This is a genomic window from Rhodanobacter fulvus Jip2 (assembly GCF_000264315.1).
GTDB classification, from domain to species: Bacteria; Pseudomonadota; Gammaproteobacteria; order Xanthomonadales; family Rhodanobacteraceae; genus Rhodanobacter; species Rhodanobacter fulvus.
Map to the genome: position 1 here is coordinate 1 of NZ_AJXU01000054.1, position 105,076 is coordinate 105,076.

96 protein-coding genes and 2 tRNA genes are annotated in these 105,076 nt (G+C 64.3%); 73 read left to right on the forward strand and 25 right to left on the reverse strand.

What is annotated here, in order from left to right; genetic code table 11:
- Window positions 1–437: 437 nt before the first annotated feature.
- The 31 genes from rpsJ (at window position 438) to UU9_RS12920 (ending at window position 18,584) form a co-directional block, all read left to right on the forward strand.
- The gene (gene rpsJ, locus UU9_RS12770; protein ID WP_007082173.1) at window positions 438–749 is read left to right on the forward strand and encodes a 30S ribosomal protein S10; all 312 of its coding nucleotides are present in this window, start codon (window positions 438–440) and stop codon (window positions 747–749) included.
- Window positions 750–769: 20 nt separating this feature from the next.
- Window positions 770–1,411, forward strand: a complete 642-nt coding sequence (gene rplC, locus UU9_RS12775) for a 50S ribosomal protein L3 (protein ID WP_007082174.1) — start codon at window positions 770–772, stop codon at window positions 1,409–1,411.
- A gap of 11 nt (window positions 1,412–1,422) precedes the next feature.
- On the forward strand, window positions 1,423–2,025 hold the full coding sequence (rplD, locus tag UU9_RS12780) for a 50S ribosomal protein L4 (protein WP_007082175.1): 603 nt from the start codon (window positions 1,423–1,425) through the stop codon (window positions 2,023–2,025).
- Window positions 2,022–2,315: a 50S ribosomal protein L23 gene (rplW, locus tag UU9_RS12785; protein ID WP_007082176.1), complete on the forward strand. Its 294-nt coding sequence runs from the start codon at window positions 2,022–2,024 to the stop codon at window positions 2,313–2,315. The genes rplD and rplW overlap by 4 nt, the downstream gene beginning before the upstream one ends.
- Window positions 2,316–2,332: 17 nt before the next feature.
- Complete coding sequence (gene rplB, locus UU9_RS12790; RefSeq protein ID WP_007082177.1) at window positions 2,333–3,157, forward strand: 50S ribosomal protein L2; 825 nt, start codon at window positions 2,333–2,335, stop codon at window positions 3,155–3,157.
- A gap of 12 nt (window positions 3,158–3,169) precedes the next feature.
- Window positions 3,170–3,442: a 30S ribosomal protein S19 gene (gene rpsS, locus UU9_RS12795; protein ID WP_007082178.1), complete on the forward strand. Its 273-nt coding sequence runs from the start codon at window positions 3,170–3,172 to the stop codon at window positions 3,440–3,442.
- Complete coding sequence (rplV, locus tag UU9_RS12800) at window positions 3,442–3,777, forward strand: 50S ribosomal protein L22 (protein WP_007082179.1); 336 nt, start codon at window positions 3,442–3,444, stop codon at window positions 3,775–3,777. The genes rpsS and rplV overlap by 1 nt, the downstream gene beginning before the upstream one ends.
- Before the next feature lie 15 nt (window positions 3,778–3,792).
- Window positions 3,793–4,545, forward strand: a complete 753-nt coding sequence (gene rpsC / locus UU9_RS12805) for a 30S ribosomal protein S3 (protein ID WP_007082180.1) — start codon at window positions 3,793–3,795, stop codon at window positions 4,543–4,545.
- Between the two features lie 11 nt (window positions 4,546–4,556).
- Complete coding sequence (gene rplP / locus UU9_RS12810; RefSeq protein ID WP_007082181.1) at window positions 4,557–4,970, forward strand: 50S ribosomal protein L16; 414 nt, start codon at window positions 4,557–4,559, stop codon at window positions 4,968–4,970.
- The gene (rpmC, locus tag UU9_RS12815) at window positions 4,970–5,155 is read left to right on the forward strand and encodes a 50S ribosomal protein L29 (protein WP_007082182.1); all 186 of its coding nucleotides are present in this window, start codon (window positions 4,970–4,972) and stop codon (window positions 5,153–5,155) included. The genes rplP and rpmC overlap by 1 nt, the downstream gene beginning before the upstream one ends.
- A 12-nt stretch (window positions 5,156–5,167) precedes the next feature.
- Window positions 5,168–5,449: a 30S ribosomal protein S17 gene (gene rpsQ, locus UU9_RS12820; RefSeq protein ID WP_007082183.1), complete on the forward strand. Its 282-nt coding sequence runs from the start codon at window positions 5,168–5,170 to the stop codon at window positions 5,447–5,449.
- A gap of 14 nt (window positions 5,450–5,463) precedes the next feature.
- On the forward strand, window positions 5,464–5,832 hold the full coding sequence (gene rplN, locus UU9_RS12825) for a 50S ribosomal protein L14 (protein WP_007082184.1): 369 nt from the start codon (window positions 5,464–5,466) through the stop codon (window positions 5,830–5,832).
- Window positions 5,833–5,845: 13 nt separating this feature from the next.
- Window positions 5,846–6,160: a 50S ribosomal protein L24 gene (gene rplX / locus UU9_RS12830; RefSeq protein ID WP_007082185.1), complete on the forward strand. Its 315-nt coding sequence runs from the start codon at window positions 5,846–5,848 to the stop codon at window positions 6,158–6,160.
- 8 nt (window positions 6,161–6,168) lie between these two features.
- Window positions 6,169–6,711, forward strand: coding sequence for a 50S ribosomal protein L5 (rplE, locus tag UU9_RS12835; protein ID WP_193385304.1), 543 nt, complete (start codon window positions 6,169–6,171; stop codon window positions 6,709–6,711).
- Window positions 6,712–6,723: 12 nt separating this feature from the next.
- Window positions 6,724–7,029: a 30S ribosomal protein S14 gene (rpsN, locus tag UU9_RS12840; protein WP_007082187.1), complete on the forward strand. Its 306-nt coding sequence runs from the start codon at window positions 6,724–6,726 to the stop codon at window positions 7,027–7,029.
- Between the two features lie 217 nt (window positions 7,030–7,246).
- A complete protein-coding gene (gene rpsH, locus UU9_RS12845; protein WP_007082188.1) occupies window positions 7,247–7,642 on the forward strand; it encodes a 30S ribosomal protein S8 in 396 nt (131 codons plus the stop codon).
- A 10-nt stretch (window positions 7,643–7,652) separates the two neighbouring features.
- Window positions 7,653–8,180 carry a 50S ribosomal protein L6 gene (rplF, locus tag UU9_RS12850; protein ID WP_007082189.1) on the forward strand — a complete coding sequence of 176 codons (528 nt, stop codon included), beginning with the start codon at window positions 7,653–7,655 and terminating at the stop codon, window positions 8,178–8,180.
- 118 nt (window positions 8,181–8,298) lie between these two features.
- Entirely contained in the window at window positions 8,299–8,652 is a 354-nt protein-coding gene (rplR, locus tag UU9_RS12855) for a 50S ribosomal protein L18 (RefSeq protein ID WP_007082190.1), read from the forward strand.
- A 115-nt stretch (window positions 8,653–8,767) separates the two neighbouring features.
- Window positions 8,768–9,277, forward strand: coding sequence for a 30S ribosomal protein S5 (rpsE, locus tag UU9_RS12860; protein ID WP_007082191.1), 510 nt, complete (start codon window positions 8,768–8,770; stop codon window positions 9,275–9,277).
- Window positions 9,270–9,470 (forward strand): 50S ribosomal protein L30, encoded by a 201-nt coding sequence (rpmD, locus tag UU9_RS12865; protein ID WP_040671001.1) that lies wholly within the window; start codon window positions 9,270–9,272, stop codon window positions 9,468–9,470. Before rpsE ends, rpmD begins: the two co-directional genes overlap by 8 nt.
- Window positions 9,470–9,907: a 50S ribosomal protein L15 gene (gene rplO / locus UU9_RS12870; RefSeq protein ID WP_193385306.1), complete on the forward strand. Its 438-nt coding sequence runs from the start codon at window positions 9,470–9,472 to the stop codon at window positions 9,905–9,907. The genes rpmD and rplO overlap by 1 nt, the downstream gene beginning before the upstream one ends.
- 4 nt (window positions 9,908–9,911) lie before the next feature.
- A complete protein-coding gene (gene secY / locus UU9_RS12875; protein ID WP_007082194.1) occupies window positions 9,912–11,234 on the forward strand; it encodes a preprotein translocase subunit SecY in 1,323 nt (440 codons plus the stop codon).
- A gap of 126 nt (window positions 11,235–11,360) precedes the next feature.
- Window positions 11,361–11,717, forward strand: a complete 357-nt coding sequence (rpsM, locus tag UU9_RS12880; RefSeq protein WP_007082195.1) for a 30S ribosomal protein S13 — start codon at window positions 11,361–11,363, stop codon at window positions 11,715–11,717.
- 12 nt (window positions 11,718–11,729) lie between these two features.
- Window positions 11,730–12,116 carry a 30S ribosomal protein S11 gene (gene rpsK / locus UU9_RS12885; RefSeq protein WP_007082196.1) on the forward strand — a complete coding sequence of 129 codons (387 nt, stop codon included), beginning with the start codon at window positions 11,730–11,732 and terminating at the stop codon, window positions 12,114–12,116.
- A gap of 10 nt (window positions 12,117–12,126) precedes the next feature.
- Window positions 12,127–12,753, forward strand: a complete 627-nt coding sequence (gene rpsD, locus UU9_RS12890; protein WP_007082197.1) for a 30S ribosomal protein S4 — start codon at window positions 12,127–12,129, stop codon at window positions 12,751–12,753.
- Window positions 12,754–12,768: 15 nt separating this feature from the next.
- Window positions 12,769–13,767: a DNA-directed RNA polymerase subunit alpha gene (locus UU9_RS12895; protein ID WP_007082198.1), complete on the forward strand. Its 999-nt coding sequence runs from the start codon at window positions 12,769–12,771 to the stop codon at window positions 13,765–13,767.
- A gap of 179 nt (window positions 13,768–13,946) precedes the next feature.
- Window positions 13,947–14,330, forward strand: a complete 384-nt coding sequence (rplQ, locus tag UU9_RS12900; RefSeq protein WP_007082199.1) for a 50S ribosomal protein L17 — start codon at window positions 13,947–13,949, stop codon at window positions 14,328–14,330.
- A 190-nt stretch (window positions 14,331–14,520) separates the two neighbouring features.
- Window positions 14,521–15,027: a disulfide bond formation protein B gene (locus tag UU9_RS12905; RefSeq protein ID WP_040671020.1), complete on the forward strand. Its 507-nt coding sequence runs from the start codon at window positions 14,521–14,523 to the stop codon at window positions 15,025–15,027.
- 2 nt (window positions 15,028–15,029) lie between these two features.
- Window positions 15,030–16,424, forward strand: coding sequence for a class II 3-deoxy-7-phosphoheptulonate synthase (locus UU9_RS12910; protein WP_007082201.1), 1,395 nt, complete (start codon window positions 15,030–15,032; stop codon window positions 16,422–16,424).
- 97 nt (window positions 16,425–16,521) lie between these two features.
- Window positions 16,522–17,304, forward strand: a complete 783-nt coding sequence (locus UU9_RS12915; RefSeq protein ID WP_007082202.1) for a c-type cytochrome — start codon at window positions 16,522–16,524, stop codon at window positions 17,302–17,304.
- Window positions 17,301–18,584, forward strand: coding sequence for a cytochrome c (locus UU9_RS12920; protein WP_007082203.1), 1,284 nt, complete (start codon window positions 17,301–17,303; stop codon window positions 18,582–18,584). Before UU9_RS12915 ends, UU9_RS12920 begins: the two co-directional genes overlap by 4 nt.
- Before the next feature lie 23 nt (window positions 18,585–18,607).
- Here UU9_RS12920 and UU9_RS12925 read toward each other — a convergent pair whose 3' ends face one another.
- Window positions 18,608–19,123 carry a mismatch-specific DNA-glycosylase gene (locus UU9_RS12925; protein WP_007082204.1) on the reverse strand — a complete coding sequence of 172 codons (516 nt, stop codon included), beginning with the start codon at window positions 19,121–19,123 and terminating at the stop codon, window positions 18,608–18,610.
- Entirely contained in the window at window positions 19,123–19,806 is a 684-nt protein-coding gene (locus UU9_RS12930) for a Dph6-related ATP pyrophosphatase (protein ID WP_007082205.1), read from the reverse strand. Before UU9_RS12930 ends, UU9_RS12925 begins: the two co-directional genes overlap by 1 nt.
- A gap of 65 nt (window positions 19,807–19,871) precedes the next feature.
- Between UU9_RS12930 and UU9_RS12935 the strand changes: the two genes are divergently transcribed.
- The 4 genes from UU9_RS12935 (at window position 19,872) to tldD (ending at window position 28,181) form a co-directional block, all read left to right on the forward strand.
- Window positions 19,872–20,993: a mechanosensitive ion channel family protein gene (locus UU9_RS12935; RefSeq protein ID WP_156804290.1), complete on the forward strand. Its 1,122-nt coding sequence runs from the start codon at window positions 19,872–19,874 to the stop codon at window positions 20,991–20,993.
- 152 nt (window positions 20,994–21,145) lie between these two features.
- Window positions 21,146–22,642 carry a ribonuclease G gene (gene rng, locus UU9_RS12940; protein WP_007082207.1) on the forward strand — a complete coding sequence of 499 codons (1,497 nt, stop codon included), beginning with the start codon at window positions 21,146–21,148 and terminating at the stop codon, window positions 22,640–22,642.
- Window positions 22,643–22,669: 27 nt separating this feature from the next.
- On the forward strand, window positions 22,670–26,635 hold the full coding sequence (locus UU9_RS12945) for a YhdP family protein (RefSeq protein WP_237710284.1): 3,966 nt from the start codon (window positions 22,670–22,672) through the stop codon (window positions 26,633–26,635).
- Window positions 26,636–26,741: 106 nt separating this feature from the next.
- The gene (gene tldD, locus UU9_RS12950; RefSeq protein WP_007082209.1) at window positions 26,742–28,181 is read left to right on the forward strand and encodes a metalloprotease TldD; all 1,440 of its coding nucleotides are present in this window, start codon (window positions 26,742–26,744) and stop codon (window positions 28,179–28,181) included.
- Here the strand turns inward: tldD and coaE are convergent.
- The 5 genes from coaE to miaB form a co-directional block, all read right to left on the reverse strand.
- Window positions 28,178–28,786, reverse strand: a complete 609-nt coding sequence (gene coaE, locus UU9_RS12955) for a dephospho-CoA kinase (protein WP_007082210.1) — start codon at window positions 28,784–28,786, stop codon at window positions 28,178–28,180. The two genes, tldD and coaE, sit on opposite strands and share 4 nt — an antisense overlap.
- Window positions 28,783–29,640 carry a prepilin peptidase gene (locus tag UU9_RS12960; RefSeq protein WP_007082211.1) on the reverse strand — a complete coding sequence of 286 codons (858 nt, stop codon included), beginning with the start codon at window positions 29,638–29,640 and terminating at the stop codon, window positions 28,783–28,785. Before UU9_RS12960 ends, coaE begins: the two co-directional genes overlap by 4 nt.
- A gap of 116 nt (window positions 29,641–29,756) precedes the next feature.
- Entirely contained in the window at window positions 29,757–31,019 is a 1,263-nt protein-coding gene (locus tag UU9_RS12965) for a type II secretion system F family protein (RefSeq protein WP_007082212.1), read from the reverse strand.
- A 138-nt stretch (window positions 31,020–31,157) separates the two neighbouring features.
- Entirely contained in the window at window positions 31,158–32,885 is a 1,728-nt protein-coding gene (gene pilB, locus UU9_RS12970; RefSeq protein ID WP_007082213.1) for a type IV-A pilus assembly ATPase PilB, read from the reverse strand.
- A gap of 324 nt (window positions 32,886–33,209) precedes the next feature.
- A complete protein-coding gene (gene miaB / locus UU9_RS12975) occupies window positions 33,210–34,553 on the reverse strand; it encodes a tRNA (N6-isopentenyl adenosine(37)-C2)-methylthiotransferase MiaB (RefSeq protein WP_007082214.1) in 1,344 nt (447 codons plus the stop codon).
- 182 nt (window positions 34,554–34,735) lie between these two features.
- Here miaB and UU9_RS12980 point away from each other — a divergent pair, with 182 nt between their 5' ends.
- The gene (locus UU9_RS12980) at window positions 34,736–35,917 is read left to right on the forward strand and encodes a lytic transglycosylase domain-containing protein (RefSeq protein ID WP_007082215.1); all 1,182 of its coding nucleotides are present in this window, start codon (window positions 34,736–34,738) and stop codon (window positions 35,915–35,917) included.
- A 13-nt stretch (window positions 35,918–35,930) separates the two neighbouring features.
- Here UU9_RS12980 and UU9_RS12985 read toward each other — a convergent pair whose 3' ends face one another.
- Window positions 35,931–37,112 carry a S1C family serine protease gene (locus UU9_RS12985; protein ID WP_007082216.1) on the reverse strand — a complete coding sequence of 394 codons (1,182 nt, stop codon included), beginning with the start codon at window positions 37,110–37,112 and terminating at the stop codon, window positions 35,931–35,933.
- A 213-nt stretch (window positions 37,113–37,325) separates the two neighbouring features.
- Between UU9_RS12985 and petA the strand changes: the two genes are divergently transcribed.
- The 5 genes from petA (at window position 37,326) to UU9_RS13010 (ending at window position 41,341) form a co-directional block, all read left to right on the forward strand.
- Window positions 37,326–37,931: a ubiquinol-cytochrome c reductase iron-sulfur subunit gene (gene petA, locus UU9_RS12990; protein WP_007082217.1), complete on the forward strand. Its 606-nt coding sequence runs from the start codon at window positions 37,326–37,328 to the stop codon at window positions 37,929–37,931.
- Window positions 37,931–39,232, forward strand: coding sequence for a cytochrome b (locus UU9_RS12995; RefSeq protein WP_007082218.1), 1,302 nt, complete (start codon window positions 37,931–37,933; stop codon window positions 39,230–39,232). The genes petA and UU9_RS12995 overlap by 1 nt, the downstream gene beginning before the upstream one ends.
- 13 nt (window positions 39,233–39,245) lie before the next feature.
- Window positions 39,246–39,986, forward strand: coding sequence for a cytochrome c1 (locus UU9_RS13000; protein WP_007082219.1), 741 nt, complete (start codon window positions 39,246–39,248; stop codon window positions 39,984–39,986).
- Window positions 39,987–40,059: 73 nt separating this feature from the next.
- Entirely contained in the window at window positions 40,060–40,695 is a 636-nt protein-coding gene (locus UU9_RS13005; RefSeq protein WP_007082220.1) for a glutathione S-transferase N-terminal domain-containing protein, read from the forward strand.
- Window positions 40,696–40,915: 220 nt separating this feature from the next.
- Window positions 40,916–41,341, forward strand: coding sequence for a ClpXP protease specificity-enhancing factor (locus tag UU9_RS13010; protein ID WP_007082221.1), 426 nt, complete (start codon window positions 40,916–40,918; stop codon window positions 41,339–41,341).
- A 27-nt stretch (window positions 41,342–41,368) separates the two neighbouring features.
- On the opposite strand, the gene UU9_RS13015 is transcribed toward UU9_RS13010, so the two are convergent.
- From UU9_RS13015 to UU9_RS13030, 4 genes are all read right to left on the reverse strand, one after another.
- Window positions 41,369–41,785 (reverse strand): DUF3301 domain-containing protein, encoded by a 417-nt coding sequence (locus tag UU9_RS13015; protein WP_007082222.1) that lies wholly within the window; start codon window positions 41,783–41,785, stop codon window positions 41,369–41,371.
- A 117-nt stretch (window positions 41,786–41,902) separates the two neighbouring features.
- Window positions 41,903–42,760 (reverse strand): carboxylating nicotinate-nucleotide diphosphorylase, encoded by an 858-nt coding sequence (gene nadC, locus UU9_RS13020; protein ID WP_007082223.1) that lies wholly within the window; start codon window positions 42,758–42,760, stop codon window positions 41,903–41,905.
- Complete coding sequence (locus tag UU9_RS13025; RefSeq protein WP_007082224.1) at window positions 42,757–45,021, reverse strand: DUF1631 domain-containing protein; 2,265 nt, start codon at window positions 45,019–45,021, stop codon at window positions 42,757–42,759. The genes nadC and UU9_RS13025 overlap by 4 nt, the downstream gene beginning before the upstream one ends.
- Window positions 45,022–45,173: 152 nt before the next feature.
- A complete protein-coding gene (locus UU9_RS13030; protein WP_007082225.1) occupies window positions 45,174–45,446 on the reverse strand; it encodes a Trm112 family protein in 273 nt (90 codons plus the stop codon).
- A 67-nt stretch (window positions 45,447–45,513) separates the two neighbouring features.
- On the opposite strand from UU9_RS13030, the gene purE reads away from it, so the two are divergent.
- Window positions 45,514–46,017: a 5-(carboxyamino)imidazole ribonucleotide mutase gene (purE, locus tag UU9_RS13035; RefSeq protein ID WP_040671013.1), complete on the forward strand. Its 504-nt coding sequence runs from the start codon at window positions 45,514–45,516 to the stop codon at window positions 46,015–46,017.
- Window positions 46,014–47,171 (forward strand): 5-(carboxyamino)imidazole ribonucleotide synthase, encoded by a 1,158-nt coding sequence (locus tag UU9_RS13040; RefSeq protein WP_007082227.1) that lies wholly within the window; start codon window positions 46,014–46,016, stop codon window positions 47,169–47,171. The genes purE and UU9_RS13040 overlap by 4 nt, the downstream gene beginning before the upstream one ends.
- Window positions 47,172–47,250: 79 nt before the next feature.
- On the opposite strand, the gene UU9_RS13045 is transcribed toward UU9_RS13040, so the two are convergent.
- Window positions 47,251–47,829, reverse strand: a complete 579-nt coding sequence (locus tag UU9_RS13045; protein WP_007082228.1) for a superoxide dismutase — start codon at window positions 47,827–47,829, stop codon at window positions 47,251–47,253.
- 109 nt (window positions 47,830–47,938) lie between these two features.
- On the opposite strand from UU9_RS13045, the gene grxD reads away from it, so the two are divergent.
- The 8 genes from grxD to UU9_RS13085 all read left to right on the forward strand — a co-directional run bounded on the left by grxD (window position 47,939) and on the right by UU9_RS13085 (window position 58,537).
- A complete protein-coding gene (gene grxD, locus UU9_RS13050; RefSeq protein WP_040671014.1) occupies window positions 47,939–48,262 on the forward strand; it encodes a Grx4 family monothiol glutaredoxin in 324 nt (107 codons plus the stop codon).
- Window positions 48,259–49,032: an SDR family NAD(P)-dependent oxidoreductase gene (locus tag UU9_RS13055; protein WP_007082230.1), complete on the forward strand. Its 774-nt coding sequence runs from the start codon at window positions 48,259–48,261 to the stop codon at window positions 49,030–49,032. The genes grxD and UU9_RS13055 overlap by 4 nt, the downstream gene beginning before the upstream one ends.
- A gap of 125 nt (window positions 49,033–49,157) precedes the next feature.
- Complete coding sequence (locus UU9_RS13060; RefSeq protein ID WP_007082231.1) at window positions 49,158–49,757, forward strand: YhgN family NAAT transporter; 600 nt, start codon at window positions 49,158–49,160, stop codon at window positions 49,755–49,757.
- Between the two features lie 112 nt (window positions 49,758–49,869).
- On the forward strand, window positions 49,870–51,594 hold the full coding sequence (olsF, locus tag UU9_RS13065; protein ID WP_007082232.1) for a bifunctional ornithine lipid synthase OlsF: 1,725 nt from the start codon (window positions 49,870–49,872) through the stop codon (window positions 51,592–51,594).
- Window positions 51,595–51,839: 245 nt separating this feature from the next.
- Complete coding sequence (locus UU9_RS13070; RefSeq protein ID WP_007082233.1) at window positions 51,840–55,106, forward strand: TonB-dependent receptor; 3,267 nt, start codon at window positions 51,840–51,842, stop codon at window positions 55,104–55,106.
- A gap of 129 nt (window positions 55,107–55,235) precedes the next feature.
- A complete protein-coding gene (gene ppnN, locus UU9_RS13075; RefSeq protein WP_007082234.1) occupies window positions 55,236–56,633 on the forward strand; it encodes a nucleotide 5'-monophosphate nucleosidase PpnN in 1,398 nt (465 codons plus the stop codon).
- Between the two features lie 67 nt (window positions 56,634–56,700).
- Window positions 56,701–56,777, forward strand: a tRNA-Asn gene (locus UU9_RS13080).
- A 182-nt stretch (window positions 56,778–56,959) separates the two neighbouring features.
- Window positions 56,960–58,537 carry a GH39 family glycosyl hydrolase gene (locus UU9_RS13085; RefSeq protein ID WP_007082235.1) on the forward strand — a complete coding sequence of 526 codons (1,578 nt, stop codon included), beginning with the start codon at window positions 56,960–56,962 and terminating at the stop codon, window positions 58,535–58,537.
- 105 nt (window positions 58,538–58,642) lie between these two features.
- Here the strand turns inward: UU9_RS13085 and UU9_RS13090 are convergent.
- Window positions 58,643–58,718: transfer RNA gene (locus tag UU9_RS13090), tRNA-Thr, on the reverse strand.
- 279 nt (window positions 58,719–58,997) lie between these two features.
- Between UU9_RS13090 and pilV the strand changes: the two genes are divergently transcribed.
- Genes pilV through UU9_RS17615 form a run of 7 tightly spaced genes read left to right on the forward strand, consistent with a single transcriptional unit; the run spans window position 58,998 to window position 68,695 of the window.
- Window positions 58,998–59,525, forward strand: a complete 528-nt coding sequence (gene pilV / locus UU9_RS17355; protein ID WP_007082236.1) for a type IV pilus modification protein PilV — start codon at window positions 58,998–59,000, stop codon at window positions 59,523–59,525.
- A complete protein-coding gene (locus UU9_RS13100; protein WP_040671015.1) occupies window positions 59,522–60,640 on the forward strand; it encodes a PilW family protein in 1,119 nt (372 codons plus the stop codon). Before pilV ends, UU9_RS13100 begins: the two co-directional genes overlap by 4 nt.
- Before the next feature lie 5 nt (window positions 60,641–60,645).
- Window positions 60,646–61,365, forward strand: coding sequence for a pilus assembly PilX family protein (locus UU9_RS13105; RefSeq protein WP_162098777.1), 720 nt, complete (start codon window positions 60,646–60,648; stop codon window positions 61,363–61,365).
- 35 nt (window positions 61,366–61,400) lie between these two features.
- The gene (locus UU9_RS17360; RefSeq protein WP_083838988.1) at window positions 61,401–67,208 is read left to right on the forward strand and encodes a pilus assembly protein; all 5,808 of its coding nucleotides are present in this window, start codon (window positions 61,401–61,403) and stop codon (window positions 67,206–67,208) included.
- A gap of 9 nt (window positions 67,209–67,217) precedes the next feature.
- Window positions 67,218–67,634 carry a type IV pilin protein gene (locus UU9_RS13115; protein ID WP_007082240.1) on the forward strand — a complete coding sequence of 139 codons (417 nt, stop codon included), beginning with the start codon at window positions 67,218–67,220 and terminating at the stop codon, window positions 67,632–67,634.
- Window positions 67,609–68,097 (forward strand): DUF4124 domain-containing protein, encoded by a 489-nt coding sequence (locus UU9_RS17610; RefSeq protein WP_156804291.1) that lies wholly within the window; start codon window positions 67,609–67,611, stop codon window positions 68,095–68,097. The genes UU9_RS13115 and UU9_RS17610 overlap by 26 nt, the downstream gene beginning before the upstream one ends.
- A complete protein-coding gene (locus UU9_RS17615) occupies window positions 68,087–68,695 on the forward strand; it encodes a GspH/FimT family pseudopilin (protein WP_007082242.1) in 609 nt (202 codons plus the stop codon). The genes UU9_RS17610 and UU9_RS17615 overlap by 11 nt, the downstream gene beginning before the upstream one ends.
- A gap of 96 nt (window positions 68,696–68,791) precedes the next feature.
- Here UU9_RS17615 and recD read toward each other — a convergent pair whose 3' ends face one another.
- From recD to recC, 3 genes are read right to left on the reverse strand one after another with little or no spacing between them, the layout of a single operon-like run.
- Entirely contained in the window at window positions 68,792–70,837 is a 2,046-nt protein-coding gene (gene recD / locus UU9_RS13125) for an exodeoxyribonuclease V subunit alpha (protein ID WP_007082243.1), read from the reverse strand.
- Window positions 70,827–74,534 carry an exodeoxyribonuclease V subunit beta gene (gene recB / locus UU9_RS13130; protein WP_007082244.1) on the reverse strand — a complete coding sequence of 1,236 codons (3,708 nt, stop codon included), beginning with the start codon at window positions 74,532–74,534 and terminating at the stop codon, window positions 70,827–70,829. The genes recD and recB overlap by 11 nt, the downstream gene beginning before the upstream one ends.
- Window positions 74,531–78,085, reverse strand: coding sequence for an exodeoxyribonuclease V subunit gamma (recC, locus tag UU9_RS13135; RefSeq protein WP_007082245.1), 3,555 nt, complete (start codon window positions 78,083–78,085; stop codon window positions 74,531–74,533). The genes recB and recC overlap by 4 nt, the downstream gene beginning before the upstream one ends.
- 94 nt (window positions 78,086–78,179) lie before the next feature.
- Here recC and UU9_RS13140 point away from each other — a divergent pair, with 94 nt between their 5' ends.
- Window positions 78,180–78,788 carry a methyltransferase gene (locus tag UU9_RS13140; protein WP_007082246.1) on the forward strand — a complete coding sequence of 203 codons (609 nt, stop codon included), beginning with the start codon at window positions 78,180–78,182 and terminating at the stop codon, window positions 78,786–78,788.
- Window positions 78,789–78,952: 164 nt separating this feature from the next.
- On the opposite strand, the gene typA is transcribed toward UU9_RS13140, so the two are convergent.
- Window positions 78,953–80,779, reverse strand: coding sequence for a translational GTPase TypA (gene typA, locus UU9_RS13145; protein WP_007082247.1), 1,827 nt, complete (start codon window positions 80,777–80,779; stop codon window positions 78,953–78,955).
- 510 nt (window positions 80,780–81,289) lie between these two features.
- Here typA and UU9_RS13150 point away from each other — a divergent pair.
- From UU9_RS13150 to UU9_RS13175, 6 genes are all read left to right on the forward strand, one after another.
- Window positions 81,290–82,066 carry an iron-containing redox enzyme family protein gene (locus tag UU9_RS13150; RefSeq protein ID WP_007082248.1) on the forward strand — a complete coding sequence of 259 codons (777 nt, stop codon included), beginning with the start codon at window positions 81,290–81,292 and terminating at the stop codon, window positions 82,064–82,066.
- Between the two features lie 115 nt (window positions 82,067–82,181).
- Window positions 82,182–84,890, forward strand: a complete 2,709-nt coding sequence (locus tag UU9_RS13155) for a putative bifunctional diguanylate cyclase/phosphodiesterase (protein WP_040671028.1) — start codon at window positions 82,182–82,184, stop codon at window positions 84,888–84,890.
- A 66-nt stretch (window positions 84,891–84,956) separates the two neighbouring features.
- Window positions 84,957–85,943 (forward strand): lipoyl synthase, encoded by a 987-nt coding sequence (gene lipA / locus UU9_RS13160; protein ID WP_007082250.1) that lies wholly within the window; start codon window positions 84,957–84,959, stop codon window positions 85,941–85,943.
- A 59-nt stretch (window positions 85,944–86,002) separates the two neighbouring features.
- A complete protein-coding gene (locus UU9_RS13165; RefSeq protein ID WP_007082251.1) occupies window positions 86,003–86,194 on the forward strand; it encodes a hypothetical protein in 192 nt (63 codons plus the stop codon).
- Between the two features lie 56 nt (window positions 86,195–86,250).
- On the forward strand, window positions 86,251–86,592 hold the full coding sequence (locus UU9_RS13170; RefSeq protein WP_007082252.1) for a carboxymuconolactone decarboxylase family protein: 342 nt from the start codon (window positions 86,251–86,253) through the stop codon (window positions 86,590–86,592).
- A 70-nt stretch (window positions 86,593–86,662) separates the two neighbouring features.
- Window positions 86,663–87,478, forward strand: a complete 816-nt coding sequence (locus tag UU9_RS13175; protein ID WP_007082253.1) for an arylamine N-acetyltransferase family protein — start codon at window positions 86,663–86,665, stop codon at window positions 87,476–87,478.
- Window positions 87,479–87,655: 177 nt separating this feature from the next.
- Here the strand turns inward: UU9_RS13175 and UU9_RS13180 are convergent, their stop codons facing one another.
- The 4 genes from UU9_RS13180 to UU9_RS13195 all read right to left on the reverse strand — a co-directional run bounded on the left by UU9_RS13180 (window position 87,656) and on the right by UU9_RS13195 (window position 89,817).
- Window positions 87,656–87,883, reverse strand: coding sequence for an RNA-binding S4 domain-containing protein (locus tag UU9_RS13180; protein ID WP_007082254.1), 228 nt, complete (start codon window positions 87,881–87,883; stop codon window positions 87,656–87,658).
- Window positions 87,884–87,931: 48 nt separating this feature from the next.
- On the reverse strand, window positions 87,932–88,363 hold the full coding sequence (locus UU9_RS13185; protein WP_007082255.1) for a barstar family protein: 432 nt from the start codon (window positions 88,361–88,363) through the stop codon (window positions 87,932–87,934).
- Window positions 88,360–88,782 carry a guanyl-specific ribonuclease gene (locus UU9_RS13190; protein ID WP_007082256.1) on the reverse strand — a complete coding sequence of 141 codons (423 nt, stop codon included), beginning with the start codon at window positions 88,780–88,782 and terminating at the stop codon, window positions 88,360–88,362. Before UU9_RS13190 ends, UU9_RS13185 begins: the two co-directional genes overlap by 4 nt.
- Before the next feature lie 195 nt (window positions 88,783–88,977).
- Window positions 88,978–89,817: a DUF72 domain-containing protein gene (locus UU9_RS13195; protein ID WP_007082257.1), complete on the reverse strand. Its 840-nt coding sequence runs from the start codon at window positions 89,815–89,817 to the stop codon at window positions 88,978–88,980.
- A 154-nt stretch (window positions 89,818–89,971) separates the two neighbouring features.
- Between UU9_RS13195 and UU9_RS13200 the strand changes: the two genes are divergently transcribed.
- Together UU9_RS13200 and UU9_RS13205 are read left to right on the forward strand one after the other, a co-directional pair.
- On the forward strand, window positions 89,972–91,633 hold the full coding sequence (locus UU9_RS13200; RefSeq protein WP_007082258.1) for a serine hydrolase: 1,662 nt from the start codon (window positions 89,972–89,974) through the stop codon (window positions 91,631–91,633).
- A gap of 46 nt (window positions 91,634–91,679) precedes the next feature.
- Window positions 91,680–93,326, forward strand: coding sequence for an alpha/beta hydrolase (locus UU9_RS13205; RefSeq protein ID WP_007082259.1), 1,647 nt, complete (start codon window positions 91,680–91,682; stop codon window positions 93,324–93,326).
- A 45-nt stretch (window positions 93,327–93,371) separates the two neighbouring features.
- Here the strand turns inward: UU9_RS13205 and UU9_RS13210 are convergent, their stop codons facing one another.
- Window positions 93,372–95,777, reverse strand: a complete 2,406-nt coding sequence (locus tag UU9_RS13210; protein ID WP_040671018.1) for a DUF3772 domain-containing protein — start codon at window positions 95,775–95,777, stop codon at window positions 93,372–93,374.
- A 248-nt stretch (window positions 95,778–96,025) separates the two neighbouring features.
- Here UU9_RS13210 and UU9_RS13215 point away from each other — a divergent pair, with 248 nt between their 5' ends.
- The 5 genes from UU9_RS13215 to UU9_RS13235 all read left to right on the forward strand — a co-directional run bounded on the left by UU9_RS13215 (window position 96,026) and on the right by UU9_RS13235 (window position 101,429).
- Window positions 96,026–97,867: an ABC transporter ATP-binding protein gene (locus UU9_RS13215; RefSeq protein WP_007082261.1), complete on the forward strand. Its 1,842-nt coding sequence runs from the start codon at window positions 96,026–96,028 to the stop codon at window positions 97,865–97,867.
- A gap of 82 nt (window positions 97,868–97,949) precedes the next feature.
- Window positions 97,950–98,222 carry a hypothetical protein gene (locus UU9_RS13220; RefSeq protein ID WP_007082262.1) on the forward strand — a complete coding sequence of 91 codons (273 nt, stop codon included), beginning with the start codon at window positions 97,950–97,952 and terminating at the stop codon, window positions 98,220–98,222.
- A 294-nt stretch (window positions 98,223–98,516) separates the two neighbouring features.
- Window positions 98,517–99,575 carry a Gfo/Idh/MocA family protein gene (locus tag UU9_RS13225; RefSeq protein ID WP_007082263.1) on the forward strand — a complete coding sequence of 353 codons (1,059 nt, stop codon included), beginning with the start codon at window positions 98,517–98,519 and terminating at the stop codon, window positions 99,573–99,575.
- A 188-nt stretch (window positions 99,576–99,763) separates the two neighbouring features.
- A complete protein-coding gene (locus UU9_RS13230) occupies window positions 99,764–100,273 on the forward strand; it encodes a peptidylprolyl isomerase (protein ID WP_007082264.1) in 510 nt (169 codons plus the stop codon).
- A 169-nt stretch (window positions 100,274–100,442) separates the two neighbouring features.
- Window positions 100,443–101,429 (forward strand): malate dehydrogenase, encoded by a 987-nt coding sequence (locus UU9_RS13235; protein WP_007082265.1) that lies wholly within the window; start codon window positions 100,443–100,445, stop codon window positions 101,427–101,429.
- Between the two features lie 141 nt (window positions 101,430–101,570).
- On the opposite strand, the gene ahpF is transcribed toward UU9_RS13235, so the two are convergent.
- Both ahpF and ahpC read right to left on the reverse strand, forming a co-directional pair.
- The gene (gene ahpF / locus UU9_RS13240; RefSeq protein ID WP_007082266.1) at window positions 101,571–103,166 is read right to left on the reverse strand and encodes an alkyl hydroperoxide reductase subunit F; all 1,596 of its coding nucleotides are present in this window, start codon (window positions 103,164–103,166) and stop codon (window positions 101,571–101,573) included.
- 183 nt (window positions 103,167–103,349) lie between these two features.
- Window positions 103,350–103,913, reverse strand: coding sequence for an alkyl hydroperoxide reductase subunit C (gene ahpC, locus UU9_RS13245; protein ID WP_007082267.1), 564 nt, complete (start codon window positions 103,911–103,913; stop codon window positions 103,350–103,352).
- Window positions 103,914–104,080: 167 nt separating this feature from the next.
- Between ahpC and prpB the strand changes: the two genes are divergently transcribed.
- A complete protein-coding gene (gene prpB, locus UU9_RS13250; RefSeq protein WP_007082268.1) occupies window positions 104,081–104,965 on the forward strand; it encodes a methylisocitrate lyase in 885 nt (294 codons plus the stop codon).
- Window positions 104,966–105,076 lie beyond the last annotated feature (111 nt).

The following is a 105,076-nucleotide window of genomic DNA, read 5'->3' on the forward strand; positions in this document are numbered from 1 at the left end:
GGTGGCGAAAGTCATCAAGTAGAGCCGTCAATCACGAGGCCGCCGCGCGCGGCCTCGTGTGCATTCCCGCGGAGGTCCCCGTCGATCGATGTGTCGAGGGGGCTTCACTAAGCGGAAGTTTGCAGATATACTTCGCAGCTTGCTTATCGACGGACATGGTTTCCGTCGATCTACCGCGAAATGAGACACAGGAAGTGTTTCGAGTTCGCTGGCCGAGGACGGCCCTCGCAACCTCACTCGATCAAAGGCACTGCCGATGATCGGTTTTTTTGCGCGAAGGCAAATGCTGGTCCAGGCGAGCCGTCAACGTTCGCCTGGGCTTTTCGAATTTGGGGTGGCGTGTTTGGCGGCCCCGATGTGGTGCAGAAACAGGTTGTGCGGATCGGTGAGAAGCCGTTCCGTTTCACATTACGTTCTTTCGACAACAGGACACGGTTATGGCGAACCAGAAGATTCGGATTCGGCTGAAGGCATACGATCACCGACTGATCGACCGCTCGGCCAGCGAGATTGTCGAGACCGCCAAGCGCACTGGCGCAACGGTACTCGGCCCGATCCCGCTCCCGACCAAGATCGAGCGCTACACGATCCTCACGTCCCCGCATGTGGACAAGGATGCGCGCGATCAGTACGAGACCCGCACGCACAAGCGTGTACTCGACATTGTCGACCCGAACGACAAAACCGTGGACGCGCTCATGAAGCTTGATCTCGCCGCTGGCGTCGATGTTCAGATCAAGCTCGGTTGAGCGACAGACAGGATACGAAGATGAGTATCGGATTGGTTGGCCGCAAATGCGGCATGAGTCGCCTCTTCACTGAAGATGGTCGCTCGATTCCGGTGACGCTGATCGAAGCGACCCCGAATCGCGTGACCCAGCTGAAGACGGAAGATAACGATGGCTACAGCGCCGTCCAGGTTTCAGCGGGCACCAAGCGCGCGAACCTGTTGACCCAGCCGCTGAAGGGTCATTACGCGAAGGCGAAGGTCGAGCCGGGTCGTGGCTTGTGGGAATTCCGCGTGTCTGCCGATGATCTCGGCAAGTACAGCGTCGGTGCCGACATCAAGGCGGACGAGGTGTTCAGCGTCGGCCAGATCGTCGATGTCGCCGGTGTGTCGAAGGGCAAGGGCTTCCAGGGCACGATCAAGCGCTGGAACTTCAAGATGGGTGACGCCACCCACGGTAACTCGCTGTCGCATCGCGCGCCGGGTTCCATCGGTCAGCGTCAGACCCCGGGTCGCGTTTTCCCGGGCAAGAAGATGGCCGGTCACATGGGTGCGGTCAACCGCACACAGCAGGGTCTGGAAGTGGTCAAGGTCGACGCCGAGCGTCATCTGATCGCGGTGAAGGGCGCGGTCCCCGGTGCAACCGGTGGCGACGTCATCATCCGCCCGACGACGAAGAGCTGAGGAGAGACGCCATGGAACTCAATGTCATTGGTGCCAAGTCGCTCAGCGTGTCCGACGAAGTGTTCGGCGGTGAGTACAAGAAGGCCCTGGTTCACCAGGTCGTGGTGGCCTATCAGGCCGCCGGCCGCGCCGGTACGAAGGCGCAGCTCTCGCGTGGCGAGATGTCCGGTACCACCAAGAAGTTCAAGAAGCAGAAGGGCGGCGGCGCCCGTCACGGCGATTACCGCGCTCCGATCTTCATCGGTGGTGGTGTCACGTTTGCCGCCAAGCCGCGCAGCTACGAGCAGAAGGTCAACCGCAAGGCCTACCGCGTGGCGATCCGCTCGATTTTCTCCGAGCTGATTCGTCAGGATCGCCTGAAGGTGGTCGAGAGCTTCGGCATCGAAACGCCGAAGACCTCCGCGATGGTTGCCAAGCTGGCCGAACTGGACGTTTCCGGTCGCGTGCTGCTGGTGTCCGAAGATGCGTCCGAGTCGGTGTTTCTGGCCGCGCGCAACATCCCCTATATCCATGTGCTGGACGTGATGGGCCTGAATCCCGTCAGCCTCGTCGGCTCCGACCACGTAGTGGTGACGGTCGATGCGGTGAAGAAGATCGAGGAGTGGCTGGCATGAACAACGAACGCATTCTCGATACGCTGCGTGCGCCGCACATTTCCGAGAAATCGGCGCGTCTGGCCGAGCACAACCAGTACGTATTCGTGGTTGCCCCCGCGGCAACCAAGGCCGATGTCCGCGCTGCCGTGGAGAAACTGTTCGACGTGAAAGTCGAGCAGGTGAACCTCGTCAACACGAAAGGCAAGGTCAAGTCCTTCCGTTTCCGCGCTGGCAGCCGCCAGGGCAAGCGCAAGGCCTATGTGCGTCTTGCCGATGGCCAGACCATCGACGTGTCCGCCAAGGCCTGAGCCAGGAGTTCTTTGAGATGGCACTAATCAACCACAAGCCGACCTCGCCAGGCCGTCGCGACGCCGTCAGCGTCAAGACGGAAGGCCTGTACAAGGGCGCGCCGTACGCGGCGTTGACCGAGTCGCAGTCCCGTAGCGGCGGTCGCAACCATCATGGCCGCATCACCGTGCGTCATCGCGGCGGCGGTCACAAACAGCATTACCGCATCATCGATTTCAAGCGTGACAAGGAAGGCATCGCCGCCCGCGTCGAGCGCATCGAATACGATCCGAACCGCACCGCGCACATTGCGCTGCTGTGCTACGCCGATGGCGAGCGTCGGTACATCATCGCGCCCAAGGGCGTGCAGGTGGACGATCGCCTGGTGTCCGGTCGTGACGCGCCGATCAAGGCCGGCAACTGCCTGCAGCTGCGCAACATCCCGATGGGCAGCACGATCCATTGCATCGAGCTGCGTCCGGGCAAGGGCGCGCAGATCGCCCGTAGCGCCGGCGCCTCGGTGCAGCTGGTGGCGCGCGAGTCCGGCTACGCCACGCTGCGTCTTCGCTCCGGCGAAATGCGTCGCGTGTCGGTCGATTGCCGCGCCACCATCGGTGAGGTCGGCAACGGCGAGCACAGCCTGAAGAAACTCGGCAAGGCCGGCGCCAAGCGCTGGCTGGGTATCCGCCCGACCGTCCGCGGTGTGGTGATGAACCCGGTCGACCATCCGCACGGCGGTGGTGAAGGCAAGACCTCCGGTGGTCGTCATCCGGTCAGCCCGTGGGGCACGCCGGCGAAGGGTTACAAGACCCGTAACAACAAGCGCACGCAGCAGTTCATCGTGCGTCGTCGTACGAAGTAACAGGAAACCGACATGCCTCGCTCTCTGAAGAAAGGTCCGTTCGTCGACCTTCACCTCGTAAAGAAGGTGGAAGCTGCGGTTTCCGCCAACAACAAGCGTCCGATCAAGACCTGGTCGCGCCGCTCGATGATCCTGCCGGAAATGGTCGGCTTGACCATCGCCATCCACAACGGCCGTCAGCACGTGCCCGTCCTGATCAACGAGAACATGGTCGGGCACAAGCTCGGCGAGTTCGCGGTGACCCGTACGTTCAAGGGCCATGTCGGCGACAAGAAGGGTAAGTGATGAGCACTGAAGCCAAAGCGATCCTGCGTGGCGCCCGCATCTCGGCGCAAAAGGCACGCCTGGTGGCTGATCTCGTCCGCGGGCTTCCCGTGGGCCGGGCCAGCGACGTGCTCACCTACACCAACAAGAAGGCCGCACACCTCGTTCGCAAGGTGCTGCTTTCGGCCGTCGCCAATGCCGAGAACAATCTCGGCGCCGACGTTGACGAACTGAAGGTGTCCAGCATCTTCGTCGACGAAGGTCCGGCGATGAAGCGCATGTATGCCAGGGCCAAGGGCCGCGGTTCGCGCATCCTGAAACGCACCAGCCACATCACTGTGGTTGTTGGCAACTGACCGAGGATATAGACGATGGGTCATAAAGTTCATCCCACCGGTATCCGCCTCGGCATTGCCAAGGATTGGAACTCGAAGTGGTATGCGAACAAGCGTGATTACGCCACGTACCTCGTGGCGGACATCAAGGTTCGCGACATGCTGAAGAAGAAGCTGGCCCAGGCCGGCATCTCGAAAATCCAGATCGAGCGTCCGGCCAAGACCGCACGCGTGACGATCCACACCGCCCGTCCGGGCGTGGTGATCGGCAAGAAGGGCGAGGATATCGAGAAGCTGCGCAAGGAAGTCAGCGACATGATGGGCGTCCCGACGCACATCAACGTCAGCGAAGTGCGCAAGCCCGAGCTCGACGCGCAGCTGGTTGCCGAATCGATCGCGCAGCAGCTGGAGCGCCGCATCATGTTCCGCCGCGCGATGAAGCGCTCGGTCGGCAACGCGATGCGCCTGGGTGCGCTGGGCGTGAAGATCAACGTGTCCGGTCGTCTGAACGGTGCCGAGATCGCTCGTTCCGAATGGAGCCGCGAAGGTCGCGTGCCGCTGCATACGCTGCGTGCCGACATCGACTACGGCTTTGCCGAGGCGAAAACCACCTACGGCATCATCGGCATCAAGGTGTGGATCTTCAAGGGCGAAATCTTCGATCTCGCCGCGGCCACCCAGGAGTCGAAGGACGAGTCGTCGCAGCCGCGCCGCGAAGGTGGCGAAGGTCGTCGTAATGATTCGCGTCGCGAGGCCGGTGACGGCCGCCGCGAGCGGTCTGCGAAGTAAGGAGAGTTGCCATGTTGCAACCTAAGCGAACCAAATACCGCAAGCAGTTCAAGGGCCGCAACGACGGCTTGGCCCAGTGCGCCAACCTCGTCAGTTTCGGCGAGTACGGCCTGAAGGCGATCACGCACGGTGCGATCACCGCGCGCCAGATCGAGGCCGCCCGTCGTTGCATCACGCGCTACGTCAAGCGTGGCGGCAAGTTGTGGATCCGCGTGTTCCCCGACAAGCCGATCACCAAGAAGCCGATCGAAGTGCGTATGGGCGCCGGCAAGGGCAGCGTCGAGTTCTGGGTAGCCCAGATCCAGCCCGGCCGCATGCTTTACGAGATCGAGGGTCTCGACGAGACCACAGCGCGTGAGGCGTTCCGTCTGGCGGCGGCGAAGCTGTCCGTGCAGACCCAGTTCGTGACCAGGGCGGTGATGTGATGGCCAGCAAAGATATCAATAACCAGTCGGCCGACGAGTTGAAGCAGCACCTGCTGGACCTGCGCAAGGAGCAGTTCAACCTGCGCATGCAAAAGGGTTCCGGCCAGCTCACTCAGCCGCACCAGCTTCGCCGCGTTCGGCGTGACATCGCCCGCACGAAGTTCGTGCTCGGCGGCAAGAAGTAAGGGACGGCCGAGATGAGCGCCAACAATCAAGAAGTTCAAGCAGAAGCGAAGCAGGCACGTACCCTCGAGGGTCGCGTCACCAGCAACAAGATGAACAAGACGGTCACCGTGCTGGTCGAGCGCCAGGTGCAGCATTGGCTGCTGGGCAAGATCATCCGTCGTTCGACCAAGCTGCATGCGCAGGACGACCTGGGTGCGAACGAAGGTGATCTCGTACGTATCGCCGAGTGCCGTCCGTTGTCCAAGACCAAGCATCACCGTGTGGTCGAAATCATCACGCGCGCCAGCGTCTAAGGGAGGGTGCAGACATGATTCAGGTGCAAAGCACGCTCTCCGCAGCGGACAACAGCGGCGCGAAGGAACTGATGTGCATCAAGGTGCTCGGTGGCTCCAAGCGCCGTTACGCCGCGATCGGTGACGTCATCAAGGTCACCGTGAAGGATGCGATTCCGCGCGGCAAGGTAAAGAAGGGCGAGGTGTACAGTGCCGTGGTGGTTCGTACCGCCAAGGGTGTGCGCCGTCCCGATGGTTCGCTGATCCGTTTCGACGGCAATGCAGCGGTCCTCCTCAACAACAAGCTCGAGCCGATCGGCACCCGTATTTTCGGACCGGTCACCCGCGAGCTGCGCAGCGAGAAGTTCATGAAGATCGTCTCCCTCGCGCCTGAAGTGCTCTGAGCGGAGTCAAGACATGAACCGTATCCGTAAGGGTGATCAGGTCCTCGTGATCACCGGCAAAAACAAGGGCCAACGCGGCGATGTGCTGCGTGTTGCAGGCGAGCGCGTGTTCGTCTCCAACGTGAATCTGGTCAAGCGCCACACCAAGCCGAACCCGCAGGCCAACCAGGCTGGCGGTATCGTCGAGCGTGAAGCTTCGATCCATCTCTCCAATGTGCAGCTGTTCAACCCCGCCACGAACAAGGGTGAACGCGTCGGCACCAAAACGCTCGAAGATGGGCGCAAGGTCCGCGTGTTCCGTTCGAATGGCGAGGTCGTGGACGCGTAAGGAACACGATCATGACGCGCCTTGAAAAGTTTTATAAAGAGCAGGTAGTGGCGAAGCTCACCGAGCAGTTCGGCTACCAGAACGTGATGCAGGTTCCCCGCATCACCAAGATCACGCTGAACATGGGCGTGGGCGAAGCGGCCGGCAACAAGAAAGTGCTGGAGAATGCCGTGGCCGACATGGCCAAGCTTTCCGGCCAGAAGCCGATCACGACCAAGGCGCGCGTTTCCGTGGCCTCGTTCAAGATCCGCGACGGCTGGCCGATCGGTTGCAAGGTCACCTTGCGCCGCGCCCAGATGTGGGAGTTCATGGACCGCCTGATCAACATCTCGCTGCCCCGCGTGCGCGACTTCCGCGGCGTGTCGGCGAAGGCGTTCGACGGCCGCGGCAACTACAACTTCGGCATCAAGGAACAGATCATCTTCCCGGAGATCGATTTCGACCAGGTCGACGCGCTGCGCGGTATGGATATTTCCATCACCACCACCGCCAAGACCGATGATGAAGCCAAGGCCTTGCTGGCCGCGTTCAGCTTCCCGTTCCGCAACTGATAGGCGTTATCCATGGCCAAGACATCAATGGTGAACCGCGATATCAAGCGGACCAAACTCGTTCAGAAGTACGCCGCCAAGCGCGCCGAACTGAAGGCGATCGTACTGAGCGCCACCGCTTCTTATGAAGAGAAGATGGACGCCCAGGGCAAACTGCAGAAGCTGCCGCGCGACGCCAGCCCGGTACGCCAGCGCACCCGCTGTGCGTTGACCGGCCGCCCGCGTGCCGTCTACGCGAAGTTCGGCCTGGGTCGCAACAAGCTGCGTGAGGCGACCATGCGCGGCGACGTGCCGGGTCTGCGCAAGGCCAGCTGGTAATTTGATTTGAGCCGACGGAGGGGCATTCCGCCCCGACGTCGAGCCACGCGCTGGCATGTCGCCATCGCTGATGCGACTACCGCATCGAGATTCGCTAAAACCTGGTAAAGCTGATATAGTCGGCGGTCTGCGCAACGCAGGCCGGCTTCCATGCTGGCTCACAATCTGATTGATTTCCGGTTTTATCGGATATCGGTGCACTCTGAAGGATGTTTTCATGAGCATGACTGATCCCATCGCCGATCTGTTTACGCGCGTCCGCAATGCCCAGGCCATGGGCAAGCCGTCCGTTCGTATGCCGTCGTCGAAGTTGAAGGTGGCGATCGCCAACCTTCTCAAGAACGAGGGTTATATCCTCGATCTCAAGACCTCCGCCGAGGAGGGCAAGCCGGTACTCGAGATTCAACTCAAGTACTTCGACGGCGCCCCCGCCATCGAGACCATCTCCCGTGTCAGCCGTTCCGGCCTGCGTGTGTATCGCGGCAAGGACGAGTTGCCCAAGGTGCTGGGTGGCCTGGGTATTTCCATCATCTCGACTTCCGCCGGTCTGCTGACCGACGCGCAGGCCCGTGCCAAGGGTCTGGGCGGCGAAGTCATCGGCCAAGTGGCATAAGGAGTCGATCATGTCACGAGTAGCCAAACAGCCGATTACCCTGCCCAAGGGCGTGGAACTGGTCGTGGGTGCCGAGAACATTTCGGTCAAGGGCCCGAAGGGAACCTTGACCGTTCATCACCTGCCGGGTGTTTCGGTGGCGGTGGACAACGGCGTTGCCACCATCAGCCTCGCCGAAGGTACTGACGACATGTTCGGCGGCACCGCGCGTGCGTTGCTGGCCAACATGGTCAAGGGCGTTTCCGACGGTTATGAGCGCAAGCTGGAGCTGGTCGGCGTGGGTTACCGCGCATCGATGGCCGGCAAGTCGCTGAACCTCAGCCTCGGGTTTTCCCATCCGGTGGTGTTTGATGCGCCCGAAGGCATCAGCATCGAGACGCCGACGCAGACCGAAGTCCTGATCAAGGGCAGCGACAAGCAGCGCGTCGGCCAGGTGGCCGCCAAGATCCGCGGCTTCCGTCCGCCCGAGCCGTACAAGGGCAAGGGTGTCCGCTATGCCGGTGAGAAGATCACGATGAAGGAAGCCAAGAAGGCTTAAGTGAGTTAGCACGCTTTCCCTGCGTGTGGAAAGCGGCCATCCATGGCCGCACTCCTCAATAGAGCAGGGCGATTCGCTAACACTCATGCAAGTCGATCCGCTTCCTGGAGATATAACGATGAACAAGAACGAAAGTCGTCTGCGTCGCGCCAAGTCCACCCGCTCGCACATCCGCAAGCTGGCGGTTGCGCGCCTGTCGGTGCATCGCACCGGCCAGCATTTGTACGCTCAGGTGTTCGATGCGTCGGGCACCAACGTGGTGGCCGCTGCCTCGACGCTGCAGAAGTCCGTGGCCGAAGGCCTGAAGGGCACCAAGAACCTGGCCGCCGCCGCGGCGGTGGGCAAGGCTGTGGCCGAGCGCGCCAAGGCTGCCGGTATCGAGTCGGTGGCATTCGACCGCTCCGGTTTCCGCTATCACGGGCGTATCAAGGCGTTGGCCGAAGCTGCTCGCGAAGCGGGTCTGAAGTTTTAAGAAAGCGACACCTGGTTCGGCAGCGCCTCCGGCGTGCCGGTACCGCAGCGACACCTACAACTCCAAGCGGCTCAGCCGCAAGCAAAGTCCCGTTTGTCGGGCATACGGATAGAACATGTCTTCTAACGATCGCGAAAATTCGGATGGCCTGCTCGAAAAGCTGATTGCCGTCAACCGCGTGGCCAAGACCGTCAAGGGTGGCCGCCAGATGAGTTTCACCGCGCTGACGGTTGTCGGCGACGGCGAGGGCAAGGTCGGCTTCGGCTATGGCAAGGCACGTGAAGTGCCGGTGGCCATTTCCAAGGCGATGGAGCGCGCCCGCCGCCAGATGGTGAACATCGAACTGAACAATGGCACGCTGTGGTACGCCATCAAGGCCAACCATGGTGCGGCCCGCGTCTACATGCAGCCCGCTTCCGAAGGTACCGGCGTGATCGCCGGCGGCGCCATGCGTGCCGTGCTGGAAGTGGTCGGCGTCAAGAACGTGCTGGCCAAGGCGGTCGGCTCGCGCAACCCGATCAACCTGGTGCGCGCCACCATCAAGGGCCTGCAGGCAGTCGCCTCGCCCAAGAAGATCGCCGCCAAGCGTGGCAAGACACTGGAAGAGGTGCTCGGCAATGGCTAAGTCTCAAGCAACCGCCGATAAGACCGTGCGCGTGCGCCTGGTCAAGGGCCTGCGCGGCGTGCAGGCGCGTCACCGTCTCAGCGTGAAGGCGCTGGGTCTGGGCAAGCTCAATGATGTCCGTGAATTGAAGGACAGCCCGCAGGTTCGTGGCCTGATCAACACGGTCTACTACCTGGTCCGGGTCGAGGAGTAATCATCATGCGTCTGAATGACATCAAGCCGGCCGCCGGTTCGCACAAGACGCGTCTGCGCGTCGGTCGCGGTATCGGTTCGGGCCTGGGCAAGACCGCTGGTCGCGGTCACAAGGGTCAGCATGCCCGCGCGGGTGGCACCCACAAGTACGGTTTCGAAGGCGGCCAGATGCCGCTGAACCGCCGGATGCCGAAAGTCGGTTTCCGCTCCAAGTTGAAGGTCGGCAGCCAGGAAGTGTTCCTGTACCAGCTGGCCAGTCTCAAGGCTGACGTGATCGACGTCGTCGCGCTGCATCAGGCTGGCCTGATCAACAGTCGCGCCAAGAAGGTCAAGGTCGTCCTGAAGGGCGAGATCGGTCGCGCGGTGAAGTTGTCAGGTCTGCTGGCTACCGCCGGCGCCAAGGCAGCCATCGAGGCGGCCGGCGGCAGCGTGGAGTAAGACGGTGGCTGCAGCCAAGGGCAATGCACTCGGCAAGCTCGGCAAGCTGACGGAGCTTCGTCAGCGCATCTTCTTCGTGATCGGCGCCCTGGTGGTTTTCCGCCTGGGCTCGTTCATTCCGGTGCCCGGCGTCAATCCGGCGGCGATGACCAGCCTGGTCAACGGCAATGGCTTGATGGACATGTTCAACATGTTCTCGGGTGGCGCGCTGGAGCGGTTCTCGGTGTTCGCGCTGGGCGTGATCCCGTACATTTCCGCGTCGATCGTGATCCAGATGATGGGGTCGGTCGTCCCCAGCCTGCAGGCACTGCGCAAGGAAGGCGAGTCCGGCAAGCGCAAGATGACCATGTACACGCGCTTCGGCACGGTCGGGTTGGCGTTGTTCCAGTCGTTCGGTATCGCGGTGGCGCTGCAGAAGCAGGTGGCGGCCGGCGGAGCACCGGTGGTTTACCACCCGGGCTTCGGCTTCATCATGGCATCGGTGATCGGGCTGACCGCGGGAACCATGTTCCTGATGTGGTTGGGCGAGCAGATGACCGAGCGCGGTATCGGCAACGGTATCTCGCTGCTGATCTTCGCCGGTATCGTTGCCGGTCTGCCGGAAGCGGTGGTGCATACGCTGGGCATGGCCAACAACGGCGAGTTGACGGTGCTGAAGTTGTTGATGGTGTTCGGGCTGGTCCTGGCGGTCACGGCGTTCGTGGTGTTCATGGAGCGTGCGCAACGACGCATCACCGTGAATTACGCGCGGCGCGGCGGCGGTCAGAACGCTTACCAGAACCAGAGCTCGCATCTGCCGCTGAAGATCAACATGTCGGGTGTGATTCCGCCGATCTTCGCGTCCAGCCTGCTGATGTTCCCGGCAACGGCGATCACCTGGTTCGGTACCGGTCACCAGTCGCGCTGGTTGCAGGAGTTGACGCAGTCACTGAACCCGGGCGAGCCGTTGTACGACATCGTGTACTCGATCCTGGTGATTGGTTTCGCGTTCTTCTATACGGCGATCGTCTTCAATGCCGATGAGACCGCCGACAATCTCAAGCGGTCAGGTGCGCTGATTCCGGGCATCCGTCCGGGTCGGGCCACGGCCAGTTACGTCGACGCGGTAATGACGCGTCTGACCGGTGTGGGCGCGCTGTATCTGGTGCTGGTATGCCTGGTGCCGTCGTTCATGCAGAGCTTCTGGCACGTACCGTTCTATTTCGGCGGCACCTCGCTGCTGATTGTGGTGGTGGTGGTGATGGACTTCACGTCGCAGATCCAGGCGCATCTGGTCAGTCATCAGTACGAAAGTCTGCTCAAGAAGGCCAACCTTCGCCGCAGTTGAGCTGCGTGTGTCGGGTTCGAAGTCGGGAGGTGGCGGCACCGCGGTGCCGCAGGGCTTTCCCGGCAGTGTAATTCAGGTTAGAATTGCGCGTTTACCGCGCACGAAACGCATCGGAGAAAGAACATCATGGCGCGCATCGCGGGTGTCAATTTGCCGGTCCAGAAGCATGTCTGGGTTGGTTTGCAGAGCATTTACGGTATCGGCCGCAGCCGGGCCAAGAAGGTCTGCGCGGATGCTGGTGTGGTTCCCACCACCCAGATCAAATCCCTCAGCGAGGGTGAGGTGGAGAAAATCCGCCACGAGATCGGCAAATACATTGTCGAAGGTGATCTGCGTCGCGAGGTGGGTATTGCCATCAAGCGTCTGATGGATCTTGGTTGCTACCGTGGCCTGCGCCATCGTCGTGGCCTGCCGGTGCGCGGTCAGCGCACGCGTACCAACGCACGTACCCGCAAGGGTCCCCGTCGCGCGATCAAGAAGTAACGGATTCCGAATATGGCTAAGCCGGTAAAAGCAAAGAAGAAGATCAAGCGCGTTGTCACCGATGCGGTGGCCCACGTGCAGGCTTCCTTCAACAACACCATCGTCACCATCACCGATCGCCAGGGCAACGCCTTGTCGTGGGCTACCGCCGGCGGCGCCGGTTTCCGTGGCTCGCGCAAGTCGACTCCGTTCGCGGCGCAGGTTGCCGCCGAGAAGGCCGGTCGCGTGGCTGGCGAGTATGGCGTCAAGACGGTCGAAGTGCGGATCAAGGGCCCCGGCCCGGGTCGCGAGTCGGCCGTGCGCTCGCTGAACGCGTTGGGCTTCAAGGTGCTCAACATCATCGACGTCACGCCCATTCCGCACAATGGCTGCCGTCCCCCCAAGAAGCGTCGAGTCTAAGGAGTAACCCATGGCCCGTTATCGTGGAGCTACCTGCAAACTCGCCCGTCGCGAGGGTGCGGATCTCAGCCTGAAGAGCCCGGCGCGCGCGCTGGATTCCAAGTGCAAGCTGGAAAACAAGCCCGGCCAGCATGGCGCCAACAAGCGCATGCGCATGTCCGACTATGCCGTGCAGTTGCGTGAGAAGCAGAAGGTCAAGCGCATCTATGGTGTGCTCGAGCGCCAGTTCAGCAACTACTACACCAAGGCGACCACCCTCAAGGGCAACACCGGTGAAAACCTGTTGCGTCTGCTCGAGAGCCGTCTGGACAACGTCGTTTATCGCATGGGCTTCGCGGTCACCCGCGCCCAGGCGCGTCAGCTGGTCGCCCACAAGGCGATCCTGGTGAACGGCAAGAAAGTGAATATTCCTTCGTACCAGGTTCGTCCGGGCGATGCGATTGCACTGACTGAAAAGGCGCGCAGCCAACTGCGCGTGCAGGAAGCGGCGACCGTGTTCGACACCATGGACCTGCGTCCGATCTGGGTCGAGGTCGATGCCAAGAAATTTGAAGGTACGTTCAAGTCGGTGCCGGATCGCGGCGATCTGCCGTCCGACATCAATGAAGCATTGATCATCGAGCTTTACTCGAAGTAATTACCGGAGCTCTGCATGGCAGTTTCGTCAACTAGCGTGCTGCGGCCTCGTGGCCTCAGCGTCGAACAGCTCGGAGCCAACCGCGCCAAGGTGGTGGTCGAGCCGCTCGAGCGTGGCTTTGGCCACACCCTGGGCAACGCGCTGCGTCGCGTGCTGCTCTCCTCGATCCCTGGCAGTGCCATCGTCGAGGTGGAAATCGATGGCGTGCTGCACGAGTACACCACCCTTGAGGGTCTGCAGGAGGACGTGATTGAAGTCCTGCTCAACCTGAAGGAAGTGGCGATTCGTCAGCATACCGGCGATGAAGTCACCCTCACGCTGTCCAAGAAGGGCAAGGGCGTGGTCACCGCCGGCGACATCGCCGTCGATCACTCGGTGGAGATCATCAACCCCGAGCACGTGATCTGCCACTTGACCAAGGACATCGCACTCAACATGCGCCTGAAGGTGCGTCGTGGCGTCGGCTACCAGCCGGCCAGCGCGCGCCAGCATCCGGATGACGAGGCGCGTCCGATCGGTCGGCTGCAGCTGGACGCGTCGTTCGCACCCGTGTTGCGCGTCGCCTATGAGGTGGATGCGGCTCGTGTCGAACAGCGCACCAACCTCGACAAGCTGATTCTCGACATCGAGACCAACGGCACCATCAATGCCGAGGATGCGGTTCGCAAGGCGGCTGAAATCATCAACGACCAGTTGTCGGTCTTTGGCGACTTCTCGCGTCGCGAAAACGACATCAGCACCGCCGAGAAGAGCGGTTTCGATCCGTTGCTGCTGCGTCCGATCGATGATCTGGAACTCACCGTGCGTTCGGCGAACTGCCTGAAGGCCGAGAGCATCTATTACATCGGCGACCTGGTGCAGAAGACCGAGGTGGAGCTGCTGAAGACGCCGAACCTGGGCAAGAAGTCGCTCACCGAAATCAAGGACGTCCTGGGTGGCCGTGGCCTGGCCCTGGGCATGAAGCTCGAGAACTGGCCGCCGCCGGGCTTGTCCCACGGCATGCAGTTGGGTTGATCGAAAGCCGGGATTCGGAATACGGGATTTGAGATCCGGTAGAGCACGTTCTCGCGAGGATGTTGCTCTTACGAATCCCGAATCCCCAATTTCGAATCCCGAATCAAAAAGCGGGTAATCCGCGGAAGGCCGGACAAAGGTGCCGGTTTTTCATAACAACAGACAGAGAGTTTTCCGCCATGCGCCACCAATATTCCGGACGCAAGCTCAATCGCACCAGCAGCCATCGCGAAGCCATGTTCAAGAACATGGCCTCGTCGCTGTTCAAGCACGAGCTGATCCGTACCACCCTGCCCAAGGCGAAAGAACTTCGCCGCGTCGCCGAGCCGCTCATCACGCTGGCCAAGACCGACGGCGTCGCCAATCGCCGCCTCGCCTTCGCGCGCCTGCGCGACAAGGAAGCGGTGGGCAAGCTGTTCGTCGAGCTGGGCCCGCGTTACCGCGAGCGTCCCGGCGGCTACCTGCGTATCCTGAAGTGCGGCTTCCGCCCCGGTGACAACGCGCCGATGGCGTACGTCGAACTGGTCGGTCGCCCGCAGGTCGAGGCGGTTGACGCCGACTGATCCGCGCGGACATCCAGACGTCCAAACACGAAACCCCGGTCGGGCAACCTTCCGGGGTTTTTGTTTGTCGAAGGATCGGTTCTGTCGGCGCGTCCATCGCCGGTGCGATGATGTATTTGGCCCGGTCCGGCATGCTGACAGCATCGCGCCGAACCGGTAATGTCGGGAGCTCGCCATGCAGCAAGATGTCATGAATCCACTTCGTTGGTCGTATCGCGTCAGTTTTCTCGTCGGGTTCTGCGCCTGTTTCGGCTTGCTCGCTTTCGCCCTGTACGCCGAATACGGCCTGGGCATGGCGCCTTGCCCCTTGTGCGTATTCCAGCGCGTTGCCTTCCTTGCGATGGGTTTCTTCTTCTTGCTGGGAGGCTTGCACGCGCCGAGCGGCCGCAACGGTCGCTGGACATACGCGGGGCTGGTGTTGCTGAGTGCCCTGGGTGGGGTTGTCACTGCCGGCCGGCATCTGTGGTTGCAAACGCTGCCACCGGATCAGGTCCCGTCCTGCGGGCCCGGCATCGGTTATCTGTTCGATGCGTTTCCACTCGGAAAAATGCTGAAGCTGGTGTTCACCGGTTCGGGTGAGTGCGCCAAGGTGGAGCCCATTCTGGGCCTGCCGATGCCGGCGTGGAGTTTGTTGTGGTTCGTGTTGCTGGCGGTGCTGGCGATCGTGGCAGTCCGTCGTCGTAGCGTGGGGAAGTGATCATGCAGCCTGGCTCGCAACGGGACACGAACACCTTCCCGCCGGCGCCGGCGTCGTGGACTCCGGCGTCATGGCAGCAGCACGAGGCACTCCAGCAGCCGCATTACGAGGACGCAGCCGAGCTGGCCGCGGCCACCACGCACCTGGCGCAGTTGCCGCCGCTGGTGACGTCGTGGGAGGTTCTGGCGCTGAAGCAGGCCTTGGCCGAGGCGCAGGATGGCCAGCGATTCCTGCTCCAGGGTGGCGATTGTGCCGAGAGCTTCGCCGACTGCAGCAGCCCGATCATCTCCAACCGGTTGAAGGTGCTGTTGCAGATGAGCCTGGTGCTCGTGCACGGCCTCAAGAAGCCGGTGCTGCGGGTCGGGCGCTTTGCCGGTCAGTACGCGAAGCCGCGCTCGGCCGACATGGAAACGCGCGACGGCGTGAGCCTGCCGAGCTTTCGTGGTGACCTGGTCAACAGCCCGGAATTCACGCCCGCCGCGCGCCGAGCCGATCCGCAGCGGCTGATCCAGGCGCACGCGCATTCCGCACTGACGATGAACTTCGTGCGTGCGCTGATCGATGGCGGGTTCGCCGACTTGCGCCATCCCGAGTACTGGGACCTGGCCTGGGTGGAGCATTCGCCCTGGGCGGCCGAGTATCGGCAGATGGTGGCGGCCATCGGCGATTCCCTGCAGTTCATGGAAACGCTGGCCGGCCCGATTGCGGGTTTTTCCAAGGTGGATTTTTTCACCTCGCATGAAGCGCTGCTGTTGCACTACGAGCAGGCGTTGACGCGCGAAGTGCCGCGTAACCCCGGCTGGTTCAATCTCTCCACCCACTTCCCCTGGATCGGCATGCGCACGGCGGCGCTGGATGGCGCGCATGTGGAATATTTCCGTGGCATCCGCAATCCGGTGGCGGTGAAAGTGGGCCCCACGGTGACGCCGGATCAGTTGCTGCCCTTGATCGATGCACTCAACCCCGAGGATGAGCCGGGCAGGCTCACGCTGATCCATCGCATGGGCAACGCGAAAATCGCCGAGGCCTTGCCGCCGTTGTTGCAGGCGGTCAAGCGCGAAGGGCGCCGCGTGTTGTGGGTGGCCGACCCCATGCATGGCAATACCGAGAGCACGTCGAACGGTTACAAGACGCGACGCTTCGCCAATATCAGCGGCGAGCTCGATCAGGCGTTCGACATCCACGCGGCGGCGGGTACGCGCCTGGGTGGAGTGCATCTGGAGTTGACTGGTGAGGACGTGACCGAATGCACGGGCGGCGCACGTGGCCTGGTTGATGCGGATCTGGATCGCGCCTACAAATCGATGGTGGACCCGCGCTTGAACTACGAGCAGTCGCTGGAAATGGCCATGCTGATCGTGCGCAAGTCGAACGGAAAAATTCCCTCCCGCGGCTGATCCTTCCGGGCATATCCACGTGGCGGGGTGTGGCACGACGTCGCGGTTGGCCCCATGGTTGCCCGATTGCCTGCGACAGGGGATCTATAATCGGCGGATGAACTGGTTTGTCTTGCCGCACCTCGCCTGGTCGGGATTGGCTTCGCGGGCAGCGATCGCGTTGCTCGTGGTCTGTGCGCCCCTTGCTGCGGCACGGGCCGCAGATGCCGTATCCACCGCGGATGCGCCGCCGCAGGTTCCCGATACGATTCAGCAGCGCGTGAAGGCCTGCAGCACCTGTCATGGTGTGCACGGCGAAGGTTCACCCGGTGACGGTGTGTTCCCGCGGCTGGCCGGCAAGCCCGCCGCGTATCTTGCGCAGCAGCTCGCTTATTTCCAGCACGGTCTGCGCAAATACGCGCCGATGGAATACACCGTGCGCCAGCTGAGCCCGGCCTACATGGAAGAGATCGCCGCCTATTTTTCCGCTCAGGAAGCGCCTTACCACCAGTCGCCGGTGCCTTCGGTTTCCGCGGCGGTGATGGAGCGCGGCAAGCAGCTGGTGGAGCGCGGTGATTCCACGCGCGGCATCCCCTCATGCGTCAGCTGCCATGGTGAGCGGCTTACCGGCGTGGAACCGGCGATGCCGGGCCTGGCCGGGTTGTCCTACGACTACGTCAGCGCGCAGATCGGTTCCTGGCGCACGCATACCCGTGCGGCAAAGTCGCCCGATTGCATGGCGATCGTGGCCAATCGCCTGCGTGATTCCGACATCACCGCGGTTGCCGCGTGGCTGGGCAGCTTGCCGCCGCCGACCGACATGCACGCGCAGCCGGCCGGTGTCGAAAAGCAGGTCTTGCCGGGCTGGTGCGTGGCGAGTGACGCCGGAGTCACGCCATGAAGCGATGGATTGCCGGTTTGCTGGTGGTCGTTCTCGTGCTGGCGGCGTTGGCGTGGATGTTCTTCCCCTCGCCCCGGGAAAGGTCGCCGCAGTCCGCATTACCCCAGGTGAATGCCGCCACCCTGCGCGATCCCGCGCTGATTGCCCGCGGCGAATACCTTGCCGCGGTCGGCGATTGCGCGGCCTGCCATACCCGCAAGGGCGGCGTTCGCTATGCGGGCGGTCGTTCGTTGGCGACGCCGTTCGGCAATGTCCCGGCGTCCAATCTCACGCCGGATCCCGACACCGGCCTGGGTCGCTGGAGCTTCGAGGATTTCTGGCGGGCGTTGCACCTGGGCGAGGGACGCCACGGCGAACTGCTGTATCCGGTGTTTTCCTACACCTCGTTCACCAAGGTCACGCATGACGACGCGCTGGCGATCTTCGCCTACCTGCAGTCGCTGCCGCCCGTGCGGCAGGCGTCCGAGCAGCCCTCGTTGCGTTTCCCGTACAGCCTGCGTCGCAGCCTTGCGGCGTGGCGTGCGCTGTATTTCAAGCCTGGCGTCTATCAGCCTGACCCCGCGCAGTCGGAACAGTGGAATCGTGGCGCCTATCTGGTACAAGGCCTGGGCCATTGCAATGAATGCCATGCCACGCGCGACGCGCTCGGCGGTTTGTCTCCCGACCACACGTTGACCGGTGGCCAGATACCCGAGCAGAACTGGTACGCCCCCGATCTGAGCGTCAATCAGGGTGGCGGGCTGGAAGGGTGGAACAAGGGCGACATCGTCGACTTGCTGAAAACCGGCCAGTCGACCAAGGGCGCGGCCTTCGGGCCCATGGCGGACGTGGTGCGCAAGAGCACCCAGCACATGACCGACACGGATCTGGATGCGATCGCCACCTACCTGCAATCGTTGCCGGCGCGTCCGGCCGCCCAGGCGCCAGTGTCGCGCGTGACGTTCGACCGCAAGAAGGGCGCGAAGCTGTATGCGGATCGGTGTGCGGATTGCCATGGCGCCGATGGTCGTGGCGTGGCGGGCATCTATCCACCGCTGGACGGCAATACCTCGATCAACGAACCGACCGGCATCAATGCGATCCGCACCGTGCTGCTGGGCGGTTTCGCGCCAGTCACCGCGGGTAATCCGCGTCCGTACTCGATGCCGCCTTATGCGCAGGAATTGAACGACGAGGACGTGGCGGCGGTGGTCAGCTACATCCGCCAGTCGTGGTCGAACAAGGCGCCGGCGGTGCGGCCGTCGGACGTCAGCGTGTACCGGCATACCCCGATCGATTAGCGCGCGAATGTCGACGCCCGGCTTCACGGGTTGCGCAGCGTCTCCACCAGTCGCCCTAGCGCGAGCCATGGCGCGATCTGCCAGTGCCCTCGCGCCTGGCCGGATGGCGAGGGCAGCACGAACAACTGCGTCGTGCCGATATGCCCGGTCTGCAGGCCGTAATCCACCGCGTGGCCCAACGCGGCGCGGGCGGCATTCTTGCTGGTGAACGCGAGCACGTGCGGGGTGTAAAGCGCGATCTTGGCGTGCAGTGCCGGTACGTCGAAGGCGTCGGCTGGCAGTTGGTTGTCGTTGCCGCTGTGACGTTTGGCCAGGTCGGTGAGGCCGATGCCGAAGCCGGGCAAGACGGGGAATTCGGAAGGTGCCAGTCGGCGTGGGGTGAGCCTTGCCTCGTGCAGCGCTCGCCAGAACAGATTGCCGGGATGCGCGTAGTAGGCGTGTTCGGCGGCCGACCGCTTGCCCGCGGCGGTGCCGCAGAACACCAGGGCCAGGCCCGGTTGCAGCAGGTCGGGCAGGACCATGTCCACATCGGCCGCCATCACGCGTCCGCGAGCAGGAAATCGGTGAACTGGAAACGGTCGTCGCGCAGCACCGATTCGCCGCGGTTCAAGGTCAGCGGTTGGCGGAACAGTGGCCCGGCGTAGCTCAGCGTGTGGAATTCGCCGCGTTCACCGCAGGGGTCGACACCGGCGGGCAGCGAGTCGAGCAGCGACGCATCGTAGTCGCGGCCGCAGAAACTTGCGTCCAGTTGCTGCGTATCGACGCAGCACAGCCTGGCGCGATGACCTTCGCTGATGAAGCGCCGCGACAACAGCGTGGTGTCCTCACCCCACAGGGGAAACACCGCGCGCCAGTTTTCGCGGCCGAGTTGGCGCACCCGATAGTCGCGCACATCCTGCAGGAACAGGTCGCCGAAGGCGCAATGGCGCAGGCCGGGCCAGCGACGTTGTGCCTGCGCCAGCGCGTCGGCGTGCGCCTGTTCATAAGCCTCGTTGCTGCCTGGCCAGTCCAGCGCCACCTCCACCAGCGGCAGCCCGAGCGCGGCGGTTTGCGCGGCGAGCACTTCCTGCCGCACACCATGCATGGCCACCCGCTGGTAGGAGCGGTTGATGGTGGTGAGCAGGCCGACGACGTGCCAGCGTGGGTCGGCAAGCAATCGTTGCAGGGCGAGCAGGCAATCCTTGCCGCCGCTCCATGCCAGCAGTATGGGGTGCGCATTCATCGCCTTACTTTAACTTGCTCCCGTATCGACGTGGCATGGACGTCGGCGCTGCCAAGGTGGCGGCCATGATCCCCCTCATCGATTTCTGGCATGCCCATCCGTGGGCACGACTGGGCGCCACCATCGTCGTCGCGTTGCTGCTGGGCGCCTTGTTGCACCGTCTGGTTTACCTGGTGTTGCGCCGGCTGACGCGTGACCGGGATGTGGCCACCGACATGTTGCAACGAGCCAGTGCGCCGATGGGCTGGCTGGTGCCGCTGATTACGCTGACGGTGGCCTTGCGCATGTCGCCGATGGTTCCCGGGCTTGTACAGCACGTGTTGCTGGCGGCGTTGATCGGCACCGCCACCTGGCTGGGCGTGTCGTGCATCGGTGCGCTGGAGAGCTGGATGGTGCGCGAATATCCGCTCGACACCGCTGACAACCTGCGTGCACGGCGAGTACAAACCCAGGCTCGCGTGCTGGGTCGCGCCGGGGATGTCGTGCTGGTGCTGATCGGCGCCGCACTGATTTTGATGACGATCCCCGGCGTTCGCCAGATCGGAACCAGTCTGCTGGCGTCGGCGGGCGTGGCGGGATTGGCGCTGGGTTTTGCGGCCAAGCCGGTATTGGGCAACCTGATCGCCGGCCTGCAGATTGCGCTGGCGCAGCCGATCCGGCTGGACGACGTGGTGATCATCGAAGGGGAGTGGGGGCGCATCGAGGAAATCACCGGTACCTATGTCGTCGTGCGCATCTGGGACGAGCGGCGGCTGGTGGTTCCGCTGAACTATTTCATCGAGAACCCGTTCCAGAACTGGACCCGCACCACCTCGCAACTGATCGGCTCGGTGTTCCTGTGGCTGGATTACCGCATGCCAATGGAACCACTGCGCGCGGAGCTGCAGCGGTTGTGCAAGCAGGCGCCGCAGTGGGACGGCCGGGTGTGCGTGCTGCAAGTCACTGACGCCAACGAGCAGGCGATGCAATTGCGCGTATTGGTCAGCACGGTCGATTCGGGCACCGGCTGGGACCTGCGTTGTTTTGTGCGCGAGGGGCTGATCGCATTCGTGCAGGCCAACTATCCGCAGCATCTGCCGCTGCGCCGCACCGAGCTTCATCAGGCTGAAGGCGCCGCATCGGTTCCGGCCCGCTCCGGCCCGCTGCTGGCGCAACCCGCCGACGGGCCGTCGGCGGGTTCGCCCTGAGAGCGTTATTGGCGCGCTTTCATCCGGCGTCGTGCACCTGATCGTCGTGTCGCATCGTCGGCGCAGGCCGACCGCGTCACAGCAGCCCGTGCGATGGATCGACAGCCGCCGCGGCCACCCGCTATAAAGAACACTTGTCCTGGGGGTGTGTGGTGAGTGAAGAGATCCTGATCAACGTGACCCCGCGGGAAACACGAGTCGGTGTGGTCGAAAACGGCATGCTGCAGGAAGTGCATGTCGAACGCGCCTCCAAACGCGGCTACGTGGGCAATATCTACAAGGGCCGCGTGCAGCGGGTGATGCCGGGCATGCAGGCGGTGTTCGTGGAGATCGGGCTGGAGCGCGCGGCGTTTCTGCACGCCTCCGACATCGTGAAGCCGCCAGCGCCGGCTGGCGCCGACGGCACGGAATCGAACGGCAACGGCCACATTCCCTCGATCAGCGAACTGGTGCACGAAGGCCAGGAAATCGTGGTGCAGGTGGTCAAGGACCCGATCAGCACCAAGGGCGCACGGCTGTCGGCGCACCTGTCGATTCCCTCGCGCTACCTGGTGCTGTTGCCATATTCGCGCACCCTGGGCATTTCCGCGCGCATCGAAGACGAGGTCGAGCGCCAGCGGCTCAAGGACGTGCTCACGCCGATGATCGGCGAGGACATCCCCGGCAGCCATCGGCTGGGCTATATCGTGCGCACCAACGCCGAGGGACAGAGCGCCGAATCGCTGGCGTTCGACGTGGCCTACCTGGGCAAGGTCTGGCGCGTGGTGCAGGAGAACATCGCCAAGGCGAAGGCGGGCGAGCGCGTCTACGAGGAATTGTCGCTGCCGTTGCGCAGCCTGCGCGACATGCTCAACAGCGACATCGAAAAGGTTCGGGTGGATTCGCAAACCACGTTCGACAACGTGGTGAAGTTCGTGCACAAGTTCATGCCGAGTCTGGACGACCGTATCGAGCACTACGACGGCGAGCGGCCGATCTTCGACCTGTACGGGGCCGAGGACGAAATGCAGCGCGCGCTCAAGAAGGAGGTGCCGCTGAAATCCGGCGGCTACCTGATCGTCGACCAGACCGAGGCGATGACCACCATCGACGTCAACACCGGCGCCTACCTTGGCACCCGCAACCTGGAAGAAACCGTCTACCGCACCAACCTGGAAGCGGCCCAGGCCGCATCGCGGCAACTGCGCCTGCGCAATCTGGGCGGCATCATCATCATCGACTTCATCGACATGGTGGACGAGGAGCACAAGCGCCAGGTGCTGCGGATGCTCAACAAGGGCCTGGCGCGCGACCACGCCAAGACCACCGTGTACCCGATTTCCGCCCTGGGCCTGGTGGAGATGACGCGCAAGCGCACCACCGAAAGCCTGGCGCGCCAGCTGTGCGAGCCCTGCGCCACCTGCAACGGTCGCGGCGTGCTGAAAACCGCGGAAACCATCACCTACGAGATCTTTCGCGAGATCACCCGCGCGGTCCGCCAGTTCGACGCCGAGAAGCTGCTGGTGATGGCCAACCCGGCGGTGGTCAACCGCATCCTCGAAGAAGAATCCGGGGCGGTGGCGGAACTGGAAGAGTTCATCTCCAAAAGCATACGATTTCAGGCTGAAGAGCATTATTCGCAGGAACAGTTTGATGTCGTTTTGCTGTAAATCCGTCGGGATCCGTTGCGCGTGAACATGGAGTGGCGACGCCGTTGGCAGCGGGCCGCTCGTGGCCTGGGCTGGACGGCGGGCAGTCTGCTGATCGCCCTCGCACTGATGGTGGCGCTGGCGCAGCTGTTGCTGCCGCTGGTGGCCCATCACCCGGACTGGGTGGCCGCAAAACTTTCGCAACGCCTGCAACGTCCCGTCAGCATCGAGGCGATGGAAGGCCATCGCACCCGTTCCGGTCCGTCGCTCGTTCTGCGTGGCGTGACAATCGGTGTGCCGGCCGGCGAAAGCGGCAGTCCACTGCACATTCCCTCGTCGAGTTTGAAGCTCGATTTCGGTGGCTGGCTCTGGCCGTCGCGGCATCTGCTCAACCTGCACGTGAGCGGGTTGCAACTCGATGTCCTGCACGGTCGCGACGGGCGCTGGCATCTCAATGGCATCGGTACGGATGCCACGGCGCAGCGACAGCCGGTATCGCTGCGAGGCATGTCGCTCGATCTGTGGTTGAACGACGTGCGCGTCAATGTCACCGATGAAGCGCTCGATCGGCGTTACACACTCACTTCCCGCCAGCTTCGGCTGAGCCGCCGCGGCGGAAACTTGCGGGTGGGTGGCGTGCTGCAACGGGCCGGTGCGGCGGGCTCATTGAGCGTGGTCGGGCGCTTCAGCGATGACGGCAGTGCGGGCAAGCTCTGGCTCGGCGCGGATCGGGTGGATCTTCAGGCTGCATTGCAAGGTGTCGATCTGGACGGCTATACGGCCAATCGTGGCCATGGCCGGTTGGGGGTGTGGGTCGACTGGCGCGACAGGCGCATCGTCGGCGCCACCGCACGCCTCGATCTCAACGACGTGCGGATCACCGCGCCGGACCACGGCAGCGCCAACGTGCCGGCGTTGCATGGTGTGGCCAGCCTGCGCCGGAACGATGACGGTTACGAACTGCGCTGGGCTGGTGACAAAGGCGGTGCGCTGGTGCTGGCGCTGCACCAGCCGGCGGAAGGAAAGCGGTGGCTGGCCGTTGCTGCCCGCGATCTGCAACTGGCGCCATTGCTGCCGTGGCTGGCGCTGAAATCCGGGCTCCCGAACGGGGTGGCGCAATGGCTGGGCGATGGACACCCCCACGGTGAACTGAGCCGGCTGGCGATGAACTGGAGCGAGGCGGCCGGGTTGCAGTCGATCGAGCTGGCGTTCAAGGACGTGGGCATCGACGCGACCGGCGCATTGCCGGGCGTCAGCGGGTTGCGCGGCACCCTGCGCGGTGATGGCGAGGCGCTTTCGCTGGAGCTGCCTGCGCAGGCGACCACACTGACGTTCCCGCATCTTTTCCGCCAACCACTCGCCTTGTCCAAACTCGGCGGCACGCTGGCGTTCTGGCCTGACGGGGACGGCTGGCATCTCGGCGCCGATGCACTCGACATCGAAGGCGAGGGTTTTGCCGGGCAGGTGCGTGGCCAGGTGCTGTTGCCCGCGCAAGGCGGCAAGCCGTTTGTCGACCTGTATGCCACGGTGGATCACGCGAATGTCACGGCGACGCGCCTGTTCCTTCCGCCCTCGACATCGCCGCATGGGACCACCGCCTGGCTGGACACCGCGCTGGCCGGCGGCACGCTCGACAGCGCGCAGGTAGTGCTGCACGGGAATCTGGCCGACTGGCCGTTTCGCCACAACGAAGGGCGATTCGAGGCGCACGCGAACATCAGCGACCTGACGCTGGATTATGGTCACGAGGAATGGCCTGTCGCCAAGGACGTCGATGTGGTCGCCAGCTTCGTCAACAACGGCTTGCTGGCCGAAGCCAGCAGTGGCCAGTCACTGGGCGTCAAGGTCGACAAGGCCGTCGCGGTGATACCCGATTACGGGCAAAGCCTGCTTGACCTCAACGTCAGAGGTCGGGGCGCCGCGCGCGATCTGCTCACGTTCGCCAGGCAAAGTCCGGTGGCGCGTCGCCAGGCCGATGTACTGGCAAAAATGAAACTCGGCGGCAGCGCCACGTTCGACTTCCACCTGGTGTTGCCGCTGCATGACGTGCAGTCGGTGAGCCTCGACGGCAAGGCCCAGCTCAGTGCCGCTGATCTTGACGCGCCGGACTGGAACCTGGCGCTGGGCAAGCTTGCCGGCCCGCTGCGTTTCGATGCACATGGCCTGCAGGTGGGACCGTTGAGCGGCACGTTCCATGGCCAGCCATCGACGCTGCAGCTGGCGGTGGGTGCCGCCACCGGTGATCCATCGACCATGCTTTCGGCCAGCATGAGAGGCCGTTACTCGATGGCCGAACTGGTCAGCGATTACCCCACGCTGGATTGGCTGGGCCAGCTTGCCGATGGCCGCAGCGATTTCACGGTCGGTTTCTCCATTGCCGATTCGCATGGCACGGCACTCGCCGCGCAGTCCTTGCGCATCGATTCCAGTCTCGATGGCACCGCGCTTGATCTGCCCGCCCCGTTGCGGAAGCCCGCCAGTGGCAGCCTGCCGCTGCACGTGGCGCTGACGCTGCCGGTCGACGGCGGCGATGTGCAAGTGTCGCTGGGGCAGGTGTTCCGCGGGCATTTGCGCCTGCCGCAGGACGTACCGAACACGGGGAGTCCCGGTGCCCGGAAGCCGCTGGCCGGCACATTGGCCTTCGGCAGCGACATGCCTACCGTCTTGCCACCCAGGGACCTGCGCATCCTCGGCCATGCCGACACGCTGGACGTGACAGGCTGGGTACAGCGCGCCGCGGCTGGCACAGGCGGCGATGGACCGGGTCTGGAAAGCGTGGATGTCGGCACCGAACATGCCGAGTGGTTTGGCCAGCAGCTGGGCGCGATGCAGATCCGCGCCAAAGTGCAGCCGGATGCTCTGAGCGTGGACGTGGCGGGCGCGGCGCTGGCCGGGAATTTCAGCATTCCCCGGCAAGAGCTCGCCAAGCGCGGCATCACCGCGCGGTTGCAGCGCTTGTACTGGCCGAAGGAGACGACCGAGCCGCACAAGCCGTCTGCTGCGCCCGCGGTGGCCGCGGCGCCACCGGCCGAGCCAACCCCCGCGCCCGCGGCGGAAGACCATCCGTCCGATACCGGCATCGCGCCTGCATCGGTACCGCCACTGCATCTGTGGGTGAGTGATTTGCGTCTGGGCACGGCGCGTCTGGGCGAGGCGCGGCTGGAAAGCTGGCCGACGGCCGAGGGCATGCACATCGACCAGTTGCGTGCGCTGTCCAGTCGCGTGCAGATCACCGGCAGTGGCGACTGGAATGGCACGGCCAGTGACAGCCGCACCCATATGCGCATCGAATTCGCGGCGGAAAACCTCGGCAGCATGCTGACCGCGCTCGGCTACACCGGGCTGTTCGAAGGCGGCAAGACGCATGACGAACTGGACGCCAGCTGGCCCGGCTCGCCCTCGGCGCTGGCGCTGGCCAATATGCGCGGCACCCTGAAGGTGAATGTCAGCGACGGCCGCATTCCGGAGGTGCCACCGGGCATGGGCCGGTTGTTCGGCCTGGTGTCGATGGCCGAACTGCCGCGTCGGCTGACCCTGGATTTCGGCGACGTGTTCGGCAAGGGCCTCGCGTTCGACGCGATCACCGGCGACTTCACCCTGGCTGACGGCAACGCCACCACCGACAACCTGGTGATTCAGGGCCCGGCGGCCCGGATCAGCATTTCCGGCCGCACCGGCTTGCGCAACCGCGATTACGACCAGCAGGTCACCGTGGTGCCGCACGTGGGCAACAGCCTGCCGATCGTGGGTGCCGTGGTGGCCGGGCCGATCGGCGCGGCGGCCGGCATCGCCATGCAGGGCTTGCTCGGCAAGGGCCTCAACCGCGCCGCGGGCGCCCGCTATCACGTCGGCGGAAGCTGGGACAAGCCGGTGATGACGCTGATCGAGAAACACGATGTACCCGCACCGGCGACGACCGCGCCGGTTCTGCCTCCGCCGTATCGCGACGCGGGCGAACCGTCGGCGGCCGGTACGACATTGCTGCCGGCGCCAGCCAGTTCCATCGTACAGTGAGGCCGGCAACGGCGGCGCTGCGGCGGCAATCCCGCCCGGTTCCCTTTAAACCGGCCGTTTCAACCCTCATCTGACAAGACTCCCCGCACTGAATGGCAGAGATTTGATGGATTCGCTGATTGCCCAGGCCGAGCGCCGCTTGCTGACGCCTGGCGGCCTTGCCGCCACCGACCTCGATCGCGTGTTCTCGCAATTGATGGGGCCGTCGATCGACGCCGCCGACCTGTATTTCCAGCACTCGCGCAGCGAGTCGTGGCTGTTGGAGGAGGGCATCGTCAAGGACGGCAGCCATTCGATCGAGCAGGGCGTGGGCGTGCGTGCCATCTCCGGTGAAAAGACCGGCTTCGCCTATTCCGACGAGATCGTGATGCCGCAGCTGTTGCAGGCATCGAAAGCGGCCCGCGCCATCGCCCATGACGGCAACGGCGCCGGCAAGCCGCTGGCGTTGAATGGCGCGCGTCAGCTGTATCCGGCGATCGATCCGGTCGACAGCCTGCCCAATCCCGACAAGATCGCGTTGCTGCGCGAGGTCGATGCGTACGCGCGCTCGCGCGATCCGCGCATCAAGCAGGTGATCGTCAGCCTCGCCGCCACCGTCGATACCATCCTCATCGCCGCCTCCGACGGCACGCTGGCCGCTGACGTGCGGCCGCTGGTGCGCATGAGTGTGCAGGTGATCGCCGAGCAGAACGGCCGACGCGAGCAGGGTCATTCCGGCGGTGGCGGTCGCCACAGCTATCGCGAGCTGATGGAGAACGGCCGTGCCCTGGGTTTCGCCGATGAGGCGGTACGCCAGGCGCTGGTGAACCTGGAGGCGGTCGATGCCCCGGCCGGCAGCATGACGGTAGTGCTTGGTCCGGGCTGGCCCGGCGTACTGCTGCACGAGGCGATCGGGCATGGCCTGGAGGGCGACTTCAACCGCAAGGGCAGCTCCGCCTTCGCCGGTCGCATCGGTGATCGCGTGGCCGCCGCTGGCGTCACCGTGGTCGATGACGGCACGCTTGCCAACCGTCGCGGTTCGCTCAGTATCGATGACGAGGGCACGCCGTCCGAGTGCACCACGCTGATCGAGAACGGCATCCTCAAGGGCTACATGCAGGACAAGCTCAACGCCGGCCTGATGGGCGTCAAATCCACCGGCAACGGTCGCCGCGAATCGTTCACCGCGTTGCCGATGCCGCGCATGACCAACACCTACATGCTGGCCGGCCAGCACGACCCGCAGGAAATCATCCGCTCGGTGAAGCGCGGCATTTACGCACCCAATTTCGGCGGTGGCCAGGTGGACATCACCAACGGCAAGTTCGTGTTTTCCGCCAGCGAGGCCTACCTGATCGAGGACGGCCGCATCACCCGGCCGGTGAAGGGTGCCACGCTGATCGGCTCCGGCCCGGAAGTGCTCAATCGCGTCTCGATGATCGGCAACGACCTGAAGCTGGATGAAGGCGTTGGCGTGTGCGGCAAGGACGGCCAGAGCGTGCCCGTGGGCGTGGGCCAGCCGACCCTGAAAATCGACAACATGACGGTGGGCGGTACCGCTTCCTAACGCGCTTGCGCCAGATAGCGCCGGTGCAGTGCCATGACGGTATCGTCCAGCGCCGCTTCGTCGCCGCTGTTGTCGATGACATCGTCGGCCATGGCCAGGCGTTCGGCGCGACTCGCCTGGCGGTCCAGCATGCGCTGCGCCAGCGCCGCATCGATGCCGTCGCGCTCGACCAGTCGTGCGATCTGCGTCGCTGGCGGCGCGTCCACTACCAGCACGCGATTGACCCAGCGGTAGGCGTCCATGCTCTCCACCAGCAACGGGATCGCCAGCAGGCAATAGGGATCGTGCTGCGCCATCGCGCGATCGTGCAGCCACTCGCGCACGCGCGGATGGATGATCTCCTCCAGCTTGCGCCGGGCGCCGTCATCGGCAAACACGTGGCGGCGCATCGCGGGGCGGTCCAGCCGGCCGTCCCGGTCCAACACATCGGGGCCAAAGGCCTGGACCACCGCCTGCAGTCCCGGCGTCCCCGGCTCGATGACCTCGCGGGCAGCCACGTCGGCGTCGTGCACGGGCACACCCAGCGCCTGGAATCGGCGCGTCACCGCGCTCTTGCCGGAGGCAATGCCGCCGGTCACGGCGACGACGAAGGGCCGCGCGTTCATCGCAGGCCGGTGAACTGCATGTAGCCCTGCAGCAGGCCATCACCGGCCACCAGCCAGACCCAGCCGGCCGCCGCGATGAACGGCCCGAACGGCATCGGCAACTCCCGTTGGTGCCGGCGCAGGGCAATCAGCGAGCCGCCGACCAGTGCGCCGATCAGTGACGACAACAGGATGACCGGCAGCAACGACACCGGCCCCATCCACGCGCCCAACGCGGCCAGCAATTTGAAATCGCCGTAACCCATGCCTTCCTTGCCGGTGAGCAGCTTGAACAGCCAGTACACGCTCCACAGGCTCAGGTAGCCGGCGGCGGCGCCGATGATCGCCGAGGGCGCGGCCACGAACATCGGCAGCAGCGACAGCAGCAAGCCCAGCCACAGCAGCGGGAAGGTCAGCTGATCGGGCAGCAGCTGGGTGCGGAAGTCGATGCCGGCCAGCGCGATCAGCGTCCAGGTAAACACCAGCCCGGCCAGCGCAACCCAGGTGGGCCCGAACTTCCACACGATGACGGCGCTCAGGAGGCCGCTGAGCAGTTCCACCAGTGGGTACTGGATCGAGATGGCCGCCTTGCAATAGCGGCAGCGCCCGCGCAGCAGCAGCCAGCTGAACAGCGGGATGTTGTCGCTCGCTGCCAGGCGATGCTTGCACTGCGGGCAGTGCGACGGTTCGCGCACGATGCCCGGCGGCAGTGGTGTCGCGTCGGCCTCCATTTCCAGCACGTCGCGTGCTTCCTGCCGCCACCCCGCCGCCATCCGTTCGGGCAGGCGCAGGATCACCACGTTGAGGAAACTGCCGACCAGCAGGCCCAGCACGCCAGCGATGGTGATCCACAGGGCAAAGGGGAGATCGGGCATGCGTCAGCCTTGTGTGTGAGCCTGTGAAGGAGGCGCTTAGGTTACGGTGCTTCGTTTCATAACGGAAACGGCGGGCCATGCCCGCCGTTTCGTGTCGTGTCGTGTTTTGCCGAGGCTTAGAACGTGCCGGCGAGCTTGAAGATCGGCAGGTACAACGCGACCACCATGCCACCGACCAGCGTGCCCAGCACCACCATGATGATGGGCTCGAGCAGGGTCGACAGTGTATCGACCGCATTGCTGACTTCTTCCTCGTAGAACTCCGCCACCTTGAACAACATATTGTCCAGGGCGCCGGATTCCTCGCCGATGGCGGTCATCTGCACCACCATGTTGGGGAACAGGCCGGTCTGCTTCATCGCCAGTTGCAGCTGGTGGCCGACCGCGATGTCTTCGCGCATCTGGCGCACCGCATCGCCATAAACCACGCTGCCGGTGGCGCCGGCCACCGCATCCAGCGCCTCGACCAGCGGCACGCCGGCGCGGAAGGTGACGCCCAGCGTGCGGGCGAAACGGGCGATCGCCGAGTTGCGCACGATATTGCCCATCACCGGCATCTTCAGCGCCATCCGGTCCAGGAAGTGGGCGAACTTCACCGAACGTTTCTTGGCGACCACCAGGGCGACGATGCTGCCGCCGATGATGCCGATCACCACCCACCAATAGCTCTGCATGAACTCCGACGCACTCACCAGCAACTGCGTGGGCGCGGGCAACTGGGCGCCGGCGTCCTGGAACGTCTTGGCGAATACCGGCACCACGAACAGCAGCATGATCAGACAGACCATGAACACCACCGCCAGCACCATCATCGGGTAGAACAGCGCTTTCTTGATCTTCTTCTTGATCGCTTCCATGCGCTCTTTGTAGGTGGCCACGGTGTCCAGCACCGTGTCCAGCACACCGGAAGCTTCGCCGGCGCGCACAAGGTTGCAGTACAGCTCGTCGAACTGCACCGGATAACGGTGCAGCGCTTCATGCAATGCCGAGCCGCCCTCGATGTTCTGTTTCACGTCCAGCAGGATGTTCTTGAAGCGGACGTTTTTCTGGCCGTCGGCGATGATGTCGAACGACTGCACGATGGGCACGCCGGACGCCATCATGGTGGCGATCTGGCGGCTGAAAACCGCGACGTCGAGCGGCTTGACCGGCTTGCCGGACGAACCGAACAGCGGCTTGGCGCGTTCGCGCACGGTCTGCGGATTCATCCCCTGCCGGCGCAGTTCGGCTTTTACCAGCGAGGCGTTCTTCGCCGGCATGTCGCCTTTCATTCGTTTGCCGCGCTTGTCCAGCGCCACCCACTCGTAGGTGGTCAGCCTGCTGACTTCGGCGCGTTGGGCGCCGAGCGTGCGCGTCTTGCTTGCGGTAGCCGTGGCCATGCGCATTTTCCCCCAATGATCCAGTCCAGACTTGCCGCAGGCGGCAGGCAAGGTCGGTACAGCTTATGCCAATTTCCAGCCCCCAAACCGTGGCGCGCGACGCAACTCCAGCCAGCGGTTTTCCAACAAATGCCTTGCTCAATCCTTGGTGACGCGGTCGATCTCGGTCAGGCTGGTCATGCCGTGTTTCACCTTGACCAGGGCTGACGCGCGCAGGTCGTTGATGCCCGCGGCCTTCGCCACCTCGGAAATCTGCAGCGCGTTGCCGCCCTGCAGGATGATCTTCTGGATGTCCTCCAGCATCGGCATCACCTGGTAGATGCCGACCCGGCCCTTGTAGCCATCATTGCATCCCGAGCAACCCACCGGCTCGTACACCGTCAGTCCCGCGTCGATGTCTGCCTGGGTGAACCCCGCGGCCAGCAACACGGCTGGCGGCAGACTCTGCGGTTTCTTGCAGTCGTGAAGGCGGCGAGCCAGGCGCTGGGCGATGATCAGGGTGACCGACGAGGTGATGTTGTAGGGCGCGATGCCCATGTTCATCAGGCGGGCGATGGTTTGTGCGGCATCGTTGGTGTGCAGCGTGGACAACACCATGTGGCCGGTCTGTGCGGCCTTGATGGCGATTTCCGCGGTTTCCAGGTCGCGGATTTCGCCGACCATGATCACGTCCGGATCCTGGCGCAGGAACGATCGCAGCGCGCTGGCGAAGGTCATGCCGCGCTTGGCGTTCTGCTGTACCTGGTTGATGCCCTCGACGCGGATTTCCACCGGGTCCTCCACCGTCGAGATGTTGCGCTCGGCGGTGTTGAGCATGTTCAGACCGGTGTACAGCGACACCGTCTTGCCCGAGCCGGTGGGGCCGGTGACCAGCACCATGCCGTACGGCTTGTGGATGGCGTCGATGTAGAGCTTCTGCTGGTCGGGTTCGTAGCCCAGCTTTTCGATACCGACCTTGGCCGACGAACCGTCGAGGATACGCAGCACGATCTTTTCGCCGAACAGGGTCGGCAGCGTGCTGACGCGGAAGTCGACCGCGCGGGTCTTGGACAGGTTGAGCTTGATGCGGCCATCCTGCGGCACGCGCTTCTCGGCGATGTCCAGTTGCGACATCACCTTGAGGCGCGAGGAGATGCGGTTCGCCAGTTTCATCGGCGGGCTGGCTACGGCGCGCAGCATGCCATCCATGCGCAGACGTACCCGGTACTGCGTTTCGAACGGCTCGAAATGGATGTCCGATGCGCCGCGGCGGATCGCATCGAGCAGGATTTTGTTGACGAATTTCACCACCGGCGCGTCGTCGTTGGCGTTCGCGTCGACGCCGGTGCCGGCGGCCTCGCCCTCGTCTTCGCCGATCTCCAGTTCCAGCCCGTCCAGCTCGCTGCCGCCGATATCCGGCATGGTGTCGCGCATGCTGTTGAGCAGGGTCTCGATCGTGCGCTGCAGCGTGGCGCGCTCGACCAGGATCGGTTCGACATTGCAGTTGGAGTTGAACTTGATCTCGTCCAGCGCGCGCGACTGCATCGGATCGGCAATGCCGACAAACAGACGCTTGCCACGGCGAAACAGCGGCAGGGCCTGATGCTTGCTGATCAGCGCTTCACTGATAAGGTCCATCGGCATGGTGGCTGGATTGAGCGCCGAGACATCCAGCATCGGCATGCCGAATTCGGCTGACGCGATCTGCGTCATGCGCGCGCTGTCGACCAGGCCATGGTCCAGCAGCCAGACCGCCAGCGTGGTTTTATGCGCGGCGCTGTCGGACATCGCCTTGCGCACATCCGTCTCGGGCAGGACGCCTTCGGACACCAGCCGGCGCGCCATGCCGGATAAACCCGCGAGCGATGCTTGCACTTCAGAAGACATAACCGTATTTCTACCCCATCCCCGTATGTTGTTGAATCTACCGCAGTCTGCGCGGCAGGTCATCCATTGTTTGCAGGGCCGTTCGTGACTGCCGGCGAGGTTCGGAGACGCCGAGCCCCACTTTTCGTGAGGCGTCGTGCGCGCCGCTGTGCCGGAGCCCGTTTTCCGCCGCCGGCAGGCCCTTACCCATCGGTATCGGCAGGTATGGGCGCGGCGGTAGCCGAAATCCGAGCCGATGATGGGTTTCGATCTACCCGGGGCGTTTGAGGGCGACCGTTTACCGCGGGTCGCGCGCCCAGCCGCAGTTCGGCCGGGCGGCAGGAATCAGGCGGCGACGTCGTCGGTCAGCTTCACGCGTCCGCGCAACGAATTGGCCATCGCCTCGGTGATCTCCACGTCGACGAATTGGCCGATCAGGCGTGGGTGGCCGGCGAAGTTCACGAAGCGCATGTTCTCGGTGCGACCGGTCAGCTCGGAGGCGTCGCGGGTGCTGGGCTTTTCCACCAGCACGCGCTGCACGCTGCCGATCATCGCCTGGCTGATCCGCTTCGCATTGGCGTTGATGGCGGCCTGCAGCCGGCTCAGCCGGGCGTGCTTTTCCTCGGCCGGCGTGTCGTCGGCCAGTCCTGCCGCCGGCGTGCCCGGGCGCGAGGAGAAGATGAAGGAGAAGCTCTGGTCGAAACCGATGTCCTCGATCAGCTTCATGGTCTTCTCGAAATCCGCCTCGGTCTCACCCGGGAAGCCCACGATGAAATCGGACGAGACGCAGATGTCCGGCCGCACCGCGCGCAGCTTGCGGATCTTCTGCTTGAATTCCAGCGCGGTGTAGCCGCGCTTCATCGCGCTGAGGATGCGGTCCGAGCCGGCCTGCACCGGCAGGTGCAGGTAGTTGGCCAGTTGCGGCACGTTGGCATAGGCCTCGATCAGCGAGTCGGAAAACTCCAGCGGATGCGAGGTGGTGAAGCGGATGCGGCCGATGCCGTCGATCTGGGCGATCGCGTGGATCAGCACGGCCAGGTCGGCGGTGCCGCCGTCGAAGGTGGGGCCGCGGTAGGCGTTGACGTTCTGGCCGAGCAGGTTGACCTCGCGCACGCCCTGGGCGGCCAGCTTGGCGACTTCGACGATCACGTCGTCGAACGGGCGGCTCAGTTCCTCGCCGCGGGTGTACGGCACCACGCAGTAGCTGCAGTACTTCGAGCAGCCTTCCATGATCGACACGAACGCCGTGGGGCCTTCGGCGCGCGGCTCGGGCAGGCAGTCGAACTTCTCGATCTCCGGAAAGCTGATGTCGACCTGCGGCAGGCCGCTGGCGCGCTGCGCCTCGATCAGCTGGGGCAGGCGATGCAGGGTCTGCGGGCCGAATACCAGGTCCACGTACGGCGCGCGCTTGACGATCGCCGCGCCTTCCTGCGAGGCCACGCAACCGCCGACGCCGATCAGCACCGGCTTGCCGTCCTTCTTGTGCTGCTTCCAGCGGCCGAGCTGGCTGAAGACTTTTTCCTGCGCCTTCTCGCGGATCGAGCAGGTGTTGATCAGGATCACGTCCGCTTCGGCTTCATCCAGGGTCAGCTCCATGCCGTGCGACGCCTTGAGCACGTCCGCCATCTTGGCCGAGTCGTACTCGTTCATCTGGCAGCCGTGGGTCTTGATGAAAAGCTTGCCGGTCATGGCGTGGGTACCGTGGTTCGTGAAGCGCAATCCGCTGAACCAGGCAGTTTACCCGCGCGGGGGGTTCTCGCCAATGGATGCTCGACGGATCAACTACTTGCAACGCTCCGGCCGGCGCCCGGGAGGGGATTCGCCCGATGCGGCAACGGGCTGCGCGAAATGAGACATCGCACTTGGCGCGGATGCGCTGTTGGCGCCACACTCTGCGCATGTTCGATACCGCACGCCACGGGGGAAGCGTCGGTCGGTTCGCCGGGGGCTCCTCCTTGATCACGTTGCCACGCCGGCTCGCGCTGGCCGGTGCATTGCTGTGCGGTGCCTTCTGGCTGCCGGGTGCTTCGGCGGGTGCGTTGTACCGCTGTACGGGCAGCGGTGGGGAAGCGGTGTTCAGCAGCAGCACGGTGGGCTACCACGGCTGCAAGCGGATCAGCACGTTCGGTGCCTCGCCATCGCGCAAGGCGCCGGTGCCGCGGGCATCGCTGACGCGGGCAAGCGGCAGCGTGACGACCTCGGCGCGCAGCCTGGTGGCGGATGGTGCCCAGCCGGTGTCGCTGGCCAACGTGCAAGGGAGCGCGCAAACCAGTGCCACGGCGGTGGGCGCAGCCTCGGTACGGCGCGCGTCGCTGGCCCAGGTGGAGGCGAGCGCAAGCACTACCGGCAAAGGTGCGCACCCGGCGCCCGTCGTCGCTCCTGCCAAACCGGGGCAATGGAGTTATCGCGAATCGCGCGATGCCGAAGCGGCGCCAGCCACGGCGATCGCCCCGTCGACCAAGGTGTTGCGCGGCGCGGTCTACCGTGTCGTGGGCCACGACGGCACCGTTGAATACACCAACCTGCCACCGCGCGGACGCAAGGCGGCGACCCTGCTTTTCAGCTACATCGCCACCTGTGCTGCCTGCGATCTGCATTCCACCATTCGCTGGGGGCGGGTGGCGCTCAACCTCACCGCCTATAACGACACCATCCGTGCCGCCAGCCTCGAATATGGCGTGGACGAGGCGTTCCTGCGCGCGATCATCCACGCCGAAAGCGCGTTCAATCCGCGCGCGCTTTCGATCAAGGGTGCGCAGGGGTTGATGCAACTGATGCCGGGTACCGCCAGGGACATGGGTGTGCTGGATGCCTTCGACGCCGACCAGAACATCCGCGGCGGCGCACGTTACCTGAGTCTGCTGCTGCAGAATTTCCACGGCAACGAGCGGTTGGCGGCGGCAGCCTACAACGCGGGCCGGGGCGCGGTGCAGCGCTACGACGGCGTGCCGCCGTACGCGGAAACCAAGGTGTATGTAGAGCGCGTCGGTACGCTGCGGCAGCGCTATGGCGCGGCGATCCATCCGCCGCTGGCGGCCAGCGGGCCGGGCTGAGCGGGCTTTCCGCTCAGTCGTCCGAGGTGGTGCTGGTGGCCATGGGCGGACGCTTGGCCACCGTCAGTTCCGAATGGAAGGGGGCGCCATTGCGCAGCCCGGAAACCGTGACCTTGCTGCCCGGCTCGAGCGCCGCCTCGTGTCGGCGCAGATCGGCCGGATCGAGGATGTCGTCCTTGCCTATCTTCAGCAGGATGTCGTGCGGCTGCAGGCCGGCGAGAGCGGCCGGGCTGCCGGGATAGACGTCCGTTACCTGGGCACCGCGCGCTGCCGCCGGCAGGCCGCTGTTGGCGGCTACCGGCACGAAGGCGTAGTCCGCGCCCAGCCAGCCGCGCACCACGTGCCCGGTGGCGATGATCTGGTCGAGGACTTTCATGGCGGTGTTGACCGGGATGGCAAAGCCGATGCCCTCGGCTCCGGCCGCCTTGCCGATCAACAGCGTATTGATGCCGACCAGCAAGCCGCGGGCGTTGATCAGCGCGCCGCCGGAATTGCCGAGGTTGATGGCCGCGTCGGTCTGGATGAAATCCTCGGCGCTGGAGCTGTTCAACTGGCGCCCGATGGCGCTGACGATACCCATCGTCACGGTCTGGTTGAGGCCCAGCGGGTTGCCGATCGCCAGCACCACGTCGCCGGCGCGCAGCGGTTGCTGATCGGCGATGTGGATGGAGGGCAGGTTGCTGGCATCGATCTTCAATACCGCCAGGTCGGTTTCCTCGTCGGCGCCCACCAGCGTCGCCTTGGCGATGCGGCCGTCGTAGAGCAGCACCTGGATATCGGCGGCGTGCGCGATGACATGGTTGTTGGTCAGTACGTAATCCTGGCCTTGCGCGTTGACGATGACGCCCGAACCCAGCGTCTGTTCCCGCCGTTGGTACGTGGTTGGCTGCCCGCCGAGCAGTTGCTGCAGCAGCGGATCGTTGTACATCCGGAAGGCCTGGCCGGTGACGATCTTGTTGGCGTAGATATTCACCACGGAAGGCTCGGCGGCGGCCACCGCGTCGGCATACGACAACGGGCTGCCCGCCGGCGCACTGGCTGGCTCGGTACGCGCTGGTGGCATGGCAGTTATCCCGAATCGACTGCGCAGGCGATCACCGCTGCCGGGCCACAACAGGGTGATCACGAAGGCGATCGCCAGCCCGAGAATCACGAATCGGGCTATGAAGGCGAGCGTGCCGGCGGCATGTTTCATATCGAGGGGGATACTCGGCAAGTCGGGAGCTGGGGCCGCGGCGCGTCGCCATCGCCGGGTAGGTGTTTTATTGTACGGGGCCGGCCCTGACGCTACACTAACGCGATTTTTGCGGGCACTGGTTCTGCCAGTTTCGGCGAAGCAGCTTGATGGGCTTCGACGATCGGCATGCCCAAACCCATCACGATGATATTGCAAGTACCGGAGAGCCTGATGGCGAACGAAGTCGTCGATCACGGCCGCCGCCGTTTCCTTACAGCAACCACTGCGGTGGTTGGTGGGGTGGGAATCGTTGCGGCGGCTGTGCCCTTCATCAAGTCGTGGGAACCCAGCGCGCGAGCCCGGGCCGCCGGTGCTCCGGTAACGCAGTCCCTGGCCAAGATCGAGAGCGGCCAGATGCTGACCGTGTCGTGGCGCAGCCTGCCGGTGTTCGTGTTGAATCGCAGCAAGGCGCAACTCGCCACGCTGCCGATGGTCGACTCGCGGCTGGTGGATCCCAAGTCCGACGGCGCCTCGGCCGACCAGCAGCCGAAGTACGCACAGAACGAAGCGCGCTCGATCAAGCCGGAATGGCTGGTGGTGATCGGCATCTGCACGCATCTGGGCTGCGTCCCGGATTTCGTGCCGGAGATCAAGCCCGAGCCGTTCGATCCGGAATGGAAGGGTGGCTTCTATTGCCCCTGCCACAAGTCGCGCTATGACCTGGCCGGTCGCGTGTATCAAGGCGTGCCGGCACCGAAGAATCTGCCGGTGCCGCCGTATCATTTCATCGACGACAGCACCATCCAGATTGGCGTGGATCCGAAGGAGGCTGGCTAATGGCCAACGTATTCACGAACATCGGCGACTGGGTCAACGAACGCGCACCAGGCATGGCGCCGATGTACCGCGCGCACATGACCGAATACTACGCGCCGAAGAACTTCAACCTCTGGTACTACTTCGGTTCGCTGGCCTTGCTGGTGCTGATCAATCAGATCGTCACCGGCATCTTCCTCACCATGAACTACAACCCGAGTGCGGCGGGAGCCTTCAACTCGGTCGAGTACATCATGCGTGACGTGGAGTGGGGCTGGCTGATCCGCTACATGCACTCCACCGGCGCCTCGCTGTTCTTCGTGGTGGTTTTCCTGCACATGTTCCGCGGCATCATGTACGGCTCGTACAAGAAGCCGCGCGAGCTGGTGTGGCTGCTCGGCATGCTGATCTTCCTGGTGCTGATGGCCGAAGCGTTCATGGGCTACGTGCTGCCGTGGGGCAACATGTCGTTCTGGGGCGCCAAGGTGATCATCTCGCTGTTCGGCACCATCCCCTACATCGGCGACACGCTGGTGGAATGGATCATGGGCGACTTCCTGCCGGCCGACGCCACCTTGAACCGCTTCTTCGCGCTGCACGTGATCGCGTTGCCGATCGTGCTGCTGCTGCTGGTGGTGCTGCACATTGCCGCCCTGCACGAAGTGGGCTCCAACAACCCCGACGGCGTGGAGATCAAGAAGGGTCCCAAGGGCAACCGCTGGGATGCGCTGAAGCCGGCCGACGGCATTCCGTTCCATCCGTACTACACGGTGAAGGATCTGGTCGGCGTGGGCTTCTTCCTGATGATCGCCGCGTTCATCATCTTCTTCGCACCGACGTTTGGCGGCTGGTTCCTGGAACACGACAATTTCATCCCGGCGAACAACCTGGCGACGCCGTCGCACATCAAGCCGGTGTGGTACTTCACCCCGTTCTACGCGATCGTGCGAATGATCCCGTCGTTCCTCGGCTCGGCCGTGTGGGGTGTGATCGCGATGTTCGGTTCGATCGGCGTGCTGTTCGCGATGCCATGGCTGGATCGCGGCAAGGTCAAGTCGATCCGTTACCGCGGCACCGGCTTCAAGGTGGGCCTGGGCCTGTTCGTGCTGTCGTTCTTCATGCTGGGCGCGGTCGGTGCGGGCATCACCGCCGAGGTGATGCCGGTCTGGTTCGGCGACATCGACGTGACGTTCTGGGAGAACCTGTTCGGTCGCGTGATGACGATTGTCTACTTCGGCTTCTTCGCTTTCCTTTGGGCTTACACATATTTCGGCTGGGAAAAAACCAAGCCGGTTCCGGAACGGGTGACCACGCATGACTAAGCGGCAGCTGCTAATGAAGCGATACATCTTCCCGGTGGCGTTGGCGCTCAGTCTGTTCGTCGGCAGCATGTCGGTGCAGGCGTCCGAAGAAGGCGGCCTGCCGCCGGCCGGCACCAACGTGCACGACCAGGCGTCGCTGCAGCGCGGAGCCAAGCTGTACTTCAACTATTGCGTGGGTTGCCACTCGTTGAAGTACATGCGCTACGAGCGGATCGCGGCCGATCTGGGCTTGTCCGAACAGGAAGTGATGCAGAACCTCAACTTCACCGGTGCCAAGTTCGGTGAACCGGTGATCTCGCACATGCCCGAGGCCTCGGCCGCGGCGTGGTTCGGCAAGGCACCGCCGGATCTGTCGCTGGAAGTGCGCGCCAAGGGTGCTGATTGGGTCAACGCCTACCTCAACTCGTTCTACCTGGACCCGAGTCGTCCGGTGGGCTGGAACAACACCGTGTTCCCGAACGCCTCGATGCCGTTCCCGCTGTGGGAGCTGCAGGGTCTGCAAACGGCGGAAATGAAGCCGGCCAAGCCCGGTGAAGATGCGCAGGTGGAGAAGCTGGTGCTGTCGCATCCGGGCAAACTGACCCCGGCGCAGTTCCAGCAGGCCACCCGCGATCTGACCAGCTTCCTGGAATACGCGTCCGAACCGGCCGCGCTCGAACGCCATGCCTATGGCGTCTGGGTGCTGCTGTTCCTGGCCTTCTTTACCTTGCTGGCATACATGCTGAAGAAGGAATACTGGAAAGACGTCCACTGAAACGGGTGAGATCACCCTGCGAAAGCGGCGGCCGACCAGCCGCCGCCTTCGTGTCGACGAAGGGGATTGGTGCATGGTTCAAAGCGCGCGCTCACGTAACGTACTCACCTTGTATACCCTGGCCGATGACATTCAGTGTCACCGGGCACGACTGGTTCTGGCAGCCAAGGGCGTCAGCTACGAACGCGTGATCGTGGACCGCGACAAGGCGTCGGCGGAACTGGTGGAGCTCAACCCCTACGGCACGACGCCGACGCTGGTTGATCGCGACCTGGTTCTCTATGACACCAGCGTGGTGTGCGAATACCTGGACGAGCGTTACCCACATCCGCCCCTGATGCCGATCGATCCGCTTTCGCGCGCCAGGCTTCGTGTGGCTGCGGTGCGTATCGAAAAAGACTGGCTGACGGAAGTGGACGTGATCCGTGCTGGTGGTCGGCCCGCGGATGCCGCGCGCAAGCGGCTGCGGCAGAACCTGCTTTCCACGGTGCCACTGTTCAAGGCATCGCGCTTCTTCCTCAACCCCGAGATGAGCCTGGTGGATTGCCTGGTGGCCCCGGTGATCTGGCGGTTGCCGTCGCTGGACGTCCACCTTGGCAAGGAAGGGCGGCCGATCGTCGATTACGGCGAGCGTCTGTTCCATAGCCAGGGCTTCGAGCGCAGTCTTACCGAGGACGAAAAAAACATGCGGCTGGAAACGGTGCGTTGAAACCGGCTGCGGCCGTCTTGACGTCATTTTTCCGCCCGCTGCCGCAGGGTGTCCCACGCTGACGGTACGGACGACAGCTGACAAGCTGCCAACGCGATCCGTTTGTGGATGTCCAGCTGTTCGCCCGCCGGCATGCTGGTCCGCCCGCAACATCGACTTTCATTTGGCCCCTGGCCTTGAGGCATCACCCCCGCAGATGAGCACCGACGAGTCCCCCGCGATGAGTTCCAATCGCCCGTATTTGCTGCGGGCGATCTACGACTGGATCAGCGACAACAACCTCACCCCGTACGTGCTGGTGGACGCCGGCGTGGAAGGGGTCAGGGTGCCGCCCCAGGTCATCAAGAACGGGCAGGTCGTACTCAATCTCGCCATGCGTGCCGTCGCCAACCTCGACCTGGGCAACGACTGGATCAGCTTCCAGGCGCGCTTCTCGGGTGTCAGCCAGTCGATCCACATACCGGTTCGTGCGGTGCTGGCGTTGTATGCCCAGGAGAACGGGCAAGGCATGATGTTCCCGGCCGAAGAAGAGGGCGACATGCCTCCGCCGACCACGCCACCCGACGACGACAAGACGTCCGCCAGCCCCGCTGCACCCGCCGAGGCAGCGCCAAAGCGCGGCGCGCATCTGCGCGTCGTCAAATAGCCATCAGGTAGCGCCTAAACGCGGGAATCAGTGCAGGCGTTGGTCGGCCCGGCGCGGACGCAGCGGGATCACGTTGTCGGATGTCTGGTGGTTTGCGCCTGTCGCGCCGGCGATGGCAACCGGAGACACGGGCAGGTCTGGCGTAGGCAAGCTCAGTGCGCTGATCGCTGTGCCTAGCATCCACATGTGCGCGGATTTGCGATCGTCGCCTTCAAGGCTGACTTCGAACCCGTAGCAGCGCTCGATCCTGCCCCGGCCGGGGCTGCCGCGATGCAGTCGCAAGGCACGCAGCCCGACGGTTTCATCCAGCAGCTGCAGCCCATGTTGCAAGCACAAGCGACGCGCCTCGCGTACGGCATGTTCCCGCGCCGCGCTGATTTTCAGCCACAGGCCGACAGCGGCACCAAGCGACAGCAGCAACAGCAGGTCTGAAAGATTGCTCATGCCGTCAGTGTGTGGGCCGCCGCTACCGTGTGCAAGCGATCGCAGGCACATCGTTCGATCCGCGATGCGGTCGACGACGGGCGATTCACCCGTTCGGGAAGTTGGCGCGCCGAGCCGTCAGCTCAATTGCAGGCGCAGGGAGAAATCCACCGCGTGGACATGCTTGGTCAGCGCACCCACGGAAATGAAATCCACGCCGGTGCGCGCGATGGCGCCGATCGTCTGCAGGTCGACGTTGCCCGAAGCTTCCAGTGGCACGCGGCCGGCCGTGATCCGCACCGCTTCGGCCATGTGTGGCAGGTCGAAGTTGTCCAGCATGATGCGGTCCACATCCGTCTCCAGCGCCAGTGCCAGCTCGGCCAGCGTTTCCACCTCGACCTCCAGCGGCAGATCGGGGTGCTTTTGCCTCGCCGTCTGCACCGCCGCGGCGAGGCTGCCCGTCGCGATGATGTGGTTTTCCTTGATCAGGATGGCATCGTACAAACCCATCCGCTGGTTGTGGCCGCCGCCGCAACGCACCGCGTATTTTTGCGCCAGGCGCAGCCCCGGTACGGTTTTGCGGGTGTCGAGGATGCGCGCGGCGGTGCCGGCGATGGCCTCGACATGGGACGAGGTAATGGTGGCGGTGCCGGACAGCAGTTGCAGGAAATTCAGCGCCGAACGCTCCGCAGTCACCAATGCCCGGGCTTGGCCGGAAAGGCGGCAGATCACGGCACCAGCCGTAGCCCGTTGCCCGTCCTGGAGCAGCCATTCGATATGGACCGAGGGATCCAGCCGCTGGAAGCAGGCATCGAACCATGCGCTTCCGGCCAATACCGCATCGTCACGGCAGGTGAGTTCGGCGCGCCCGTGGGCGTCGGCGCCGAGCAGGTCCGCGGTTGCGTCGCCTGCGCCGATGTCCTCGGCGAAGGCGCGTTCGATGTCGTTGCTGATCTGGGCGGGCGAAGGGGTCGAAAGAGGCGTGCCGGAGTTCATTCTTCTTCTGTGGCAGGGGACGGATGGCTGAGGCGGTCCACGATGGCGCTCATGGCTCGCTCGAACAGCGCGTTGGCGGCCAGTACGCGCGCCTTGCCCTGCTTCAACAGGGTGGCCAGCTCCCGTGGCGCGTAATCCGCCACCTTCAGCCCGCGCCGATTCACGAACAGATAGCGCCCGGTCATCGGGCTGATCCACGACAGCTTGGCCCGCGTGCAGGAGTCATCGGCGAGCGAGAGTTCCAGCCAGGTACCCGACTGGAGCGCTTCCACCTGGCGATACTCGGGGCTGTCCGTGGTGATGTCGGGGGAGGCGAAGCCGAGATTGTCGTCGTCGAAATCCGGCGCAGCCTGAACCAGCGGCTGGATGCTGTCGGGGATAGGCAGTGCGGATTCGTCCTCCGCCGGTGGCGCGGCGGAAGGATTTATCTCGCCCAGTTGCTGGCGGTAGTAGGTATGCAACTGGCCCAGCAGCCGCTCGATATCCGGCTCCTGGAAAGCGACATTGGCCAGGCCGTGACGCAGCGCCCGCTCGATGCCGGGCAACATCTGCCGAAGCGCCTGCCGGGCTTCAGGGGTTTGGGCGGGACGGCTGCTGGCGATGAACTCATTGACGAAATGCAGCGCCACCTTGAACTCGGTCGAGTCATCGCCGTGGCGCAACAGCAGCAGCACCATGTGGTTGGCCCACGCGCGAGCGAGCACGCCATGGATCAACGGCGGCAATTCATTCGTGCCGATTCGCTCGACGATTTCCCGGGCGGCGCGACGACGTGCGTACTCCAGTTTTTCGCGGCCGCGAGTGGATTCGGCCACGCGCAGCTCGGCCAGATCTGCGCGTTTCATGCTCAGTTCCTGGAACTGCTGCAGATCGGTCAGGAGCCGGTCGAAAATGCCCATGTCGTCATCGAATTCGTGCAGTAGCTGTTCGACGATGGACTTGACCTTCTCGTGCAGGCGCCGGTCGCGGTCGGATTCGTCGGACCAGCCCTTCGCCTGTTCCGCCAGACCGTCGAGCAGGCGCCGTGCCGGATGCTGGCGATGCGCGAAGAGCTTGCGATCGATGATGGCCGCTTTCAGATAGGGAATCTGCAGTCGAGCCAGGAGTACCTGCATCTCCGGTGGCAGGTTGCGGTCTTCCAGGATGAACTCGAACAACATGCCCACCAGGTCGATGGTGTCCTCGTCGATCGAGGCAACCTGTCCCGGCCGCGCACCACGCAAGGCACCGATCTGGCGCAGCAGTTGCTCCTTCAGCGCGGTGACCTCGTGACTGAGGTTGGCGCTGGACAGGCCGGCGGCCGATGGCTGCACGTCGGTGGTGGCTATCTGGTTCTGCAGCACGCTGAGTGCGCCCAGCAATTCGTTCACCGAGGGCAATGGGCCGCCGGAATAATTGCTCGTCCCGCTATCGCCGCTTTCACCGGGATGGCCGCGACGTGCGTTGAACAGGGCATGCAAGGTTTGCAGCAGGTCGCCGGGAATATCGCCCGATTCCTCGCTGGCCGCACCGTGGCGCTCGCTATTTGCCGACGAGGCGGCCGCCGTACCGGACGGCTGGCGAGCCACATGGGGACGCAGCTGGGGCAGTACACCAGCGCGAATAAGTTCCGCGTTGATCGCCTGATACAACTCCTCGAGTGCCGACAATACATAGCGGTCGAACAGCTTGTAGATAATCAGTTTCACGCGCATGTCGGCACTGAGTTCGTGCAATGCCGTGCGGAATGCCTGGGACAGGATCGCGGGCGCGACGGGGTTGTTGCTGTCGTCGATCTTGTGGCCGCCGCAAATGACCGACAGGCGATGATTGACGGCGAACAGATCGCGGGACATGCGCGATTCGTTCTTGCCGATCATGCTGGTGATCGCCAGCGATTCCTCCAGTTCGTTGTCGGCAACCAGCGACAACTCCACCACGCCGGTGGGGGCGGGGGAATGCGTTGCCGACGGCCGGCGGCTGGCCAGTTCGCCCAATTCACGCCCGATGGTGGACAGGAACAACCGCTCCACCGTCGCCCGACGCTTGCGCACATCGCGCATGCCGTCGAAGTAGTGCATCTGGGCCGCATTGTTCTCGGCCTTTTCGGCCAGGTCGAATAATGCGTCGTCCACATGTTCGAACACGTTGCCGACCCACTGCTGCAGCAAACGATTGGCAATGGTGCGAACCGTTGCAAGCAATTCACCGACGCGCTCGCTGGAAGGATCCATGCGCTGGTTCAAATTGACGATTTTTGATGAGTCACTGGCTTCGTTCATAGCCACGCCCCCGGAGCGTCATCAGTCATGCAGTGCCGTCCGGGCGAACCGGTCGGAATGCCACAATAAGCCAAAGCGAGCCCGCATGTCATGCCTGGCGCACATTATCAATGATCCGGTCGGCCCAATGGCCCCAGGGCATTTACTCGTTTTCAGGATGCCGCCGGAAAATCCGTCAGTTGCAGCGTACCAATACCTTCTTCCGGGAGCATGACAGGAATGCCGTCGTCGACCCGGTAGATGACCTTCCGGTCCGTGGTGATCAGGCCTTCCGCGATGGGTTGGCGCACGCGGGCGTGCGCCACGGTATCGACGGATCCGGCGCTGATGGCCGCATTCAGGGCGTCGAGTTCGTGCTTGCCCAGGGGCCGCACCGGTGTCTTGCTGACCGGGCAGCACAGGATGTCGAGTAAGCGCTTGTCCATGATGATTTATGCGGGATGCCGGAGCTGCGGAAAGCCCGTACAATAGCGGTTTTTGGACGGCCGAACCATGACAGCAGCAATCAGGGCGCCGCGCGTTGGCGTGGTGATGGGGTCACGTTCGGACTGGGAAACGATGCAGCACGCGGCCGATGTGCTGACCGAACTGGGCGTGTCGCACGAGGTGCAGGTGGTCTCCGCGCACCGCACACCTGACTTGTTGTTTCAATATGCCGAACAGGCTGCCGGCCGGGGCATCCAGGTGGTGATCGCCGGGGCCGGCGGCGCGGCGCATCTGCCCGGCATGCTGGCGGCCAAGACGCGGCTGCCGGTGTTCGGCGTGCCGGTGCAGTCCAAGGCGCTCAACGGCATGGATTCACTGCTCTCCATCGCCCAGATGCCGGCCGGCATCCCGGTGGGGACGCTGGCCATCGGGCGCGCTGGCGCCGTCAATGCCGGGTTGCTGGCGGCCGCGGTGCTGGCCTTGCATGACGGCGACCTGGCCAAGGCGCTGGATGCGTGGCGCAGCCGCCAGACGCAAGCGGTGATCGATCAGCCGGACCCCCGCCAGTGACCGCGGATCGGCAGCCCGTGTTGGGCATTCTTGGCGGTGGTCAACTGGCCCGCATGCTGGCGCTTGCCGCTGCGCCGCTGGGCGTGAAGACCCTGGTCGTGGACGGTGTTGCCGATGCCTGCGCCGGTCAGGTGGCGCCGCTGTTGGTGGCCGACTGGACCGATTACGCCGCGCTGGAAGCGTTTGCGTCGAAAGTCGACGTGGTCACCTTCGATTTCGAGAATGTGCCCGCGGAAACCGCGCATTGGCTGGCCGAGCGGGTCGCCGTGTTCCCCGCGCCGCAGGCCTTGGCCGTCGCGCAGGATCGCCTGGCCGAAAAGACCATGTTTCGCGACTGTGGCCTGCAGACGGCCGCGTTCATGGCGGTGGATACCCGCGAGATGCTGGATCAGGCGCTGGCCACGATCGGCACGCCGGCCATTCTCAAGACGCGTCGGCTGGGTTACGACGGCAAGGGACAGTTCCGCCTGCATTCGATCGCCGATGCGGATGCCGCATGGGCATCGCTGGGCGCGGCCGCCGCGCGGCATGGCCTGATCCTGGAAGCCTTCGTACCGTTCCAGCGCGAGTTGTCGGTGATCGCGGTGCGCGGTCGCAACGGTGATTTCAACACCTGGCCACTGACTCGCAACTGGCATACCGATGGCGTGCTCAGCATGAGCCTGGCGCCGGCGCCGGACATCGATCAGCTGCAGGGCCGGGCCACCGAGCTGGCGCGCACGCTGGCCGAGCGACTGGGGTATGTCGGCGTTTTCGCGCTGGAACTGTTCGTGAAAGACGGCGAGTTGCTGGGCAACGAGATGGCGCCGCGCGTGCACAACTCCGGCCACTGGACGATCGAAGGCGCACACACCAGCCAGTTCGAGAACCATGTTCGTGCCGTCCTCGGCATGCCGTTGGGCAATGGCGAGGCGCGCGGCGTATCGGCGATGTTCAACTGGATCGGTGACCTGCCCGATCCCGCACCCGTATTGCGCACGGTGGATGCGCACTGGCATGACTACGGCAAGCAGGCACGGCCGGGTCGCAAGGTGGGCCATGCCACGCTTTGCGCGCCCACGTCCGCCGCCCTGGCTGATCGCCTGGCTGATGTCGCCACGACACTGGACCGCCTGCCGCAAGCGCAGCCGGCGCTGGATGCGCTGACCCGATAAGCGCCATCGCGAGCACCGCGCCGACCCATGAAAAAACGGAGCCATGACGGCTCCGTTTTTTTTGTCGCTGACCGGAAAATCAGGCGAGGTTCTTCGCCGCGAAATCCCAGTTCACCAGATTCCAGAACGCTTCCAGGTACTTCGGACGGGCGTTGCGGTAGTCGATGTAATACGCGTGCTCCCACACGTCGGTGGTGAACAGCGGCTTGTCGGTGCCGGTGATCGGGGTGGCGGCGTTGGACGTGTTGACGATGCCCAGCGAGCCATCCTGGCGCTGCACCAGCCAGGTCCAGCCCGAGCCGAAGTTGCCGGCGGCGGATTTGCTGAACTCTTCCTTGAATTTCTCGACCGAACCGAACGCCTTGTTGATCGCGTCGGCCAGCTTGCCGGTCGGCTCGCCGCCGCCGTTGGGCTTCATCGAGTTCCAGTAGAACGTGTGGTTCCAGGTTTGCGCCGCGTTGTTGAACACGCCGCCGGACGACTTCTTGATGATGTCCTCGAGCGAAGCGTTGGCAAACTCGGTGCCTTCGATCAGTTTGTTCAGGTTGGTGACATAGGCCTGATGATGCTTGCCGTAGTGGAACTCCAGCGTTTCGGCCGAGATATGGGGCTCGAGGGCGCTTTTTTCGTACGGGAGGGGAGGAAGTTCAATGGCCATGATTGGCTCCTTGGCGATGGCGGAGGAAGCGCGACCGGTCGCAACGGCCGGCCGCTGGGGGGCTGATACAATGCCGGCCTGCATGCATTGTAAAGACGAACGTCGAACCATGGATATTAACGAACGAATCAAGGCGATGCTTGCCGAGCATCCCATCGTGCTCTTCATGAAGGGTACGCCGGAATTTCCGATGTGTGGTTTTTCCAGCCGCGCAGCGCGTGCGTTGAGCGATGCCGGTGCTCCCTTTCACGCCGTGAACGTGCTGGCCGACCCCCAGGTGCGCGCGGCGTTGCCGCATTTCGCCAACCTGCCCACGTTCCCGCAGATGTTCATCCAGGGCGAGTTGATCGGCGGCTGCGACGTCATCGAGGATTTGCAGGTGGCCGGTGAACTGGCACGCATGGCCAGCGACGTCGCGGAAACGACGCATTGACCGCGCTGCCTGTAGCCCGCTTGCCCGAGGGCTGGAAACCTGCGGCCGATACGCTGGCCGGGCGCGTTGTTCTCGTCACCGGCGCCTATGGCGGGTTGGGTAGCGCGGTGTCGCGCGCCGCTGCGCGCGCCGGTGCCACGGTCGTCATCACCGGCAAGCGCAAGCGCCAGCTGGAGCAGCTTTACGACGCCATGATGTCCGAGGGCTTGCCCGAGCCGGTGATCCATCCGCTGGACATGGAAGCGGCCACGCCCGCCGATTACGCCGCGCTGGCCGAAGGGCTGGAGCGCGACTTTGGCCGCCTGGATGGCATCGTGCACGCGGCGGCGAGTTTTGCCGGACTCACGCCCATCGTCATGCACAAGCCCGATGCCTGGCTGCGCACGATGCACGTGAATGTGTCGGCGCCCTTCGCACTGACCCAGGCCTGCATGCCGCTGCTGCTGGGCGCGCCGGACAGTGCCGTGGTGTTCGTGCTGGACAATCCGGACCTGTTGCAGCGGGCGCACTGGGGCGCTTATGGCGCATCGAAGGCGGCGCTGGAACGGCTCGTGGCGATCCTGCATCAGGAAACCGATGACGGCGCGATGCGCACGCATGCGTTGCTGCCCGCGCCGATGCGCACCACGCTGCGGCGCATGGCCTATTTCGGCGAAGACTCCATGCAACTGCCGCTGCCCGATGCGACGGCGGAAGCGGCGGTTTACCTGCTTGGCCCCGATGCGGCACCGGCGCGTGGCGCGGTGCTGGACCTGCGCGACGGCGCCTGATTCCGAGCGCTTCGCCGCCTTCGCAGGCGGCCGCTGGTTTCGGTGTAAAACCGCAATCTGTACGCAAACCTGCACGGGTCGAGCGACCCGCCACCCAAGGAGCCTCCGGTTCGATGGAAACGCAGATGACCACGTTGTCGGCGGGAATCATGTTGTTTCTGATCATGGATCCGCTGGGCAACATCCCGTTCTTCCTCAGCCTGCTCAAGGATGTGCCACCGCGCCGGCGTCGCCTGGTGATGGTGCGCGAGCTGCTGATTGCGCTGGGCGTGCTGCTGGTGTTCCTGTTTGGTGGCCAGTTCATGCTGAAGCTGCTGCAGCTGAAGTCCGATTCGATCAGCATCGCCGGTGGCATCGTGCTGTTTCTGATCGGCATCCGCATGGTGTTCCCGCCGGCCGACGGCGGCGGCATCTTCGGCAAGGCCGGCGAGGGTGAGCCGTTCATCGTACCGATGGCGATCCCCGGCGTGGCCGGCCCGTCGGCCATGGCCGCGCTGCTGCTGCTGACCAACAGCCAGCCCGGCCGCACCGCCGACTGGGTGATCGCCTTGTTGCTGGCATGGCTGGCCACGTCGGTGATCCTGCTCAGCGCCACCTACCTGTTCCGCTGGCTGGGCGAGAGCGTGCTGACCGCGCTGGAGCGGGTGATGGGCATGTTGTTGATCGCCTTGTCCGTGCAGATGTTCCTGGGCGGCGTCGCTTCGTTCCTGCATCTGGCGATCTGAGCGCAAGGCGCTTCCCCCTCGGCAGCCCAGGTGAAGCGGCATTGACGCCGCACATACTCGACCTGTTGTCACAATCGTCTGACAGATTGGGGAAAACTCTCGAGGGCGCGACATGCTGAGCATTGAACAGGCGCTGGTCGAGCGGATGCCCTGGCTGGCGCAGCACCCCAGGATCCGCCGCCCGATGGCCGGGCTTTTCGGACGCCTGGCCGACGAATCCACTTTCAACCGCGTGCTTGACCAGGCCGGCGCCGCGCGCGGCTTCGACTTTGTCGATCGCACGCTCGAGCTGCTGGGAACGCACAGCCACGTCCACCCGCAGCAACGCGAGAACATTCCGGTGGACGGCCCGCTGCTGGTGGTCGCCAACCATCCGCTGGGCATGCAGGACGCGCTGGCGCTGTTGCAGCTGATCGGCTCCGTGCGTCGCGACGTGCGGGTACTGGGCAACGACTGGCTGGCCGTGGTGCCGCAACTGGGGGATCTGCTGTTGCCGGTGGATGTATTCGGCAACGGCGCCGCTTCGCGCCTGCGCGGCATTTATCGCGCGCTGGACAACGGCGAGGCCTTGATCGTGTTTCCTGCCGGCGAAGTGTCGCGCGTGCGCGCCACGGGCGTGCGTGACGGGCGCTGGTCGGATGGTTTCGCCCGATTGTCGTTGCGGCGAAAGGTGCCGGTGCTGCCGATCCATGTGACGGCGCGCAATTCCGCCGCTTTTTACGGGCTGTCGATGTTGGCCAGGCCGTTGAGCACGGCGATGCTGCCGCGCGAGGCGGTGGCCGCGGGGCAGCGGCGTATCGGTTTCCAGATCGGCGCCCTGATCGACCCCGATGAGCTGGCCTCGCGCAGCGGGAATTCGCCGGCACGCGCGGCGGTGCTGATGCGTCGGCACGTCTATCGGGTGGCGCGTGGTCGCGGGTTGATCTTCGGCGGGCAGGTGGCACTGGCGCATCCGGAGCCCGTGCAGCAGCTGGTCGACGCACTGGCTGGCGCCGAAAAACTGGGCGATCTGTCGGATGGCAAACAGGCGCTGCTGTTTACCGGTTCGTGCGACAGCGCGGTGCTGCGCGAGATCGGCCGTTTGCGCGAGCTGACCTTTCGCAAGGTGGGCGAGGGCACCGGCCAGCGCTGCGACCTGGATGCGTACGACGCCCACTACGAGCACCTGCTGCTGTGGGACCCGGCGGCGCAACGCATCGTGGGTGCTTACCGCTTCGGTCATGGCGCTCGGGTGCTGTCCGAGCACGGCATGGCCGGTTTGTACACCGCCAGCCTGTTCCAGTATTCGCCCGCGCTCGAGAGCCGCCTGAGCCAGGGGCTGGAACTGGGGCGCAGTTTCATCGCGCCGGCGTATTGGCGATCGCGGGCGCTCGATCAGCTGTGGCAGGGCATTGGCCTGTATCTGCAGCGTCATCGTGAAATCCGCTACCTGTTCGGCCCGGTCAGCATGTCGGTGAAGCTGCCGCGCGAGGCGCGCGAATGGATTGCCGTGGCGCACCAGCATTATTTCGGCGCGCCGGGCCTGGCCGCGGCGCGCCAACCGTTCGTGGTGTCGCCGCAGGTGGCCGAGCGCGTGCATCAGGCGCTGGCCGGCCTGGATCCGCAGGCGGGCCTGGGCCAGCTCAAGCATCAGCTTGATGCCCTGGGCGTCAGCCTGCCGGTGCTGTACCGCCAGTACGTGGACCTGATGGAGCCGGCTGGTGTGCAGTTTCTGGACTTTGGCGAGGACCCGGATTTCTCCGGCTGTGTCGATGGCCTGGTGATGCTGGATCTGGCGAATCTGAAGGCCTCCAAGCGGGCACGCTACCTGGGTGCTACAGCGGCCTCAATTGGCTGAATTTTATAAGTAACTGATATTCATGCACTAAGTGTGGATGTTTGGGGTGGCCTCAGGCAGCGAGGCACCTGCAAACGTTATAAAAGTGTCATACAATCTCGTTAATATTTTTTAACAACCGAGGCCGTCGGCGCATGAGGTCGGCTTCGATGATGGTCCGAAACCTGTCAGCGACGTTGCCCGTGTCGTCCCGCAGTCACCGGCAACGCCCACGAATCCATTGTGAGCCCCAAGGTCGATCAAGAATGAATAGCCCGATACGCACCAAGATCCTGCCCCTCGCCATCGCCTCCCTGCTGGCGGCGAGTGCGCCTGCCATGGCACAGGTCACCTCGTCCGCCATCAGTGGACGCGTGCTCGACAACGGCGGCCAGCCGGTGGCCGGCGCCACCGTGCAGATCGTGCATGAGCCTTCCGGCACCACGAAGATCACGACCACCGGCGCCGATGGACGCTATTCGGCGCAGGGCATGCGCGTGGGCGGCCCGTTCGATGTGACCGCATCCAAGGCCGGCCTGACCCAGGGCGAGCAGGATCAGGTGTACCTGCAACTGGGCCAGGAAAGCACGGTCAACCTCACCATGAGCGCCGAGCAGGCCAAGAGCGTTCAGGACCTTTCCGGTGTGACCGTGTCCGCCAGCGCGTTGATGCAGACCTTCACGCCGGACAACAAGGGCCTGTCGACCAATCTTTCCGAGAAACAATTGCAGGCGACGCCGCAGGCCGACCGCTCGATCTCGGACATCGCGCGCCTTGATCCGCGCATCACGGTGACCGACCAGGGCTCCGGCGCCATCTCCGCCAACGGCCAGAACACGCGTTACAACAACATCAGCGTGGACGGTGTGTCGCAAGGCGACCCGTTTGGCCTCAACGCCAACGGCCTGCCGTACCAGGGCTCGCCGATCTCGCCCGACACCATCGCCGAATACAACATCTCCACCGCGAATTTCGACACCACCTCCAACAGCGTGGGCGCCAGCATCAACGCGGTGACCAAGTCGGGCACCAATGATTTCCACGGCTCGGTCTATTACGCGTATCGCAACGCCAGCCACCTTGTGGGCGACGCCGGCTATCTGGACCGCGACGACCCGAACTACCACTACAAGGGCTACGGCATCGACACCACCAAGGGCGTGACCCTGGGCGGCCCGATCGTCAAGGACAAGCTGTTCTTCTTCGTGTCCGCCGAAAAGCAGAAGACCACCGGCGTGGGCTCCTCGTCCAATGTGGCGTACGACCCGAGCCTCGGTGATGGCCCGTCCACCGGCAACGCGGTTTCTCCGGGCGACATCGAGCGCATCCGCAACATCGCCATCGGCTACGGCCTGGATCCGGGTGACGTTGCCGGCGGCACGACCGACCTGACGGACGACCGCTACCTGGTCAAGCTGGACTGGAACATCAGCAACAACCACCGCGCCAGCTTCACCTACCAGCGCACGAAAGAGTCGTATCCGAAGGTCAACGGCAACGGCAACTCGTCCGTCGGCCTGAGCAGCTACTGGTACACCACCAACAGCCTCACCGAAAACTCGGTGATCCACCTGTTCGACGACTGGTCCGACAATTTCTCCACCGAGGCGAAGATCGGCTTCCAGCAGTTCTCGCAGTTGGCGGGCGGTGCCAAGGATCAGCCGGCCATCCAGGTGCACACCGATTCGTTCAACAGCCCGTCGGTGAACCTGGGCGAAGACCAGTTCCGCCACTACAACGAAATCAATACCAAGCGCTGGACGGCGTTTTTCGCCGGCACCTATTACGCCGGCGACCACACCATCAAGGGTGGCCTGGCATTCGAGCAGGACCAGATCTACAACCTGTTCGGCCGCACGGAGTTCGGTTCGTACGTGTTCAACAGCATCGACGATTTCGCCGCCGGTGAGGGCAACTACGACAGCTATGAGCTGTACCAGCCCGCCGGCAACCGCGGCATCGGCGACATCGCCGCCAAGTGGACCTACCGCCAGTACACGCCGTTCCTGCAGGACACCTGGCAGGTTACCGACAACCTGTCGGTGATGTACGGCGTTCGCGTCGACATCCCGTACTCGGACCACAAGCCGCCGTACAACGCCGATGCGGCTGCCGCGTTCGGTTATCCGAACAACTACGCGGTCGGTTCCAGCAATCGCGTGGTCGAACCGCGTCTGTCGTTCAACTACAACTTCGAAGGCGACCGCATGATGCAGTTGCGCGGTGGCGTGGGCCTGTTCCAGACCACACCGCCCACGGTATGGATGACCAACCCCTACCAGAACAACGGCCTTACCCTCGTTGACTACAAGTACGGCTACGGCTCGCATTGCGACGCCAAGCCGGACTTCAGTCCGGAAGCGCACAACCAGAACATCGACGACTCGGCAGGCTGCGCGGTAGCCGGCCCGGTGGATACGATTTCCAGGGACTTCCGCCTGCCTTCCGTGTGGAAGGCCGCGCTGGCGCTGGATCGCGAATTGCCGTGGTGGGGCATGATCGCCTCGGCCGAGTACCAGCACATCCAGGTGCGCAATGCGATCCTGTACAAGGCGATCAACCTGGGCACGCCCTCGGGCTACCTGCCTGACGGTCGCGAGCAGTACTGGGTCACGCCTGGCGCGACCAAGGGCCCGAACAACGGTGCCAACCCGGCGTTCTCCACCGCTTCGACGCTGCTGACCAACACCCACAAGGGCAAGGCCGACAGCTTCACCCTGTCGCTGCGCAAGCCGTTCTCGGAGAACTTCTTCGGCAACGCCAGCTTCACCCTCAGCCATTCGACCGAGGTCAATTCGGGCGGCAGCTCGCAGGCGTTCTCCAGCTACCAGTACATGCCGCGCATCAATCCGAACGGCAACGAGAACGAGATTTCCGCCTACAACATTCCGCGCAGCCTCAAGCTGTCGTTGACCTGGCAGCACAAGTTCTTCGGCGACTACAACACGCAGATCTCGGCGCTGTACCTTGGCCACGATGGCCTGCCGTACAGCTGGGTGTACAGCGGCGACGCGAACGGCGACGGCATCGCCTATTACGACCTGGCCTACATCCCGAAGCTCAACGACGCGCTTGTGGGTGCCTACGTGGACAGCAAGGGCAAGCCCGCCAGTGCCCAGCTCGTGCAGCAGTTCCAGGACTACATCACGAACAACGAATACCTCAATGCCCACCGCGGCGACGTTGCCGGGCGCAACGCCAGCCATCTGCCCTGGTCGAACGAGCTGGACATGAGCTTCGTGCAGGAGCTTCCGGGCTTCTTCAAGGGCCACAAGGGTGAGTTGCGACTGGACGTCTACAACTTCCTGAACCTGGTCAACAAGGACTGGGGCAGCGTGCCCTACATCCAGTACCAGACGCGCAACCTCGCCGGCTACAACGGCGTGGTGGACGGCAAGTACGTCTACAAGCTGCCGACCGACAAGAACGGCAACTACCAGGCAACGCCCATTGGTGTGTACGAATCCGGCCAGAACCCGACCCGCGTGGTATCGCGCTGGTCGGCCATGCTGACCCTTCGCTACACGTTCTAAGCGAACCTGTTGGTCAATCGAACAAACCGGCGTCCGCGAGGGCGCCGGTTTTTTTCGGCTTGACCCTGTCGACGCCCACGCGTGAAGCTAACGAGTCCGCCGTATCGAGACGGCATGGAGATGTAGTGCATGAATGTTGTAAACACCGGTTCCGGCAACGTCGCCACCGTCAGCGCGCGCATTTCGCCCGCGGGCGGTCTGGATATCCTGTCCCGCAACGAGGTGGTGCGCCTGCGTGGCGCCAGCGGCTCCGGGCTGCATGCGCTGTTGCGTCGTTGCGCGCTGGCCGTGCTCACCTCGGGCAGCATCAGCGACGATCCGCGCGCCATCCTGGAGCGATATCCGGATTTCGACATCCAGGTGCTGCAGCAGGATCGCGGCATCAAGATCGAGCTATCGCACGCGCCGGCGCAGGCGTTCGTGGATGGCCAGATCATTCGCGGCATCAACGAATTGCTGGTGGCCGTGGTACGCGACATCGTCTACGTGGCGACCCAACTGGAGCATGCCGACGACGGCCTCGACGCATCCGACCGGCTTACCGAGGACGTGTTCGAGATCCTGCGCAATGCGCGCATCCTCAAGCCGCATGCCGACCCCAACCTGGTGGTGTGCTGGGGCGGGCATTCGATCTCGCGCGAGGAGTACGACTACACCAAGCTGGTCGGTTACCAGCTCGGTCTGCGCGGCCTGGACATCTGCACGGGTTGCGGCCCCGGCGCCATGAAGGGGCCGATGAAGGGCGCGACCATCGCGCACGCCAAGCAGCGCCATCGACACAACCGCTATATCGGACTGACCGAGCCGGGCATCATCGCCGCCGAGTCGCCCAACCCGATCGTCAACCACCTGGTGATCATGCCCGACATCGAGAAGCGCCTCGAAGCCTTCGTGCGCATCGGCCACGGCATCATCGTGTTTCCCGGCGGCGTCGGCACCGCCGAGGAGATCCTCTACCTGCTCGGCATCCTGCTGCATCCGGACAACGCCGATACGCCGTTCCCGCTGATCTTTACCGGGCCGAAAGAATCGGCGGCGTACTTCGAGCAGATCGATCGATTCCTGCGCCTGACCCTGGGCGATGACGTGGCCAGGCGTTACCAGATCATCGTCGACGACCCGGCGACGGTCGCGCGGGCGATGGTCAAGGGCGTGGAAAAGGTCCGCCACCACCGGCTGGATACCAAGGACGCCTTTTTCTTCAACTGGGCGCTGCAAGTGCCGTATGCGTTCCAGTTGCCGTTCCAGCCGGACCACGCGTCGATGCGGGCGCTGCAGCTCCGGCACGGCCGTCCCCGCCACGAACTGGCTGCCGACCTGCGCCGCGCGTTTTCCGGCATCGTCGCCGGCAACGTCAAGGAGGAGGGCGTGCGCGCGATCGAGCAGCATGGCCCGTTCGATATCGACGGCGACAGCGACATCATGCAGGCCCTGGACAAGCTGCTGCAGGCCTTCGTGGAGCAGCAACGCATGAAGCTGCCCGGCGGCGCGGCATACGTGCCGTGCTACCGGGTGTGCATGCCATGAAAAGGTTCCATAGTTGCTCCCGATGGGTTGACAGCTGAGCGCACGAACTACAAACTACGCAGCTCCCGCCCGAATAGCTCAGCTGGTTAGAGCACTTGACTGTTAATCAGGGGGTCGTTGGTTCGAGTCCAACTTCGGGCGCCAAAATTCAAGCAAAGGGCCGCGAGTGATCGCGGCCCTTTTGCGTGGGCGGTACCGGTGGTTTGTCCCTCGGTGCGTCGGCTCGGTCGGGGTACGAAAGCCCTTGCGCCCGGTTCGCGGCAGCTGGTGAAAATCGTAACGGCCACTGCCGGAAATCGCTGGCCCGGGTTTGCTTTACTGGCGCCATGAACATGCCGACTTTCCGCCGTTCCATCGCCGCCTGCAGCCTGGTCATGCTTCTGGCCTGCCTGGCGCCCGTCGTCTACGCCGCGCAGGGGGTACGACACATCGACATCGATGTGCAGGGGAAGACCTCGCCGCTGGATCGCTTCTTCAACTTCTCCATCGGCTCCGATTACCCCGGCACGCTGATGCGCGACGACAGCCTCGCGCAGCTGCAAACGGCAAGGATGGAACTGGGCTTTCGCTACATCCGTTTCCACGCCATCTTCCACGACGTGCTCGGCACCTACCGCGAGGTCGACGGCAAGCCGGTCTACGACTGGACCGGCATCGACCGGCTCTACGACCGGCTGCTCGCGATGGGCATCCGCCCGTTCGTGGAGCTGGGCTTTACGCCGGAGGCGATGCGGACCTCGGATCAGCACATTTTCTACTGGAAGGGCAACACTTCCCATCCGGTGCTTTCGAAGTGGAGCGCGCTGGTGACCGCGTTCGTGCGTCACCTGGAGCAGCGCTACGGCCAGCAGGAAATCCGGCGCTGGTATTTCGAGGTCTGGAACGAGCCAAACCTGAGCGGCTTCTGGGAAGACGCCGATCAAAAGGCCTACTTCGACCTGTTCGACGCCACCGTGCGCCACATCAAGCAGGTCGATCCGCAATTGAAAGTGGGCGGCCCGGCCACGGCGGGCGCGGCCTGGGTGCCCGAGTTGATCGAGCACGCCACGCAGGTCGGCGTGCCGATCGACTTCATCTCCACGCACACCTATGGCGTCGACGGCGGCTTCCTCGACGAGCACGGCCAGAGCGACACCAAACTCTCGCCGTCACCGGATGCGATCGTCGGCGACGTGCGCCGCGTGCGCCAGCAGATCGAGCAATCCTCCATGCCCGGCCTGCCGCTGTACTTCACCGAGTGGAGCAGCAGCTATACGCCGCGCGATCCCGTGCATGATTCGTACGTCAGCGCCGCCTACATCCTCGGCAAGCTCAAGGCGTCGGAAGGTTTGGCGCAGGGCATGAGTTACTGGACCTTCAGCGACCTGTTCGAGGAGCCCGGCCCGCCCACGGCACCGTTCCAGGGTGGCTTCGGCCTGATGAATCCGCAGGGCATCCGCAAGCCGGCCTGGTTCGCCTACAAGTATCTGAACCGGCTCGGCGCAAGCCAGCTGAAAACCGCCGACGCGCAGAGTTACGTGACGTGGGACGACGGCGTGCTCAAGGCGCTGGTCTGGGATTTCGTGCAGCCAAGGCAGGACAAGAGCAACCGTCCGTTCTACACGAAGGTGTTTCCGTCCCGGCAGGATGGCTCCGTCACGCTCGACCTGAAACATCTGCCGCCGGGCACCTACCAAGCCGCGGTTTACCGCACGGGCTACGACGCCAACGACGCGTACACCGCCTACCTGCGCATGGGTTCCCCGGCGTCACTGACGCCGGACCAGTTGCGGCAATTGCAGGCGGCAACCACCGACCGGCCCGGGATTCTCGCGGTGACGGTCGGCGTCGACGGAAAGGCAAGCGTGCCTCTTCCGATGCGAACCAATGATGTCGTGCTGGTGGAGATCCGGCCGAGCCCCTGAGCGCGAGGCCGGGTCTGGCCGGCTTCACCCCGGCGGCGAGACTCGCCGACACAAGAAAGCCCCGGAAAACTCGCGCTTTCCGGGGCTTCGGGTCTTGCAGAAAACTGGTGCCGGAAAGAGGAGTCGAACCTCCGACCTACGCATTACGAATGCGCCGCTCTACCAACTGAGCTATTCCGGCAGTGAGCCGCGAATTTTACGGGGCGGGAGGTGGTTGGCGCAAGCTGTGTGGCGGATGGGCATCCCGCAGGGCGCGCCCCGCAAGCGCCGGCCAGCAAGTTTTCCCCCGCCACATCCTTGCTGCCAGGCATTCCCGTATCCACGCGCACCGGACCACGGTCACGTTTTCACACGGCCCGGACACCGCTCATCGGGCCGTTGCTACCGCTTGTCGGGAGATGGCTGGCCGACGGCCGTGGAATGGCTACATTGCACGAAGGGGTATCAGGGAGAATTTTCCATGCAAGTCTTGTCGCGTCAGCGAGGCGTCTCGCTGATCGAGGTGCTGGTCGCCATCGTTATCTTCAGCGTTGGCGTATTGGGCTTGGCGTTGATGCAGGTCAAGGGCGCGCAATTTACCAAAGAGGCTGGCTCGCGCAGCAACATCATCGTGCAGGTAAGAAGCCTGATCGACGCGATGCGCGCGAACCCGGCAGCTGCAACGATGCCGATAAAGGCCGCGAACCCCGCCTCTCCGAGTTCAAGCGATTGTCCTTATTGTTACGCGGGGACAGAAGAACTGGTGAGTACCTGCACAACCGATTGCGACCTGGATGGCGCGGCAAAGCGCGATCTTATCGATTGGGTCAAGCGGGTGAAGAGCGCTGCGCCCTCTGCTGTCGGAACGAATGCCCCGGTCGCCACCGTGTCATGGGATACCAGCCTGGGCATGTATGTCATAACTGCGAATTGGTCCGGCGGTGCGATGGACGGAAAGCAAGCGAAGGTCAGCGACAATCTTTCCTACACATTGAACTATCTGCCATGAGCGCACATGCACGGCACGTTTCGCGCAGTAGGCAGATAGGTGTATCGCTTATCGAATTGATGGTGGCAATGTTGCTTGGCGCGATTGTCGTCGCAGGGTTGATACAGATTTTGACGGCGAATCGGAAGGCTTACCAATTGCAGGAAAGCAACAATTTCCAACAGCAGAACCTTCGGTTTGCGACTGATCGCATCGATTGGTCAATCCGTATGGCCGATTTCTGGGGCGGCCTGAGGGCCGCCGACGTCACCGGCCTGCTCGGGGACGGCGGCGGCGCTACGGGATGCGATGACACTTGGCTTGTCGCCGGCAAGCCAGGTAGCGGTGCAGGTGGTTTGTACGGCTACGACGGTGCGGCGGTATTCCCTATAGCAAGTTGTGCGCTCGTGCCGAATAGCGACTATGTCCCGGGGACGGATGTTCTCGTTGTCCGCTATGCGGATACCGATCCATGCGCAGTACCTGATGGGAATACGGCCGCTCTGTCTGCGACCACATTGAGCACGTGCCTGCCTTCGTCGTCGTATTTCCTGGCGGCCAGCGTCGGGCAGGGCGCTCAGTTGTTCAAACTCGCAGACAGCATCCCACTGACGGGCGATACGCAGCGATATGTCTATCCCTATCGCGTGGAGGCCTATTACCTACAGCCGTGCAGCGACCGCCCAGCTGCTGGTTGCAATGCAATGAGCGACGGAGGCACGCCGCGCCCGACGCTCATGCGACTTCGGCTTACCGAGAGCGGTCTGGTTCGCGAACCGTTGGTGGAAGGGATTGAGCAACTTCAGCTCGAGTACGGCGTTTCCACCGACGGTACTCATGTCAATCAGTTCAAGAACGCAACCAAGGTAACCGCTGCTGAGTGGCCGACAGTGCTTGCGGTGCGAGTGACTTTATTGGCTCGTAGCCCGGATCGTGACGTTTCCGTTTCTCACGCGGGTACGTTCAAGGTCAGCGAAAAATGCAGTTACACCATTTCCAACGCAGGAGCCGTCACGCTGGCCACGACGGACAGCGATTGCACTGGCTTCAGTCTCGGTGGCTTGGCGCGGCCGAACCAATTTTCGCGCAGCATGCAGCAGCAAATCGTACAAATTCGCAATCGTGTGAGGGGATGAACGCCATGCATAGGGCCACCCGAGCAGGTGTCAGGCATCCATCCGCCACGCGACAGCAGGGCGTCGCATTGTTTGTTGGTCTGGTATTTCTGGTCATTCTCTCGCTCGTGGCTGTCGTTGCCATGCGGGGAACGCTGCTGGAAATGCGCATGGTCAACAACGTTGCCGCGCACGAGCGTGCTTTCGAAGTTTCAGAGTCGATGAGGGCGGTGCCCACCGCGCTGTTCGAAGACAACACCTTCAACCGGGGTTGGCCAACGACAACCATGGGTGGGAGTGTTCCCGATACGCAGTTCGGTACGTTTCCGGTCTGCAAATCCGATGGTGACAAGGTCGGCAAAAACGGTATCAGTTGCGACGTCTTGGGCAATGTTGACGTTCGTGACGCCACTACCGGGGGCTTGCTGAATTTGTATGAAGCGCAGTACTTCACCGGTGAGAAGGCCTACGACCCCTCGACCTGGATGAAAAGCGATCCCGATGTCACCGTCGCGGTTTGCAATGATTCCGGGTGTTCGAGTGGTGGCAGCGCGCGCCTGTGGATCCGCCCGGATGGAAGCATTCTGGAGGCGGGTTCAGGTGCGGCACAGGCGGCCGGCTATCGGGGCCTGGGCAACGGTGCAGCCAACGGCAGTGCCTCCAAATATTTTGAAATACTCAGCGAGGGCACCGCCAATTCGGCGAGGGCGCTCACGCTTTCCCAGTATCGTCAGAGCATTAACTGACGTCGTGACTCAAGAAATTGACGGGATGGTTGGTCATGAACAAAATTGCCGGTCGCGCTAATTTGGGAACAGAGATGTCATGCCGAGGGCTGCTTATTGGCTTTCTCATAGTGTGCCTCGCTGCGCCGATGGTTGTGGCTCAGCCGCTACCATCCCCGATGGCTGCTATCGACGTTGGGTTCGGCCCCGCACCCGCGGCGACGACCTCGGACGCGGATGGGAATCCTGCGCCATCGACCTCAACCGCCGTACCGGCGCCGGCCGCTTCGGCCATTGGCGCTGCCATTGGATTGAACCGAAAAGGCGATGTTGCGGTGGCGGCAAATTTCACCGCACTACCCGTCATCAATTCAAGCTCGGCAGCGCCGCTGGTGATGCTGGTGATGTCGCGTGACGAGCAATTGTTCATCAAGGCCTATTCCGATTACACCGACCTGGACAACGATGGGGTTGTTGACACAACGTACAACGATGCGTTCGATTATTCGGGGTATTTTGATTCCTCGCTTTGCTATACCTACGCCAATACGCAGTTCAAAGCATCGGCGGCAGCCTCGGGCGGCAACGCGGATGGCCAGAAAAAGCACCAGTGCAGCGGAAATTGGAGCGGTAACTTCCTGAATTGGGTGTCCATGAGCCGGCTCGATGTCGTGCGGCTCGTCCTCGACGGTGGACTGCGTTCGACCGATAATCCCAACAGGACCGTGTTGAAGCGCGCACCGATTCCTAATGACCTCCACGCTTGGGCAAAGGTCTACACAGGTACGGACGTGAACAAGTTCACGCCGTTCATTCAGGACACTTCGAATCTCGGGATATCGTTCTGCAACGCCACACTCTCCGCTGACGGTGACCCGCAAATGCGCGTGGCGCGAGGAAATTGGTCGGAGTGGGCGTCGACCGCGTCGCGTCAATGTGACTGGAAGGAAACAATCGGCACGCCGGATGCGAATAATAGCTACAACGACGACGCATCGAAGAATGATGGGCTTGGTGACAAGGAATATATCGTTCAGGTCGAAGTCTGCGACCCGTCGACGAACGGCATTCGCGAGAGCTTCTGTCAGCTCTATAGCAACGGTAGCTCCCGCAGCTATAAGCCCGTCGGACTATTGCAGCGATATGGCGAAAACGGCCAAATGCGCTTTGGCCTTCTGACAGGTAGTTTTTCTGCACCGCGAAGCGGTGGCGTGTTACGTCGGAATATAGGCAAGTTAGCGGGGAACGGTAACGATCCGGCGACGTGCGTGGCGGGCGACGAAATAAAGCTGAGCGACGGAACGTTCTGCAATCAGGATGATGGCAAGGAAGGAATCATCAATACCTTGCATCGGCTGAAGCTGACGAATTGGAACTTCAACAACAATTGGAATGATTGCAACACTTACGGAATCCTGAATCGAAACGAGACAACGAACGGCACAAATAATCGCCTCGATGATCCGGGCAGCTCTGGCACCAACGCGCAAGCGTGCAGCGCCTGGGGCAATCCGCTTTCGGAAATGTATGCCGAGGCCCTTCGCTACATCGCTGCAGATGGTGCCAAGACGGCCAAGTTTATCAAGGCAGGTGATCTTGCCGGCCTGCCATCGCCTGCTTGGAAAGATCCGTACGCTGCTTCCGAAAATCCCTATTGTGCCTCCTGCAGCGTCATTGTCTTGTCTACCGGCCTGAACTCTTTCGACAGTGACGAGCTCCCGCCGTGGACCAAGGCAGGTATCGGCATGAACGCGGCCTCAGCCACGCAGGCCATCGGTGCCGATGAAGGCATCAATGGAAACAATTATTTGACCGGACGTGTAGTGGCGACTCAGACCGATCTGGCTGTTGGCAAGCCTGTCAATACGTACGAAGACCTTTGCAGTTCGAAGCTGGTGAGTGACCTGAGTTTGGCTCGAGGTATCTGTCCGGATATCCCTAGCATGGAAGGCAGCTTCCTAATCGCCGGGCTGGCGTTCGACGCGTGGACAAAAGATCTGCGGCCGGACCTGGGTTCTGTGCAGGGCAGTACGCGACCCGCTGGCTACAAAAATACCGTGCAGACCTACGCCGTGGCTCTGGCGGAAAATCTTCCAAAGTTCCAACTGCCAATCGGGTCCAAATCCATAACGCTCGCGCCTTTGTGCCAAGCCAACAACACCGGCGGAGCATCCATCACGGATTCGGGCTGGCGCAGTTGCTATCTCGGCGCGGTGGGCGTGGGCACCAAGACGTCACGAGTCGACACAAGCTACATCTATGGCCGGCCGCTGCTTGCAGACGCGCGCGCGGGTAGTTATTCGCTCGTGTGGGAGGATTCGCTATGGGGCAATGATCACGACAACGACGTTGTTTCGATGCTGACGTACTGCGTTGGAGACACCTGCGCCCGATCTACGAATTTGCCTCAGAAGTTGCCCGCAGCAACGGTTTGTTTCTACAAGAACACCAATTACGGCGGAGGCAGCTGGTGTCCGAGCACAGATACCACACCTCATAATTTCCCGGTGGGCGATGGCTTCCGGGACGTGATCTCCTCTGTTAAGGTGCCTGCGGGCTACAAGTTGACCCTCTACACAGGGGAAAACCTGTCAGGTACCAGCGCCTCGTTCACTGCAGACACGGCGAACGTGGGCAGCGCTCTGAATGACAAGGCGCGCTCGTACAGTGTGGGTCGTACAGGAAGCTCTTTTGCTGGATATGACATCTGCTGGCAGTCGGATTCGGCAATTTGCACCGATAACGCCGGGAAACCCACGGTAGGCAATGACGAAGCATTGGTTCGCATTGAGAATCTTTCGGCTTACGCCGGCAATGCGATGCTTACTGGCTACACCATCAGCGGCTCCAGTGATGACGGTGTAAAGCGTCTCGCCCTGCGTCCGGGTAACGCGAATGCGAGCGTGCTGACATCTCAGGCAAACGCACCGGCCAGTTGGTACAAGCCCAAGGTGGTCAAGTACACGGTGGGCAGCACGGGCGCCAAGCAGCTGGAAAACCCCCTCTATTACGCCGCCAAATATGGTGGCTTTGCGAAAATAACCGACACGTCGGGTGTGGCGGTCACGGCACCCTGCGACAAAACCACCACGCCGGCGTGCGCTACCTCCAACTGGGATCAGAACAACAACGATACGGGTCTGCCCGGTGCAGACAATGTGCCGGACAATTTCTTCCCCGTGCGTAATCCCGCGCAGCTGGGTGAGCGCCTTGCCAGCGTGTTCAATGCCATTTTGACCCGCTCCGGCTCGGGTACCTCAGCAGCGGTGGTAACCAGCAGCGCTGCGGGAGAGGGATTGACCTATCAAGCGCTTTACCAAGGCAAGACGCAGAATGTTACTGGTAGCCAATCGGTATCCTGGACCGGTGCGGTGAACGCCTTGTGGATCGATAGCGACGGGCAGTTCCGCGAAGGTGGTTACGACATCGGTGGGTCACCGACGCTGGGAGATGCATCGCAAAACCCGATCGTCCGCTTCTGCACCACTGCCGACGGTGATTCGCGATTCCACACGTACACAGATCCGACAGTCGCGCCCACCAAGCCGATCCCAGCAGCGCAATGCAATGGCAAGCCGTTGAGTGATCTCAAGCCGGTCTGGTCGGCACAGAACATGTTGTCGTCTGCGTCCTATCAAACACTAACCCAGCGTGCTTACGGCACGGCGGCGACGGGTGCCGCGGGCCGCTACATCTTCACTTGGATCGACGCCGATCATGACGGCGTGGTTGATACCGGAGAGCAGAAGGATTTCGCCTGGTCATCGTCCGGCTTTGGGGGTAACGGAACGTGCGATTCGAGCACTGTCACCGGCAATTTCCGGTTCTTGAACACGTGTAGCTCGAACGGTGCAGAATCGCTGGTCGACTGGATCCGTGGTACGGAGTGGACGGGCAGTGATGGAAGGCCTGATCCGAATTGGCGCTCACGGACCGTCGATGGCAAGGTCTACCGTCTCGGCGACATCGTCAACTCGACACCGCTCGCGGTCGGTGTTCCAGCCGAGTCTTTTGACCTGCTTTACAACGACAGTAGCTATGGAGGCTTTCGCAAGAAGTACCAGAGCAGGCGGCAGATGATCTACGTCGGTGCCAACGACGGCATGATCCACGCGTTCAACGGAGGTTTTTACAACGCATCGGAAAAGAGGCTCGATACCCAGCCATCGACATGCACGAGCCAGGGTTGTTCGCTGGACAGCGCCTTCACGGCGCACCCGCTTGGCTCCGAGGTGTGGGCTTACGTGCCTGGCAACCTGCTTGCCCATTTGCGTTGGCTTTCCGATCCCGATTACGCGCACATGTTCTACGTGGACGGTTCGCCGATTTCCCAGGACGTGCGAATTTTTACCGCGAGCGACGAGAATTGCTCGGTGAGCGGTTCTACCCAATGCCATCCTGATGGTTGGGGCACCATTCTCATCGTGCCGTTCCGGTTTGGTGGTGGTCCCATCACGGTGGACACAAAGGAAGGGGCTGCGAGCACCTATCAGGCATCATTCCCTGCCTATGTCGTCCTGGACGTCACGAATCCGGAAGCGCCGCCGGTCCTGCTGGCAGAGTTGACGAATGCGCAGGGGCTCGCCGGATCAGGAGCGAGTGCTGGTTGTGCTTCGACACTGTTTTCATGCGCGAATCTCATGAAGACGGTAAGCACTTATACGTCCTCGCTGCCCGCGGTAGCGATGTTCCGTCCCAGCGGCTCGGCCGATCCCGATCCCAGCAAATTCATTCTCTTTACGGGCTCGGGCACCACTGACAATGGCGGCTCCGGCTCGGTGGAAGGTGGAAACGCTATTTCCACAGCCGGTCTAGGCATTCGTGCGTACGATCTCAGTGATATCGCAAGCTCGGACCCCACACCACTGAGTTGGGGCACTGGCAACGGCACGGTCAAGATGATGACGAACGTGGGGGCGGCGAACGCCGGCGCCAACAGCTTCGCAGGGGATGTTGTGGCTTCAGATTTCAACTTGGATGGCGTCGCAGAATCGCTGTATTTCGGCAGTTCGAAGGGCGCAGCCAGCCCATTTGGTGGGGCGTTGTGGGCGATCGACTTTAAAGGCAGTGTGGATCCAGCGGACTGGTCGCCGCGAATGGTTCTGTCTGGGCTGGACAAACCGGTCACTATTCGCCCCACTCTGGGCGTAAACGACAAGCGGCAACATATGGTGTTTTTTGGCACGGGCCGCGCCTATACCAAGAGCGATCTCCAGGATAAAAACCAGCAAGTGATCGTTGGTCTAGTGGATGACGGAACAACGTCGACGGTTTCAGCGGGAACCCCAGCTGTGACGACGAACAGCACTGTGTCTTTCGCCGATCTTCTCGATGTGACTGACGTTGACGTCATGGATGACGGCACCGTGAGTGGAGCAGGTGACGACGTGACAACGATTGCGGACCTCGCCGCCGCATCGCAAACCGCCCATGGTTGGAAGTCCAACCTCGACATCCCCACGGACGCTAACGGTGCCAAAATGCCATCGGAACGCGTTGTTTCCACCCAGGTACTGGCGGGCGGTGTTTTGAACACTTCGACTTACCTGCCTGGCACTGATCAATGCACCGATCAGGGCGAAGGTCGATTGGTTCCCTCGAACTATCTGACAGGTACGGCTGACGTGGGCCTGATCGGCATTCTCGGCAAGGATTCCGATGGAAAAATCAACAAATCTGTGGAATTGGGCAAGGGGCTTCCCTCCCAGCCGAGCTTGAGCAAGGGAGGCTCCGGCTCATCGGGCGACAAGGACCTGCGCGCGTGTGTGCAAACATCTAGTGGTGCGATCATCTGTCACGATCTGCCGCCCTTGAAGTCAGTCAGGAGTGGTGAGATTTCGTGGCGCGAACCGCTCGATAAATAAGGAAAAATCATGCGTCGACAGCTTGGCTTCACCTTGCTCGAATTGATGATCGTGGTGGTTATCATCTCGATCTTGTCCGCGCTCGCTATTTCGTCGTATCGCAGCTACGTGGTGAGGACGCATCGCACCGATGCGCAACGCACGCTACTCGATCTGGCTGGCCGACAAGAGCGCTTTTACTATTCCCATAATGCTTACACCGATACGTTGGCCGATCTGTCGGGGTCCAACACTATGGTGGGAAATGGGCAGTACTACACCATTTCTATCCCGTCGGCGTCTTCGACGGATTACACGATCACCGCGACGGCCGCGGGAAATCAGCGACGGGACGACGCGCTTTGCCAGACACTCAGTCTTGAGAGGTCTGGAACTCAGAGTTCTACTGGATCCACCGCCAATGATCCGAAGTGCTGGGGTAACTAGAGCAATGCGGCGATATTCTGGAAAAGGGTATGTATCTTTCGGTCGTCGTCTGGTGGTTTCGGCGGCACTGGGCTTGTTTTGTGTGGTTGGCGTTTGCCAGGAAATTTATAAGTGGAAAGACGCCGCGGGCACGGTTCATTACAGCGAAAAGGCACCGCCGGATGGGGTGAAGAACACTCGAATGACGCTTTCTGGTCACGTGGATGACAATTCCAGCGAGTTGCCTCCGAGCTCTCCTTTACCAACGACTGCTGAAGCCAAAGCTGCGCTAGATCTAGCCAGCAAAAAGCAGGAAGAGCACCTGTGTACGGTGGCGAAACAGAACCTGGAACTGTTGAATTCTGATGCCATGATTGCGAGTGATTCCGATCTCGATTCCGCCACACAGTTGCTTGATGAGCAAAGGGCGACGAAGCGTTCTGAGGCTCAAGCTCAAATAGCGCGGTATTGTCATGAGCATTGAACTCGGGACTCAAATCCACCAGCGCAGTCACCGGGCTGGATTCTCCTTGATCGAATTGATGGTCGCGATCACCGTCTTGGCCATACTCGCTGCGATCGCCCTACCGAACTTTCGTAGCATGATTCGTCGCAATGGTGTTTCGACGCAGGTAAATGCCATGTATAGCGACCTTCAATATGCGCGAAGCGAGGCGATCACGACCAGGTCATTTGTATCGTTGTGTCCACGTTCGACTACCGCGGTGGCGGGCGAAAAAGCATGCGGTGGTGCCAGCAACCAATTCGACCGCGGCTGGCTGGCTTACGCTTCCTCGACCAGTGGTGCTGATTACGATACCGGCAAGCCGCAGTCACTTCTGCAATTGCGGGAATCGGCCCCCAATGTTTCAGTACGGTCTTCGGCAAACGGGGTGCTCACCCTCAATTCTCGTGGCGAAGTGGTAGGTGGGGTGAGCAGGGAATTCATGGTTTGTGCAAAAGCCACTGCGGGGACAGGAGCTGGGGAGAGTACGAGGTCGGTACCTGGCAAGAGAGTCGTTATCACGGCAAGTGGCAGGGTTTCGGCGGCCGATATAGCGGTCGCGGGAAGTTGCGGATAGGGCGCGACCGTGCCGCCACCCATCGAAATTCGTCAGAGGCTAGGGCAATTTTACGGTTGCTGAGTTACACAATGCGCGCATCGGTGTCGGGCAAGTTCATGGAATTTGCGCTTCGACGCCTATGGAACGCTGATTGCCCAATCGCTCCGCCAACCCCGAATACCGCCGCGTCCTTTGCCGGGTGGCCAGGTCGACGATGTCTTGGCTCCCTGCCAACGTGAACCAGCGGCGGGCGCGGGTGATGCCGGTGTAGAGCAGTTCGCGGGTGAGTACGGGGCTGGGGTCGGGGGGCAGTGCCAGCAAGGTGTGTTCGAACTCCGAGCCTTGTGATTTATGCACGGTCATCGCGTAGACGGTGGCCACGTCGTTGAGGCGCGAGGGCAGGATGCGGCGCACGCGGGTGCCGGCACTGGTACCCGGCAGGGCATCGCCCAGAAAGGCTACCGACAACCGTGGTGTGCCTCGTTCGTCGGGCAGCCGCAGGCAAATGCCGACGTCGCCGTTGGCCAGGCCCAGGCTGTAATCGTTGCGGGTGACCATCACCGGGCGGCCTTCGTACCAGCCCAGGCTGGTGTCGACCAGGCCGCGTGCCTGCAGTGCTTCGGCGATGCGCTGGTTGAGTCCTTCCACGCCGAACGGGCCCTGGCGCAGGGCGCACAGCAACTGGAAGCGATTGAACGCCTGTAGCGTGTGGCGCGCCCATGCGTCATGCGCTTCGTCGCCCGCATCGGTGGCGGGGCGCTGATGCTGCAGTTGTTCCAGGTAATGGCGGTGGCCGCGTGCGCCGCCGCCTTGGGTTGCGTGGGCACCGCCATCGATGGCCAGTTCGACCAGGCGCGCGGGTGCGGCCGACGGTTCCCATGACAGATCGGCCGAGGCTACGGAAAGCAGCGCATGCACGGCATCGGGCTCGCCACGGTTCACGGCCTGGGCCAACTGGCCAATGCCGCTCGCGGCGCCGAAGCGATGGCTATGCCGCAGCATCGCCACCTGCTGATCGAGGGCCTGCGCATCGGTGCTGACGAAGGCCGCGATGTCCTGCCCGGTGACGGTGCGCAGCCATTGCGCGGTATCGCCATCGTAGTGTCCGGCCTGCGCGCGCAGGCATAAATCGCCCAACACCGCGCCGGCTTCTACCGAGGAGAGCTGATCCTTGTCGCCCAGCAGGATCAGCCGCGCGGCAGCGGGCAGGGCGGCGAGCACCGCAGACATCATTTCCAGGTCGATCATCGACGCTTCGTCGACCACCAGCACATCCAGGTGCAGCGGATTGGTTCGATCGTGGCGAAAACGGCGGGTGTCTGGCCGCGCGCCCAGCAGGCGGTGCAAGGTGTCGACCTGGGCGGGAATGGCCGCGCGGGTGGCCTCATCCACGTCCAGAGCGGCCAGTTGCGTGGCGATGGAGGCGTTCAATCGCGCGGCGGCCTTGCCGGTGGGCGCGGCCAGGCGAATGCGCAACGGACGCGCGTGTTCGCGCAGGTACAGTGTCTGCAGCAGGCCCAGCAGGCGCACCACGGTGGTGGTCTTGCCGGTGCCCGGACCACCGGTGATCACGGTGAAGGCCCCGCGCACCGCCAGCGCGCACGCGATCTGCGGCCAGTCGATTGCCACTCCCGCAGCAGCGGCCTCAGCTGCGACCGGTTCCCGATCAACCGCCTTCTGGCTACCCGCGCCAACTGGCGGAAACAATCGCTGCAGTTCTTCACCCAACTGCGCCGGCGCCGCGTGCACCCGTTCCAGCCGCTCGCGAATGGCCGCGGCTACATGGCGCTCGTGGTTCCAGTAGCGGCGCAAATACAGGCGGCGGCCGTCGCGCACCAGCGGCGCGTTGGCGGGCTGGCCATCGGCGTCGGCGACCAGCGGCGACGCCAGCGCGGCGTCGTTTTCATGAAAACGCTGCAGCAGGGCGTGCCAGGCAGGTGGCCATTGTTGTTCGCCGGCCATGATATCGAGCGCGGTGAGGTCCAGGCACAAGTGGCCATCGGCCAGTTGGCGGCTGAGCAACGCGGCCAGCCACAGCAAGGGCGCTGATGCGGCGGCGTCGCGCTCGCCCAGGAAGCGGGCCAGCGCCACGTCCAGCGGGCGCAGCCGGTGTTGCGCGATGTCCTGCTCGAACATGGCGGCAAGTTGGTCAGCCGGCATCGGGCGTTCCTCCCTCGGCAAACAGCCGGTCCATCGCATCGATCAGCGCAAACGGCAGCCGTTCGCCGTGCACGCCGTGGCCGGTGCCATCGACGCCGCGCAGGTAGAGGTAGAGCACGCCACCGACGTGTTGTGCGTAGTCGTAATCGGGCAGGCGCGCGCTCAGTTGCCGGTGCAGGGCCAGCGTGTAGATCGCGTACTGCAGGTCGTAGCGGCTGTGCAGTACCGAATCGCGCATGGCGTCGGCGGTGTAGGCCGCGTTGTCGGGGCCGAGCCAGTTGGATTTGTAATCGACGATGTAATAACGGCCGTCGTGCTCGATCACCAGGTCGATGAAGCCCTTGAGCATGCCGTTGAGGCGGTCCGGTTGCAGCGCGGGGCGTGGCCGCGCCTGCAGCGTTTGGGCGGTGACCAGCCGATCCAGCGCCAGTGTGCCTACCCGGTTCGCCTCGAACCAGAATTCCATTTCGGCGCGGTAGTTGTGGACGCCGGCCAGGGTCAACTGGCCGCCATCAGGCAACGCCAGCGGCGTCGTCAGGAAGGTGGGCAGCCACGCCGTCAGCGGCTTGATCCAGGCCTGCCAGCCGCGCCGCTGGCAGCGGCGGGCGATCAGGTGCCCGAGTGCCGGCGGCGAGGTGGCGCTGAGCGCGAAGCTTTCGTCGGCGGCCCATTCCAGCAGGTCGTGCAGGAAGGTGCCCGGCTCGGCGCCACGGGGGAACTGGTGGATGCCCGCCGTGTCGGCCGGCTCCTGTGCGGCCGGCTTTTGCGTAGCGTGAACCGGGGCGACGACCACGACGGGTTCGGCGCGGGTTTCGATCAGCACGTTTTGTTGCGCGGTTTCCGGTGCGGCGGGGCGTTCGGCGCTGTCGCCCTCGGCGACTTTCAGTGCGCTGTAGCTGGCAATCCACCAAGGCTCCGGTGGCTGGCCGTGGTAGACGCGGGCAGGCTGCAACGGCTCCGGCGTGGTGACGGTTTCGCAGGGTTGCGTGGCCGCGCTGGAGGGCAGTTCAATCAGCTGGATATCGGGATGCCCGGCCAGTTGGTCGAGGCGGGCGGGCAGAGTTTCGGGCTCGATCGGTTCGCCCCCGGCGAGCACATAGCCGAACGCGGATCGGTGCAGCACCGAGGCCTTGGCATTGCCGCTCTTGAGGTTGGCGATGCCCAGCCAACAGGTGTGGCGGGCGCGGGTGAGCGCCACGTAGAGCAGGCGCAGGTCTTCCTGCAGGCGTTCGCGCTCGGCCTGTTGCCAGGCGTCGTCGGAGGGTTGCAGATCCATCGCCGCCTGGTTGCCCTCATGCCAGACGAAGCTGTCGCCGCGCCTGGTTTCGCGCGCAGCGCAGGCGAAGGGCAGCATGACCAGCGGGTATTCCAGGCCCTTGGACTTGTGGATGGTGACCACCTTGATCAGCGCGGCCTCGCTTTCCAGTCGCACGATTTTCTCGTCCGCGGTATCGGCCTGGTTGTCGGCCTGGCTGATCTGGCTGGCCAGATGGCGGATCAACGCGTGCTCGCCATCCAGCGTGGCGGCGGCCTGCTGCAGCAGTTCAGCCAGGTGCAGCAGGTTGGTCAGCGCGCGCTCGCCGTCGGCGCGGGCCAGCAACTGCGCGGGCAGGTCGAACAGGTGCAGCAGGTCGTGCAGCATCGCCAGCTCACCATGGCGCAGCCAGCTGTCGTGCAACTGGCGGAAGCGTTCGCCGCACTGTTCCCAATAGCGCTCATCCTGGTTGAGGCGGTCCAGTTCGGCGTAGCCCTGGGCGAGGGTGGGGCTGGCCAGCGCCGCGCGCATGGCGTGGTCGGAGCCGGGCTCGGCGCAGGCATGCAGCCACAGCAGCAGGTCGCGCGCCTCGGCCGAGGCGTAGACCGAGTCGCGGTCGGACAGGTAAACGCTGGCCAGGCCGCGCGCCTGCAGCGCCGCACGCATGGCGCCGGCCTCCTTGCCGCTGCGTACCAGGATGGCGATGTCGCCGGGAGCCAGCGGCGTCAATGCGGCGGCGGAGGCAGGCGTCGCGAGGCCGTCGTCGACGAAACCGCAGTCGCCCTCACGCGCGGCGTCCAGCCATTGCACCAGGGTGGCGGCAGCGTGTTCGGCCATGCAGGCCTGATAAGCGCCCTGGCTCATCGGTGCGAGGTCGGCGGCGTGGGCCAGTTGCAGCGCAGGCAGCGGTTGGCCGTGCAGCAGCAGGCGCTGCGTGCGGCCTTGCGCCTGCACTCGCAGGAACGGCAGGCCCTGGGCGCCCTTGCCGAAGCCGAACGCGCCTTGCGGGTGCTGTTCGGCACCTTCGAATACGCGGTTGACCGCGCCGACCATCGCGCTGGTGGAGCGGTAGTTGGTATCCAGCGTCCAGGTGGGTTGGCCGGCGCTCGTGCGCGCTTGCAGGTAGGTGTGGATATCCGCGCCGCGAAAACCGTAGATCGCCTGCTTGGGGTCGCCGATCAGCAGCAGGCCGGTGCCGGGCCGCTGGCCGTAGATGCGCTGGAAGATGCGCCATTGCAGCGGGTCGGTGTCCTGGAATTCGTCGATCAGCGCCACCGGGTATTGGCTGGCGATGGTCTGCGCCAGCCGCTCGCCGCTGACCCCATGCAGGGCGTCGTCGAGCCGCTTGAGCATGTCGTCGTAGCCGAGCTGGGCCAGCCGCTGCTTGCTCGCTTGCAGCCGCGCGGCCACCCACGGCACGGCGTGGGCGAGGATCAGCGGTTTCAGCTCGGGCGTGGCGTGGCGTGCATCGAGCAGGGTGTCGATGGCGGCGAAGGCAGGGTGTTGCGGGGTGACCTTGTTCTTATTGGTGGCTGCGGTGAATGCGCTTTGCGCGAAGCGTCGCACGATGTCGTCGTCGATGGCGCTGCCCTGCGCCCATAGTCGCATGGCGTCGAGACGGGCGGGGAGGTTTTGGGGTTGGACCTTGCCGGCGTGGAGTACGCCCTGCTGCACCGCCTTGCTCAACAACGTCTCGATTGCCTCGACCTCTGTCTGCCACAGCGCGCGTGCGTGCTGCTCGGCGGCGCGCAGCGGCGCCAGCAGCGTATCCATGGCCGCCGCGAGGTCGTGGATGAGCGGCAGCGGATGGCCGTCCATACGCAGGTTTTCCGCGGGCTGGCGCAGTAGCGGAAACAGGCTTTTCTGCAGGGCCGGCGGAGCTTTCCACAGCGCGCTGACCTGCCCGGCGTTGTCGCGGTCGAGCACGAAGAAATGCTGGCGCCAGTAGTCGCGCACGGCTTCGGCCAGCAGTTCGCTCTCGTCGTCGATGGTGTTCTGCACGAAGGCGTGACCGCTGTCGAACGCGTGCTGGCCCAGCATGCGCTGGCACCAGCCGTGGATGGTATGCACGGCGGCCTCGTCCATCCATTGCGCAGCCAGTTCCAGTTGGCGCGCGGCGCGGGAGCGGGCTTCCGGGTCGGGGTAGTCGGCGATCAGGCCGGCGAGGTAATCGTCGTCCGTGGCCTGGCCGCGAAACGCCTCGGCGGCCTGGCCCAGGCGGGTGCGGATGCGTTCGCGCAGTTCGGCGGTGGCGGCCTTGGTGAAGGTGACCACCAGGATCTGCGGCGGCAGCAAGGGCACGCCGGATTCGGTGTGGCCCAGCACCAGGCGCAGGTACAGCGCGGCGATGGTCCAGGTCTTGCCGGTGCCGGCGCTGGCCTCGATCAGGCGGATGTCGTGCAGCGGCAGGCGCAGCGGATCGAGCGCGGCGGTGCGGTTCATGCCGCGTCTCCCTGCGTCAGGATGACGTTGTCGAACAGGGCGCGGTACGGGCCCAGCCAGGCCTCGAAGCCGTGGGCCTGCATGTCGGCGAAGCTCGCCCAGGCGCGCGCCAGGCAGGCGTCTTCGCCGCGTTCGCCGGCGGCGTGGCCATAGTCGTCGCCGTCGAAGCGGCGGGCGGCGACGGTGGCGGCATCTTTCTTTTCGTCGGTGCCGGCCAGCAGCCAGGCGAAGGCGGTTTTGCGGGAGACCGGCAAGGGCGATTGCATGCCGGCGTGCAAGGTGGCCAGCAACTGGTCGAGCATGTCGGCGGCTTCGTCGGGCGCCAGCGCCTGCAGGGTCGGCTGCGCGTCGATGCCGATCAACCGGGTCTGCATCAGCAGGCCGCAGGCGTTGCCCAGCAGGTGGGTGACCCAGGCCGGGATGAGTTTGTCGTAGCGCAAGGCCTTGCCGTCCCGCAGTGTGCCGCTGACCAGCTCCAGCCGCTGGCGGGTGCCTTCGCTGTCGCAGCGTAGATCGGTCAGCCAGTCGTCGACCTGCCAGCCGGCGGTGGGTGCGCGGGTGCTGATGTAGCGCAGTTCATGCTTGTCGCCAGTCAGCGGCCAGTGTTGGCAGGCGGCCTGCCATGCACTGGCTAGGGCGCGCGCCTGGGCGGCGATCTCGATTTGCAGCGCACTGCCGAAGCCGCCAGGTGGCAGCCGGCCTTCGTCGTGCAGGCGCCGCGTGGCGTTGTCGATGTCGTGTTCGAGGCCGGCGGCGGTGGCCGCATCGATGGCCGCGTGCAGCACTGCGCGGTTGGCGCCGTAGCGCTCGAGGCCGTCCAGCGCAAAGGGCTCGTCGTCGATGGCTTCGTCGGCGGCGTCGTTGAAGTACACCTTCAGCCGCTGGTTGAAGAAGTACGCCACCGGCTTACTAAGAAAGCGCTGCAACTGGCCGAGGCCGAGTGCGATGTCCGGCTGCCAGGGCTCAAGCACCGCGGTTGACGCGGCGGGTGCTTCGCCGCGATGCGCCTGCTGCCATTCGCGCGCATAGGTGAATACGCGCGGATCGTCGCCACCGCCGAAATAGCGGCGGCTGAAAGGCTGCAGCGGATAGTCGACGGTGAGCGCGGCGAGTAAAAGGGGGTCAGAGCCACTTTTCGATACACGTTCCGTCTCGCCTGTCGTGCCATCGCCCGAAAAGTGACTCTGACCCCCTTTTACCCAGCCGGCGGCGAGGTAGTCGCGCAGCTGGCCGACCAGGACCGAGGGCGGCAGCACGCTGTTGTCGCGTGCGCTGAGGCCGACCCAGCTGATGTGCAGGGCATCGCGGGCGGACAGCAGCGCTTCGAGGAACAGATAGCGGTCGTCCTCGCGGCGCGAGCGGTCGCCGGGACGGCTATGGCCCGGTTGCGCCATCAGGTCGAAATCGGCCGGCGTCTGCCGGCGTGGGTAGTCGCCGTCGTTCATGCCGAGCAGGCAGACCACGCGGAACGGGATCGCGCGCATTGGCATCAGCGTGCCGAAGCTCACCGCGCCGCCCATGAAGCGTTGCGACAGGCGGCTTTCGTCGATGGCCTGCAGCCAGTGTTCGCGCACGATGTTGAGCGGTATCGCCTCCGCAAAATCCGCTTCGGCGCAGGCGTGCTGCCAGCTGTCCAACGCGTCGCCAAGGCGGCTCAGGCGCACCGCGTCGTCGCCGTTGCCGGCGTCGAAGAAATCCATCAGCAGCGCGTGCAGGCGTTCACACCATTGCGCGGGTGTGGCTGGCGTGGCGAATTGCTGCCAGTAGTGCTCGAGCCGTTCCAGCAGTTGGCTGAGCGGGCCGAGCAGGGCGGCGTCGAGGCCGCCAACCTCGCCGTAGGGGGCGATGCCGTCCAGCGCTTCGCCGTCGCCCACGGCATAGCCGAGCAGCATGCGGCGCAGGCCGAAGCGCCAGCTGTTCTGTTCCAGCGTGGGCAGTTGCAGGCTGTTTTTTTGCGCGCCGTCCAGGCCCCAGCGGATGCCGGCGCCTTCGATCCAGCGGCGCAGCAGGGGCTGGCCGGCATCGTCGAAGCCGAAACGCTTGCGCAGTGCGGGTACGTCGAGCAGGTCCAGCACGTCGCTGACGGCGAAGCGTGCGTCGGGCAGCGCCAGCAGGTATTCCAGCGCCACGATCAACGGTATCCGGCCGCGCGCGGGCTGGTCGGCCACGCTGCAGGGTAGGTGGCGCGGATCGCCCGGCGGCACGCGGCCGAACACCGCCTGGATGTGCGGGCCGTAGGTCTGGATGTCGGGCACCATGACGATCACGTCGCGCGGCGCCAGCGGCCGGCCGTCGCGCGCGGCCTGCTCGAACATGGCCAGCAACTGGTCGTGCAGGATCTCCACTTCGCGCTGCGGGTTGTGGGCGACGTGGAAGCGCAGCGAGTGGTCGTCGTCGCGCCACGCTTTGCGCTGGGCCGGGTCGGCCGGCAGCGGTTCGAGATCGAGGATGGCCTGCTGCATCTGGTGCAGCAAGGTGTCGCTGCCGGCATCCTCGAACAGATCGATGCTGCGCCCGATGGCGGCAAAGTGCGGACGGTAGCGGTCGGGCTGGTCGAAGGCGTCGAGCAGTCGGATATAGTCGCGCCCCTGTTTTCCCCAGGCGGCCAGCAGCGGGTTGGCGTGCAGGTGCAGGTCTTCGTAGCGCGGCTCGGCGGGCAGGCCGGGCTTGCCCGCATGGCGGCGCTGGCTGGCCTTGAGCAGCTCGCGTTCCTCAATGATGTCGGCCCAGTAATGCCGGCACGGGTTGGCCACCACCAGCAATACCTGGCTGAAGCGGGCCAGTGCGGTGAGCGCCTCCAGGGTTTGCTGCGGCAGTGAGGAGATGCCGAACACCACCACCCGGCGCGGCAGTGCGGGCGGGCGTGCCGGCAGCGTGGCCAGGCGCTCGACGAAGGCGCGATGCACGGCGGCGCGGTGGTTGTCGCGCTGATCGGGGCCGACGTCTTCCAGCAGCAGGCGCCACAGGTACGCCTGCCAGCGCTGCTCGGCCGGCAGTGGCGAACGGCGGTTGCGCAGGGTGTCGCGAAGCTCGTCGCGGCCATGCTCCCAGTCGTCCAGCCAGTCGGCGCGATAGACCTGGTACTGGTCGAACAGGTCGGCGATGCGCATGGCCAGCTGATAGTGCTTGCGCCAGTCCGGGTCGTCGCCGAGGAAGTCGCGCAGCGGGGCAAGCGCCTCGTCGTGCAGGTGTTGCGGGATCAGCCGCAGCAGGCGCCACACCAGGCGCGACTTGTCGAACGGCGAGGTGGCGGAAACCGCCTCGTTGCCCAGCACCGCACGATACGCAGTCCACAGAAAGCGCCCGGGCAATTGCACGTCGATCGCCGCACTGATGCCCAGCCCGCCCGCGGCGGGCGAACGGGCCATCGCCAGCTTCAGCCACTGCGCGATGCCGTTGCTCTGCACCAGCATCAGCTCGTTCTCCAGCGGCCGCAGCGGCGCGCGGGCCAGCCATGCGGCCAGCAGGTCGCGCAGGTCTTCCAGCCGGTTGCCATGCAGCACCATCAGGCCAGGTTCGATCGGGAGGGTGGAAAGCGGGGTGGAACTCACGGAAGGCAGGACTCCTGTGTAGCTGGGGGATTGTCGCCCAGATGTGTCGCGCCGTCTGCGACGGTTACCATGCGGCTTTGCCCGGGCGCCGCGCATGCCGAAGACCTACGACCGCGACTATTTCGACAAGTGGTACCGCAACCCGCGCCACGCCGTGGGCTCGCCCGCCGAGTTGCGGCGCAAGGTGGCGATGGTGGTGGCGCAGGCGGAGTACTACCTGGCGCGGCCGATCCGCAACGTGCTGGACGTGGGCTGCGGCGAGGCGGTGTGGCGGGCGCCGTTGCGCGCCTTGCGGCCCGGCATCGACTATCGCGGGCTCGACGCCAGCGAGTACGTGGCCGCGCGCTACGGCCGCAGCCGCAATGTGGGCCTGGCGCGCTTCGGCCAGCTCGAGTATTTGCGGTTCGACCGGCGCTTCGACCTGATCGTGTGCACCGATGTGCTGCATTACCTGAAACCGACCGAGATCCGCGCGGGCCTGGGCGGCATCGTGGACATGCTGGAGGGCATCGCCTTTCTCGAAGTGTTCACCAGCCGCGACGACGTGGTCGGCGACCGCCAGGGCTTCATTTCCCGCGCACCGGCCTGGTACCTGCACGAGTTCGGCGCCGCCGGATTGTTGCCGTGCGGCTCGCATTGCTACCTGGGGCCGCGGCTGGAGCGGCACATAGCCGCGTTGGAGCGCGCGCAGTTGCCGGCGTAGCGACGCAGCCAAGGTCATCCTGTGGGAGCGACTTCAGTCGCGATGCTCTTCAGTCCTGAGGCCCGGAGCAAAAGCATCGCGGCTGAAGCCGCTCCCGCAGGGATCGCCGGCAACGAAAAGGCCGCCTCGCGGCGGCCTTCCGTTTGATCACCTGAAGCAGCAACTCAGCTGCGCGACGCCCGCTTGCGATCGTTCTCGGTGAGGTGCTTCTTGCGCAGGCGGATCTCTTTCGGGGTGATCTCGACCAGCTCGTCGTCGTCGATGAAGTCCAGCGCCTGTTCCAGCGAGAACTTGATCGCCGGGGTCAGCTGGATCGCATCGTCCTTGCCGGAGGCGCGCATGTTGGTCAGCGGCTTGGGCTTGATCACGTTGACGGTAAGGTCGTTGTCCTTGGCGTGGATGCCGACCAGCTGGCCTTCATACACGTTGTCGCCTTCGGCCGCGAACAGCTTGCCGCGGTCCTGCAGCGGCCCCAGCGAGTAGGCCGGGGTGGTGCCGCCGGCGTTGGCGATCATCACGCCGTTGAGGCGCTTGGCGATCTGGCCGTCTTCCTTCGGACCGTAATGGTCGAACACGTGGAACAGCAGGCCCGAGCCCTGCGTCAGGGTCTTGAACTGGTTCTGGAAGCCGATCAGGCCCCGCGCCGGGATCTCGTAATCAAGGCGCACGCGGCCCTTGCCGTCGGACTCCATGTTCTTCAGCTGGCCCTTGCGCATGCCCAGCTTTTCCATCACGGCGCCCTGGTGGACTTCCTCCACATCGACCACCAACTGCTCGATCGGCTCCATCTTCTTGCCGTCGATCTCCTTGATGATCACTTCCGGGCGCGACACGGCCAGCTCGTAGCCTTCGCGGCGCATGTTCTCGATCAGCACCGACAGGTGCAGCTCGCCGCGGCCGGAGACCAGGAACTTGTCGGCGTCCGAACCCTGCTCGACCTTCAGTGCCACGTTGTGCACCTGCTCGCGGTCCAGGCGATCCTTCAGCTGGCGGCTGGTGAGGAACTTGCCGCCCGAAAGGTCCTTGTTGCCCGCGAACGGCGAGTTGTTGACCTGGAAGGTCATGCTGATGGTCGGCTCGTCCACGGTCAGCGCGGGCAGTGCCTCGGGGGCTTCCAGCGCGCAGATGGTGTCGGAGATGGTCAGCTCGGCGATGCCGGAGATGGCCACGATGTCGCCGGCTTCGGCGGTTTCCTGCTCGATCCGCTCCAGGCCCAGGAAGCCCAGCACCTGCAGCACCTTGCCCTGGCGCTTCTTGCCGTGGCGGTCAATCACGGCCACCGGCATGTTCTTCTTCAAGGTGCCGCGCTGGATGCGGCCGATGCCGATCACGCCCACGAAGTTGTTGTAGTCCAGCTGGCTGATGCGCATCTGGAACGGGCCGTCTGGGTCCACGTCCGGCTTGCTCACGTGCTGCATGATCGCTTCGTACAGCGGGGTCATGTCGCCTTCGCGCACGTCGTCGTTGAGACCGGCGTAGCCGTTCAGCGCCGAGGCGTAGACGATCGGGAAATCCATCTGCTCCGGCGTGGCGCCAAGGCGGTCGAACAGATCCCACACCTGCTCGACGACCCACTCCGGGCGCGCGCCCGGGCGGTCGACCTTGTTGATCACCACGATCGGCTTGAAGCCCATCGCGAATGCCTTCTGCGTCACGAAGCGGGTCTGCGGCATCGGGCCGTCCATCGCATCGACCAGGATCAGCACCGAGTCGACCATCGACAGCACGCGCTCGACCTCGCCGCCGAAGTCGGCATGTCCCGGGGTGTCGACGATGTTGATGCGGTTGCCGCGCCAGGTAATGGCCGTGTTCTTGGCCAGGATCGTGATGCCACGCTCCTTTTCCTGATCGTTGGAATCCATCACGCGCTCGGCCAGGACCGTTCGCTCGGCCAACGTGCCAGACTGCTTGAGCAGGCAATCGACGAGGGTGGTCTTGCCGTGATCGACGTGGGCGACGATGGCGATGTTGCGCAGGTTTTCTATAGACATGGGATCGACTCGGGCGGCGCACAGGCCGTCACGCAGGTTTTTGAAGGACGAATTAACCGATTATACGGACTTGCGCGGCAACTTGCCCGTGATTTCGTTCAGGCGGGGCGCGGCGGCGGAACCCGGCTCGTTAAGAGGGCCGCCGTCGGATGGCCCCGGGCCGCCATCACACCCAGGACGGCCGGCGCTTTCCCTTCCCGCGGGACTGCGCGAGTATCGAAGGTCAATGCAGATGGCGACCGTTGGCGCGTAGCGTACGGAAGCCCCACGCAATGGGGAAGCGCGAATAGGAAAAAGACCAAGCCGTCAGCGGCAATCGTCGCCTGGGTTGTCTACGATGACGATCAAGCAGGCCGGCGCGCCCAACCGCGGCTCGGCGTTCATGAAATGAGATTTGGCATCGCTCGCGATGTTGAAGCACCACCGGCAAAGGGATCCCTGTCTCCTGCGCCGGCTCAACCGAGGCTGCAGGCCCTGCAGCCTCTCACTTGTATCTCCAAGGAGAACGGCATGAACTCGCATTTTGAACGCACTGGCCCGCTGACCGAACTGACCAGCTACCCGCAATGGGCGCAAGATATGGTCGCGGACTGTGCCAGTACCAAGCAGAGCGTGGTGGATCACGCGCTGTGGGCCAGGATGAGCGATGGCACGCTCGGTCGCGATGGCACCATCAATTTCATGTGCGGCATCTGGCCGGTCATCGAGCGGTTTCCCGGCTACATGGCGATGAGCCTGCTCAAGACCCAGTACGGCCGCAGTGCCGGTGACAACCTGGCGCGACGCTGGCTGGTACGCAACATTCGCGTGGAGCAGAACCACGCCGAGTACTGGCTGCATTGGGCCGAGGGGGTAGGGGTGTCGCGCGATGAGGTGCTGAACGGCATGCCTCCCCGGGGAACCCAGACCTTGGCGCATTGGTGTGAGGAAGTGAGCAGCGGCGACAGCCTGGTAGCCAGCATTGCCGCTACCAACTACGCGGTGGAAGGCGCCACGGGGGAATGGTCGCAGCTGATCTATGACAACGAGGGCTACAAACAGCGTTTCCCCGAGAAAACGCGTGCCGGTTCGCTACGCTGGCTACAGTTGCATGCGGCTTATGACGATACCCATCCATGGGAGGCGCTGGAAATCGTCTGCACCCTGCTGGGTACATCCCCGGCAGCCGAGGAGGTCGCGCATATCACAGCCTGTATCAAGCGCAGCTACACGAGCATGCGGATACTTGCTGATCGTTGTGTACAGCCTTCGCGGATGCTGAACGTTCTCAGCGAAGCGGCAGCTTGACGGAACGGGCCGCTGCAAGGTCCTTTGGTAAACGCATTGACGCGCAAATCGTGAGATAAAGGCATCCATGCGCACTTTTCCGATTACCTTGCAGCGGCCTCTGTCGCGGCGTTTGATGCCGCTGGTCTATGCATTGCTGGCCATGGTGGCGCTCATCCTGGCATTGACCTGGGTGGCGCTGCAGACACAGGTGGCCCTCGCCGGCTTTCTCAACGGCGAGAGCGTCTGGTCGAAGGCGCAGAAGCAGGCGGTGGTCGATCTGGATGCCTATGCAAGCAGCGGATCGGCGACGGACCTTCGCGATTTTCAGCGCAACCTGACCGTACTGAATACCGACCGCTGGGCGCGCGACAACATCATCTCGGGGCACTACGACTACGACGCCACCGTGAATGCGTTGCGCCGGGCCAATGCGATGCCCACCGCCATCCCCGGCGTGATTTTCATGCTGCATCATTTTTCCGACGCGCCGTACATGCGCGATGCACTGGAGGCTTGGCGATCCACCGACAACGCCGTCGCCGAACTGGAAACCATCGCACTCGAATTGCAGCGTGCCCATGCAATGGGCGCCATGCCGGCTCAGGAGGTCACGCGTCAGCGTGCACGGATCGGTACGATAAACAGCTACATCGAACCGCGCAGCAATCTGTTTTCGCTGAAAATCGCCCTGGGCGCCACTTGGATGGGCCAGGTGCTATTTGGTGGCGTGCTGGCTGCGGCCGCTATCGCCGCCTTGCTGTGGATACTCATGGCCCGACGCACGCTGGCCAGCATCCGCGGTACCGAGGAGCGTTACCGGCTGCTGTTCGACAGCGCTTCGGACGCGATCGTGATGGTGGATGAAAGCAGCGGTCGTATCCTGGACGCCAACCGGGCCGCATCGGAATGGACGGGGCGGCGTGCCGGCGAGTTGATCGGCGATCGCTTCGTGCACCTGTTCACCCAGACGGTGTCCCAGCTGGAAGGCCGCGCCGCCATCAACGGCTTGCTGGGCGCCGATGGCACCAAGCTGCCGGTGGAAACGCAGTGCAGCCTGGTCAATTGGGGCGACCGGCGTGTGCGCCAGGCGATCATCCGCGACATTTCCGAGCGGGTGGCGATGGAGCGGGAGCGGCGCATCGCCGCCGAGGCGCTGGCCAGTATCGCCGAGGGCGTGATCATTGCCGACCCGCAGCGGCGGATCATTTCCGTCAACGACGCGCACGAGCAGCTCACCGGTTTCGAAGCCGATGCCGTGCGCGACAAGCGCTTCGACGCCACGCGCCGCCTGCCCGATGGCCACAGCCTGCCGCAGTCGATATGGGATGACATTGCCGCCGGCAGGAACTGGCTGGGCGAGGTGCAAAGCGTCCGGCGCGACGGCACCAGCTACCCCGAGCAGCTCAGCATCAGCGCCATCCGCGATACCGAACACCAGGTGCTCTATTACGTGGCGGTGTTCACCAATATCTCCGCCACCAAACAGCAGCAGCAGCGGCTGGAACACCTGGCCCGGCATGATCCGCTCACCGGTCTGGTCAACCGGGCGGAGTTCGAACGGTATTGCACCGACGCCATTGCCGTTGCCGAGCGCGAGCGGCTGGCCACCGTGGTGCTGTTCATCGATCTGGATGCGTTCAAGATCGTCAACGACAGCTACAGCCACGCGATCGGCGACCGGTTGCTGGTGAAAGTGGCCGAGCGCATCCGCCGCCAGTTGTCCGAGGGCGATGTGGCCGGGCGCATTGGCGGCGACGAATTCACCGTGCTGATCCATCACCTCAACCTGCGCGAGGATGCGCGGGTGATGGCCGAGCGGCTGCTGGCGGTGCTGTCCGAGCCGCTGCTGGTGGACGACTACGAGATCGTGCTGAGCGCAAGTATCGGCATCGCCGGCTACCCGCTGGACGGGCTGGACGCGGCGACCCTGGTCGCCAACGCCGACGCGGCGATGTACGCCGCCAAGACCGAGGAGCGCAACACGCTGCGCTTCTACACGCCGATGATGCACGCCAGCACCAGCCGCCGCCTGCTGCTGGCCACCGAGCTGCGCCAGGCGCTGGTTCGCGAGGAATTCCGGCTGGTTTACCAGCCCAGCATCGAAATGCGCACGGGCCGCATCGTGGCGGTCGAGGCGCTGGTGCGCTGGCAGCATCCCGACCGCGGCGAGGTGCTGCCCAGCGAGTTCATCCCGGTGGCCGAAAGCCTGGGCCTGATCCGCCGCATCGACGAATGGGTGATGCAGACCGCCTGCGCCCAGATCGAGGCGTGGGACCTGGCCGGCATGCCGCCGGTGCGCGTGGCCGTGAACGTGTCGGCGCGCGGGTTCGGCCACACGGCCTTCGTCGATGGCGTGAGCCGCGCGATGCAGCAGCGGCGGGTGCCGCCCGGGCGGCTGATGCTGGAGATCACCGAAAGCGCCATGTTGCGGATGGGCGACGACACCGAGCGCACCATGCGTGCGCTGCATGCGCTGGGACTGGAGGTGGCAGTCGACGATTTCGGCACCGGCTATTCCTCCATGGCGTATCTGAAGTTGCCGGCGGTGGCGTATCTGAAGATCGACCGCTCGTTCGTGTCCGGCCTGCCGGAAAGTACCGACGACGTGGCGATCGTCGAAGCCATGCTGGCGATGTCGCGCAGCCTGGGCCTGAAGACCATCGCCGAGGGCATCGAGACCGAGGCGCAACACGAGTTCCTGATGCGCGCCGGCTGCAACGAGGGGCAGGGTTACCTGTATTCGTACCCATTGACGGCCAGTGCCATCGAAAAGCTGATGTCACCGCGCTCGCTTCGCGTGCCGACCAAGCTGCGGCTGGTACCGCCGAAGCGCGGCCTGTAGCCACCGGCGGGGTGGCGCCTGATACATGTCATGGCGGGTCGCGCAAGTACGCGCGACACTTCGCCCATGTCCAGTGACCCGCAACCCACCCGCGTCCCCGACGGCACCAAGTTCATCAGCCCGCAGGGCACCCGTGCGATCAAGGGCGGCATCCGCCCCAACGCCGGCAGCGCCACGCCCGACATCGGGCATAAACCGCCGTGGCTGCGCATAAAACTGCCCACCGGCGCCCGCTACGAGGAAGTGCACGAGATCGTGCGCAGCCACAACCTGCACACCGTCTGCGCCGAATCGAAATGCCCCAACATCGCCGAATGCTGGGGTCGCGGCACCGCCACGCTGATGCTGATGGGCTCGGTGTGCACGCGCGCCTGCCGCTTCTGCTCGGTCAGCACCGGCAACCCCAACGGCTGGCTCGACCCGCTGGAGCCGATGCAGGTGGCCGACGCGGTGGCCTTGATGGGGCTCAACTACGTGGTGCTGACCTCGGTCGACCGCGATGACCTGGCCGACGGCGGCGCCGCCCATTACGCCGCCTGCGTGCGGGCCATCCACCAGCGCTCGCCGCAAACCGCGGTGGAGGCGCTGACCCCCGATTTCGCCGGCCGGCATGCCGACGTGGCGACGGTGCTCGATGCAGGGCTGGCCACGTATGCGCAGAACCTGGAAACGGTGGAACGCCTGACCCATCCCGTGCGCGACCCGCGCGCCGGTTACGCGCAGACGCTGGACGTGCTGGCCTTTGCCAAGCGCCACGCGCCGAAGACGCTGACCAAGACCAGCCTGATGCTGGGGCTGGGCGAAACCGACGAGGAGATCGACCGCACCCTGGACGACATCCGCGCCGCCAATGTCGACGTGGTCACCCTCGGCCAGTACATGCGGCCGAGCCCGCATCACCTGGCCGTGCAACGTTTCGTGACACCGGAGGAATTTCGCCAGTACCGCGAGCTGGCCCTGGCCAAGGGTTTTCTCGAAGCCGTGGCCGGGCCGCTGGTTCGTTCAAGCTATCGCGCCGAGCGCGTGCTGGAGCACAACAACCTGGGGTTGTGAGCGCCAGGCACGGCAGGCCCGGTGGCGGTTTCGTCGTTCGTTCACCAGGAGGTATCGCCATGTCCGCGTTTCACCGTCCCTTGCATCGCCATGCCGTTGTGCCGGAGCGCGGCGGTATCGGCGGGTCCGGCCTTTCCGCGATGGAATTGACGCTGCAGCGTGAGCAGCGCATCGACGAGGAACTGGCGCAGAGCTTTCCCGCCAGCGACCCGCCGAGCTGGGTGCAAGGCGTCTCGCCGCCGCCTTCCTGATCCCCGTTCGATATCTTGCGATCGAACCGGAAGCCGATTCCCCACGGAGCACAACCATGGACACTCCCATCTATCCCCAAGCCAGCGCCGAGCTGGCGCGCAAACGCCGCGAGCTGGCACCCGAGCCGCTGAAGGCATTCAAGGCGTTCAGCGCCGCCGTGTTTGCCGAAGGCGCCGTGCCGGCCGTCACCAAGCAGCTGATTGCCGTGGCGGTGGCGCATGTCACCCAGTGCCTGTACTGCATCAAGGGCCACACCGCCGAAGCGTTGAAGCAGGGCGCCAGCGAGCAGCAGATCATGGAGGCGATCTGGGTGGCGGCGGAGATGCGCGCGGGCGGCGCCTACGCGCATTCGGCGCTGGCGCTGGACACGATGCAGCACGCGCACGACCACGACTGATCGGCGTCACATGGGTCGCTGCAATCCCGGCGGTGCTACCGTTGGGTGATCCATCACGACGGCCACCCGCATGCACCCGCCCATCGACCTGGACGCCTACCTGCGGCGCATCGACTATCGCGCCACCGCGGCACCCGACCTGCCGACCCTGCGCGGGCTGGTAGCGGCCCATGCGGCCGCCATTCCCTTCGAAAACCTCACTCCCTGGCTTGGCCTGCGGGTCGATCTGGAACTCCCCGCGATCGAGCGCAAACTGCTCCACGACGGCCGCGGCGGCTACTGCTTCGAACAGAACCTGCTGCTGCAAGCCGCGTTGCGGGCCATCGGTTTCGAGGTCTCCGCGTTGATCGCGCGAGTGCTGTGGCGGCAAACCGACGACACCATGACGGCACAGACACACATGCTGCTGCGCGTGGATCTGGACGGCGAAACCCGATTGGTCGACGTGGGATTCGGCAGCCAGACCCTCACCGACGCCCTGCGCCTGCAGGCGGATATCGAACAACCGACACCGCTCGAACCCTTCCGCCTGGTGCGGATGGACAGCGACTGGTGCATGCAATCGCGGGTGCACGGTGTCTGGCGCCCGCTGTACCGCTTCGACCTGCACACGCCGTATCCGGTCGACCTAGTGGTCGCCAACCATTACGTGTCCACCTATCCCGCGTCGCGCTTCACCGCCCACCTCATCGCCGCCCGTGTCGACGGTGACAACCGGCTGAGCCTGCTCGACCGCGAGTTCACCGTGCGCCGGTCAGGCCATGAGCCGGAACACCGGACATTGCGCGATGGCGCGGAAATCCGCCGGGTGCTGGAGCAGCGCTTCAGGCTGCGCCTGCCGCTCCATGCCGACCTGGACCGGCGGCTGGACGAACTGCCGGCCTGAGGCAAGGCGTTGCGGGAAACACGCCCTTTCCCTTCTCCCGCTCGCGGGAGAAGGGAAAGGGCGGATGAGGGCGCTCTTGCTTCCGCTTCTGCCATCTGCCATGCAGAAAAGCGCCCTCTTCAGCCCTTCGGGCAGCTTCTCCCGCAAGCGGGAGAAGCACTATATCGAGGCCTGCTCTCAGCCTTCGGGATCCGCCAGTACCCGAATTTCCACATCGCCGAGCGTCACCGTTTGTCCGGCCACGATCTTGCACGTCTTGCGCAACTCCACCACGCCGTCGACCTTGACGTCGCCCTCGGCCACCAGCCGCTTGCCGGCGCCGCCGCTGTCGCACAGGCCGACCAGCTTCAGCAGCATGTTCAGCTCGACGTAGCTGCCTTCCAGTTCGAAATCGATCGTTTGCATGGGTATCCAGGGTGATGGGCGCGTTGGCAAAGGCGTAGCGTGACACGATCAGCTGCCGTCGAACGCCTCATCGGGCAGAGCCAGAAACGCGAACCAGGGTTTGTCGTGGTCGGCACCGAAGGTGGCTGCATCGTCCAGCACGCCGAGCAGGGTGGTGAAATCTTCCGGTGCGGCGTTGCGCAGGTCGTCGCCGCGTTCGAACAGCAGCACGTAGCCCCACGCAGGCAACCAGCCCATGTCGCGCAGGCAGTCGGCCAGCGCATCCCAGTTGTGGCCGAAGCTGGCTGGCAGCGTCAGCGAAACCGCCAGGCGCTGCAGCAGTTCGTGCTTGTCCGCGCAGCCGCCGAGGTCCGTGCGGCACACCTGCAGCTCGTCGCGCCGCGCCGCCTTCGCCAACCGGTCGAGATCGGCGGTGCCGACGAAATACACGCCGCTTTGCGCGGGTTGGGTCAGGTCAAGATCGAAACGGTGCGCGCTCATGGCTGTAGCGTGAAGCGGCGGAAGCTGCGGTAATGATCGTCGGTGTAGTAATAGACCCGCGGCGGTGTGTCGCCGGTGATGATGCGCCGCGCGCCGCGGTTGCGCGCGCCGGGCGTTTCCACGGTGTACTCGTGGTAATAGCCGCGCGGCTGTTGCGGCAGGTGGCGCTCGTAATTGCCGAACACGGCGCCATCCTGGCCATGGGCGAAGGGCCCGCCGCTGGCGATGCGGCGCAAGGTATCGCGAGCCGCGGGCGGCAGGAACGCCGGCAGTGTCGACGAATCGCCTGCGTGGTCGATCTGGCTGGCGACTTCCGGCGCGGAAGGGGCCGTCCCCGGCGAGGTCGACGGTGGCTGTCGCCACATGACCAGCGCAACCACCAGCGCGGCAAGCAGGATCAGCGGATGGAATCGGCGCATGGCGGGTCGGCGGGCGGGGCGCTTCAGCTTAAGGCAGGGCGTTGAAACGGAAAAGCGCAAATCGCGCGGAGCTTGTTGGCAGTTGGCCTTTCCGTCAGCGCTCTGCCAACCGTTCGCCGCTGCGCGGCTACGCTCAGGGCGAACGGTGGGGGTTTGCGGCGTGCTGGCATTTCCATTCCCCATTCCCCATTCCCGTCACCCCAACCGATCAACCCGCTCCTGCAACGCCATCGCGGCGGCCGGGTTGCGCAGTTTTGCGCTGCTGATGAAAAACACGAACACCTCGCGCGGTGGTCCAGCCGGTTGCGTGGCGCCGACGTGCGGCAGGGCGTCGATGTCGCGGCCCGCGGCCCAGGCCTGGGCATGTGCCGCCCATTGATCCAGCGCACGGTCTTCGTAGCCGGTGGCGATCTCTTCGATGCTGCGCATCAGTCGGGCGTAGACGAAATCGCCGGTGAGGTCGGCCAGCGAGGGGAATTTCGGCGAGTCGGTGAAAACGGTGGGGATCGCGTGCTTGCGCGCCAGTTCCACATAAGCCGGGCATAGGAAGCCGGGGTTGCGCACCTCCAGCACGTGGCGCAGCGGTCGCCCGTTCAACACGCGGGGCAACGCCTGCAGGAAGGCGTCCAGGTCGTCGGCATCGAATTTTCGCGAGGGCGGCAACTGCCACAGTATCGGGCCCAGCCGGTCGCCCATTTCCTCGATGCCGCCGTAGATGAAACTGTCCACGCCCTTGCCGCTGTGGGCCAGCGGCCGACTTTCGGTGATATAGCGCGGCGCTTTCAGCGAGAACACGAAGCCCGGCGGCGTGGCCTCGGCCCACTTGGCGTAGGTGGCCGGCTTTTGCGCGCTGTAATAAGTGCCGTTGACCTCGATGGCGCGCAGGTGTCGGCTGGCGTAATCCAGCTCCAGTCGCCGCAGCAGGTCGGCAGGATAGAAATTGTCGCGCCAGGGCGCATACACCCAGCCGCCCACGCCGACGCGGACGGGCCCGTGCTGCATGCTGCCGGCGGCGATGTGGTCAGGGTGTTCCATCGGAAACAGGCCTGGCGGGGTGGGTGCCGCAGTTTGCGGCGACATGCATGCAACTGTCGTGAATGGTAGCGAATGGATCGCGTGACTTCCGGCGCTGGCCTGCCGCTCGGTTTGTCGCGATAGTGGCGCGACTGCCCCTGTCATGGAGTTATCGATGCTGCAGCGACCCTTTGTCTTGCGCCTCTCGGCGGCGTGTGCGTTGTGCGTCGCCACGTTGGGCGCCGCGGCGCAGACGCCCACGTCCTCGTTACCGCAGCTGCCCATCTCCACCAACGACCAGGTACGCCCACTGCTGCCCGCGCAGCTGCAGGATTTCGACGCGTATGTGGAAAGCGCGCGCAAGGCGTTCGACGTGCCCGGCATCGCGGTGGCGATCGTCAAGGACGGCAACGTGGTACTGGCGCAGGGCTTCGGCCGGCGCGAGCTGGGCAAGCCGGACGCCGTCGATGCGCACACCTTGTTCGCGATCGCCTCCAACACCAAGGCGTTCACCGCCGCCTCGCTGCAGCAATTGGCCGAGGCGGGCAAGCTGAACATGGACGACCGGGTGATCGACCATCTGCCCTGGTTCCGCATGTCCGACCCGTACGTCACCCACGAGATGCGCATCCGCGATTTGCTGGCGCACCGCAGCGGCTTGTCGCTGGGCGCGGGCGACCTGCTGTATTGGCCGCCCACCTCCTACACCACCAAGGAGGTGGTGCAGCGGCTGGCGCATGTACCGATCGCGAATGGTTTCCGCAGCGGCTACGCCTACGACAACATCCTGTTCGCGGTGGCCACGCTGGTGATCGAGGAAGCATCCGGCCAGAGCTACGCCGACTACGTGCGCGATCACATCTTCAAGCCGGTGGGCATGGACGAATCGCTGATCGACAAGACCTACATCACACCCGGCATGGATGTGGCCACCGGCCACGCCAAGGCTGATTTCAAGGATCTGCAACCGGTGCCGCCGATGGCCTGGCTCAACGATCCGGGCGCCGGCGGCATTTATTCCAGCGTGCACGACATGGCCAGGTGGATGAAGGTGCAACTGGCTGGCGGCGCGTTGTCCACCAAGGCTGCCGACGGCAAGCCGCAACGGCTGTTTTCCGAGAAAAGCCAGCAGCAGATGTGGAGCATGCTGACGCCGATCGCCATCCGCAAACCGTCGATTCCCGAGCTGGCGCCGCTGACGCCGAAGTTCTCCGGCTACGGCGAGTCGTGGTTCCTGTCCGACTACCGTGGGCAGCGGCTGGTGTGGCACACCGGCGGCTGGCCCGGCATGGTGTCGCGGGTGACCCTGGTGCCCGACCAGCATCTGGGCGTGGTGGTGCTGACCAATGCCGAATCGGGCGCGGCCTTCAACGCGGTGACCTACCGCGTGCTGGATGCCTACCTCAATCGCGATCACAAGACGGACTGGGTGGCCGTCTATGCCAAGGCGGTGAAGAAATCGCAGGCCCATGCCGACGACAGCTTCGCCAAGCACGAGGCCGCCCGCGACAAGCACAGCAAGCCGTCGCTGCCGCTGGCGAAATACGCCGGCACCTATCGCGACCCCTGGTACGGCGACATCATCGTCAGCCAGCAGAACGGCAAGCTGCGCATGCGCTTCAGCAAGACCGCGCAACTGGTCGGCACGATGACGCCATGGCAGCACGACACCTTCGTGGTGCGCTGGGACGATCGCACGCTGAATGCCGACGCCTTCGTCAGCTACGCGCTGGACCCTGACGGGGCCGTGCGCGAGGTGCGGATGGAGCCGATTTCGCCGCTGACCGATTTCAGTTTCGATTTCCAGGATTTGCGATTGAAGCCGGCGAGCAACTGATCCATCACCGCGCCGTTCGCGGCGCTCATGCTGAAGGGGAAGGGACATGAAGTATCGGCATCATGCGGTGGCGGCTCTGCTGTCGTTCGGGTTGCTGGTTGGCGTCGCCCAGGCGCGCAGCGACCACGCACTGGACCATCACTACATCCGGGTCGAACTCGGAACCATCGGCGCGCAACCGGCCTCGGGCCGGCTGCTGCTGTTCGCGGTCGACGCGAAAGTGGCCGAGGCGGCAGCCAAGGCGGAATCGAAGGGCAAGAGCAGCGCGGTCGAATCGGTGGATGCCGATCCGTTCAGCGGCACGGTCACCAGCGTGGCGGCGCGCGAGGTGGAGCACTGGGTGCCGGGCAAGACGATCGACGTCGACACCGAGCACATGGCATATCCCGTCGGCTGGTCGCAACTGCCACCGGGCGATTACCTGGTGCAGGCCGTGCTCGACGGGAACCACGACTACAACTACCTGGGGCGTGGCGCCGGCGACCTGGTCAGCGACGTGGTCAAGCTGCACCTGCCCGCCGCCGGTGTGCCGAAACTGAAGCTGGCGAAGGCATTGCCGGCAGACGATGACCCGTGGGCCGTGCCGGTGTCGGCGTCGCCGACGATGCGCGAAAACGTGGTCGCGGCACGCCCGCACGCGCAACGGGTCGATTTCATCAGCCCGCTGCTGAGCGCGTTCTGGGGTCGGTCGATCCACATGCGCGGCTGGGTGCTGACCCCGCCCGGATACGACGCCAACGCGGCCGCCCGTTATCCCACGGTCTATTACACCCAGGGTTTCGGCGGCAACAACGACCGCGTGATCCGCCCCATCGTCACCGTCTACACGGCGATGGCGAAGCAGCAGATGCCGCCGATGATCTGGGTGTTCCTGGACGAATCCAGCCCCACCGGTACGCACGAGTTCGCGGACTCGGTCAACAACGGTCCGTGGGGACAGGCGCTGACCACCGAGCTGATCCCGCATCTCGAAGCGCACTACCGCATGGATGGTGACGTCAACGGCCGCTTCCTCAACGGCCACTCCTCCGGCGGCTGGGCCACGCTGTGGCTGCAGACGCGCTATCCGAAGATCTTCGGCGGCACCTGGTCGACCTCGCCCGACCCCAGCGACTTCCACGACTTCACCGGCATCGACCTGTACGCGCCGCATGCCAATGTCTATCGCCGGCCCGACGGCTCGGCCTACCCGCTGGTGCGCAACCACGACAAGGTGCTGGGCACCTTCGAGCAGTTCGCGAAACTCGAACGCGTGCTGGGCAGCTACGGCGGCCAGCTGGCTTCGTTCGAGTGGGTGTTTTCACCGCGCGGCAAGGATGGCCGGCCCGTGCCGATGTTCGATCGCGACACCGGCGACGTTGATCCGGCGGTGGTTTCGTACTGGCGCGACCACTACGACATTGCCTGGCGCCTGCAGCAGCACTGGCCCGAGCTGAAGCCCGACCTGGACGGCAAGATCCATCTCTACGTGGGCACCGCCGACACGTTCTACCTCGACGGTTCCGCGCACAAGCTTAAGGCCGTGCTCGATGGTCTCGGTGCCAGGTCGGAATTCCATTTCCTCCCCGACCGCACCCACGGCAATGTCTACTGGATCGGCGACGACCACCACGGCCTGCTCAAGCAGATCAGCTGGGCGATGTATGCGATCGCGCGACCGGATTCGACGCTGAAGCCTGTCGCCACGCCCTGAATTCCGGTCCGTCCGGTTCGCCTGCCACGGGTTGTGGTTGCCGGCTCAGTCCGTGTGTTCGGCGTCCCCGGGCGGCGTCGGCAGCGTGCGCACCAGCTGCGAACGCACCAGCGACATGCGCGCGTCGCGCAGCCGCTGCAGCAGTTCGAACAGCAGGTCGCTTTTTACGCTGCCCACGTCGCGCGGACTGTTGACGTAGGCGGTGCAACTGAAGGTCATCGAGTTGGCGTCGATGCCGGACAGCTGCACCAGCGGGGCGGGCGACTCCAGCGTGGCCGGATGCGCCCGCAGCACCTCCAGCACCAATGACCGCACCTTGCCCGCGTCGGTGTCCAGCGGCAGCGGCAACACGATCTGTACACGGCCCAGAGCGTTGGCCAGGGTCACGTTGCGCACGTTCTGGGTGATCAGCTGCGAGTTGGGCACGATCACGGTGGAACGGTCGCCCATGCGGATTTCGGTGGCGCGCACGTTGATGCGCTGGATGTCGCCCTCGACATCCGACGACAGGCTGACCCAGTCGCCCACCTTCACCGGCCGCTCCACCAGCAGGATCAGGCCGGAGATGAAGTTCTGCACGATCGCCTGCAAGCCGAAACCGATACCCACCGACAGCGCGCTGACGATCCAGGCGATGCTTTTCAGATCCACATGCAGCGCGGCCAGCGTCAGCACGAACACCAGCATGCTGCCGAGGTAGCCAAGCAGGGTCACCAGCGACTCCTGCATGCCGAGTTCCATGGTGGAGCTCGGCAGCAGCTTGTCGCGCAGCCAACACTTGAGCCTGCGCAGCGTGTACCAGCCGATCGCGAACACCAGCGCCGCAGTAAAGATGCTGCCCGGGTCGATCGCCAGATCGCCCAGCTTGAGGTTGCCGAACGTCTGCTTCGCGCTGCTGATCAGGTCGCCGGGACCGGCGCCGAACGGCGTCAGCACGGTCGCCAGCGCCAGCAACACCAGGGTCACCCGCAGGACGGCATTGAGCACGATTACCGTCTGCTCCAGCGTATGCGGCTGCAGATCGAACGTGTTTTGCAGACGCTGGCCGCCACGACCCTGCGGCGCCAGCAAGGCGGTGACCAGATCCGTCAGCAGATGGATCAGCAGATAGGTGGATGCCACGATCACGCCCACCCACAGCATTTCCCTGGCCAGGAAAAACGCCAGCGCAATGAAGCCGGTCGCCACCGCCAGCCAGCACAGCACCACCGCCAGCGTGGCGGCGGCCATCAGGATGCCCACCCACACGGGGCGATGTTGTGGTTCGGCGTCGCTGCTGGCTGACGCCAGGCGCGTGCGATGCATTCGCATCAGCGCCATGCCGATCAAACCGCTGACAACCAGTGCAAACAGGCCGCGCGCCGCGACCGTGGCGGGCAGGCTGGTGCCGATCGTGCGGCTGGCGCGGTCGAACAGGCCAAACGCCAGCGCCGCCGCGCCCAGCCACCAGGGAAACGGACGCAGGCACTGTGCCACCCGATCGGTCAGCGCCGGCAGCCGCCACGACGGACGCCGCACCGAGAGCAGCGCCCGGCCCAGCCCCACCACATACGCCGCAAAGCACACCAGTTGCACCGTGGCATGGGCCAGCGTGGCGGTGTCGTCGTCGAGGATGTCGTTCCAGTTCAAGCCGAGGTAGGCCAGCTCCGCCGCCAGGCCGGTAGTGAAGACGGCCGTCAGCGCCACTGCCGTGGCCATCGCGCTGCGTCGCAAATGGCCGTCCGGAACGTGGCGCTTGGCCAGTTCCAGCAGCACCCGTTCCAGCGCCCAGCGGCCGCCGCCGAGCAACAGCACCGCAGCGATCAGGCACAGCAGCAACGGTTGCCGGTTGGGTGGCTGCCACGCGTCGCCCCACGCATTGCCAAGGCGAACGCCGAGCCGCTTGAGCCGCTGGGTGTCGCCCGGCAAGGTGCGCGCCAGATCGACCCAGAACACGCCGCTGAACGGCGTGGCCGTGCGCGAGGCCAACCTAGCCTGAAACTGGTCGTTGCGCATGCCGCTGATCTGCGCGGCCAGTTGCAGCGCGTTCTGGCCGAGCAGCTGCGCCTGCTTGATCTGCGCGTCCAGGTTGGTTTGCGCCCGGTCCAGTTGTCGCCGCTGTGCGGCAACTTCGGACGCTTCGGCGGGTGCGCCGCTGGCCGGCGCCGGCCCCAGCACGGTCAACTGCGCTTGCAACGCCGCCATCTGCGGCGCCAGGCTTGCGGCCAGCTGGCGTGCCTGATCCTGCACGCCCAGCGCGGTGGCGCGCAGGTCGGCCAATGGCGGGTTGCCATCCTTGCTCTTGAGATCGGCCCGCACCGAATCGAGTTGTTCGGTGAGTTGATCCAGCGCTTGCGCCGGTGTGGCCGTTGGCGCGACGACGGTCGGCGACGGATCGCTGGCCTGGGCCAACGAAAGGCCGCTGCCGAAGCTCAGCAGCAGAAGCAGGAGACAACGGAGCAGGGTAGGCATCCGTGCATGATCGGAGCGCCGCCGCAGGCGGTCAATCGCGGCTGTCGGATCGGCACCGGCCACGGAAGCTGGCGTTCATGTTCGTGCCGGTGGCCCGATCGGTGGCAGCGGCTTCAGTCGCGATGCTCGGGAGTTTCAAAGCAAAAGCATCGCGACTGAAGTCGCTCCCACAAAGGTCGCCCCCGCAGGCCCTTGCGAAACCCGGCGCGGGCACGCAAGTTATCCCATCCCCCGCTTGTTGCCTCCCCATGATCTTCCGCTGGTTCGAATCCCTCATCGATGCGTTCAAGGAACCGGTCGACGTGATGCCGCCGACGTCGGTGCGGCGCTTCTACCTGTTCTACCTGCGCCAGGCATGGTCCGCGTTCGCGGCGGCCATCGTGGTGGGTTTCGGCGTGGCCATCGTGGAGGTGGCGCTGTTCGGTTTCATCGGGCGGCTGGTGGATCTGGCACAGGGCGGGCCGGACGTCTTCTTCCGCACGCACGGCATGGAGTTGCTGGGCATGGCCTTTGTGGCCCTGGTGGCGCGGCCGCTGTTGAACAGTTCCCACGACCTGCTGGTGAACCAGGCCATCGTGCCCAGCCTCACCAACCGCATCCGCTGGCAGAACCATCGCTACGTGGTGCGGCAAAGCCTGGCGTTCTTCCAGAACGATTTCGCCGGCCGCATCGCCAACCGCATCATGCAGACCGGCAGTGCGCTGCGCGCCTCGGCAGTGCAGATCGTCGATGCGATCTGGTATGTGGTGATCTACACCGGCAGTGCCATCGTGCTGTTCGCGCAGGCCGACCTGTGGCTGGCGCTGCCGCTGTTCGCGTGGGTGTTCGCGTATGTCGGCCTGCTGGCGGTTTTCATTCCGCGCATCAAGCACCGCTCGTGGCTGGCCTCGGAAGCGCGGTCGAAACTGATGGGCCGCATCGTCGATGGTTACAGCAACATACTGACGCTGAAACTGTTCGCGCATACCCGGCGCGAGGAAGCCTATGTCGCCGATGCGATGGCCGAGCAAACCGGCAAGTTGCGCCAGATGACCCGCGTCACCACCGCGATGGACGCCAGCATCACCACGCTCAACGGTTTCCTGATCGTGGGCACCTCGGCGCTGGCGCTGTGGCTGTGGAGCGAGGGCCGGGTGACGGTGGGCGCGATCGCGCTGTCGACCGGGCTGGTGATCCGCATCAACAACATGTCCGGCTGGATCATGTGGGTGGTCAACGGCATCTTCGAGGACGTGGGCACCGTGCAGGACGGCATCACCACCATCTCGCAGCCGCGCGCGGTGCAGGATCGCGAGGGCGCCATGCCGCTGGAAGTGGTCAACGGCGCGGTGCGTTTCGAGCGCATCCATTTCCATTACGGCAAGCAGGGCGGGGTGATCGCCGGGCTCGACCTGGCCGTGCGTGCGGGCGAGAAGATCGGCGTGGTCGGCCCCTCGGGCGCGGGCAAATCCACCCTGGTCAACGTGCTGCTGCGGCTGTACGACCTGGAATCCGGACGCATCCTGATCGACGACCAGGACGTCGCCCACGTCACCCAGGAAAGCCTGCGCTCGCAGATCGGCGTGGTGACGCAGGACACCTCGCTGCTGCACCGCTCGATCCGCGACAACATCCTGTATGGACGTCCAGATGCCAGCGACGCGCAGATCGCCGCCGCCGTGCACAAGGCGCGCGCGGACGAGTTCATCCCCACGCTGGCCGACGGCGAAGGGCGCCACGGCTACGACGCGCTGGTCGGCGAGCGCGGCGTGAAACTCAGCGGCGGCCAGCGCCAGCGCATCGCCATCGCCCGCGTGCTGCTGAAGGACGCACCGATCCTGGTGCTGGACGAAGCCACCTCGGCGCTGGATTCCGAAGCCGAAGCCGCCATCCAGGACAGCCTCGACATCCTGATGCAGGGCAAGACCGTGATCGCCATCGCCCACCGCCTGTCCACCATCGCGCGGATGGATCGGCTGGTGGTGCTGGACAAGGGCGTGATCGTGGAGAGCGGCACCCACGCTGAATTGATTGCGCGCGACGGGCTGTATGCGCGGCTGTGGAAACGCCAGACCGGCGGGTTCGTGGCGGCGGAGGACGCGCCGGGCTGATGATCAAATCCGCATGGCAGGCGGGCGATGGCACCTGTCATGCGACAATACTGGCCATCGTCATCCCGCACTTTCGAGTTTCATGACCGTCCCCAATGATGCATTCCGGCGCTTCCAGGAGGAGCTCGCCGCCATCGATCGCAAGGAGCACCTTCCCGCTGATGTACCCGCTGCCGACCAGCGGCTCGCCAACGCACGGGCGGATTTTCTGTCCCTGCGCAAGCGCTATGGCCTGACCGTGGCCGACGTGGTGGCGTTCTTCCCGGAGGAGGAGGGCATCGCGTATCTGCAGCAGCTGATTGCCGCCAGCGAGGCCAGGCCGGTGCGACGCAGGAAGTCTTCGACGGCGGACTGATTCGGGGCGAAGAGCGCCCCCATCCGCCCTGTCGGGCACCTTCCCCCGCAAGCGGGGGAAGGGAGCGGAATATTTCGAGGGGCCGATCACTCCCTTCTCCCGCTTGCGGGAGAAGGTGCCGACTGCGAAGGCATGGCGAAGGCATGGATGCCTGAGTTGAGGCAACGCAGGAGCAGTTGCCCGATGCCGAAGCGAACGGCGAAGCCGGCCCGGAGGGCGTGCCGCAGGAGCGGCACGTAAGGCGGATGAGGGCTTTCCAAACCAAACAAACCGCACCACCCACGGAGAAACAACATGGCAGAAAACAAACGCCCCATCGTCACCGGCCTGTGCGCGTTCGGCATGTCGGGTCGGATGTTCCAGGCGCCATTCCTGCATGCGATGGACGAGTTCTCGCTGCACTCCGTGGTGGAGCGTCATGCAAAGCGCGTGGCGAACACGTATCCCGCCATCCGTTCGCACGATTCGGTCGAGGCGATGCTGGCGGACCCGGCCATCGAGCTGGTCGTGGTGAACACGCCCAACGTGGACCATTTCGAGCACGTGCGGCTGGCGCTGCTGGCGGGCAAGCATGTGGTGGTGGAGAAACCCTTCGCGGTGACGTCGGCGCAGGCTGTCGAGATGGTGGAGCTGGCCGCCCGACAGGACCGCAAGCTGGTGGCATTCCAGAACCGCCGTTGGGACAGTGATTTTCTCGCCGTGCGGCAGGTGGTCGAAAAGGGTTTGCTGGGCCAGTTGATCGAGGCGGAATTCCATTACGACCGCTACGAAAAAAACCTCAGCGCCAAGGCGCACAAGGAGGTCGATCAGCTGGGCACGGGCGTCATCTATGACCTTGGCCCGCATCTGATCGACCAGGCGATCTGCCTGTTCGGCAAGCCGGAGCGTGTTTTCGCGGTCCTGCGCACCCACCGGCCCGGCTCGGTGGTCAACGATTATTTCGACCTGACGCTGCTGTACGGCGCGTTCACCGTGCGGCTGAAGAGCAGCCTGCTGGCGCTGGAGCCGGTGCCGGGGTTCGTGGTGCATGGCGCGGAGGGATCGTTCCTGAAATCCCGCGCCGACGTGCAGGCCGACATGCTGGATCGGGGCATTTCGCCCAACGTCGCCGACTGGGGACAGGAGCCGGTGGCGGAGCATGGCGTTCTGCACACCTGCGTGGATGGCCGCGACGAACGCCGCCGGTTTCCCTCGCCGGCGGGCAGCTATCAGACGTTCTTCGCCGGCGTCTATCGCCATGTGCGCGAGGGTGCGCCTTCGCCGGTGGCGTTGGCCGACACCTTGCTCAACGTACGCATCATCGAGGCCGCGCTGGAGAGCAGCCGGACGCAGAGCGTGGTCGCGCTCAGCTAGTTTTCGGGCAACCGCGGATGCGGTTGCGCGATTTTCACCCGTGCCACTGCATGCTGCGGGGAGATTGCCGCACGCACTGCGTCGCGGAAGGGCCTGGGTTATTCTTGGCGACCCTGGCGGCTCGTTTCGGTGCGAGCCCCTCGCCCATGGCCATGGGCGCAAACCGTTTCCGACCTCAAGGACTATCGATGACCATCAATGTCACCTTCACCACCAACCGCGGTCCGATCCACCTGCGGCTGCACGACGACAAGGCGCCGGTCACGGTGGCCAATTTCGTGAACCTGGCCAGGCGCGGCTATTACGACGGCTTGTCGTTCCACCGCGTGATCGCCGATTTCATGATCCAGGGTGGTTGCCCCGAAGGCAGCGGCCGCGGCGGCCCGGGCTACAAGTTCGAGGACGAGTTCAATCCGTCGCTGCGCCATGACAAGCCCGGCGTGCTGTCGATGGCCAACGCCGGCCCGCGCACCAATGGCAGCCAGTTCTTCATCACCCATGGCGCCACGCCGTGGCTGGACGGCAAGCACACCGTGTTCGGCGAAGTGCTGGGCGAGGACGACCAGAAAGTGGTCAACGCCGTGCAGCAGGGCGACGTGATCGAGAAGGTGGAAGTGTCCGGCGACGTCGACGCGCTGCTGGCGGCGCAGTCCGAGCGCGTGGCGGAGTGGAACGCGGTGCTCGACCAGCGCGGCTGAGCATTCCCACGCTGCAAAGGTGAAGGCCGCCACGCCTGTTGGCGGCCTTCTGCCGTCTGGACGGCCCAAATCGCGCCGCCGGACAGCCGCGTGATAAAATCACGCCTTTGCTTCGGGCCTGAACCGCCTTCGCCACACGCTGCCCCTCTCACCCAAGGAGTCATCGCTCATGAAAGCCCCCGTTCGAGTTGCCATCACTGGCGCCGCCGGCCAGATCGGCTACGCGCTGCTTTTCCGCATTGCCGCTGGCGACATGCTGGGCAAGGACCAGCCGGTCATCCTGCACCTGCTGGAAATCACCCCGGCGCTGCCCGCGCTGCAGGGCGTGGTGATGGAACTGAACGATTGCGCGTTCCCCACGCTGGCCGGCATCGTGGCCACCGATGATCTGAACGTGGCCTTCAAGGACGTCGATTACGCCCTGCTGGTTGGCGCGCGTCCGCGCGGCCCCGGCATGGAGCGCAAGGACCTGCTGGAAGCGAACGGCGCCATCTTCGGGCCGCAGGGCAAGGCGTTGAACGACCACGCCAAGCGCGACGTGAAGGTGCTGGTGGTGGGCAACCCGGCCAACACCAACGCGCTGATCGCACAGCAGAACGCGCCGGATCTCGATCCGAAGTGCTTCACCGCGATGGTGCGCCTGGACCACAACCGCGCGCTGAGCCTGCTGGCCGAGAAAACCGGCAAGCACAACACCGACGTCAAGCACATGACGATCTGGGGCAACCACAGCTCCACCCAGTTCCCCGACCTGTCGCACGTCACCGTCGACGGCAAGCCGGCGCTGGAGCTGGTCGATCAGTCCTGGTACGAAAGCGATTTCATCCCCACCGTGCAGCAGCGCGGCGCGGCCATCATCAAGGCGCGCGGCGCCTCGTCCGCTGCTTCCGCGGCGTCGGCGGCGATCGACCACGTGCGTACCTGGGCGCTGGGCACGGCCGAGGGCGACTGGGTGTCGATGGGCATCCCGTCCGACGGTTCGTACGGCATCGAGCCGGGCGTGATCTACGGCTACCCGGTGACCGTGAAGAACGGCAAGTACGAGATCGTGCAGGGCCTGGCCGTCAGCGATTTCGCCCGCGGCCGCATGGACGCCACCGCCAAGGAACTGCGCGAAGAGCGTGCGGGCGTGGAGCATCTGTTCGCGAAGAAGTAAGCGGCAGTTTCCTGTGACACGAAGAGGCCGGCTTTCGCCGGCCTCTTCGTGTGCGTCGGTTGTGGGAGCGACTTCAGTCGAGATGCTCTTGCTTCGGGCTCCAGAGCAAAGGCATCGCGACTGAAGTCGCTCCCACAGGTTTCATGCGAGGGCGACCTTCTTCACTTCGGCTGCCGGCGCCGACGTGCGGATCAGATGGTCGAACGCACTCAACGCCGCCGTGGAACCCGCACCCATCGCGATCACGATCTGCTTGTACGGCACCGTGGTGGCGTCGCCGGCGGCAAACACGCCGGGCAGGGAGGTCTGGCCGCGCTCGTCGATCACGATCTCGCCGCGCGGGGAAAGCTCCAGCGTGCCCTTCAGCCATTCGGTGTTCGGCAACAGGCCGATCTGCACGAAGATGCCTTCCAGCTCCAGCGTGTGCATCTCCTCGCTGACGCGATCCTTGTAGACCAGTGCGCTGACCTTCTGCCCGTCACCCAGCACTTCGGTGCTGAGCGCACTGACGATGATGTCCACGTTGGGCAGGCTGCGCAGCTTGCGCTGCAGGACATCATCCGCACGCAGCTTGCTGTCGAACTCGATCAGCGTGACATGGGCCACGATGCCGGCCAGGTCGATGGCCGCCTCGACGCCGGAGTTGCCGCCGCCGATCACCGCCACGCGCTTGCCCTTGAACAGCGGGCCGTCGCAGTGCGGGCAGTAGGCCACGCCCTTGTTGCGGTATTGGTCTTCGCCGGGCACGCCCATCTGGCGCCAGCGCGCGCCGGTGGAAAGGATCACGGTCTTCGACTTCAGCGTGGCGCCGTTGGCCAGCTGTACCTCGACCAGGCCGCCGGTGGCGTCGCTGGCCGGCACCAGCGAATCGGCGCGCTGCAGATTCATGATGTCCACGTCGTAGTTCTTGACGTGCTGTTCCAGCGCCGCGCCCAGCTTCGGGCCTTCGGTGTAATCGACCGAGATGAAGTTTTCGATCGACATGGTGTCCAGCACCTGGCCGCCGAAGCGCTCGGCCGCCACGCCGGTGCGGATGCCCTTGCGCGCGGCATAGATCGCCGCCGCGGCACCGGCCGGGCCGCCGCCGATGACGAGCACGTCGAACGCGCCCTTGGCCTTGATCTTCTCCGCTTCGCGGGCGCTGGAGCCGGTGTCGATCTTGGCCAGGATCTGCTCCAGGCTCATGCGGCCCTGGTCGAACACCTCGCCGTTGAGGAACACGGTGGGCACCGACATCACCTGGCGCTGCTCCACCTCGTCCTGGTACAGCGCGCCGTCGATGGCGACGTGCTGGATGTTCGGGTTCAGCACGCTCATCAGGTTCAGCGCCTGCACTACGTCGGGGCAGTTCTGGCAGGACAGCGAGAAATAGGTCTCGAAACGGAATTCACCGTCGAGGTTTTGTACCTGCTCGATCACGTCCGCCGCGGTCTTGGACGGATGACCGCCGACCTGCAGCAGCGCCAGCACGAGTGAGGTGAATTCGTGGCCCATTGGCAAGCCGGCAAAACGCACGCCGATGTCCGTGCCGACGCGGTTGATCGCGAACGACGGCTTGCGCGTTTCGCTGTCGTCGCGGCGCAGCGTGATCTTGTCGGACAGCGCGGCAATCTCGTGCAGCAGCCCGTCCAGTTCCTGCGACTTGGCGCTGTCATCGAGCGCGGCGACCAGTTCGATCGGCTGCAGCAGTTTTTGCAGATAGGCCTGCAGTTGGCCCTTGAGGGTTTCGTCGAGCATGACTGCGACTCCAGTGATGGATGCGGAGAAATCGTGGGGAGAAAAGACGCTTGTGACAGCGGCCTGCGCCGAAGGGAGGGTCGGCAGGCGGGGAGCATTGCCGGGCGCAAGCCGCTGACAGAAGCATCCGTGGTGAGGTGAAACCGGGCGCGCTTCGGCGCCCGGTTCCGGTAGCGCGATGAATCAGATCTTGCCGACCAGGTCCAGCGACGGCGCCAGGGTCTTTTCGCCTTCCTTCCACTTGGCCGGGCAGACCTCGTTCGGATGGGCGGCGACGTACTGGGCGGCCTTGACCTTGCGCAGCAGCTCCGAGGCGTCACGGCCGATGCCGCCGGCGTTGATTTCGACGATCTGGATCTTGCCCGCGGGGTCGATCACGAAGGTACCGCGATCGGCGATGCCGTCGGCTTCGATCAGCACGTCGAAGTTGCGCGAGATCAGGTGGGTCGGGTCGCCGATCATGGTGTAGTTGATCTTCTTGACCGCGTCGGAGGTGTCGTGCCACGCCTTGTGCGCGAAATGGGTGTCGGTGGAGACGCTGTAGATTTCCACGCCCAGCTTCTGGAACTCGGCGTAGTTGTCGGCCAGGTCCTCAAGCTCGGTGGGGCAGACGAAGGTGAAGTCGGCGGGGTAGAAGAACACGACCGACCACTTGCCCTTCAGGTCGGCATCGCTCACTTCGATGAACTTGCCGCTCTTGAGAGCCTGGGCCTTGAATGGTTTGATTTCGGTGTTGATCAGGGACATCGGGAGCATCCTCGTTGGTGAAGGTGAGGCTTAAGATACGACGTGGCGGGCGATCTATCTAATTGATTGTCAGCATCGCTTCGATTGGCTGTGGCTATCGATATGCTGCCCTGCAGAACGGCCGCGCAGTCGCGGTGAGCTAAAATCGCGGCTTTGACGGAGGCGCCATGACACAGACAGCTTCCCCCGGCGCGCGATTCCGCGCCGCCGTGGCGCAGGAGCAACCATTGCAGGTTGTCGGCGCCATCACCGCCTATGCGGCGCGCATGGCCCAGCGCACCGGTTTCAAGGCCATTTACCTCTCCGGCGGCGGCGTGGCGGCCAACTCGCTGGGCGTACCGGACCTCGGCATCAGCAGCATGGAAGACGTGCTGATCGACGCACGGCGCATCGTCGATGCCACCGGCATGCCGCTGCTGGTCGATATCGACACCGGCTGGGGCGGTGCGTTCAACATCGCCCGCACCATCCGCAGTTTCACGCAGGCCGGCGTTGCCGCCGTGCACATGGAGGATCAGGTGGGCCAGAAGCGCTGCGGCCACCGTCCCGGCAAGGAAGTGGTGAGCAAGGAGGAGATGGTCGATCGGATGAAGGCCGCGGTCGATGCGCGCACCGAGCCCGGCTTCGTGATCATGGCGCGCACCGATGCGGCGGCGGTCGAGGGTATCGACGCGGCGATCGACCGCGCCTGCGCCTATGTGGAGGCCGGCGCCGACATGATCTTCCCCGAGGCGATGAAGACGCTGGACGACTACCGCCGCTTCAAGGCTGCGGTGAAGGTGCCCATCCTGGCCAACCTCACGGAATTCGGCAGCACGCCGTTCTTCACCACCGACGAGTTGCGCGAGGCGAACGTCGATATCGCGCTGTATTGCTGCGGCGCGTATCGCGCGATGAACAAGGCGGCGCTGAACTTCTACGAAACCGTGCTTCGTGACGGCACCCAGAAAGCCGCCGTGCCGACGATGCAAACGCGCGAGGAGCTGTACGACTTCCTCGACTACCACGCGTACGAGGACAAGCTGGACGCGCTGTTTTCGAACAAAGGCTGATCCTGACCCGTCGTAGGAGCCCGCTCGCGGGCGATGCTTTTCGAATCCCGAATCCCGAATCCCGAATCCCGAATCCCGACACAAGAGCATCGCCCGCGAGCGGGCTCCTAC

What these genes read in the sequence shown, in the direction of transcription:
- rpsJ (WP_007082173.1), top strand. Translation starts at nt 438, where the DNA reads ATGGCGAACCAGAAGATTCGGATTCGGCTGAAGGCATACGATCACCGA.
- rplC (WP_007082174.1), top strand. Translation starts at nt 770, where the DNA reads ATGAGTATCGGATTGGTTGGCCGCAAATGCGGCATGAGTCGCCTCTTC.
- rplD (WP_007082175.1), top strand. Translation starts at nt 1,423, where the DNA reads ATGGAACTCAATGTCATTGGTGCCAAGTCGCTCAGCGTGTCCGACGAA.
- rplW (WP_007082176.1), top strand. Translation starts at nt 2,022, where the DNA reads ATGAACAACGAACGCATTCTCGATACGCTGCGTGCGCCGCACATTTCC.
- rplB (WP_007082177.1), top strand. Translation starts at nt 2,333, where the DNA reads ATGGCACTAATCAACCACAAGCCGACCTCGCCAGGCCGTCGCGACGCC.
- rpsS (WP_007082178.1), top strand. Translation starts at nt 3,170, where the DNA reads ATGCCTCGCTCTCTGAAGAAAGGTCCGTTCGTCGACCTTCACCTCGTA.
- rplV (WP_007082179.1), top strand. Translation starts at nt 3,442, where the DNA reads ATGAGCACTGAAGCCAAAGCGATCCTGCGTGGCGCCCGCATCTCGGCG.
- rpsC (WP_007082180.1), top strand. Translation starts at nt 3,793, where the DNA reads ATGGGTCATAAAGTTCATCCCACCGGTATCCGCCTCGGCATTGCCAAG.
- rplP (WP_007082181.1), top strand. Translation starts at nt 4,557, where the DNA reads ATGTTGCAACCTAAGCGAACCAAATACCGCAAGCAGTTCAAGGGCCGC.
- rpmC (WP_007082182.1), top strand. Translation starts at nt 4,970, where the DNA reads ATGGCCAGCAAAGATATCAATAACCAGTCGGCCGACGAGTTGAAGCAG.
- rpsQ (WP_007082183.1), top strand. Translation starts at nt 5,168, where the DNA reads ATGAGCGCCAACAATCAAGAAGTTCAAGCAGAAGCGAAGCAGGCACGT.
- rplN (WP_007082184.1), top strand. Translation starts at nt 5,464, where the DNA reads ATGATTCAGGTGCAAAGCACGCTCTCCGCAGCGGACAACAGCGGCGCG.
- rplX (WP_007082185.1), top strand. Translation starts at nt 5,846, where the DNA reads ATGAACCGTATCCGTAAGGGTGATCAGGTCCTCGTGATCACCGGCAAA.
- rpsN (WP_007082187.1), top strand. Translation starts at nt 6,724, where the DNA reads ATGGCCAAGACATCAATGGTGAACCGCGATATCAAGCGGACCAAACTC.
- rpsH (WP_007082188.1), top strand. Translation starts at nt 7,247, where the DNA reads ATGAGCATGACTGATCCCATCGCCGATCTGTTTACGCGCGTCCGCAAT.
- rplF (WP_007082189.1), top strand. Translation starts at nt 7,653, where the DNA reads ATGTCACGAGTAGCCAAACAGCCGATTACCCTGCCCAAGGGCGTGGAA.
- rplR (WP_007082190.1), top strand. Translation starts at nt 8,299, where the DNA reads ATGAACAAGAACGAAAGTCGTCTGCGTCGCGCCAAGTCCACCCGCTCG.
- rpsE (WP_007082191.1), top strand. Translation starts at nt 8,768, where the DNA reads ATGTCTTCTAACGATCGCGAAAATTCGGATGGCCTGCTCGAAAAGCTG.
- rpmD (WP_040671001.1), top strand. Translation starts at nt 9,270, where the DNA reads ATGGCTAAGTCTCAAGCAACCGCCGATAAGACCGTGCGCGTGCGCCTG.
- rpsM (WP_007082195.1), top strand. Translation starts at nt 11,361, where the DNA reads ATGGCGCGCATCGCGGGTGTCAATTTGCCGGTCCAGAAGCATGTCTGG.
- rpsK (WP_007082196.1), top strand. Translation starts at nt 11,730, where the DNA reads ATGGCTAAGCCGGTAAAAGCAAAGAAGAAGATCAAGCGCGTTGTCACC.
- rpsD (WP_007082197.1), top strand. Translation starts at nt 12,127, where the DNA reads ATGGCCCGTTATCGTGGAGCTACCTGCAAACTCGCCCGTCGCGAGGGT.
- UU9_RS12895 (WP_007082198.1), top strand. Translation starts at nt 12,769, where the DNA reads ATGGCAGTTTCGTCAACTAGCGTGCTGCGGCCTCGTGGCCTCAGCGTC.
- rplQ (WP_007082199.1), top strand. Translation starts at nt 13,947, where the DNA reads ATGCGCCACCAATATTCCGGACGCAAGCTCAATCGCACCAGCAGCCAT.
- UU9_RS12905 (WP_040671020.1), top strand. Translation starts at nt 14,521, where the DNA reads ATGAATCCACTTCGTTGGTCGTATCGCGTCAGTTTTCTCGTCGGGTTC.
- UU9_RS12910 (WP_007082201.1), top strand. Translation starts at nt 15,030, where the DNA reads ATGCAGCCTGGCTCGCAACGGGACACGAACACCTTCCCGCCGGCGCCG.
- UU9_RS12915 (WP_007082202.1), top strand. Translation starts at nt 16,522, where the DNA reads ATGAACTGGTTTGTCTTGCCGCACCTCGCCTGGTCGGGATTGGCTTCG.
- UU9_RS12920 (WP_007082203.1), top strand. Translation starts at nt 17,301, where the DNA reads ATGAAGCGATGGATTGCCGGTTTGCTGGTGGTCGTTCTCGTGCTGGCG.
- UU9_RS12925 (WP_007082204.1), bottom strand. Translation starts at nt 19,123, where the DNA reads ATGGCGGCCGATGTGGACATGGTCCTGCCCGACCTGCTGCAACCGGGC.
- UU9_RS12930 (WP_007082205.1), bottom strand. Translation starts at nt 19,806, where the DNA reads ATGAATGCGCACCCCATACTGCTGGCATGGAGCGGCGGCAAGGATTGC.
- UU9_RS12935 (WP_156804290.1), top strand. Translation starts at nt 19,872, where the DNA reads ATGATCCCCCTCATCGATTTCTGGCATGCCCATCCGTGGGCACGACTG.
- UU9_RS12945 (WP_237710284.1), top strand. Translation starts at nt 22,670, where the DNA reads ATGGAGTGGCGACGCCGTTGGCAGCGGGCCGCTCGTGGCCTGGGCTGG.
- tldD (WP_007082209.1), top strand. Translation starts at nt 26,742, where the DNA reads ATGGATTCGCTGATTGCCCAGGCCGAGCGCCGCTTGCTGACGCCTGGC.
- coaE (WP_007082210.1), bottom strand. Translation starts at nt 28,786, where the DNA reads ATGAACGCGCGGCCCTTCGTCGTCGCCGTGACCGGCGGCATTGCCTCC.
- UU9_RS12960 (WP_007082211.1), bottom strand. Translation starts at nt 29,640, where the DNA reads ATGCCCGATCTCCCCTTTGCCCTGTGGATCACCATCGCTGGCGTGCTG.
- UU9_RS12965 (WP_007082212.1), bottom strand. Translation starts at nt 31,019, where the DNA reads ATGGCCACGGCTACCGCAAGCAAGACGCGCACGCTCGGCGCCCAACGC.
- pilB (WP_007082213.1), bottom strand. Translation starts at nt 32,885, where the DNA reads ATGTCTTCTGAAGTGCAAGCATCGCTCGCGGGTTTATCCGGCATGGCG.
- miaB (WP_007082214.1), bottom strand. Translation starts at nt 34,553, where the DNA reads ATGACCGGCAAGCTTTTCATCAAGACCCACGGCTGCCAGATGAACGAG.
- UU9_RS12980 (WP_007082215.1), top strand. Translation starts at nt 34,736, where the DNA reads ATGCGCTGTTGGCGCCACACTCTGCGCATGTTCGATACCGCACGCCAC.
- UU9_RS12985 (WP_007082216.1), bottom strand. Translation starts at nt 37,112, where the DNA reads ATGAAACATGCCGCCGGCACGCTCGCCTTCATAGCCCGATTCGTGATT.
- petA (WP_007082217.1), top strand. Translation starts at nt 37,326, where the DNA reads ATGGCGAACGAAGTCGTCGATCACGGCCGCCGCCGTTTCCTTACAGCA.
- UU9_RS12995 (WP_007082218.1), top strand. Translation starts at nt 37,931, where the DNA reads ATGGCCAACGTATTCACGAACATCGGCGACTGGGTCAACGAACGCGCA.
- UU9_RS13000 (WP_007082219.1), top strand. Translation starts at nt 39,246, where the DNA reads ATGAAGCGATACATCTTCCCGGTGGCGTTGGCGCTCAGTCTGTTCGTC.
- UU9_RS13005 (WP_007082220.1), top strand. Translation starts at nt 40,060, where the DNA reads ATGGTTCAAAGCGCGCGCTCACGTAACGTACTCACCTTGTATACCCTG.
- UU9_RS13010 (WP_007082221.1), top strand. Translation starts at nt 40,916, where the DNA reads ATGAGTTCCAATCGCCCGTATTTGCTGCGGGCGATCTACGACTGGATC.
- UU9_RS13015 (WP_007082222.1), bottom strand. Translation starts at nt 41,785, where the DNA reads ATGAGCAATCTTTCAGACCTGCTGTTGCTGCTGTCGCTTGGTGCCGCT.
- nadC (WP_007082223.1), bottom strand. Translation starts at nt 42,760, where the DNA reads ATGAACTCCGGCACGCCTCTTTCGACCCCTTCGCCCGCCCAGATCAGC.
- UU9_RS13025 (WP_007082224.1), bottom strand. Translation starts at nt 45,021, where the DNA reads ATGAACGAAGCCAGTGACTCATCAAAAATCGTCAATTTGAACCAGCGC.
- UU9_RS13030 (WP_007082225.1), bottom strand. Translation starts at nt 45,446, where the DNA reads ATGGACAAGCGCTTACTCGACATCCTGTGCTGCCCGGTCAGCAAGACA.
- purE (WP_040671013.1), top strand. Translation starts at nt 45,514, where the DNA reads ATGACAGCAGCAATCAGGGCGCCGCGCGTTGGCGTGGTGATGGGGTCA.
- UU9_RS13045 (WP_007082228.1), bottom strand. Translation starts at nt 47,829, where the DNA reads ATGGCCATTGAACTTCCTCCCCTCCCGTACGAAAAAAGCGCCCTCGAG.
- grxD (WP_040671014.1), top strand. Translation starts at nt 47,939, where the DNA reads ATGGATATTAACGAACGAATCAAGGCGATGCTTGCCGAGCATCCCATC.
- UU9_RS13060 (WP_007082231.1), top strand. Translation starts at nt 49,158, where the DNA reads ATGACCACGTTGTCGGCGGGAATCATGTTGTTTCTGATCATGGATCCG.
- olsF (WP_007082232.1), top strand. Translation starts at nt 49,870, where the DNA reads ATGCTGAGCATTGAACAGGCGCTGGTCGAGCGGATGCCCTGGCTGGCG.
- UU9_RS13070 (WP_007082233.1), top strand. Translation starts at nt 51,840, where the DNA reads ATGAATAGCCCGATACGCACCAAGATCCTGCCCCTCGCCATCGCCTCC.
- ppnN (WP_007082234.1), top strand. Translation starts at nt 55,236, where the DNA reads ATGAATGTTGTAAACACCGGTTCCGGCAACGTCGCCACCGTCAGCGCG.
- UU9_RS13085 (WP_007082235.1), top strand. Translation starts at nt 56,960, where the DNA reads ATGAACATGCCGACTTTCCGCCGTTCCATCGCCGCCTGCAGCCTGGTC.
- pilV (WP_007082236.1), top strand. Translation starts at nt 58,998, where the DNA reads ATGCAAGTCTTGTCGCGTCAGCGAGGCGTCTCGCTGATCGAGGTGCTG.
- UU9_RS13100 (WP_040671015.1), top strand. Translation starts at nt 59,522, where the DNA reads ATGAGCGCACATGCACGGCACGTTTCGCGCAGTAGGCAGATAGGTGTA.
- UU9_RS13105 (WP_162098777.1), top strand. Translation starts at nt 60,646, where the DNA reads ATGCATAGGGCCACCCGAGCAGGTGTCAGGCATCCATCCGCCACGCGA.
- UU9_RS17360 (WP_083838988.1), top strand. Translation starts at nt 61,401, where the DNA reads ATGAACAAAATTGCCGGTCGCGCTAATTTGGGAACAGAGATGTCATGC.
- UU9_RS13115 (WP_007082240.1), top strand. Translation starts at nt 67,218, where the DNA reads ATGCGTCGACAGCTTGGCTTCACCTTGCTCGAATTGATGATCGTGGTG.
- UU9_RS17610 (WP_156804291.1), top strand. Translation starts at nt 67,609, where the DNA reads ATGATCCGAAGTGCTGGGGTAACTAGAGCAATGCGGCGATATTCTGGA.
- UU9_RS17615 (WP_007082242.1), top strand. Translation starts at nt 68,087, where the DNA reads ATGAGCATTGAACTCGGGACTCAAATCCACCAGCGCAGTCACCGGGCT.
- recD (WP_007082243.1), bottom strand. Translation starts at nt 70,837, where the DNA reads ATGCCGGCTGACCAACTTGCCGCCATGTTCGAGCAGGACATCGCGCAA.
- recB (WP_007082244.1), bottom strand. Translation starts at nt 74,534, where the DNA reads ATGAACCGCACCGCCGCGCTCGATCCGCTGCGCCTGCCGCTGCACGAC.
- UU9_RS13140 (WP_007082246.1), top strand. Translation starts at nt 78,180, where the DNA reads ATGCCGAAGACCTACGACCGCGACTATTTCGACAAGTGGTACCGCAAC.
- typA (WP_007082247.1), bottom strand. Translation starts at nt 80,779, where the DNA reads ATGTCTATAGAAAACCTGCGCAACATCGCCATCGTCGCCCACGTCGAT.
- UU9_RS13150 (WP_007082248.1), top strand. Translation starts at nt 81,290, where the DNA reads ATGAACTCGCATTTTGAACGCACTGGCCCGCTGACCGAACTGACCAGC.
- UU9_RS13155 (WP_040671028.1), top strand. Translation starts at nt 82,182, where the DNA reads ATGCCGCTGGTCTATGCATTGCTGGCCATGGTGGCGCTCATCCTGGCA.
- lipA (WP_007082250.1), top strand. Translation starts at nt 84,957, where the DNA reads ATGTCCAGTGACCCGCAACCCACCCGCGTCCCCGACGGCACCAAGTTC.
- UU9_RS13165 (WP_007082251.1), top strand. Translation starts at nt 86,003, where the DNA reads ATGTCCGCGTTTCACCGTCCCTTGCATCGCCATGCCGTTGTGCCGGAG.
- UU9_RS13170 (WP_007082252.1), top strand. Translation starts at nt 86,251, where the DNA reads ATGGACACTCCCATCTATCCCCAAGCCAGCGCCGAGCTGGCGCGCAAA.
- UU9_RS13175 (WP_007082253.1), top strand. Translation starts at nt 86,663, where the DNA reads ATGCACCCGCCCATCGACCTGGACGCCTACCTGCGGCGCATCGACTAT.
- UU9_RS13180 (WP_007082254.1), bottom strand. Translation starts at nt 87,883, where the DNA reads ATGCAAACGATCGATTTCGAACTGGAAGGCAGCTACGTCGAGCTGAAC.
- UU9_RS13185 (WP_007082255.1), bottom strand. Translation starts at nt 88,363, where the DNA reads ATGAGCGCGCACCGTTTCGATCTTGACCTGACCCAACCCGCGCAAAGC.
- UU9_RS13190 (WP_007082256.1), bottom strand. Translation starts at nt 88,782, where the DNA reads ATGCGCCGATTCCATCCGCTGATCCTGCTTGCCGCGCTGGTGGTTGCG.
- UU9_RS13195 (WP_007082257.1), bottom strand. Translation starts at nt 89,817, where the DNA reads ATGGAACACCCTGACCACATCGCCGCCGGCAGCATGCAGCACGGGCCC.
- UU9_RS13200 (WP_007082258.1), top strand. Translation starts at nt 89,972, where the DNA reads ATGCTGCAGCGACCCTTTGTCTTGCGCCTCTCGGCGGCGTGTGCGTTG.
- UU9_RS13205 (WP_007082259.1), top strand. Translation starts at nt 91,680, where the DNA reads ATGAAGTATCGGCATCATGCGGTGGCGGCTCTGCTGTCGTTCGGGTTG.
- UU9_RS13210 (WP_040671018.1), bottom strand. Translation starts at nt 95,777, where the DNA reads ATGCCTACCCTGCTCCGTTGTCTCCTGCTTCTGCTGCTGAGCTTCGGC.
- UU9_RS13215 (WP_007082261.1), top strand. Translation starts at nt 96,026, where the DNA reads ATGATCTTCCGCTGGTTCGAATCCCTCATCGATGCGTTCAAGGAACCG.
- UU9_RS13220 (WP_007082262.1), top strand. Translation starts at nt 97,950, where the DNA reads ATGACCGTCCCCAATGATGCATTCCGGCGCTTCCAGGAGGAGCTCGCC.
- UU9_RS13225 (WP_007082263.1), top strand. Translation starts at nt 98,517, where the DNA reads ATGGCAGAAAACAAACGCCCCATCGTCACCGGCCTGTGCGCGTTCGGC.
- UU9_RS13230 (WP_007082264.1), top strand. Translation starts at nt 99,764, where the DNA reads ATGACCATCAATGTCACCTTCACCACCAACCGCGGTCCGATCCACCTG.
- UU9_RS13235 (WP_007082265.1), top strand. Translation starts at nt 100,443, where the DNA reads ATGAAAGCCCCCGTTCGAGTTGCCATCACTGGCGCCGCCGGCCAGATC.
- ahpF (WP_007082266.1), bottom strand. Translation starts at nt 103,166, where the DNA reads ATGCTCGACGAAACCCTCAAGGGCCAACTGCAGGCCTATCTGCAAAAA.
- ahpC (WP_007082267.1), bottom strand. Translation starts at nt 103,913, where the DNA reads ATGTCCCTGATCAACACCGAAATCAAACCATTCAAGGCCCAGGCTCTC.
- prpB (WP_007082268.1), top strand. Translation starts at nt 104,081, where the DNA reads ATGACACAGACAGCTTCCCCCGGCGCGCGATTCCGCGCCGCCGTGGCG.